We start from the raw sequence: 112,556 nt of genomic DNA, 5'->3' as shown, positions 1-112,556 counted from the left end.
GGGGGCCGGCGGGGCAGTGACACCCGCGCCCTGACACCTGCGCCCGGACGCGCCCGCGCCCTGACCGTCGAGCCCTGACGCCCGCGCCCGGACGCCCGAGCCTTGACACCTGCGCCGTGGATGTCCCGGCGGGACTCATGTCCCGTCGGGACATTTTCGGGAGTAGGGTGAGCGCATGAGCAGCACCGAGCAGCCGCAGGCCGTGGTCCCGCAGCAGGCCCCGGCCGCGCCCGGGCGGCGCGACCGCAAGGCCCGCCGCACCCGCGAGGCGATGGCCGACGCCGCGCTGCGCCTCACCCTGGAACACGGCCTCGCCGCCCTCGCCGTCGAGCAGGTCACCGACGCCGCCGACGTCTCCCGGCGCACCTTCAGCCGCTACTTCCCGTCCCGCGAGGACGCCGTCCTCGACTCGCTGCGCGCCGACTTCGCCCGGATCAACGAGCGCCTCGCCGCCCGGCCCGCCGCCGAGACCCCGGTCGCCGCCTACCGCGCCGCCGTCGCCGCCTGGCTGCACGACGGCGACCACCCGGCCTGGCACCGCCGCCCCGGCATGCGCGCGCTGTTCGCGCTGATCGACGAGGAGCCCGCGCTGACCGCCGCCTACCGGCGGATCGCCGTCGCCGAGGAGGAGCGGTCGATCCGGCTGGTCGCCGCCCGGCTCGGCCTGCACCCCGAGACCGACCTGCGGCCCGCCGTCGCCGTCGGCCTCGGCGTCGCCGCCCTGCACGCCGCCACCCGCACCTGGGTGCGCGACCCGGCGGGCGACCTGCCCGCCCTGATCGACCGTGCCTTCGACCTGGCCGCGGCCGAACCCCCACGCTGACCGACCCGTCAGACACCCGCACCTCCCGCACCACCCGCGCCCGCCCCGGGCCGCGGCGCACGAAAGGACCAACCACCCATGACCGCACAGGAGTTCACCGGCCGCACCGCTCTCGTCACCGGCGCCGCCTCCGGCATCGGCCTGGCCGTCGCCACCCTGCTCGCCGAGCGCGGCGCGCAGGTCGCCGTCGCCGACTGGAACCTGGACGGCGCCCGGGAGGCCGCCGCCGCCCTCGTGAAGACGGGTGCCAAGGCGCTCGCCGTGCAGGTCGACGTCACCGACCCGGCGTCCGTCGAGGCCGCCGTCCGCGCCACCGTGCAGGGCCTCGGCCCGCTCTCGCTGGCCGTCAACAACGCCGGCATCGGCGGCGCGATCGCCCCCACCGGCGCGTACGAGCCGGAGGACTGGCGGCGGGTGCTCGCCACCAACCTGGACGGCGTCTTCTACTCGATGCGCTACGAACTGCCGGAGATCCTCGCAGCGGGCGGCGGCGCGATCGTCAACATGGCTTCCATCCTGGGCACCAACGGCTTCGCCGGCTCGCCCGCGTACGTCGCCGCCAAGCACGGCGTGGTCGGCCTGACCAAGACCGCCGCGATCGAGTACGCCCCGCAGGGCGTCCGGGTCAACGCGGTCGGCCCCGGCTTCATCGACACCCCGCTGCTGAAGGACACCGACCCGGCCGCGCGCGACCTGCTGATCTCGCTGCACCCCGCCGGGCGCCTCGGCCGCGCCGAGGAGGTCGCCGAACTCACCACGTTCCTGCTCTCCGACCGGGCGTCCTACGTCACCGGCAGCTACCACCTGGTCGACGGCGGCTACTCCGCCCGCTGACCGGCCGCCGAACACGCCGGGACACCAGGACGCTTCGCGAGAGAGGGCAACGAGTCATGAAGGCAGTCCAGTACCGCACCGTCGGCGGCCACCCCGAGGTGGTCACCGTCCCCGACCCCGAACCAGGCCCCGGGCAGGTCCTGCTGAAGGTCACCGCCGCCGGTGTCTGCCACTCCGACATCGCCGTGATGAGCTGGCCCGCCGACCGGCTGCCGTTCCCGCTGCCGCTGACCCTCGGCCACGAGGGCGTCGGCACGATCGCCGCGCTCGGCGCGGGCGTCACCGGGTTCACCGAGGGCGAGTCGGTCGCCGTGTACGGCCCGTGGGGCTGCGGCAGCTGCGCCAAGTGCGCCGAAGGCAAGGAGAACTACTGCCTGCGGGCGCGCGAGCTGGGCATCATGCCGCCCGGCCTCGGCGCGCCCGGAGCGCTCGCCGAGTACCTGCTGGTCGACGACCCGCGGCACCTGGTCCCGCTCGGCGACCTCGACCCGGTGCTCGCCGTGCCGCTCACCGACGCCGGGCTGACGCCGTACCACGCGATCAAGCGGTCGCTGCCGAAGCTGCTCCCCGGCTCCACGGCCGTGGTGATCGGCACCGGCGGCCTCGGACACGTCGCCGTCCAGCTGCTGCGCGCGATGACCGCGGCCCGGGTGATCGCCCTGGACGTCACCGAGGAGAAGCTCGAACTGGCCCGCGCCGTCGGCGCGCACGAGGCGCTGCTGTCCGACGGCGCGGCCGCCGCGAAGGTCCGCGAACTGACCGCCGGGCTCGGCGCGCAGGCCGTGTTCGACTTCGTCGGCGCGCCGCCCACCACCGCGCTGGCCGGGCAGCTGGTCGCGGTGGAGGGCGACGTCACCATCGTCGGCCTCGGCGGCGGCACGCTGGGCGTCGGCTTCGGCGCGCTGCCCTACGACGTCTGCGTCAGCTCGCCGTACTGGGGCAGCCGCTCCGAGCTGATCGAGGTGCTCGACCTGGCCCGGGCCGGGGCGATCGACGTCCACGTCGAGACGTACGGCATCGACGAGGCGCCGCTCGTGTACGAGCGCCTGCACGCCGGGAAGATCAACGGCCGCGCGGTGATCCTGCCGAACGGCTGACGGCTGACGGCCCGTCGGCGGCGGCCCCTCCCGGCTCCCGGGGGAGGCCGCCGCCGGCGTTCGACCACCTCGACCACCTCGACCACCTCGACCTCCGCGATGTCCGTCGGGTCGGTCGACGCGGCGGCGACACGGCCGTCGATTGTCGGCGGCCCGTCCTACACTCGCGCGCATGGAGACCTACATCGCCTTCCTGCGGGCGGTCAACGTCGGCGGCCGCACCGTGAAGATGGACCGGCTGCGGGAGCTGTTCGCCGGCTTCGGGCTGGAGGGCGTGCGGACGTACATCCAGAGCGGGAACGTGTTCTTCCGCAGTGCGGAGACCGACCGGGCCGCGCTGACGGCGCGGATCGAGGCCGGGCTGGCGGAGGGTCTGGGCTATCCGGTGCCGGTGATGCTGCGGACGGTCGAGGAGGTGGAGGCGCTGGTCGCGCTCGACCCGTTCGCGGGCGTCGAGGTGACCGAGGACGTCCGGCTGTGCGTGCTGTTCCTGTCCGAGCCGCTGCCGCCGGAGGTCGTGCTGCCGGTCGCCTCGCCGAAGGGCGACTGGGAGATGATCGGCGCGAGCGGGGGCGCGGCGTTCGTGGTGATGCACCTCCGCAACGGCCGGCTGAACGGGAACCCGGCCACCGCCTTCCCCAAGTCCTATCGGGGGCAGGCGACTTCGCGGTTCTTCCACACCACCGCGAAGATCGCCGCCGCTGCCCGCAAGGGCTGACCGGCGGTCAGTGCGGGAACGCCCGGGCGGGGCGCAGCCGGGGCAGTTCCTCGCGGAAGTCGGCGATGGCGGAGGCGATCTGCCGGGTCTGCGTGGTGCCCTCCAGCCGGTCGAGGTAGAGGTTGCGGGCGGCGAGGGCCTCGACCGTGACGCCGAAGTACATCGTCATCAGCGGGTTGACGAACGGTTCGCTGCTGGGCACCCGTTCGGCGAGCCCGACATCGCCGAACTCGCCGCGCAGCGCCGCCGAGACCGACCCCTGCACGATGCTCGGCCGTTCCGGCTCGGCGGCCCGGGCCCGGGCGACGGCGTCTAGGTACAGCACGGCCTCGGGGGTGTCGGCGGGCAGCGAGAACGCGCCGAGGTAGCCGCCGTCGCGTTGCAGGGCGGCCAGGTTCTCCAGCACCAGGGCGTGGCTGACGCCGTGGTGGGCGTCGACGCCGAAGCCCAGACAGGCCACCAGCCGGGTGGGGACGGACCGTAGCCCCGCGACGGCGGCCAGCGAGGCCATGTCCTCCTCCGGCGTGCCGAGCCCGGCCTCGTCGCCGCGCAGCAGGATGTCGGTGCCGCCGTCGACCAGCAGGATCGCGTCGACGTCGAGCCGGCGCACCAGATTCCGGTACGCGGCCCGCAGCGGCTTCACCTCGGTCGAGGCGAACGCCCAGACGGTGTCCGGCTGTTGGTGCTCGCGCAGCCACCGCGCCAACTCCCGCTCCGGGAACTTCGACTCGGCGGAGCGGGTGTCGGGCGTGATCCGGGCCAGCTGCGGCGCCTCCCACACGGCGGCGTCCAGACCGTAGTGGTGGGTGAACGCCAGGTTCGCCAGGTGCACTTCGCGCCCGGCGGCGCGCAGGGCGAGGGCGAGCGGCAGCCCCGCGTAGACGTCGTGACCGCCGCCCGCGCCGGCGATCAGGATCCGCTCGGCAGCCAGTAGGCGGGTGAGCAGGGGCGGCTGGAACAGGCTGGTGGTCACCGGGCGGACGGTAACAGGGTCGGTCGCGGGCGGGCGTCGGGACGGTCGCGGGTGGGGCCCGGGGCGGTCAACTTCCGTACTGGGCAAGCAACTCCTGGGCGTCGGCGAGGTCCTCGGGGGTGGGGGCGTCGTCCTGGGTGAGGCGGTGTCGCCAGTAGCCGGTGAAGTGGACGTTCGGGCGGGGGAGGCGGCGGTCGGCCAGCAGGTGGCGGCGCAGTGCGCGGACGGTGCCGGCCTCGCCGGCCAGCCAGGCGTGCGAGAGGTCGGCGGGCAGGTCGGCGGCGAGGACGGCGGCCAGCAGGCGTTCGCCGGGCGCGGCGTCCTCGCGGTCGATCCAGTGGGCGGTCAACTCGCCGAAGCCGAGCAGTGGTTGGCGCTCCTCGGGCCCGGCGGTCTCGATCCAGGCGTGGGCCCGGGCGCCGGCCGGCAGGGCCTCCACGAAGGTGGCCAGCGCGGGCAGCGCCGACTCGTCGCAGGCGAACAGCAGGGGCCGGCCGCCGTCGAGCGGGAACGGGCGGGCGAACTCGGGGGAGGGGCCGAACATCGCCAGCTCCCGGCCGGGCCGGGCGCGGGCCGCCCAGTCGGCGGCGGGGCCGGTGCCGTGCAGGACGAAGTCGACGTCCACGGTGTGCAGTTCGGCGTCGTGGGCGCGGATCGTGAAGGACCGCATCCACGGGCGACGGTGCTCGGGGACGGCGTGGCAGGCCCGGTACCAGTCCATCAGGTCCTGCCCCGGCGCGGCCGCGGGCAGTTCGGGGCGGTCCTGGCCGGGGCGCGGGAAGTACAGCTTCACCTGCTGGTCGGGCCCGGCCAGGGCGAACTCGCCGGGCGGCAGCGCGAAGCTCACCCGGGCGGTGCGCGGGGTGGGGCGACGGACGGCGGTGACAGTCAGTCGGCGGATCGGCAGCTCGGGCATGGCGTACTCCGGTCGGGAGGAGGAGGTGGTCCGACCCAGCTTTCCGGGGCCCGCTCACAGCACGCTGTCAGCGGGCTGTCACCACCCGACCCCGGCCCCGCAGCCCGGCCGCCCCGTCGTCCGGCCCGGGCGCTCAGCGCTCAGCGCCCGGCGCTCAGTGCGAGAGCACGTCCTTCAGCGCGTCCTCGGTGCGGCCGATCACCGTGTACCCGTCGTCGGCGGTGATGATCGGACGCTGGATCAGCACCGGGTGGGCGGCCATCGCCTCCACCCAGCGGGCCCGGTCGGCGTCCTCGCGCCCCCAGGTCCGCAGGCCCAGCTCCTTGGCGACCGACTCGTCCAGCCGGGCCACGTCCCACGGCTCCAGGCCGAGGCGGCCCAGCACCTCGGTCAGTTCGGCGGCCGTCGGCGGCTCCTCCAGGTAGCGGCGCACCGTGTACTGCGCGCCCGCCGCGTCGAGTTCGCCCAGGGCGGTGCGGCACTTGCTGCACCGCGGGTTGATCCAGATCTCCATGGCCGGCCAGCCTACCCACCGCCCGCGCGGCCCGGCCGTCCGGCGGGAACCCGGGCGTGCCGCCCGGCCGTTGCGGCAATCGACAGGCAGTGACACGCAACGACAAGCAACGACAAGCAGTGACAAGCAACGACAGGCAATCGACAGGCAACCGACCAGCCACCGGCGGGCACCGGCCCGCCCAACAGGGGAGCCACCGCATGGATGTCGCCACGATCGTCAACGAGCTGCTGGGGCCGGAGGGCCGCCGCGATCCGTACCCGCTGTACGAGCAACTGCGCGCGTTCGGTCCGGTCGTGCAGACCGACGAGTTCATGGTCGCGGTCACCGGCCACGAGGAGGTCGACGAGATCCTGCGCGCGCCCGCGTTCGGCGTCATCGACCCGGCCCTGCGCGCCCAGTTCGAGCCCGACTACTTCGACCACCCGGGCAAGACCCTGCTCGGGGAGTCGATCCTGGAGCGCAACGCGCCCGACCACGCCCGGATGCGCTCGCTGATCTCCTCGGTCTTCACCGCCCGCCGGGTCGCCGCCCTGGCCCCGGCCGTCACCGCCGCCGTCGACGGGCTGCTCGACGAACTCGCCGACCACGGCGACGCCCCGCTGGACTTCCTGGACGCCTTCGCGTTCCGGCTGCCGATCGGCGTGATCTGCGAACTGCTCGGCGTCCCGGACGAGGACCGGCACCTGTTCCGCCCGCTGGCCGCCGACCTCACCGTCACCCTGGAGGCCCTGGTCGAGGACGACGAGCTCGCCGCCTCCGACCTGGCCGCCGTCGAACTCTCCCGCTACTTCTCCGAGTTGGCCGCCCGCCGACGCGCCGACCCGAAGGACGACCTGGTCAGCGCGCTGGTCGCGACCGCCGACGCCGACCCGCAGCGGCTCTCCGACACCGAGCTGATCGCCAACTTGTCCCTGCTGCTGGTCGCCGGTTTCGAGACCACCGGCAACCTGCTCGGCAACGCCCTCGCGCTGCTCTTCGAGCACCCCGACGTCGCCGACCGGCTGCGCGACGGCACCCTCGACCCGTCCGCCCTGGTGGACGAGGTGCTGCGGTTCGACTCGCCGGTCCAGCTGACCTCCCGGGTGGCGCTCACCGACGGCCTCGCCGTCGCGGGCCGACCCGTTCCGCGCAACACCGGCGTCCTGCTGCTGATCGGCGCCGCCAACCGCGACCCGCGGCGCTTCACCGACCCCGGACGCTTCGACCCGGACCGCCGCGACGGCCAGCCGCTCAGCTTCGGCGGCGGCCCGCACTACTGCCTCGGCGCCCAGCTCGCCCGCCTGGAGGCCACCGCCGCGCTGCCCGCCCTGCTGCGCCGGTTCCCCGCGCTGGCCCCCGCCGGGCCGGCCGACCGCCGCGAACGGCTGGTGCTCCGCGGCTACCGCACCCTGCCGGTCACCCTCGGGTCCGAAAGGTGACAGCGGGTGTGACGGAGGGGGTGACGGAGGTCACCGAACTGGCTGAAATATGCTCGAACCGGGCCGAACGGCCCAAGCGGTAGGGACCTTGGCAAGGGGTGGTCCCGACCGATGGCACGGGACGATGGAGGGGACACGCACCCGCACCCGCACCGGGCGCCCGCCGAGGAGGTCAGCATGCCCGCGCCCACCGTCGCACCCGACCGCGTCGCCCCCGACGAGGCGGCCCCCGGCCAGCACGGCCGACAGGCCACCGCGCGCTGGGAGGCCGCGATGGCCGAGGCGCTGCGCACCCCGACCTGGGTGCGCGGCCTGCCGATCCTGCTGCTGGTCGCCGACCTGGCGCTGGAGGAGTCGGTGCCGCGCTCGGTCGCGGCCGGGTTCCTGCTGACGGTGCTGCCGGTGGTCGTCGCGTTCAGCGGCGGTCCGGCCCTGGTGGCCTGTGTCACCGCTCTCACCGTCGGCCTGCAGGCGCTGCTCGCCACCCGGGCCGGGCACTTCCAGGAGCAGCACCACCTGTGGACGTACCTGGCCACCGTGCTGTCCGGCGTCATGGGCGCCGGCCTGGCCCGGCAGCGCCGCCGCCAGGCCTGCGCCCTGGTGCGGATGCAGGCCGTCGCCGACACGCTCCAGCACACCGTGCTGCACCCCGTCCCCGCCCGGGTCGGGGGCCTGCGGGCGGCCGGGCTGTACCGGCCGGCGGAGGCGGACGTCGGCATCGGCGGCGACCTGTACGACGTGTGCGAGACCCGGCACGGCACCCGGATCCTGCTGGGCGACGTGCGCGGCAAGGGCCTGGAGGCGGTGCGCACCGTCGCCGACGTGATCGGGGCGTTCCGGATCGCCGCCCACGAGACCGCCGACCTCGCCGAACTCGCCGCCCAACTCGACCGCCAGGTGCGGCGGGCGGCCGAGCAGCGCGGCGACGGCGAACTCTTCGTCACGGCCGTGCTGCTCCAGCACGACCGGCTCACCGGCCGGTTCGAGGTGATCAACCGCGGCCACCTCGCGCCGCTGGTGGTCGCCCCGGGCACGGCCGCCGCCGTCCGCTGTGCCGAGGACCTCCCGCTCGGCCTCGGCCACCTCGGCTGCGGCCCGGCCCCGGAGCCCACGGCCGTCGAACTGCCGCCCGGACACAGCCTGCTGCTGCACACCGACGGCGTCACCGAGGCCCGGGACGGCGACGGCGAGTTCTACCCGCTGGCGGCCCGGCTCGGCACGCTGCCGATCACCGACCCGGACACCCTGGTCGCCTTCCTCGACCAGGACGTCCGCCGCCACGCCGGCACCCTTACCGACGACGTCGCGGTGCTGGCCCTGCGGGCGGGCTGAGCGGGGCGACGGATCACGTCGAGCCGTTGATCACCGAGTTCTGGATCGCGCCGACCCCGAGGTCGTGGTCGGCCAGCACCTGGTCGTAGGTGCCGTCGGTGATCAGCCGGTTCATCGCCCGCATCAGCACGTCGCGCAGCGCCGCGTCCTCCTTGCGCACCGCGATGCCGAACGGCCGGGGCTGGATCTGCGGGCCGCCGATCTGGAAGGTGGCGCCGTTGTCGACGGTCTGCGCCGCGTACTTGGCCTTCGGGTAGTCGGTGACGAATGCGTCCGCCGCGCCCTTGAGCTTCTCCAGCGCCGCGGTGTCGGTGTCGGTCTGGACCACCTTCAGCGGCTTCCCCTCGTGCTCGCACACCTTCACCTGGCGCTGTACCAGGTCGTCGTGCGTGGTGCCCTTCTTGACCACCGCCGTGTGACCGCACAGGTGGTCGATGTCGCTGATGTTCTGCGGGTTGCCCTTGTCGACGGCGATGCCGATGCCGGCCATGAAGTAGTCGACGAAGTCCACGCCCGGGCCGGTCGGCTTGCCGTCCTTGTCGAGGCCCTCCTCACGCTCGCGGGTGTCGGTGATGCCGGACATCGCGATGTCGTACTTGTGGCTCAGCAGGCCCGGCAGGACGTTCGCGAACGGCCCGGCGTCCTGGAGTTCGAGCCGGACGCCGAGCACCGCGCCCAGCTTCTCCGCCAGGTGCGGGTCCAGCCCGTCCGGCTCGTTGCGGTCGTTGCGGTAGACCACCGGCGCGGCGGTGAACGAGGCGCCCACCGTCAGCACCCCCGCCTTGCGCACCGATTCCGGCAGCAGCGCGTGCAGGTCCACCTGCTTCTCGTGGGAGCCCCCGATGCCGCAGCCGCCCAGCAGCAGCGCCCCGCCGATGACGGCGACGAGCGCGGTGCGCCCCCGCCCGGTCGTGTGTGCCATGGTCGTCGTCTCTCCCCGTGGTCAACGGCGGAACACACGACGGCCCGGGGCTCCGGACGGCATGAAGGCATGCCGGAAGGAGGCATGCCAAATACCGAGGGAAATCCCCTCGGCCGGCCGCCGTTCCGGCTAGATCATGGGCGACTATAGCCAGCATGGGCACGCGGACCCAGAGGGCCCCGGGAAAAGGCGTTCATGTCACCCGTTCTGACGCCCGATCAGCCCCGGTCCGGGCCGGTTCGTCCAGGTCGGAGGCCGGGTGAGTGGTTCGGACGCGTTCCAGGGCGCGCCCGGCGGATTCGGCCGGACGCGCGCTACGACCAGCCCGGGTCGGTGAACCTCGGCAGGGTGTCCGGGCTCCCGTCCGCGCCGGTGGGCAGCGGGCTCGGGGCGGGCCCGAACGGCTCGGTGGCGCCCGGGTCCTTCACCCGTGCGGTGGCGACGACCGTCACGTTGCCGGGCACGCCGATGCCGACCGTCACGCCCGTCCCGTCCGGGGTGCGCGCGCCCACCAGGTCCGCCGAGTTCTCGGTCAGCGTCCAGCCGCGGCCGGTCCAGTACGCTCGGACCTGCTCCAGCAGCCGCGGCCGGTTGGCCTCCGCGACCTTGGTCAGCACGTAGCGGCGCAGCGTCAACTGCGCGGTGCCGTCGTTGTCCCGGCGGGCGTTCTCGTGCGGCACCGCCCGGAGCGCGTCGTCGGCGAACCGGACGGCGGGGGTCAGCGCCGAGGTGGTGCCGTCCACCAGCTCCTGGAGCTGCGCCCGGGCCCGGTCCGCGGCCGGCGCCGAGGCGTCCGCCGCCGCGCCGGAGGAGCCGCAGCCCGCCAGCAGCGGAGCCAACAGCAGCGCCGCGACGGCCGCCCGCCGTCCCATCCGGCGTCCCATCGGGCCTACACCGACCAGAACGGGTCGTGCCGGCGCGGCATGGTGTCCATCACGCCGTCCGGGCCGAGCGGGACGGTGGAGTCGCCGCCGAACGGGTACGAGGTGCCGCTCGGCGGCACGTCCTGGACCCGCGCCAGCAGCGTCGCGTTGCCCGGGACGCCGATCCTCAACTCCAGTGTCCCGAGCGGGGATTCGGCCCGCAGCACGGGCATCACCGGGTCGTTCTCGCCGTCCACCTGCCAGCCGCGGGCCTGCCAGGCGCGGCCCAGCTGGGCGAGCAGCTCCGGGTAGCGGCCGGCCGACAGCCGGGTCATCAGGTAGCGCCGCTTCTCCAGGTGCGCGGTGCCGTCCGGCTCCCGGGTGTACGGGTGCTCGTGCTCCACCGCCACGTACGGGCCGTCCGCCCAGTCGGCGGGCGGGTCCAGCGCCGCCGGGGCGGAGTCCAGCAGCTCGTCCACCGCGGCCTTCGCGGCCAGCAGGGCGGTCGACGGGTGGGGTGCCGCGAAGTCGTTCATCGCCGGTCCTGTCCGATCACCCGGTCACCGTGACCGGAGACGATCATGCCCATGTTGCGCAGCGAGTGGCCGTCCCGGCCGTCGCCCTGATTCCAGTAGTCCGAGTGCGACTGGAAGCCCCTCGGGCCGTCCGCCACGTCGAAGCGCTGCGCGCCGAACTCGGAACTCGCCGGGTCCTGCCCGAACCAGAGCTCGTGCGGGTCGCCGTGCCCGGCAATCTTGTCACCGATGAAGCCGCCGAGCGCCGCCCCGGGTATGCCGCCGAGCAGGCCGCCGATGCCCGCGCCGATGCCGATGCCCTTCGCCTCCGCGTGGCTCGGCAGGTGCGACACCGGGTCGTGCTCGGCCGCGCCCACCCACACGTGCGAACCGTCCACGCCCAGCTGCGAGGCCTTCTGCGCGCCGGTGCCGGGGGAGCCCACCAGGATGATGTCGTCCGCCGGTATGCCGCCGGGACGCTGCGCCGCCTGGCCGACGGTGAACGAGCCGTAGCTGTGGCCGAGCGCCGTCAGGTGCGCCGGCCGGCCCTCGTGCGAGGCACGCAGGCCCTGCAGGAAGCCCTGGTACGACTCGCCGCCCTGCTTGGCGCGGTCGTCGCCGGCCACCGCCAGCGCGTCCGCGCTGATCCCCTTGGCCTGCGGGGTGTCGTAGCCCAGCCAGGCGATCGAGGCGGTCTTGCGGGACGGGTCGGTGTCGTGCGCGGCCTGCCACAGGTCGCGGGCCCGGTTGGCGTCGCCGCCGCCCATGTTCTTGACCTCGGTGTTCAGCCCCGGCACGTACGCCACCACGTCGTCGGCGGTGTCCGGGTTGCCGTACGCGATCGCGGCCCGGCCCTGGCCCTGGTCGCCGATCACCATCAGGTACGCGGGCGGCTGCTTGCCCTGGTCGTCCTGCAGCCGGTGCTGGATCGAGCGGAAGCCTTCCAGCTTCTTCTTGTCCCAGTCCGACAGGTTCTGCCGGGACGACAGCTGATCGACCAGCCGGTCGAGGTTGATCCGGTTGGCCTGGTCGCGGGCCGGTGTCGGGATGCCGTCGCGGTTGCCGATCCGGTCCGGGTGCGAGGCGATCAGGCGCTGCTGCTCGTCCGCCGGCAGCGACTTCCACCAGGAGTTCACCTCGGTCGGCGAGGCGTTCTGGTCCGGCATGCCGGCCAGCACCAGGTCCTCGCTGCCGGTGAAGGCCTTCAGCAGCGTGCTGTTGAGCCGCATCGCGGCGGTGCCCGGGTCGAGGCCGGCGCCGGTGCGGGCGTCGGTGGTGTACTGGCGCAGCCGATCCGCCGTCACCTGGTCGGCGTGCGCGGCCTTGGCCAGCGCCTCGCCGATCCGGTCGCGCAGGTCGGTGCCCTGCCGGGCGCGGTCCGGGGCGTCCGGGTCGTGCCGCTCGGCGGCGCTCGGCGGCGGCCAGGAGATCCCGCCGTCGTCGGAGACCTGGAAGCCGCCGGCCTGCGCCTCCTGCAACGCCCTGCGCAGGTCCGCCTGGGCCAGCACGAAGGCCTCCGCGCCCTCCCGCAGGACGGGCGCGATCCGGGTCAACTCCAGCTGTGCGGCGGCGAGTTTGCCGCTCGTCCGGGACAGCGACTGGCGGGCGTTGTCGGCCGCGACGCCGGTCCACCCGGAGTTCCGCACCCGGTCGTCGACCCCGGACCGCCACTGCTGGGCGTCGTCGGAGACGGCGTCGGCGAGGGCCTGGTACGCGTCGGCGGCGCCGAACAGCCGCTGCGGGTCCGCGTCGCGGAGCGTGGGGATGTCCATGGTCACCGCCCGCCGGCCGAGGCGACGATGGTGCCCGCGGCCTGCTCGGCGTTGCGGTAGTTGGCGGCGGTCTGCCGGAGCTTCCCGCCCTGCTGGTCCAGCTCCGCGGACAGCCGGTCGAGCATCGACTTCCACGCGGTGGTGCAGGCGTCCAGCTCGCTGCCGGTCTGCCAACCGCGCAGCCCGCCCTCCGCGTTGTCCGACGGGCCGAGCACCCGGGAGGTCGCGTCCGGCAGCCGCTCGGCGACGACCGTCGCGGTCTGCCCCGCCCCGTCCAGCTCGTCCGGTTCCACCTGGAACCCGCCGCCACTGCCGCCTGGGCCCACGTCGCGCACGCCATCCCCCAACACCGGTGTCGGTCCGACCACTTGAGCGGGTCATGCTAGCGAACCCCGGCCCCCGAACCCAGGGGCGTTCACCACATCCACCCGACCTGCGCCCGTCACCCTACTTGGTGTTCTCTTTGGCTGAGCTTTGCCGGATCCGGTGAACCGCCGCCCCCGTGCCGGTGTCGCGCAGGGGCGACCGGCCGTCACGCGACCGGCACGGCCTCCGGGGCGGTCGGCGCGGGCTGCCGGACGGTCGTGCGGCGCAGCAGGACGGCGACCAGCACGGCGGTGACGGCGAGGGCCGCCGAGCCGCAGCGCAGGGCGAGGTGGAGGGCGTCGACGAAGGCGGTGTCGACAGCGGCCTGGACGGGTGCCGGGGTGGGTGCGGCGGCCGGGCCGGCGCCGTGGCCGGTGAGGGCGGAGACCGCGTGCGGGACGCCGTCGGCGGGCACGCCGAGGCGCGGCAGGGCGGTGGTCAGCGAGTCGGTCAGCCGGTTGGTGAGGACCGCGCCGAGGACCGCGATGCCGAGCACGCCGCCGAGTTCGCGCAGCGTGTTGATGGTGGCCGAGGCCATGCCGGTCTGCGCCGGACTGACCCGCTGGAGCACCGCGATCGACACCGGCGTGAACGTCAGGCCCATGCCGAAGCCGAGCACCACCAGCGTCCACACGTACGACCAGTAGTGCGCGTGCCCGCCGTACAGCGACAGCCCGCCGAGGCCCGCCGCGCACAGTGCCATGCCCAGCACCAGCGGCAGGCGTACTCCGTGACGGGAGGTCAGGCGTCCGGACAGCGGCGCGGCCAGCATGATCACGGCCGTCATCGGCAGCCCCGCGTACCCGGCGTCGGTGGGGGCCCAGCGCATCACGCCCTGGAGCATCAGCGGCAGGAAGAACAGTGCGCCGAACATCCCGAAACTGACCATCAGCCCGCTCAGCAGCGCCCCCGCGAGCACCCGGTCGCGGAACAGCCGCAGCTCCAACATCGGCTCCGCCGCCCGCAGTTCGGCCAGCACGAAGACGCCCAGCAGGACGACCGCGGCCGCCCCGCAGGCCAGTACCACCGGGTCCGTCCAGCCGCGGCCGGGGCCCTCGATCAGGCCGTAGACCAGCGCGCCGAGACCGGCCGCGGACAGCGCCAGACCCGTCAGGTCGATCCGACGCTCGCGCGGCGCGATCACCGGCAGCACCCGGAAGGTGAGCACCAGGGCGAGCAGCCCGACCGGGACGTTGATCCAGAACACGCTGGCCCAGCCGAACGCGTCCACCATCGGGCCGCCGATCACCGGCCCGATCGACAGGCCGAGCGCCGAGACCCCCGACCACAGGCCGATGGCCCGGGCCCGCTCCTTCTCGTCCGTGAACACCTGCCGCAGGATCGCCAGGCTGCCCGGCGTCAGCAGCGCCGCGCCGACGCCCTGCAGCATCCGGGCGGCGACCAGCAGCCCGATGTCGCCGGCCAGCGCGGCGGCCGCCGAGCCCGCGGTGAACAGCGCCAGCCCGAGCCGGAACACCCGCGTCCGGCCGTACCGGTCGCCGAGCGTGCCGCCGGTGAGCAGCAGCGCCGCGTACACCAGGCTGTAGCCCTCGGCGACCCACTGCAGGCCGCTGATGCCCGCGTCGAGGTCCCGGCCGATCCGGGGGAGGGCGATGTTGACGATGACGTTGTCCAGCATCGCCATGAACATCGTGACGCAGAGCGTGGCGAGCGCCTGCCACTTGTGGCGCGAACCGACCGAACCATCCACCGGGAACGTCCCCCTCCTGGGTACACCGCATCACCCCTAACGGTGTTAGGGGCTGCTTGAGCCCTCAGGATGGCCCTAACGGTGTTAGATTGCAAGCGCGATCACCACCCGGACCGCACCGATCAGAGGAACCCGCATGGCCGAGACCACCCCCGCGCTCACCCGCCAGGCCCTGACCGCCGCCGCACTGCGCGTCCTCGAACGCGAGGGCCTGGCCGGCCTGTCCATGCGCAAGGTCGCCGCCGAGGTCGGGGTCAAGGCCGCCTCGCTGTACTGGCACGTCCGGAACAAGGAAGAACTGCTCGACCTGCTCAGCGACGCCCTGGTCGCGGACGCCGAACTGCCGCCCCGCGAAGGCAGTTGGCGCGAACAGTTCCTGGAGTACGGACGCCGCCACCGCGCCCTGCTGCTGTCCCGGCGCGACGCCGCCAAGGTCGTCGCGGGCCGCCTCGCCCCCGGCCCCAACATCCTGGCCATCCTCGAAGACCAACTCGACCGCCTGCGCGCCGCCGGCTTCAGCGACGCCGACGCCGCGATGGCCTCCTACCTGCTCTCCGCGTACGTCCAGGGCTTCGTCCTCCAGGAACAGTCCCCGCTCTCCGCCGCCGAAGCCGCCGGCGCGACCCGCGGCGAAGCGGCCCGCGCCGCCGGCGAGACCTTCCGCACCCTCCCCGCCGAGACCTACCCCAACCTCGTCGCCCTCGCCGACGACCTCACCGACCCCAGCATGGAGACCCGCTTCGAATTCGGCCTCCACCGCCTCGCGGACGGGCTGGCGGTGCTGGTTCACCACCAGGGGCGCGGGGAACTGCGCGAATCGGAAGGTGCCCAACTGCTGGGGCGCGACGCAGGGCAGTGACTTGCACGTGCTCGCGACCTTGCGGACCGGTGCATGGCTGCTCGCGCAGTTCGCCGCGCCCCTGACGTTTCAGCTCGCGTCCAGGTAGGGCCCGTACAGCACCGACAGGAACCGGGTCGCGAGCTGGTCGCGCAGCTGTGGCGGCAGTGCGTCGAGCAGCCGGTTGACGCCGGCCATCCGGGAGGGGCCGAAGCCGGCCGCAGGCAGGAGCGCCGCGAAGGTCGCGTCGTCGAGGTCGGCGAGGTCGAACTGGTCGAGGAGGGCGAGGAGTTCGGTCGGCGGGGCGGCGGGGCCGCGCTCGCGGACGGCGGGGACGGCGGTGCGGAGGGTGGCGAGGAGGTCGTCGACGCCCTGTTCGCTGACGCCGGTGAGGGTGAGGTGCAGGCTGGCGGGCAGGCCGGCGACGCTCAACTGGGGTTGCAGGAACCAGCCGTGGGCGCGCGTCTCGTCGGCGAGGTCGAACAGGTCGAGCGAGGGGTCGTCCGCGCCGATCGCGACCAGCGTCGCGTCCGGCGTGCCGAGCACCCGCAGCCCGTCGATGTCGGCGATGCCCGCGATCAGCCGCCGGGTCGCGGTGAGTGCGGCGCGCCCCAACTCCCGGTAGCCGTCGGCTCCGAGGGCCTGCAGGGTGGCCCAGGCGGCGGCCAGCGGGCCCGCGCCCTTGCTGCTCTGGACGGTGGAGTTGACGACCGGGTAGCCGGGCCACTGCGCGCAGGCGAAGTACGCGGCGAGCCGCATCGGCCGGTCCCGGAACAGCAGGACGGAGGCGCCCTTGGGGGTGTAGCCGAACTTGTGCAGGTCGCAGGAGAGCGACGTCACCCCGGGCACCGACAGGTCGAACTCCGGTACGGCTGCGCCCGCTTCGGCGAGCCACGGGAGCAGCCAGCCGCCGACGCAGGCGTCCACGTGGCAGGGCAGCCCGCGCCGCGCCGCCTCGGCGGCGATCTCCGCGACCGGGTCGACCACCCCGTGCGCGTACGAGGGCGCGGAGGCGACCACCAGCACCGTCCGTTCGGTGCACGCGGCCGCCATCGTCGCCGGCACCGCCCGGAAGGTCTCCGGGTCGACCGGCACCGCCACCACCTTGACCTTCAGGTAGCGTCCGGCCTTGAAGAACGCGGCGTGGGCCGTCGCGGGGACGACGATCTCGGGCTCGGCGATCTCCGGGCGGATGTCCCGCGCGGCCTTCACTGCGAGCATGATCGACTCGGTGCCGCCGCTGGTGAAGATCCCGGGCGTGCTGTCGTCCCCGCCGAGCCGGGCGGCGACCGCGCCGACCACCCGGCGTTCCAGCGCGACGATGCTCGGGAACGCCGTCGGGTCGAGTCCGTTGACCTCCAGCATCGCCAGGTACGCGCGCTCCGCGGCCTCCCGGACCTCGGGCCGTCCCGCGTCGTAGGTGTACGCGGTGGTGTGCCCGCCCCGGGTGGGCAGGTCGCCGGCGGTCAGCGCGCGCAGTTCGGCCAGCAGCTCGTCGGCGGGGCGTCCGGTGGGCGGCAGGCCGGGGTGGGCGGTGGTCATGTCTCGTCTCCGATCGGCGAGTTGGGGGCACGGGAGGCGCGGCGCCGGCCGTACGCGCGCAGGGCGGGCAGCGAGAGCAGCATCAGCGCGGCCGGCACCAGGCTGAAGCCGAGCAGCACTCCGGCCCGGGCGGCGTCGGTCTGGGCGACGGGGTGGTCGGTGGTGGCGGAGACGAACCCGGCGGCGGCCAGCGCCAGCGAGAACAGTCCGGGGCCGGCGGCCAGTCCGGCGGTCTCCCCGGCGGTCCACAGCCCGGTGAACGCCCCGGACTGGAGACGGCCGGTGCGTGCCGCGTCCGCGTGCACGGTGTCCGGCAGCAGCGACAGCGGCAGCACCTGCAGCGCGGCGTAGGCGACGCCGAGCAGCGCGCACAGCACCAGCGTGACCGGCACGCCGCCGTGCGCCGCGGGCCAGAGCGCCGCCGAGGCGACGGCGAACAGGCCGGTCGCGGCGGTCAGGCAGCGCAGCCGCCCCCAGCGGGCTGCGGCCCGGCCCCACAGCGGGACGGCGACGGCGCTCGGCGCGACCAGGCAGACGAACAGCACCGAGGTCAGCCCGTACCCGCCCAGCCAGTACGTGGCGACGTACGGCGCGGCCGCCAGCATGATCGCCACCGCGGCGGCCTGCAGCACGAACGCGCCGAGCAGCGCGAAGAACGCCCGGTTCCCGCGCGCGGTGCGCAGCGCCGCCGGCAGCCCGAGCGGCTCCGCGCCGGGCCGGGCGGGCACGCGGCGGGCGCCGAGCGCCGGGACGAGCAGCGTCACCAGCAGCAGGCCGGCGACCACCGCCGCCATCACGGCGTAGCCGCCGCGCCCGCCGCCCGCCAGCGACACCAGGGCAGGGGCGAGGCCGCCCGCGACCAGGATGCCGAGGGTCAGGCAGACGATCCGCCACACCATGATCCGGGTGCGTTCGCCCGGCCGCTCCGACATCTCGGCGGGCAGCGCCACGTACGGCACCTGGAACAGCGCGAACGCGCTGGACGCGAGCACGAACGCGCCGGCCACCCAGGCGGCCGCGCCGGAGCCGGTGAGCGGGGCGAGGAACATCGCGGCGAACGCGACCGGCAGCGAGAGGGCGCCGGCCAGCAGGATTCGGGTGCGGCGGCCGGTGCGCAGCGCCTCCCGGTCGCTGGCCGCGCCGACCAGCGGGTTGAACAGCGCGTCCCAGGCCTTCGGCAGGGTGACCACCAGCCCGGCGACGCCGGCGGGGACGCCGAGCGCGTCCGTCATGAAGTAGAGCAGCAGCAGGCCGGGGACGGTGGAGTGGATGCCGGTGCCGATCGAGCCGACGGCGTATCCGGCGAGCTGCCGCCGGGATATCCGGGGTTCCGTCACAACGCACCGTCGCCCGGGCCGAGTTCGCGCAGGCCTCGTTCACCCGGGCCGAGTTCGCCCGGGCCGAGTTCGCCCGGACCGAGTTCGCCCAGGCCGAGTTCGCCCAGGCCGAGTTCGCGCAGGACCAGGGCCCGCAGGTGGGCGCGGAAGCGCGGCACCTGGGCGCGGATCATCGAGCGGCAGAACCCGTGCGTGGTCCACAGCACCGTCCACACCGCGAGCTCGGCCCGGTCCGGCGTCAACTGCGGCAGTGCGGCGACGAGTCGGTCGCGGACGGCCTCCAGCAGCGGCCGGGCGTAGCGCTCCTCCAGGTCGGCGAACTCGGCGGCGTCGGCCATCCAGCGGCGCATCCACAGCGCGGGCACGTGCGGCTGCTGCAGGCAGAAGTCCAGGTACCGGTCGGCGAATTCGGCCGCCGCCCGGGCCGGGTGGTCGGGGGCGGTGCGGGCGAACTCCGTCAACGCGGCGTCGACGGCGGCCCGTTCGGCCTCGTGGGCACGGCGCATCACCTCGCGGTACAGGTCGGCCTTGGAGCCGACGTGGTAGGCGACGGTGGCGACGTTCAGCCCGGCCGTCACGGCGATCGTCCGGGTGGTGGCGCCGTCGTAGCCGTGCTCGGCGAACAACTCGGTGGCGGCGGCGAGGATCCGTTCCCGGCTCGCCTCGGCGGCCGTCCGGTGCTGGCTCATGGTGGGGGAGCGTACGCGCGCCGTCCGCCATCGATCAAGCGTTTGATGGAGGGAGTTTCCGACCGCCCGCGGAAGGCTCCCGGAACGCCCCGGAAACGCCCACGGGCCCCACCGCAGCGCGGCAGGGCCCGTGGTGACGAGCAGTCGGCAGGCGTCAGCAGTGCGCCAGCGTCTCGCAGTCCTCCCAGCGGGTGCCGGTGGCGTTGTCGCCCGAACCGGTGGGTGCGACCAGCGACTTGGACTTCAGCTGCGCGGTGGCGGCGGGCCCGGCGGCCAGTCGGACGGCGATCGCGTCGACCACCGGACGCGGGCTGGTGCCGGCGTAGTTGTTGACCATCACGACGAACGCCAGCTTGCGGCCGTCGGGCGCGGTCGCGTAGCCGAGCAGGTTGTCGACGCCGCCCATCGAGCCGCTCTTGGCGTGCACGTTGTTCTCGGCCTTGGTGCCGCGCATCCGGGCGGCCAGGGTGCCGCCGACCATCCGGTCCGGGTTGCCCGCCACCGGCAGCGCGTTGTACCAGGCGTCGAACCACGGCTTGGTCTGCGCGACCTTCAGCAGGTCCGCCATCTTCGCGGGGGTGGTCAGGTCGTAGCGGGACAGGCCGGAGCCGTCCACCTGGCGGGTGGTCGGGCCGGTGATGTTGTTCGCCTTCAGGAAGGCGTTGACCTGGTTGATGCCGGTCGCCCAGTCGCCGCGGCCGCCCTTGACCTTGCCGATCTCCTTGGTCAGGTGCTCGGCGATGCCGTTGTTGCTGATCTTCAGCATCGGGACGATCAGCTCGGCGAGGGTCTTCGAGCTGTGCTCGGCGAGCGGCTGCGAGGTCTCCGACCCGGCGGCCGCCTGCACCCCGCGCACCACCTTCACGCCGTGCTTGGCCAGCGCGCCCGCGAACACCTGGCCGGCGTACGTGCCGGGGTTGTCGACCGTCAGCCAGGAGGTGACCGGCGCGCCGCCGCTCGGGATGCTGCCGGACAGCGCCACGTCGTTGCTGCCGTGGCGGCGGTCCACGCCGACGCTCGAACCGCTGCCGGCCGCGCCGGTGGCGACCGTGCCGGTGAACTTCATCGGCGCCTCGGCCGGGTTCAGCGTCACCTTGGCGTTCTCGCCCGCCGCGCCCGGAGTGACCGTCACCCGGACGGTGTCCATCATGTACTCGGCGTCGTTGGCGACGGTCAGCCCGGATATCTGCGGGCTGTACGAGTACGCCTCGTCGTCCCAGGCCCAGCCCGGGCCGAGCGGCGTCGAGTCGTAGCGGCTGCTGTCGGCCAGCACCCGGCCGGTGACGGTGGTGACGCCGGTCGCCGCGACCTTCGCCGCCAGGTCGTCGAGGTCCTGCGCCAGCAGGCTCGGGTCGCCGCCGCCCTTCAGCACCAGGTCGCCGACCAGGGTGTCGCCGTAGGTCTTGCCGACGGTGCGGACCTCGGTGGTGAACCGGTAGTCCGCGCCCAGCAGGTCGAGCGCCGCGGTCGAGGTCACGGTCTTCAGGGTGGACGCCGGGGTGAACAGCGCCTGCGGCTGCCGGGCGTACAGCACCTCGCCGGTGGTGGCGTCCAGCACCTCGACGCCGGCCTGGGCGTTGGCCAGCCGGGGGTCGGCGAGCAGCGTGTTGAGATCGGCGGTCAGTGTGGCATCGGCCGGCGCCGGGTCGTCGGCCTGCGCCGAGACGGCGATCAGGGAGGCGGCGAGGACCGCGGCCGCGAGCGGCAGACTGCGGCGGAACGGGCGTGCGGACACGGGTGGCTCCAGGGTGCGGATCGGCCGGGGTGCGTGCGTCACCCACGCCCCCGTTTGTCCGGAACATTACCATCTGATGGTAATTCAAATGATCTACGCCCCAGCCCTCTTGGGCCCCACCCCCTTGACGTCCCAGCGCCCCCGAAACGTCACGCCCGAACCCGTTCGTTCCACCCCGATACACTGACGCGGGGCTTCGGCGGATCAAGGTTCGGGACGGGAAACATGGGCGCGCACGCCGGACTGACGGTCGAACGGATCACCCGCGCCGCCGCCGAACTCGCCGACCGGGTCGGCATCGACAAGGTCACCGCCTCCGCCCTCGCCCGCGGCTTCGGCGTCAAGGACGCCAGCCTCTACTCGCACGTCAAGAGCCTCCAGGAGATCCGCACCCGGGTCGCCCTGCTCGCCACCGAGGAGCTCAACGACCGCATCGCGAGCGCCCTCGCCGGCCGCTCCGGCGCCGACGCCCTCACCGCCTTCGCCGACGCCTGCCGGACGTACGCCCAACAGCACCCCGGCCGCTACGCCGCCACCCAACTCCGCCTGGACCCGGCCGACTTCGAAGGCACCGACGCCCTTGCGCGGACGGTCGAACTGACCTACGCGCTGATGCGCCACTACCGCCTCGAAGAGCCCGACCTGACCGACGCCGTCCGCCTGCTGCGCTCCACCTTCCACGGCTTCATCGGCATCGAGGCCAACGGCGGCTTCCACCACCCGCGCGGCGCGGACGGCTCCTGGCAGCGGATCGTGGCCGGCCTCCACCAGCTGCTGGAGAACTGGCCCCGCACCGTCTAGCCCTTCCGTCCCGTGGGCAGGAACGCCGCCGGGAGCGCCGTCAGCAGCACGAACCCCAGCGCCACCGCGAACACGGCGCGGAACGCCGCGACCGTCCCCGCGCCCCCGTGCGAGGCGTGCGCCAGCACCAGCGCCACCACCGTGGTGCCGGCCGCCGCGCCCAACTGCTGCGCGACCGCGTTCGCGGTGGTCGCGGCGGGCACCGCGGCCGGCGGCAGCGAGTGGTAGAGCGTCACCATCACCGGCGAGGCCGCCAGCGCCAGGCCGACCCCCTGCGCGAACAGCGCCACCAGCAGCGCCACCCCCGGCTCGGCGCTGCCGGCCCGGGCGAACACCGCCAGGCCCGCCGCCACCAGCGCCAGCCCGGCCAGCACCAGTGCCCGCGGATTGCTCCGGGCGTCGATCACCCGCCCGACCAGCAGCACCGCGACAGCCGCCCCCGCACCCTGCGCGACCATCACCAGGCCGGCCGTCAACGGGCCCCGGCCGCCGGCCTGTTGGAAGAACAGCGGCACCAGCACCACCGCCCCGTACAGGCCGAAGCTGTTCAGCAGCGACACCGAGGCCGACGCGGTGAACGCGCGGTCCCGGAACAGCGCGAAGTCCACCACCCGGTCACCCGCCCGCCGACGCGCCAGCACCCCGTGCGCCGTCAGCAGCACCGCCGCCGCCAGCAGCGGCACCAGCACCCGCGGCCCGCCCGCCGGCGCACCCCCGCCCAGCCGGACGAACCCGAGCACCGCCGCCGTCAGCCCGCCGCTCACCGTCACCAGGCCCGCCAGGTCCAGCCGCCCCGGCGCGGCATCCCGCCGATTGCGCATCAGCAGCGGCGACAGCACCGCCACCGCCAGGCACACCGGCACGTTCAGCAGGAACACCCACCGCCACGAATGGCCCTGGATCAGCGCCCCGCCCACCACCGGCCCCGCGACCGGCGCCAGCAGCACCGGCACCGCGATCAGCGCCATCGTCCGGCCCATCCGCGCCGGGCCGGCCACCTCCACCACCAGGATCCGCATCAGCGGGAACAGCATCCCCGCGCCCAACCCCTGCACCACCCGGAACGCCACCAGCGACCCCAGCGACCAGGCCAGCCCGCACAGCACCGACCCCAGCAGGAACACCGCCGCCGACGCCGTCCAACAGGCCACCGCCCCGAACCGCCGCGCCGCCCACCCCGTCGCCGGAATCACCGCCGACATCGCCAGCAGGTACGCCGTCGCCACCCACTGCACCTGCGCCGGGCCCGCGCCGAACCGCCGCGCGAACGACTCCAGCGCCACCCCCACCACCGTGGTGTCCAGCAGCGCGACGAACGCGCCCGCCGCCAGCACCAGCGCCGCCCGCACCACCGGACCGCCGAGCGGCTCCCGCTTCTCCGGCTGCCCCGCCGAGCTCCCCCTCATCGGACGACCCGCCCGAGGAACCCGGCCAGGTTCGCCCGCAGCCGGGCCACCCGCTGCTCGGCGTCCAGGCTCTCCGACATCCGCGCCCCGCCCGCGGCCGCCCGCCGACGGCCCCGCACGTACAGCGGGCACGCCAGGTCGCTGCAGAAGTACTCGCCCGCCGAGGCGTACTCCTCGGTCGAGCTCCGACCCGCCCGACGTGCCGTCATCAGCGCCACCCCCGATGCCGGATGGGCGGTCAGGCAGATCGAACACATCGCCCCGCCGCGCCCCGCGCCGGGCCGCTGGGCCGGCCGCAGGGCCACTCCGACCACCCGCCCCTCGAACTCGGCCACCAGGTACCCCCGCTCGGGGGCACCTGGCTCCCGCCAGCCCAAAAAGTCGAGCCCGGCCCAGTCCAGCTCGTCGATCCCGCGCGGTAACCGGGCCCGACTCGCCTCCCCCTTGGTGCAGTTGACGAACGACGCCCGGATCTCCGGCTCGGTCAACGACCGCATGGCTTCCCCACTCTCCCTAGGGTTCCTAGTTTTAAGCCAAGGTATCCTAGGCGTGCGTTCGCGCCAACCGACCTACCCTCCGGGCCGATCGGTGCAGTACTCGAACTCCCCTCCGGCCCTGCGTAGTTGAGTCAGTCTCGACAGGATTGCCGCAGGGCTCGACACGAGGTGACGGGCCGTCGAAACCCCCCGGATCGGGCTGCTCGGCCATGGGGAGCAATCGGCTCCTCCCGACTGGCCGCCGGGTGCGGGGTCGGGTCTCTTGGAGTGCAGGGAAGCCCACTGCTCCCCAAGTTGATTCCGTTTCGGAAGGATTGTTTTCATGCGTGCAATCACCCGCACTGTCGCCGCCCTCGGTCTCGCCGCTCCCGTCCTGCTCGGTTGCGCCGGCCTGGCCGCTGCCCACGAGGGCGGCATGGGCGAAGAGCCGAGTGCGCACTTCGTCACCGGCAACTTCGTCGCCAACGAGGTCGGCGCCGGCATCTCCGCCACCGGCTCCGAGGTCACCGAGAACAGCGTGAACCACTTCACCGGCTTCGCTTTCGCGGACGACGACGGCGTCTCCGGTTCGCTCACCGAGTCCGGCGCGAACTGGTAAGACCCCGGCCTGACCGGGAGGAGGGCCGTCCCAGCCCTCCTCCCTGCACCAACCCCAGCGCCGGCCGCCCCTCGCGGCCGGCGCTTTGCCCTGCCCGGGCGCCGCGCGGAAGCGGAACGGCAGCCGCCCGACGCCGCGCCAGGCCGCCGAGCCGTCCGAACGGACGCGGGGCGGGAGCGGCGACCTCGGGGGAGCTCACACCGAACTCGCTGCTCACCGCGCTCCGGATCACCGCGACCGTCCGCCGTCCCGCATCCGGTCGGCGGAGCACTCGGCGGACCGGGCCTCGCTCAGGCCGCGCGGCGGGCCCGCGGGCGCGGCGTCAGGGCGGCGTACTCCAGTGGCGCGGACGGGTCGATCGACACGTCCAGCGGTGCGGGCTCGGCCCCCGCGCGGACCAGGAGGTCGCCGATCGCGGCGACCATCGCCCCGTTGTCCGTGCAGAGCGCCAGTGGCGGCACCCGCAGTGCGATCCCGGCGGCGGCGCAGCGCTGCTCGGTCAGGGCCCGGATCCGGGAGTTGGCGGCGACGCCGCCGACCACCACCAGGGTGCCGATGCCGTGGTCGGTGCAGGCCCGGACGGCCTTGCGGGTCAGGGTGTCGGCGATCGCCTCCTGCAGCGAGGCCGCCGCGTCCGGCACGCGCGGCTCGGTGCCGACGGCGCGGTGGCCCTCCACCCAGCGGGCGGCGGCCGTCTTCAGTCCGGAGAAGGAGAAGGCGTACGGGTCGTCGCCGGCGCCGGTGAGGGGCCGCGGCAGTCGCACCGCGCGCGGGTCGCCGTCCCGGGCGGCCCGGTCGATGGCGGGCCCGCCGGGGTAGGGCAGGCCGAGGATGCGGGCGGTCTTGTCGAAGCATTCGCCGGCCGCGTCGTCCAGGGTGTCGCCGAGGTGCACGATCGGGTCGCGGGCCAGGTCGCGCACCAGCAGCAGCGAGGTGTGGCCGCCGGAGACGATCAGCACCACGCACGGGTTCGGCAGCGGCCCGCCCGCCAGGCCCGCCGCGGCCACGTGCCCGGCCAGGTGGTGGACGCCGTACAGCGGCACCCCGAGCGAGAACGCGTAGCTCTTCGCCGCGGCCACCCCGACCTGCAGTGCCCCGGACAGCCCCGGGCCGGTGGTCACCGCGACTGCCCCCACGTCCCCGAGGGTGAGCCCGGCCCGGTCCAGCGCCTCCCGCACCACCGGTGCCATCGCGTGCACGTGCGCGCGGGCCGCGATCTCCGGCACCACTCCGCCGTACCGGGCGTGCTCGTCCATGCTCGACGCGACCGCCTGCCCGAGCAGCACCCCGTCCCGGACCAGCCCGGCCCCCGTCTCGTCGCAGGACGACTCGATTCCCAGCACCACCGGCGACTCCGGCATCGGCCCGCACCACTTTCGCATCAGATTTGCAGTTGCACATAGTGTGCAACAACTCCGGCGCGGGCCTGGTCGGGGGCGTCGTACCTCAGCAGCAGGAGGAGCCCTGGCCCGACAGCTCACCGGAGTGGCCGACGCGGCACTCCGCCTGACCGGCCGGGGCGCGCTCTCCGGCGCGGACGGGCAGCAGCTCGACGGCGCGACCGTGACGCCCGTCGCCGCCGACCCGGCCCTGCGTCGGCACCTGCTCGACGAGGGCCGGTGGCCGGGCGCACCCGACGAGGTGCCGCTCGACACCGCGCACCGCCTCGACGTCACGCCCGACTCGAACGTCCGACTCCACCGGGCCGACGGCACCACCGTCACCGCCCACCTGGTCGGCACCCTGGACGGCGGCGGCGCGCCCAGCCTCGCCGGGCACCCGATCCTCCGCGTCCCGGACAGCGCCGTGGAGCAGTGCGCCGCCGCCGTCACCGCGGCCCAACTGGACGTCCGGCTCCAGCCCGGGCCTCCCGCGCGCACACCGCCGAGGCCCTGCGCGCCGCCCTCGGCGACGGCCCCGAGGTCCGCACCCGGGCGGCGTCCGTGACCGGGGCGATCCGGCAGAGCACGCCCCTCTACGGGGTGGTCCTGATCCTGATCGCCCTCGCGGTCGCGCAGATGGCCGTCAGCACCTTCTCCGTCGTGTCGGCGCAGCGCACCCGCCAACTCGCCCTGCTGCGCTGCACGCGAGCCAAATACCTGACCCGGCGTCACATCCCGGCGTTCGGTCCGGTCTTATGGGAGGCACGTTCGAACACACCTGTGAACCGGAGGAGATCACCATGCGGCACAGTGACAGGAACGGTTACCCGAAGGCCTTCGGAACGTCGCGGCGCAGCGCGCTGAAGGCGGTCGTGGCCGGAGCGGGTGCGGTCGCCGCGGTGGGCGCCGCCGCCCCCGCCGCGCACGCGGACGGGCCCGGGCGCGACGCGCCCACCTTCGTCCTCGTCCACGGCTCGGGGTGCAACTCCTTCTACTGGCAGCCCGTGCTGCGGGAGTTGGGCCTGCGCGGCCACCGTGCGATCGCGGTCGACCTGCCCGGGCACGGGTTCGGCGCGTACCTCCCCGAGTCCTACCAGGCCCCGCAGGACTTGGAGCGGCTGCGCACCGAGCCGTCCCCGATGGCGAAGGTGACACTGGCCGACTTCGCCGCGCACGTCGTCGGCGTGGTGCGGCAGGCGCGCCGCAACGGACCGGTGGTGCTGGTCGGTTCGAGCCTCGGCGGCGTCACCCTCAACGCGGTCGCCAACCAGGTGCCCGAACTGCTCGCGCACCTGGTGTACGCCTCCGCGTTCTGCCCGACCGCGCACCCCTCGGTGCTGCAACTGGCGATGACCCCCGAGGCCGCCACCAGCGCCATGTTCCGGATTCCCTCGGTCCGGACCCCGCCCGAGCTGGGCGTCAGCCGCATCAACTGGCGCTCCGCCGACCCCGCCTTCTTCGCCGCCGTCAAGGACGCGCTCGCCGCCGACCGCACGGACGCCGAGGTCCGCGCCCTGATGAACATCCTCGAACCGGACGAGTCGGCCGCCGTCGGCGCCGACGAGGCCGCCCGCGGCCTCCCCTCCGCCTGGGGCCGCGTCCCCCGCACCTTCGTCCGCTACACCGAGGACCACACCATCCCGCTCCCGCTCCAGGACCTCATGATCCGGGAGGCCGACGCCGCCACCCCCCACAACCCCTTCCGCGTCCGCTCCCTGCCCGCTCCCCACGCCGGCCCCCGTGACCCGGCCCTCCTGGTCCGCGAACTCGAACTCGTCGCCCGACTCTGCCGCTGAACCCTCCCGCGTGCGCCGCGCCTCCACGCGGCGCACGCGGGGCCGGGCTACTTGTACATCGCCTTGACCGCGGCGATGTCACTGGCGGACAGCTCGGTGGCCTCGCCCAGGACCAGCCCGTCGGGGAGCTTCCTCTTCGGCGTGATGGTGTTCTTGCCGTTCTTGGAGTACGACTTCGTCCCGTAGTGCATGATCGACGCGTAGTCGTAGGCCGTGCCGAAGGTGTTCTCGCCCTTCTGGATCTGGAAGTTGTGCTTGTCGGCCGGGTCGATGTTCTCGAACGACACCGTGACGTACTGGTCCCGATCGGGGCGCTCCTGCTCGTGGTAGAGCCCCACCGTGTGCCCGATCTCGTGGATGAGCTCCACGGCGTCGCAGGTGTCGGCGCCGGCGATGTTGACGGCCTGTTGCCCGCCGATGCGGCCGACCTCGGAGTTGCAGCCGCCGTCCGTGCTGGGCTGGAACTGCACGTAGTCCGGGTAGTTCTTGGCGTTCGCGTCGGTCCGGGCGACGAACCTGATGGAGGTCTTCTGCTGCCAGTGGCCGATCGCGGACTTGACGTCGTTCTGCTGGTCCTTGGTGAGCTGCGGGTCGAGCACGTACGGGACGGTCCCGCCCTTCCAGCGGTACGACTGCTTCGCCCGCCCCAGCGCACGCGGCCGATCGGCCGCGCCGACGTCGAACGCCTCCTCGACGACCGGCGTGTCGTCCCCGGTCAGCACGACGACGACCTGCCCGTCGAGCGGCTCCTCGAAGTCCGCACCGCCGTCGCTCCTCGGGATGTCCACCGTCACGGTCTGCACGGTGTCGTCGCAGGTGAGGTCCTCGACCGAGGCACTCCCGGCCGCCTCGTCCCCGGAGTCCAACTCCTCCTCGTACCCGACCACCAGCGACCTCGCAGTGTCGGGCAGGCAGCTGTACGAGACCACCGCCGTGACGAGGTCGCCCGCCTGATGGTCCAGGCTCTCCAGCGCGACACTGCCCTCCGGATCGTTCGGATCGGGTTCGTCCGCCCCGGCGGCCGGGATCGACGGCCCGGCCGCCAGCAGGACGGAAGCGGCACAGCAGGTGAAGACTCGACGGATGCCCACAGCGTCTCGGTGCCCCTCGTACGGGAACGGCGCGCACCGGCCCCGGCAGAACCAATGCCCTCGCCCATGTGCCGCGCCACAGATCGGTCGCACACATAGTGCCGGTGCGGGACCTCGCGGAGTGCCACGACACACCCCCGATCGGTCCGGGGAAACGGTGGTGCGGTCGGGGTCAGGCGGGGAGGCCGACGGCGCGTTCCCCGGTGCGGCGTTGCTGGATGACGACCGCGACCACGAGCAGCGCGCCCTGGGCGACGTTCTGCCAGAAGGAGTTGATGCCCTGGACGGTGAGCCCGTTCTCAAGAGCGCCGAGAAGGGCGACGGCGAGGAGGGTGCCGCCGACGGTGCCCTTGCCGCCCTTGAGGGCGCAGCCGCCGAGGGCGGAGGCGGTGATGGCCTTGAGTTCGAGGCCTTCACTGCCGGAGGTGGGCTGTCCGCTGCCGGTGCGGGCGGTGAGCAGGATGCCGGCGACGGCGGCGACGGCGCCGACGAGGGCGTAGACGGCGACCAGGTACTTGTTGATGTTGATGCCGGCGAGGCGGGCGGCGGTGTCGTTGCCGCCGATGGCGTAGATGTTGCGGCCGATGTCGGTGCAGGTGAGCAGGACGTGGACGGCGAGGGCGACGGCGATGAGGATCCAGACCATGACCGGCAGTCCGGCGATCCGGCCCCGGCCGAGGAAGACGAAGACGGCGTCGTTGAGGACGTAGCCCTGGGCCCGGCCGTCGGAGAGGAGTTGGGCGAGGCCCTTGTAGGCGGCGAGGCCGGCGAGGGTGGCGATGGTGGGGTTGACCCGGCCGTACACGATGATCGCGCCGTTGAGGACGCCGATCAGCAGGCCGACGGCGACGGCGGCGGCCATGCCCGCGAAGGCGTTGGAGCCGGCCGAGGTGAAGGCCATGGCGCTGACGACGGAGGCGACGCCCGCCTGGGAGCCGACCGAGATGTCGAGCCCGCCGCAGATGATGACGACGGTCTGGACGACGGCGAGCAGGCCGGTGATGGTGGCGGCCTCGGCGATCACCTGCATGTTGGTGAGGCTGAGGTAGTTGTCGTTGAGGAGGCCGAAGACGGTGAGGACCGCGACCAGGGCGCCGATCAGGCTGAGGTTCTGTCCGCCGACGGCGCTCAGCACGGGAATCCTTGCGGCGGGCCGGTGCCGGCCTCCGTGGTCGGAGACGGCAGGCGGTGTGGTGGCGGCTGTCATGAGGTCGCTCCCGGGGCGCTCGGGCTGATGTCATCGGCCATCGCGAGGGCGAGGACCGCCTCCTCGGTGGCTTCCGCACGGTTCAGCTCGCCGGTGGTACGGCCGTTCTGCATGACGACGATCCGGTCGGCGAGGCCGAGCAGTTCGGGCAGTTCGGAGGAGATCACCAGCAGCGCGACGCCCTGTTCGGCGAGGTCGGCGACGATCCGGTAGATCTCGGCCTTGGCGCCGACGTCGATGCCGCGGGTGGGCTCGTCGAGGATCAGCACCTTGGGTTTGCGGGCGAGCCAGCGGGCGAGGACGACCTTCTGCTGGTTGCCGCCGGAGAGCTTGCGGACCTCGTGCTCGACGGACGGGGTGCGTACCCGCAGGCGGTCGGTGTACTCCTGGGCGAGGTCGCGTTCCGCTCCTCGCCGGACGAAGCGGAAGCGGCGCAGTCGCTCCAGTACCGCGATGGAGGTGTTGTCCCGGATCGTGCGGTGCAGGAACAGCGCCTGCGCCTTCCGCTCCTCCGGGGCCAGGCCGAGGCCGGCGCGGATCACCGCCCCGGGGTTGCCCGACGGCAGCGGCCGCCCGTCCAGGGTGACGCTGCCGGAGCGGACCGGCAGGTCCCCGGCGAGCGCGAGCGCGAGTTCGGAGCGTCCGGCGCCGATCAGTCCGGCGAGGCCGACCACTTCGCCGGCGCGGATGCGCAGGTCGATGCCGTGCACCCGGTCCGTCGTCAGGTCACGGACGTCCAGGACGACCCGGTCGGTGACGACGGGCCGGCGGACGAACACCGTCGACAGGTCGCGGCCGACCATCAGGCGCACCAGGTCGCTCTCGGTGGTGGCCCCGGCGTCCTGGACGCCGACCAGGGCTCCGTCGCGCAGGACGGCGATGCGGTCGGCGAGTCGGAAGATCTCCTGCATCCGGTGCGACACGTGGACGACGGCGACGCCCTGGTCGCGCAGGCGGTTGATCAGTGCGAACAGCGCGTCGACCTCGTGCTCGGACAGCGAGGAGGTCGGCTCGTCGAAGGCGATGACCCGGGCGGCGGTCCGGCCGGTCAGTGCTCGCATGATCTCGACCAACTGGCGCTGGGCAGGCGTCAGTTGTGATCCGAGCAGATCGGGTTCCAGGACGTCGGCGAAACCGAGGCGATCGAGGTCGGCGACGATCCGGCGGCGCAGCTCGGCCCGGTCGAGGCGGCGCCCGGCCCGGCGGGGCAGGGACCCGGTGTAGACGTTCTCGGCGACCGAGACGTGCGGGACGATCTCGGGTTCCTGCGGGATGATCCGGATGCCGGCGGCCCGTGCGTCGGCGGGGGAGCGCAGGTCGACCGGTCGCCCGTCCAGCAGGACGCGTCCCTCGGTGGGCCGGTGGTCGCCGGTGAGGATCTTCAGGAGAGTCGACTTGCCGGCCCCGTTCTCACCCATGAGGGCCGTGACTCTGCCGCCGGGAAGGTCGAGGGTCACGTCGTTCAGGGCCTGCACCGCACCGAATCGCTTGGTGATCCCCTCGACCCGCGCCCCGGCGGCGGAAGGCGGGTCGGCGGGCGGTCGGGAGGTCGAGGCCGAGGGGTGTGCTCTGCTCACTGCCGGTTCACCTCGGGAAGGGAGTGGAGACGGTCGCCCCACCGGGCGGCCGCAGGGCGGGACGGTCAGCCGCAGGTGACGCCGGCGCTCTTCCAGGTGGCGGCGTCGACCATGGTGGTGGGGGCGAACGCCTCGGCGGGAATCTCCTTGTTGTTCCTCAGTCGGTCGTACATGGTCTGGACGGCGAGTGCGCCGACGTCCCTGCCGTTGATGAACAGGGCGGCCTTCATCCCGGAGGGCTTGCCGCCGCTCCAGTCCTTGCAGGCGAGGTAGGCGCCGAGGCCCACGCCGTCGATGTCGTCGGGGCTGACGCCGGCGTTCTGCAGGGCGGTGACGCCGCCCTGGACGTTCTCGTCGTTGCAGCCCCAGACCACCCAGTGCCTGACCCCGGCATTGGCGGTGACCGTCGCCGCGACCTTGTCCTGCGCGCCGGTCGGGGTGTTGTCGGTGGCGACGTCGATGTTCCGGACCCCGGAGACCGCGGAGTCGAAGGCCTCCTTGGCGGCCCTGACCCGGTCGCCGCAGACGGTGACGTCCTGCTTCCAGGCGGAGACGGTCCGGGTGTCGGCGGCGTTCCAGCCGGCCTTCTTGAACTCCTCGGCGGCGCGCTTGCCGACCTCGCCGCCCATCTGCGCACCGGAGAAGCCGATCCGCGGCACCAGGTCGGACTTGGCGCACTTCGCCGGGTCCGGTCCGGTGGCGCAGACCTGGTCGTCCGAGGTGAGCAGGGCGATCTTCGCGTCCCTCGCGATCTGCACGACCTGCGGGCCGACGGCCGGGTCGGGCACGACCACGATGACGCCGTTGGTCTTCTGCGCGATCGCGGACTGCACCTCGCTGATGGTCTTGTTGGCGTCGTTGCCGAGGTTCACCACCTTGAGGTCGATGCCCAGCTCGGCGGCCTTCGCTCTCGCGCCGGCCGCCTCGCCGACGAAGTACTCCTGGTCGCCCTGCTTCTGCAGGTAGGTGATCGAGATCTTGCCGCCGACCGGGGCGACCGAGGGGGCGCCGGAGGTGGACTCCCGGCCCGTGGAGCAGGCGGCGGTGGTCAGACCCAGGGCGAGCAGGAGTCCGGCGGCGGCGCGGCGGTTGATGGCACGGAACATGAGGGTGCTCCTTTTCGTCGTGCAGGCTCCGATGGCCCGTCAAACCATCAGAAACCAACATGCTCAAACGCGACCCGACATATCACAGTGCCATTGCACAGACATGTCAAGAGGGCGTGTGCATCGACACCCGCTCGCGACGTTCTCTGTGGCAGGCGGGTGGCTTGCACATGCCGCCGGCACCTCGGCAGTTCCAGGTCGAACGGCCACATCTCAGTCTGGATCGGATGATTGACGGAGCATCAGGTGACCGAAGTGAGCGCCGTGGCCTGCGCATCCCGCTCCGATCGGCGACGACACGGCAGCGTCGGTTCGGCCTGAAGCTTCCTGAAGACGGCGTGTTCTGGGTCTTGAGTGCTTGTTTCCGGTCTGGCTACCATGTGTTGCTTTCTGTTTGAAGATTCCTCCAGCCGTCGATCTCTGGAGATGGATTCAACAGAACCGACCGTCATGCCCCCGTTCCCCCGCACGCTCACCTGGAGCGCCCCCATGCGTCCACCCATGCGTCCATCCATGCCCCGTGCCCTGCTGCACGCCCTTGCGGCGTTGTCCCTCGCGGCATCCGGCCTCACGGCCGTCGTCGCCGCCTCCGCCCCCGCCGCGGCCCTCGACAACGGCGTCGCCCTCACTCCGCCGATGGGGTGGAACTCCTGGAACACCCTCGGCACCGCGGTGACCCAGCAACAGGTCGTCCAGACCATCGACTTCATGTCGTCCAAGGGCCTGGTGGCGGCCGGCTACGACACCGTCACCATCGACGACGGCTGGTCGCTGTCCCACCGCGACGGCCAGACCGCCGACTTCGCCAAGAACTCCTACGGCGCGATGCAGCTCTACGACGCCGACCGCAACCCCACCAGCGGCACCGACGGCAGCGGCTTCGACGTGACGACGGGACACCTGATACCGGACCCGGCCCACTTCCCGGCGCACACCGTCAACGGGCAGACCCTCAACGGCATCCAGTACCTGTCGTGGTACGCCCACACCAAGGGCATGAAGTTCGGCCTCTACGCCACCGGCACCTACACCACCTGCCAGGGGCACCCGGGCAGTCTCGGGCACGAGTCGACCGACGCCGCCGACTTCGTCGCCTGGGGCGTCGACTTCGTCAAGTACGACGACTGCCCCTACGGCCCGCCGATCACCGGTCCGGACGGCTACAACTACGGAACCCAGGGCGAGGGCCGGGAGTTGACCCGCTCCATCTACGCCCGCACGCAGGACTTCCAGCACGCCCTGGACGCCGCCTCCGCCGCCCAGGGCCGACCGCGTGTGGTGCTGAGCGTGTCCGCCCAGCCCGTGCACACCGGCATCCCGTACCTGCTGGCCGGTGACGACCCCGCCCGCGCCGACCCGGTGGTCAGGGCGGCCGGCACCCCCGCCCGGCAGGCCCCCGGCTACGCGCCGACCGGCATCTGGTGCGGTCAGGTCGCGAACCTCTGCCGGATCGGCGGCGACCGCGGCCCGGACCTGGAAGGCGTGCTCCACAACGGCCAGTTGCAGACCGCGCTGCAGTATCCGGGCAACGTCCGGCCGGGCAGCTGGAACGACATGGACATGATGTTCGCCGGCTGGCTCGACCCGTACGGCCTCTACGGCGTCACCGACACCTGCACCTGCCACAAGCCGATGAACGACACCGAATCGCGCAGCGAGATGTCGATCCTCGCCATGACGGCCGCCCCGCTGATCTCCGGTGCCGACCTGCGCAGCGCCGCCGACTCCCAGCACAGCGACAGCGGCTACACCTGGTCGACGGGCATCAGCGACTCCGCACTCGCCATCTACAAGAACGCCGACGTCATCGCCGTCGACCAGGACAGCCTCGCCAGGCCCGCCACCCTGGTCGGCAACCGGCCGGACAGCCCCACCGCCCCGCTGGTGCTCAAGCGGCAGTTGGCGAACGGCGACACCGCCGTCCTGCTGGTCAACCAGGACCCGAACTCCACCCGGACCGTCTCCACCACCCTGAGCGCGCTCGGACTGACGGGCCCCGGCTACTCCGCCAAGGAGCTGTGGACCGGCGCCACCGGCGGCGTCACCGGCACGATCGGCGCCTCGGTCGCCCCGCACGGCGTGGCCATGTACCGGCTCAAGGCCCTGCCCGGCACCATCCCCGCGACGGTGATCGGCGACGGCCGCTACCACGGCATCGGCGCCGGCGGCACCGGCGGCCAGGTCCTGGAGGTCCGGGGCATGTGCAGCGCCCCCGACGGCTCGACCACCGACGTCAACACCTGGTGGGACTGGCACACCTCGGAGCGGTGGCGCTTCGACGCCAACGCCGACGGCACGGTGCACATCACCGACGACTGCTACACCGACACCCAGGTCCACGGCACCCTGACCGGACCGGCCGCGCCCGGCGCCCCGGCGTGGGTCCTCAACAGCTACGACCCCAACAGCCAGTACCAGAAGTGGCGCGTCGTCCAGAACACCGCCACCGGTGCGCTGACCATCACCAACGCGGCCACCGGCCTCGCACTGGACGCCCCGCAGTCCGCGCCCACGTCCGCCGTCGTCCTCAACCAGCCCGACGGATCGGCCGCAGGCCAGTCCTGGAGCCTGATGTCCTGACGCGGCGGACCCGCTCAGCCCGGAGAGTGCGGGGCGGCGCCGCCTCAGGCCCCCCGCACCCTCCGCCGAGGAGCCGCCCGACTCCGCACGGTCCGCGCCACGGTGCCGGCGGACCGTGTGACGGCTCCTCCTCGATCCACTGTTCCGTGTGGTCGATTTCCGCATGTCCCGTTCCCGCACGTCCCGTTCCCGGGGAGGAACCTTGCAGTCCGTACGCGTAAAGCTGTCCCGCCGCGTCAGCGCGGCGTTGACGTCCCTCACCCTGCTGGCCGGCGGCGGCGCGCTCGTCGCCGGCTTCCAACTCGCCACTGCCCCACCGGCATTGGCGCTCGACAACGGCATCAACCTGACCCCCCAGATGGGCTTCAACAACTGGAACACCACCTGGTGCGGGTCCCAGTTCAACGAGGACCTGGTCAAGGGCATGGCCGACCTGTTCGTCAGCAAGGGCCTCAAGGCGGCCGGCTACCAGTACGTCAACCTCGACGACTGCTGGGCGCTGCCCGACCGGGACGCGTCCGGCAACCTGGTGCCCGACCCGGCCCGGTTCCCGCACGGCATCAAGGCGCTCGCGGACTACGTGCACGCCAAGGGCCTGAAATTCGGCATCTACTCGAGTGCCGGCACCCACACCTGCGACGTCCAGGGCTTCCCCGGCGGCCTCGGCCACGAGCAGCAGGACGCCAACCTGTGGGCCTCCTGGGGCGTCGACTACCTCAAGTACGACAACTGCAACAACCAGGGCGTCGACGCGCAGACCCGCTACAAGGCCATGGGCGAGGCGCTGAAGAAGACCGGCCGGCCGATCCTCTACAGCATCTGCGAGTGGGGCTCCAACGGCCCGTGGAACTGGGCGCAGCCGGTCGGCAACTCCTGGCGCACCACGGGCGACATCAGCGACACCTGGCAGAGCATGATCTCCATCGCACACGCCAACCAGGGGCTGTCGGCCTACGCCAAGGCCGGCGCCTTCAACGACCCGGACATGCTGGAGGTCGGCAACGGCGGTATGACCGGCACCGAGTACCGCACGCACTTCAGCCTCTGGGCCGAGATGGCCGCACCGCTGCTGATCGGCGCCGACCTGCGCACCGCCCAGCAGGAGACGTTCGACATCCTCACCAACGCCGACGTCATCGCGATCGACCAGGACCCGCTGGGCAAGCAGGGCTCGGTGGTCTCCAGCGACAACGGCCTGGTCGTCATGTCGAAGCCGCTGGCCGACGGCAGCCGCGCGGTCACCCTCACCAACGAGGGCTCCTACGACGCGACCATCACCACCACCGTGCAGGCCGTCGGCATCGCCGGCGCGCCCTCGTACACGGTCAAGGACCTGTGGTCGAAGAAGACCACCACCAGCACCGGGGCGATCAGCGCCACGGTCCCCGGCCACGGCACCGCGATGTTCCGGGTCACCCCGAGCACGCCCGTCCCGCCGCCCACCGGCATGAGCTACCTGAGCGACCTGCCGTTCCTCACCCAGACCAACGGCTGGGGCCCGGCCGAGCGCGACCGCAGCAACGGCGACTGGGCCGCCGGCGACGGCCGCACCCTGGCCATCCGCGGAACCACGTACGCCAAGGGCATCGGCACGAACGCCGCCTCCGACATCACCTTCAACCTCGGCGGCACCTGCAAGAACCTGGTGACCGGCGTCGGCATCGACGACGAGACGTCCGGCAACGGCTCCGCCGTCTTCCGGATATTCAAGGACGGAACCCTCGCCGCCGACAGCGGAAAGCTCACCGGCAAGGACGCGGCCAAGCAGCTCACCGTCGACCTCACCGGCGCCACCACCCTGCGCCTCGCCGTCACCGACGGCGGCGACGGCACCAGCTGGGACCACGCCGACTGGGCCGGAGCCAAGATCGCCTGCGGCAACGGACCCGCCGTCGGCACCCACCAGCTCTCCGACCTCACCTGGACCTCCGCGAGCAACGGCTGGGGCCCGGTCGAGAAGGACATGAGCAACGGCGACAGGCAGTCCGGCGACGGACGCACCATCACCATCAACGGCGCGACCTACGCGAAGGGCCTGGGCACCAACGCGTTCAGCGAGATCGTCTACTACCTCGGCGGCACCTGCACCTCACTGACCACCGATGTCGGCGTCGACGCCGAGGCCATGGGCCGCGGCACCGTCGCCTTCCAGATCTGGAAGGACGACACCAAGGCCGCCGACAGCGGCGTCCTCAACGCCGCCGCCGGCGTCAAACACCTCACCGCCGACCTCACCGGCGCCAACGAACTGCACCTCGTCGTCACCGACGGCGGCGACGGCACCAACAGCGACCACGCCGACTGGGCAGCCCCGGTCCTCACCTGCTGACCGACCCCCCCGCAGAGCTGCGGTGCCGGACACCCCGTCCGGCACCGCAGCCCCGTGGAGACGATGACCAGATCGAACTGCTTTCCCGCAGGTCGGAGGCCGTCTTACAGGTCGTAGTACAGCTCGAACTCGTGCGGGTGGGGGCGGAGGGCGATCGGGGCGAGTTCCTGGGTGCGCTTGTAGTCGATCCAGGTTTCGATCAGGTCGGTGGTGAAGACGCCGCCGGCCAGCAGGTATTCGTGGTCGGCTTCGAGGGCGTTCAGGACGGCGTCGAGGGAGGCCGGGACCTGGGGGACGGCGGCGTGCTCGTCGGGGGCGAGTTCGTAGAGGTCCTTGTCGACGGGCTCGGCGGGTTCGATCTTGTTCTTGATGCCGTCGAGGCCGGCCATCAGCATGGCGGAGAAGGCCAGGTAGGGGTTGGACGCCGGGTCGGGGGCGCGGAACTCGATGCGCTTGGCCTTGGCGTTGGAGCCGGTGATCGGGATCCGGATCGCGGCGGAGCGGTTGCGCTGCGAGTAGACCAGGTTGACGGGCGCCTCGAAGCCGGGGACGAGGCGGTGGTAGGAGTTCACCGACGGATTGGTGAAGGCGAGCAGCGACGGGGCGTGCTTGAGGATGCCGCCGATGTAGTAGCGGGCGGTGTCGGACAGGCCCGCGTAGCCCTGCTCGTCGTAGAACAGCGGGTTGCCGCCCGTCCACAGCGACTGGTGGACGTGCATGCCGGAGCCGTTGTCGCCGAAGATCGGCTTGGGCATGAAGGTGGCGGTCTTGCCGGCCCGCCAGGCGACGTTCTTGATGATGTATTTGAACAGCATCAGGTCGTCCGCGGCGTGCAGCAGCGTGTTGAACCGGTAGTTGATCTCGGCCTGCCCGGCGGTGCCGACCTCGTGGTGCTGGCGTTCCACGACGAGCCCGGCGCGGCCGAGTTCGAGGGACATCTCGGCGCGCAGGTCGGCGAAGTGGTCGACCGGCGGGACGGGGAAGTAGCCGCCCTTGTACTTGACCTTGTAGCCGCGCGCGTCGCCCTCGGCGGAGCCGGTGTTCCAGGCGCCGGCCACCGAGTCGATGTGGTAGTAGGACGCGTTGGCGCTGGTCTCGAAGCGCACCGAGTCGAAGACGTAGAACTCGGCCTCGGGCCCGAAGTACGCGGTGTCGGCGATGCCGGAGGAGGCGAGGTAGGCCTCGGCCTTGCGGGCCACGTTGCGCGGGTCGCGGCTGTAGGCCTCGCCGGTGATCGGGTCCTGGATGAAGAAGTTGATGTTGAGGTGCTTCTCGGTGCGGAACGGGTCCAGCCGGGCGGTCGCGAGGTCCGGGACGAGGGCCATGTCGGATTCGTGGATGGCCTGGAAGCCGCGGATCGAGGAGCCGTCGAACATCAGCGTCTCGGTCGGGTCGAAGGTGTCGGCCGGGACCGCGAGGTGCTGCAACACGCCCGGCAGGTCGCAGAACCGGACGTCGACGAACTTGATGTCGTTGTCCGCGATGTACCGCTTGACCTCGTCGGCGTTGGTGAACATCCGTACTCCTCCTCGACGTGCGGTCCGAGCCTCCGTCAGGGGCGACGGGAGTCCCCGCGCAGGGGGCTCACGATAGGAATCGGCCGTTGCCCGATCGTGACTCGGCTGTTTCCCACATGTTAACCAGGCCACTCGGGCGGGCCGCAAAGCGGTACGGTCCCGGGCAAATCGCCGGTGTCACAGCGGCCGCGTACCCCGACAGGTCGAGACCATTCACGGCAGTCGGCGGAATCCGTTTCACCCCGACGGGATCCCGCTCCGGCGCGTCCCGCCCGCGGGCCCGCCACCGGACCGGCGGGTAAGCCCGGTTAGGGTGGGGTCCGTGGACACCAGAGAAGCACTCGGATCGTGGATCGACGGCCCGAAGGCGGCCGCCGAGAAGATGGGCACCGACTTCGGCTACCGCGGCGAGCGCCTCGGCCTGCCGCGCACCGGCCCCGGCTCGATGGCCGGCCCCGGCCGCCGCATCGGTGCCCTGTTCGTCGACGGCTGGCTGGTCAGCCTGGTCGCGTACGGCCTGCTGGCCCGCGGCGACCAGAGCTCGGCCAACCTGTGGACGACCCCGCTGTTCTACGCCGTCACCGTGCTGTTCCTGGCCACCACCGGCACCACCGTCGGCAAGCGCCTGTTCGGCCTGCGGGTGGTCCGGCTGGACGGCCGCCGCGCCACCATCCCGCAGGTGCTGCTGCGCACCTTCCTGCTGTGCCTGGTCATCCCGGCCGCCGTCTGGGACCGCGACGCCCGCGGCCTGCACGACAAGGCCGTCGGTACCGTCGAGGTCCGCATCTGAACCGGACATCAGATCGGACGGGAAGTCTGATCGGAGTCTGATCGGACAGGAAGTCTGATCGGACCGGAAGTCCGGGAACGTCGAACGGCCCCGCTCGCGGAGAGAGAATCTCGCGAGCGGGGCCGTGGTGTCCTACGGGGGAGTGGTCGCCTAGCGCGCGCCGCCCTTGGGCATCCGGGCGCCCTTCGGCATCGGGCCCTTGGGAATCGGCGCCTTGGACAGCAGGTCGCCGAGCGCCCGCAGGCGGTCGTTGGTCTCGGTGACCTGGGCGGCGCTGATCGCCCGCGGCAGCCGCATCAGGTGGATCTGCAGCTTCTTCAGCGGGACCTCGCCCTCGCCGTTGCCGACCATGATGTCGTGCACCGGAATGTCGCCGACGACGCGGGACATCTTCTTCTTCTCGGACGCCAGCAGCGGACGCACCCGGTTCGGGTTGCCCTCGCCGATCAGCGCGATGCCGGCCCGGCCGACCGCGCGGTAGACCGCGTCCTGGCTACGGGTGACCGCGACCGGGGTCTGGTTGGCGCTCCAACCGCGACGGATGTTGCCCAGCACCGCGGCGACCGCGCCCGGCTGGCCCTCCATCTGCCCGAACGCGGCCCGCTCGGCCCGACGGCCGAACACGATCGCGACCGCCAGCACTGCCACCACGAAACCGAGAATGCCCAGGTAGACCGGGTGGTCCAGGGCGAAGCCGATGGCGAGGAACACGCCGAAGGTCAGCAGGCCGACGCCGGCGATGATCAGGCCGATTTTGGAGTCGACCTGCTTGGTCATGACATATGCCTGGCGGATCTGTGCGAGCCGCCCAGGAGTATCGGATTTTTGCCTCGCCATACTGCTCATGGTACGGGGCGAGGGTGGCGATCATCCAAGGCGGTACCGCTTCCACGCCCCGGGACTTTCCCGGACCCCGACCCGGCCCCCGTCCTGGGCACGACCCGGAGGCGTCTCGGACACGCTCCGGCCGCACTCCGGACACGCCCCGGAGTTCAGGCGCTGCGCTCCGGCACCCGTGCGGGTTGCTCGCGCTCGTCCGCCAGCCGGCGGTTCTCGCACACCGCCGCCCACGCGTTGCGGCGCGCGCCGCGGATCAGCAACAGCTGTTCGGCCCGCCGCAGGGCGGTCCTGAGTCCGGTACGCATGACCACACCAACTCCTCGACCCGGGTACCGCTCAAGCGTCCCGGACGCCCGTTACCGTACGGTGGCCCACCGGTCGATGCCACATGAAACGTCGGCGGTTAGCCCGGACAGCCCGCACGCACGGAGGGCGGGCCCGACCGGGCCCGCCCTCCGCACACAGCACCGCTACCGGTTCAGACCGCCGCCTGCGCGCGACGCTCCAGCGCCTGCCGGTACAGCCGGCCGGCCCGGTACGAGGAACGCACCAGCGGACCCGACATCACACCGGCGAAGCCCAGCTCCTCGGCCTCCTCCTGGAGCTCGACGAACTCCTGCGGCTTCACCCAGCGCTCCACCGGGTGGTGGCGCAGCGAAGGACGCAGGTACTGGGTGATGGTGATCAGCTCGCAGCCGGCGTCGACCAGGTCGGACAGCGCCTCGCTGACCTCCTCGCGGGTCTCGCCCATGCCCAGGATCAGGTTCGACTTGGTGACCAGCCCGGCCGCCCGGGCCTGGGTGATCACGTCCAGCGAACGCTCGTACCGGAACGCCGGACGGATCCGCTTGAAGATCCGCGGCACGGTCTCGACGTTGTGCGCCAGCACCTCGGGACGCGACGAGAACACCTCGGCGAGCTGCTCCGGCACCGCGTTGAAGTCCGGGATCAGCAGCTCCACACCGGTCCGGCCGGCCTCCCGGGCGGCCGTCATCGCGTGCACCTGGCGGACCGTCTCCGCGTACAGCCACGCGCCGCCGTCCGCCAGGTCGTCGCGGGCGACGCCGGTGATGGTGGCGTAGTTCAGGTCCATCGTGACGATGGACTCGGCGACCCGGCGCGGCTCGTCCCGGTCGAACTCGGCGGGCTTGCCGGTGTCGATCTGGCAGAAGTCGCAGCGGCGGGTGCACTGGTCGCCGCCGATCAGGAAGGTCGCCTCGCGGTCTTCCCAGCACTCGAAGATGTTGGGGCAGCCCGCCTCCTGGCAGACCGTGTGCAGCCCTTCCTTCTTCACCAGGGAGTGCAGGGCGTTGTACTCCGGCCCCATCTTCGCCCTGGTCTTGATCCACTCGGGCTTCCGCTCGATGGGGGTCTCGCTGTTGCGGACCTCCAGGCGGAGGAGCTTCCTGCCGTCGGGTGCGACAGCGGACACGTGCGACTCCTAAGAACTAGACGGGGTACCCCAAAGGGTACGCCGTTGCTTCGATGGCCTGCTCGGGGCCCCGGGCCTTCGTTCGGAAGGCAACACCGGGCACGGCACAGCGAATTCCGCTCCCGGCGGGAAATCGCCGCGATCAGACAGCGGCGGCCGGATCCGGCAGCTCGGCGAACACCTCGCGCAGCGTGCGCTCCACCGTCCCCACCGCGTCCGGGACCGCGAACGGACGGGCCAGTTCGCCGCTCAGCGACGCCACTCCGGCGTCCCGGATGCCGCACGGAACGATCTTGTCGAAGTACGTCATGTCCGGGTTGCAGTTCAACGCGAAACCGTGCATCGTCACGCCGCGCGCCACCCGCACGCCGATCGCCGCGAGCTTGCGGTCGTCACCGCGCTGACCGGCGTTCGACGGGGCGTACTCCGGGCCCGCCAGCCGAGGGTCGATGCCCAGCGGCAGGCCCATCCGCAGCGTCAGCTTCCCGATCTCCACCACCTGCGACGGGTCCACCACCGCACCCGGGATCTCCGCACCCAGCTTCCACACCCCGCTGCGGCCCTCGATCCGGGTGGTCTGCACGCCGAACTCGGTGCACGCCCGGATCAGCGCCTCCTCCAGCCGGCGCACGTACGCCACCACGTCGATCGGATCCGGCAGCTTCACGATCGGGTAGCCCACCAGCTGGCCCGGGCCGTGCCAGGTGATCTCCCCGCCGCGGTTCACCTCCACCACCGGCGTCCCGTCCAGCGGCAGGTCCTCCGGGTTGGTGCGCTTGCCCATCGTGTACACCGGGTCGTGCTCCAGCAGCAGCACCGTGTCCGGAATCTCGTCCGCGACCCGCAACGCGTGCAGCCGCTGCTGCTCCGCCCACGCCTCCTGGTAGGGGACGGTCCGCGACCCTATTCCCATCCGTACGAACCGCACGTTCTCGCTCACCACACCACTCCCGGTCGGCCGGCTCAGCCCAACCTCGCCACTGTACGCCCAGCGCGGTGCACGCCCCTGGTGGTGCACCTCCCGGCTTGCTCACCCCGTTGCCAACAGCAAGAGCCTGAGCGCGAGTTGAAGCTCCAGCGCCCGTTCCGGCTGGTTCCAGTCGCGTCCCAGCAGCACTTCCACCCGGTCGAGCCGCTGCACCACCGTGTTCACGTGGACGTGCAGTTGGTCCTTGGCCCGGGTCAGGCTCCCGCCGCAGTCGAAGTAGGCCCGCAGGGTGCGGACGAGTTCGGTGCCGCGCTTGGCGTCGTAGTCGAGGAGGGGGCCGAGGGTCGCGCGGACGAAGCCCTCGACGTCGTGGCCGTCGCCGAGGAGGACGCCGAGGAATCCGAGGTCGGCCGCGCACGCGCCGTCGCCGTCGCGGCCGAGGACCCGCAGGGCGCGCACGCACCGCACCCCCTCCGCGTACGCCGCGGCCAGCGGGACGGGCCCGCTGGCCGCGCGCCCGGTGCCGACGGTGACGGGGGCGCCGACCAGCCGGGCGAGGCGTTCCGCCGCCGTCGCGGCGACCGCGCCGGCGCCGGCGCCGTCGTGCGGGACGAGCAGCACCACGCCGTCGCCGAACTCCGCGCTGATGCCGCGCGAGCCGAACAGGTACCGGGCCGCGGCCCCCGCCAGCCGCTCCCGGGCGGAGTCGTCGACGGCGGAGGAGACCAGCACCAGGTGCGGGCGGCCGAGGTCCACGCCGAGGCGGCGGCCGCGCGCGGTGAGGCCGGCCGGGTCGCGGTCGGGGGCGGTGAGCAGGTCGGCGAGGAGTTCGCCGCGGACGCGGTTCTCGGTCTCGGCGACCGAGCGCCGCAGCAGGAGCAGCAGCGCGGTGACCACGCTCGCGCGTTCGAACACCCGGCGGTCGGCGTCGTCGAGTTCGGGTCTGCCGTGCAGGACGAGCGAGCCGAGCAGTTCCTGGCCGGCCAGGACGGCGCACACCCAGTCCGTGCCGTGCCGGACGGCGTGGCCGCCGCTGCGGGAGGAGGCGACGGCGTCGTCGAGGCCGTCGGGGGCGCCGCCGGGACCGGTGAGCGGGGCGCCCTCGGCGTCGTGGACGGAGGCCTCGCCGTCGAGCAGCGCCGCGACCTCGGCTGCCACGTCGGCGACCTCCGCGCCGCGCAGCACGAGGTCGGTGAGCCGGTCGTGGGCCTGTTCGGCGCGCTGGACGGAGCCCGCGTGGGCGCGGATGACGGCGTTGGCGGTGGCGAGTTCGGCGAGCGCGGCGCGGGTGTCGGCAAGCGACTTGGCGGTGTCCAGGGCGATCGCGGCGTGCGCGGCGAGGGTGCACAGCAGCGCGACCTCGTCGGGCGAGAACGCCCGCGGGGTGCGGTCGGCGGCGAACAGCACGCCGATCACGGTGCCGCCGAGCAGCAGCGGCACGCCGATGATGGCGACCAGGCCCTCGTCGAGCACGCCCGCGTCGATCTGGCCGGTGTGCCGGAAGCGCTCGTCGATCCGGTAGTCGTGGGAGGCGTACGGGCGGGCGGTCTGCGCGACCAGGCCGCCGAGGCCGTCGCCGAGGCTGAGCCGCAGGGTCTGGAAGATCGGCGAGACGGAGCCGTCGGTGACCCGCATGTAGGTGTCGCCGGCCTGCTCGTCGGGGAGCGTGAGGTACGCGGTGTCGGTGCCGAGCAGCATCCGGGCGCGGCGGACGATGGCCTGCAGGACGGCGTCGAGGTCGCGGGAGGCGGCGAGGTCGCCGGCGGTGTCGAACAGGGCGGTCAGTTCGGCCTCGCGGCGGCGGTGCTGACGCATCGTGCGGTGGACCCGCAGCGCTTGCCAGGTGGCGTCGTCGATCTCGGTCAGGACCTGGGCGGGTGCGCCCTGCCGACGGGCGTCGGCGAGGACTTCGGCGAAGTCCTCGGTGGCGGCGCCGGTCGCCAGCAGGTCGAGGAGTCTGCGCAGCGCCGGTGCGGCGGTGGTGTGGCGGTCCATTCGGTCTTCCCTGTCACTCGTGCCCCCCGTGGCCCCGTTGCCCGCGGCCCGTTCGTAAACGGGCCTGGGCCGCGCCGCCGGGCGGGTGCCCGGTGACGCGGCCCTGATTTTGTCGGAATCGGTCAGACCGTCGTAGCGGCCTTCACGGAGTCCCCCCGAGCGGGGTCCGCCTCGGTGAGGTCGGCACCGCGCGTCTCCCGGCCGCACAGCACCGCGAGGACGGTGATCACGGCGGCGATCGCCACGTACACGGCGATCGGGGTGGCGCTGCCGTAGTCCTTGAGCAGCGCGGTGGCGATCAGCGGCGCGGGGGCGCCGGCCGCGACGGAGGAGAACTGGGCGCCGATGGACGCCCCCGAGTAGCGGGTGCGGGTGGCGAACAGCTCGGAGAAGAACGCGGCCTGCGGGGCGTACATCATGCTGTGGAAGAACAGGCCGACGGTGACGGCCGTGACCAGGGAGGTGAAGTCCTTGGTGTCGACCATGCCGAAGAACACGAACGACCAGAGGCCGACGCCGACCGCGCCGACCAGGTACACCGGCTTGCGGCCGACCCGGTCGGAGAGCGCCCCGAACAGCGGGATCAGCGCGAACTGGATCGCCGAGCCGATCAGCACGGCGTTCAACGCGGTCTGCTTGGGCTGGTGGGCGTGGCCGACGGCGTACGCCAGCACAAACGTGGTCATCACGTAGTACGAGATGTTCTCCGCCATGCGGGCGCCCATCGCCACCAGCACGTCCCGCCAGTGGTCCCGCAACACCACCACCAGCGGCGGCTTCTCCTGCTCCGCCCGCTGCTCGGCGGCCGCCAGCGCCGCCTTGAACAGCGGCGACTCGTCCACCGCCAGCCGGATCCACAGACCGACCATCACCAGCACCGCCGACAGCAGGAACGGCACCCGCCAGCCCCAGGCCAGGAACGCCGCGTCCGACTGGACGGCCGTCATCAGCGACAGCACACCGGCCGCCAGCAGGTTGCCCGCCGGCGCGCCGCCCTGCGGCCAGGACGCCCAGAAGCCGCGCCGCCGACGGTCGCCGTGCTCGGAGACCAGCAGCACCGCCCCGCCCCACTCACCGCCCAGCGCGAAGCCCTGCACCAGCCGCAGCGCCGTCAACATGACCGGCGCCGCCATGCCGACCTGGTCGTACGTCGGCAGACAGCCGATCAGCGTGGTCGCCCCGCCCATCAGCAGCAACGACAGCACCAGCAGCTTCTTGCGGCCGATCCGGTCGCCGAAGTGCCCGAACACCAGCGCGCCCAGCGGCCGGGCGGCGAACCCGATCGCGTACGTCAGGAACGACAGCAGCGTGCCGGTCAGCGGATCCGACTTCGGGAAGAACACGTGCCCGAAGACCAGCGCCGCCGCCGATCCGTACAAGAAGTAGTCGTACCACTCGATCGTGGTGCCGATCAGCGAGGCGGCGACCACGCGCGGCAGGGAGGCGGGTCTCGCAACATCGGGAGGAGCAGCCATCGGGAACTCCCTTGCGGAGATGGGGGGTGAGGGAAGATCACGGGACCTTACAGGCCCGCTGCGGCCGGGTCAGTGCGCGGTCCAGCCGCCGTCCACCGGCAGGCTCGCGCCGGTGATGTAGGAGGCGCTCGGCGAGCACAGCCAGACCGCCAGCTGCGCCACCTCGTCCGGTTCGATCAGTCGCTTCACGGCGGTGCGGTCGAGCATGATCTGCTCCACCACCTCGTCCTCGTGGATGCCGTGCGCCAGCGCCTGCGCGGCGATCTGCTTCTCCACCAGCGCGGTGCGCACGTACGCCGGGTTGATGCAGTTGCTGGTCACGCCGTACGGGGCGCCCTCCAGCGCGACGGTCTTGCTGAGGCCCTCCAGCGCGTGCTTGGCCGTCACGTACGCCGACTTGAAGGCGCTGGCGCGCAGGCCGTGCACCGAGGAGATGTTGACCACCCGGCCCCACCCGCGCTCGTACATGTGCGGCAGGGTGCGGCGCAGGATCCGGAACGGGGCCTCCACCATGACCCGCTGGATCAGCGTGAACCGCTCCATCGGGAACTCGTGCACCGGCGCGACGTGCTGCAGGCCCGCGTTGTTGACCACGATGTCCGCGTCGGTGGGCAGCGCCTCCACCGCGTCCGGGTCGGACAGATCGGCCACGTGCGCGACCCCGCCGATCCGCTCCGCCAGCTCCTCGGCGGGTCCGGCGGCCAGGTCGACGACGTACACGCGCGCGCCGGCCGCGGCGAACGCCTCCGCGCAGGCCCGGCCGATGCCGGAGGCGGCGCCGGTCACCAGCGCGGTACGGCCGAGCATCGAGGGCTGGGGGAGCGGGTCAGAAGTGGTGTCCATGGCCGAGAACGGTAGGAATCCGGGGCCCCCGCAACGATGTGGGCGGACACCACAGCATCCCCGCCCTTCATGGTGTCGTCCGCCATGCACCCCGAAGGGTGGGAACGGCCCTCGAACCCAAACCCGCGACGCCCGGGCTTCCCCACAACGGGCGGGCCTGGTTCACCCGTTCGGAGGACCGATGGGCGGAATCCACCCATAGCGCCCCAATGCTCGCTACATTCGCGCCGATTCCCGATCAGGGGGCGCTGTCCCGGGCAGGAGGGGCCGGAACGGTGCCTGAGAGGTGTGGACTGCTATGCCCCAACGGCCTGTAATCGACAGCCCGGCGTACCGATCGCTCGACCCGCTCGACCCGCGCCAAACCGGAGCGGTCGAGACCCCTCCGCGCGCCTCCGAGCCGGCCGACACGCCGTCCGCCGGGCGTGCCCAGAACCCCCAACTCGCGGCACTCATCGAGGAATCCGGCTTCTCGCACGCCGGCCTCGCCCGCCGCGTCGACCAACTCGGCCTGGAACACGGCCTCGACCTGCGGTACGACAAGACCTCCGTGACGCGCTGGCTGCGCGGCCAACAGCCGCGCGGCGCCACCCCGGCACTGATCGCCGAGGTCTTCACCCGCCGCCTCGGCCGCCGTCTCACCGCCCAGGACGTCGGCCTGGACGCCTGCGCCCCCGTCTACGCCGGGCTGGAGTTCGCCGAGACCCCGCAGGAGGCCGTCGACATCGTCGCCTCCATGTGGCGCAAGGACAACGGCCCCTACGCCGAACTCCGCAAGATCGCCTTCACTCCCGCCGGACTGGTCGTCCCCAGCCGCGACTGGCTGATCGGCCGCACCGACGAACGCGTCGCCCGCGACGGCACCACCCTCACCGCCGAGGAACTCCGCACACCCCCGCCCGGGGCCGCCGCCCGCGTCCCCCCGCAGGGCTCCCGCCGCCCCGGCGCCCTCGAACCCACCGCCGACCCCCGAGAGACCCGGCCCCCGGTCCGGGTCGGCCGCGGCGACATCGCCGCCATCCGCGCCGTCGGAGACCTCTTCCGGGCCCTCGACCACGCCTACGGCGGCGGTCACGCCCGGCAGGCGCTGGTCCGCTACCTGGAGAGCGAGGCCGAACCGATGCTCCGCGGCCGCTACGGCGAACAGATCGGCCGCGCCCTGTTCGGCGCCGTCGCCGACCTGACCAGGCTGGCCGGCTGGACGTCCTTCGACATCGCCGCGCACGGCCTCGCCCAGCGCTACTTCGTCCAGTCCCTGCGGCTCTCCCAGGCGGCCGGAGACCGCATCCTCGGCGGCTTCGTCCTCACCACCATGAGCCAGCAGGCCGTCCACCTCGGCCACGCCCGCGAGGCCATCCAACTCGCCCGGGTCGCCCAGCAGGGCGTCGGCACCGCCGCCGCGCCCGTCGTCCAGGCCCTGATGCACGCCGCTGAGGCCCGCGGCCACGCCCTGGCCGGCGACGTCCGCGCCTGCACCACCGCCCTGGTCCGCTGCGAACGGGCCCTCGCCACCGCCCGCAGCGGCGACGAAGTCCCGTCCTGGGCACGCTACTTCGACGACGCCCAACTCGCCGACGAGTTCGCCCACTGCTACCGCGACCTCCAGCAGTGGCGGCCCGCCGCCCAGCACGCCGAGAAGTCGCTGCGCCTGCGCGCCCCCGCGTACGCCCGCAGCCGCATCCTCTGCCGCCTCGTCCTCGCCTCCGCCCGCCTCGGCATGGGAGACGTCGACGAGTCCTGCTCGATGGCCACCGACAGCCTCCGCGCCGCCGGCGAAATGCGCTCCGCCCGCACCGTCGAATACCTCCGCGACTTCCACCGCCGCCTGGCGCCCTACCGCACCACGCCGGCGGCCCGCGCCTTCGAGGAGGCCACCCGGCAGGCGGGGGTGATCTGAGGGGCCCAGGTCCAGCTCCCTCGGGAGCCCGGGGAACGGCAGGCTCGACGTCGCCGTTCCCCGAGCCCCTGCGTGCCTAGGCCTATGCCGCTGCCTCGACGGCCTCCGGTTCCGCCCGTACCCCCAGGTCGCGCAGGACCGCGCCCGCGGCCCGCCGGCCGGAGGCCAGCGCGCCCTGGAAGAGGCCGGTGTCACGGTGGTCGCCGCAGACGTAGAGGCCGGCCAGGAGGCGGACGGAGCGGTGGAACTGGTGGGGCGGGGGCATCGACACGACCGCGTCGGGGGCGTGGCGGACGGTCAGGAACTCCCAACCGGCGGTGGAGGTCCCGTAGAGCTCGGACAGCCGCCGTCGGACCACGGGCTCGTCGCCGGCCGGGCCGCCGGAGTCGAAGGCGCGGCGGCCGAGGACGGTGGTGGCGACCAGGGCGCGGCCGTCGGCGGCGTAGGACGGGTCGGCGTCGCTGAGGACCAGGGTGTGCGAGATGCCGGTGCGTTCGGCGTCCAGCAACAGCACGGGTTCGCCCAGCGGCGAGCGGTTGGCGGCGTGGTAGTAGGTGGTGACGGGGTGGAACCCGGGCTGGTGGAGGCCGGGGAGCAGGGTGGCGGCGGTGGCCGCGTCGGTGGCGACGATCACCGCGCGGGCCCGGATCAGGCCGTGCTCGGCGGTCTCCACGCCGTCCGCGCCGACGGAGGCGACGGTCACGCCGAGGCGCACGGTGCCCTCCGGGAGCCTCGCGGCGAGCTGCGCGGGGACGGCCCCGATCCCGGCGGCGGGGATGCAGAGGCGGCCGCGGGCGTAGTCCCGCAGGACGAGGTCGGCGACCCGGCTGGAGGTGCCGAGGGCCGGGTCGGCGAGCAGCGCGGCGAGCAGCGGCCGCAGGAAGCCGTCGACGGTGCGGCCGGGCAGGCCGCGGTCGGCCAGCGCCCGGGCGGCGGTGGTCTCGTGACGGGCCAGCAGCCGGGTGGTGGGGGTGGCGGCGAGCCGGGACAGCGTGGCGGCGAGCCGGGCCCGGTCCAGCGGGGTGCCGAGCGGGCTGCGGGTGGCGGCCTGCCGGGCGGGGGTGAGCTGCGGGTCGCCGGCCCGGTAGGTGCGGCCGCTGCTGTGCACCAGGACGCCGGGGGCGAGCGGACGAAGGTCCAGCCGGTCCAGGTCGAGGTGGCGGGGGAGTTCGGGGCCGGCGGTGTTCAGCAGGTGGCCGCCGAGGTCGAGGCGGAAGCCGTCGAGTTCCCGGGTGGCGGTGCGGCCGCCGACGCGCTCGGTGGCTTCCAGGACCTGGACGTGCAGGCCCTGGGCGGTGAGCGCGGCGGCGGCGGTCAGCCCGGCGACGCCGGCGCCGACGACGATCGCGTCGGGGTCGGTGGCGTGGACGCGGCTGATGAAGTCATGTGCGGGCACGAGTGGGTGCTCCCTCCCTGGCGGAGCCCTCCGCTGCCGCCGCGCACAGCAGTGCCCGCGAACGAGCGGGGGTGCCGGGGCGGGCAGCGGGGGGCGAGGACAACATGGTCCGTCGTTGTGATGCCCCGTCACCCGGCTACCCAGACCGCCGTCCGCCACTCAATCGGTTCATACCAATGGCGGGGCGACACGGCGGGTCGGCTCCGTCACCGACCGTGCGCCAAACGGGGCGCGGGGGGCGGGGACGGGCGCGCACCGTCACCGTCCACGCCCCACGCGCCGTCCCCATGCACCCGTGCGCCCCCTGACGAACCGTCAGTACCGGGACCGTCCGAGCGCGGCCGCAACGATCGACGCCAGGTCCGGGTCACGGAACTCGAACCCCGCCCCCACCAGGGCTTTCGGTACCACCCGGTGACTGCCGACAATCTCGACCGCCATCTCCCCGAGCACCGCGCGCAGCGCCCACTCCGGCACCGCGAACACCGCAGGACGCCCGAGTTGCCGGGACAACTCGGCGGTCAGCTCGGCATTGGTGACGGGCTCGGGCCCGGCCAGGTTGACGGGGCCGCAGATCTCCGGACGGTCGATCAGGAAACGCAGCGCGGCCACCTCGTCGGCCAGCGAGATCACGCTCCAGTACTGCTTGCCGCTGCCGAGCCGGCCGCCCAGGCCGAGCCTGAACAGCGGCAGCAGCCGGGCCCCCGCGCCGCCCTTCGGGTCGAGCACCAGCCCGGTGCGCGGGTGCACCACCCGGATCCCGGCGTCCGCCGCGGGCTGCGCGGCCTGCTCCCACTCCTGGCACACCGTGGACAGGAAGTCGCTGCCGCTGGGCGCCTGTTCGTCGATCAGCTGGTCGCCGGTCTGCCCGTACCAGCCGACCGCGGACGCGCTGACCAGCACCTTCGGCGGGGTCTTCAGCCGGCTCAGCGCGGCGGCCAGCGTCTCGGTGCCGAGCACCCGGCTGTCCCGGATCTCCCGCCGGTAGGCGTCCGACCAGCGGCGGTCCCCGACGCCCGCGCCGGCCAGGTGGACGACCGCGTCCACGCCCTCCAGCGCGGCGCCGTCGATCTGCATCAGGAGCGGGTTCCAGCCGACCCCGACCGTCCCGTCCGGCTGCGGGCCGGTGCGCGAACGCCGCCGCACCAGCCGCAGCACCTCGTGCCCGTCCCCGACCAGCGAGTCCACCAGCGCGGACCCGATCAACCCCGTGGAACCTGTCACCGCGATACGCATACCGGCCATCCTCCCAGCCCTTACCGGGCCGCCCGGGCAGCCGGGCCGCCCGCCCGCCCGCGCGGCGACAATTCCCGGCAAGATCCACGGCGGAGCGCCTAGCATGGCCGCCATGCCATCGACCGATCCGATCATCCGACCTGCAGTTGAGCAGGACGAACAGACGATCCGCGCCCTGGACCACGCCGTCTGGTCCCCGCTCAGCGAGGTCGCCCCGAAGGGCCCGGCCGACGCGCCGGTCTTCGACCAGCAGCACCGCCCCGAGCAGTACCTGCTCGCCGAACTCGACGGCGAACCGGTCGGCTACATCCGGCAGTTGCGGGAGATCCCGCTGGAGTCCAACGCCCACGTCCGGCAGATCCAGGGCCTCGCGGTGCTCCCGAAGGTCCGCGGCCGCGGCGTCGGCGACGCCCTGATCACCGCCGTCTGCGCCGCCGCCCGCGCCGAGGGCGCCCGCCGGATCACCCTGCGGGTGCTCGGCCACAACGCGCCCGCCCGCCGCCTGTACGAGCGCAACGGCTTCCAGGTGCTCGGCGTCCTGCCCGAGCACTTCCTGCTGGAGGGCAGCTACGTGGACGACGTCTGGATGGGCCGCGCGCTGGACTGAACGGCCCCCTGAGGGCCCGTACCCGGACGGCCGCCACCCGGACGGCACCCCATGGGCCGTCAGTCCCCGTACAGCTCCCACAGCTGCGGGTAGCGGCGAGCCATCAGCGCCTTGTCCCCGAAGTCGAACGAGGCGCCCTGCGGCGCGCGCGGCTGCCGCACCCCCAGGTCCGGCAGCGGCAGCCCGGTCAGCCGCTCGTACGCCTCGTCGGCGGCGTACCCGAGCTCCTCCGCGTCGCCGTCCTCCTCGTCGTCGAAGTCGGGCAGCAGCTCCGCGAGCAGGTCCGGATCGTGCACCCCGTCCTCGAACACCTCCCGGCCCTGGGCGATCAGCCAGCAGCGGAAGTAGTCGAAGCTGTCCTCGGAGGCCCCGCCGAGCAGCAGGTACGCGGCGCCCCACAGCTCCACCGTGTAAGCCCGCTGGAACCGCGCCTCGAACTGCCGGGCGAAGTCCAGCACATCGTCCGGGGCCAGCCCCATCAGACGCTCCACCAGGGCCTGCGCCTGCTCGTCCGGATCACCCCCGGCCGCGTCCCGGGAGTCGTCGATCAGCTGCCAGAATGCCGTCTCGTCCATCACCGCTCCAGCATCCACAATCCGCACCGCGACCGCACCCGATCGCACCGCTGACGGCACAGCCCGACAAGTGTCCGTACACGCGGAAGCCCCGCACCGTCCGGGGACGGCGCGGGGCTTCCGACGGGGATGCCTTACAGGCCGAGCTCGACCTCGAACTCGCCGGCCTCCAGGATCTCCTTGACCGCGACCAGGTAGCGGGCGGCGTCCGCGCCGTCCACCAGACGGTGGTCGTAGGAGAGCGACAGGTAGGTCATGTCGCGGATGCCGATGGCGGTGCCGCCGTCGGCCTCGATCACCACGGGGCGCTTCACGGTCGCGCCGATGCCCAGGATGGCGGCCTGGTTCGGCGGAACGATGACGGTGTCGAACAGCGCACCGCGCGAACCGGTGTTGGAGATGGTGAAGGTCGCACCGGACAGCTCGTCCGGGGTGATCTTGCTGTCGCGGACCTTCGAGGCCAGCTCCGCGGTCTTCTTCGAGATGCCGGCGATGTTCAGGTCGCCCGCACCCTTGATGACCGGGGTCATCAGACCCTTCGCGGAGTCCACCGCGATACCGATGTTCTCGGTGTCGAAGTAGGTGATGGTGCCCTCGGCGTCGTTGATCCGGGCGTTGACGACCGCGTGGGCCTTCAGCGCCTGGGCGGCGGCCTTCACGAAGAACGGCATCGGGGACAGCTTCACGCCCTCACGGGCCAGGAAGGAGTCCTTCGCCTTCGCGCGCAGCGACATGATCCGGGTGACGTCCACCTCGACCACGCTGGTCAGCTGCGCCTGCTCGTGCAGGGCCTTCATCATGTTGTCGCCGATGACCTTGCGCATGCGGGTCATCTTGACGGTCTGGCCACGCAGCGCGGACGGCGCGGCGGCGGCCTTCGCCGGGGCAGCGGCGGCGGGCGCGGCGACCGGAGCCGGCGCGGCCTTCGCGGCCTCGGCGGCGGCGATCACGTCCTGCTTGCGGATGCGGCCGCCGACGCCGGTACCGGCGACGGAGGACAGCGCGACACCGTGCTCGGCGGCGAGCTTGCGCACCAGCGGGGTGACGTAGGCGTCACCGGCGTCCGCGGCCGGGGCGGCAGCGGCCGGGGCGGCGGCAACCGGAGCCGGGGCGGCGACCGGAGCAGCCGGGGCGACCGGAGCCGGAGCGGCCACCGGGGCGGCGGGCGCGACCGGCGCGGGGGCCGGAGCAGCGACCGGAGCCGGAGCGGCAGCCACCGGAGCCGGGGCCGGAGCGGCCGGGGCAGCCGGAGCGGCGACCGGGGCCGGGGCGACGGCGATCGCACCCGCGGCGCCGATCAGCGCCAGCTGGGCGCCGACCTCGGCGGTCTCGTCCTCGCCGACCAGGATCTTCACCAGGGTGCCCGCCACGGGGGAGGGGATCTCGGTGTCGACCTTGTCGGTGGAGACCTCGAGCAGCGGCTCGTCGACCTCGACGGTGTCGCCCTCGGCCTTCAGCCAGCGGGTGACGGTGCCCTCGGTGACCGACTCGCCCAGCGCGGGCAGCACCACCGGGGTGGCGTCGCCGGCCGGAGCGGCGGCGGCCGGGGCCTCGGCGACCGGAGCGGCGGCCGCGGGGGCCTCCGCAACCGGAGCGGCCGGAGCGACCGGCGCAGCCGGAGCCTCGGCGACCGGGGCCGGAGCGGCCTCGGCGGCGGGCGCCGGGGCGGCGGCGGGGGCGCCCGAGCCGTCGTCGATGATCGCCAGCTCGGCGCCCACCTCGACGGTCTCGTCCTCGCCGACCTTGATCGAGGCCAGGATGCCGGAGGCCGGCGCCGGGATCTCGGTGTCGACCTTGTCGGTGGAGACCTCGAGCAGGGGCTCGTCCATCTCCACGCGCTCACCCTCGGCCTTCAGCCAGCGGGTGACGGTGCCTTCGGTCACGCTCTCGCCCAGCGCGGGCAGTGTTACTGAGACCGCCATGGTTCCAGCGACTCCTATCAAGTCTTGCGTTCAGGAATGAAGGGGGACGGGGGCGCGATCAGTCGTGCGCGTGCAGCGGCTTGCCGGCCAGCGCGAGGTGGGCCTCGCCGAGGGCCTCGGACTGGCTCGGGTGCGCGTGGATCAGCTGCGCGACCTCGGCGGGCAGGGCCTCCCAGTTGTAGATCAGCTGGGCCTCGCCGACCTGCTCGCCCATGCGGGCGCCGACCATGTGGACACCCACGACGGCGCCGTCCTTGACCTGGACCAGCTTGATCTCGCCGGCGGTCTTGAGGATCTTGCTCTTGCCGTTGCCGGCGAGGTTGTACTTCAGGGTGACGACCTTCTCCTTGCCGTACTGCTCGACGGCCTTGGCCTCGGTCAGGCCGACGGAGGCGACCTCCGGGTTGGAGTACGTCACCCGCGGGATGCCGTCGTAGTCGATCGGGACGACCTTGAGGCCGGCGATCCGCTCGGCGACGAGGATGCCCTCGGCGAAGCCGACGTGGGCCAGCTGGAGCGTCGGGACCAGGTCGCCGACGGCGGAGATGGTCGGCACGTTGGTGCGCAGGTACTCGTCGACCAGGACGTAGCCGCGGTCCATCGCGACGCCCTGCTCCTCGTAGCCCAGGCCGGTCGAGACCGGGCCGCGGCCGATGGCGACGAGCAGCACGTCGGCCTCGATGGTCTTGCCGTTCTCGGTGGAGACCCGGACGCCCTCGGCGGTGTACTCCACACCGGAGAAGCGGGACTTCAGCTCGAACTTGATGCCGCGCTTGCGGAACGCGCGCTCCAGCAGCTTGGAGGAGTTCTCGTCCTCCAGCGGCACCAGGTGCGGCAGGCCCTCGACGATGGTGACGTCGACGCCGAAGGACTTCCAGACCGAGGCGAACTCGCAGCCGATGACGCCGCCGCCGAGGATGATCGCCGACTTCGGGATGTAGTCGAGCTTCAGCGCGTGGTCGGAGGAGATGATCCGGTTGCCGTCGATGTCCAGGCCCGGGATCGAGCGCGGCACGGAGCCGGTGGCGAGGACGATGTGGCGGCCCTCGATGCGCTGGCCGTTGACGTCCACCGAGGTCTGCGAGGACAGTCGGCCCTCGCCCTGGATGAAGGTGACCTTGCGGGAGGCGACCAGGCCCTGCAGGCCCTTGTACAGGCCGGCGACGACGTCGTCCTTGTACTTGTGGACGCCCTTGATGTCGATGCCCTGGAAGGTGGCGAGGACACCGAAGTCGGCGGCTTCGCGGGTCTCGTCGGCGACCTCGGCGGCGTGCAGCAGCGCCTTGGTCGGGATGCAGCCGCGGTGCAGGCAGGTGCCGCCCAACTCACCCTTCTCGATCAGCGCGACGCTCAGGCCCAGCTGAGCGCCACGGAGGGCCGCGGCGTAGCCGCCGCTTCCGCCTCCGAGAATGACTACGTCGAAAACGGTGCTGGCGTCGTTCGCCACGTCACGTCCTCCATGCAAAAGGTGCGGATCGCCGGGCCGGTCGCGGTCCGGTGGGTGAGTGCCCTTGTAAGGGCGCCCAGTCATGCCGGAAATACATCTTTGCACTTGTTGGCGGCGGGTGGCGTCGGAGGGTGCCCCGGCAGGGCCCGGAGGCGGGCCGCGGAGCGGTGGGGTGACCCGGCCCCGGAGGTATCGTCCCAGCTCACGGCCGGGAAATCGGCATTCGGAGGTACTCCGTTCGGGGGGCTTCGCCGTAGCAGTTCCGTACTGCGGAATCAATTTTCGCCGGAGGCGAACAACCGGGTGGATTGGCGCCGGTCGCTACTGGCTGGTAATGCACGTGGGGCCCGACACCAACGGTGCCGGGCCCCACGAGGTCAACGGGTCACTTGCCCGCGGCGGTCTCCTCCGCGAAACGGACCAGGGTGCGCACCGCGCTGGCGGTGCCGCCCTTCGGGGTGTAGCCGAACGGGCCGCCCTCGTTGAACGCCGGGCCGGCGATGTCGATGTGCGCCCAGTCGATGCCCTCGGCGACGAACTCCTTCAGGAACAGACCGGCCACCAGGCCGCCGCCCATCCGCTCGCCCATGTTCGCCAGGTCGGCGATGGTCGACTCGACCATGCCCTTGCGCAGGTCGGCCGGCAGCGGCATCGGCCAGGAGGCCTCGCCCACCGCGCCCGCGGCCTCGTGCAGCTGGGTGCGCAGCGCGTCGTCGTTGGCCATCACACCGAAGGTGCGGTTGCCCAGCGCCAGCACCATCGCGCCGGTCAGGGTCGCCACGTCGACGATCACGTCGGGCTGCTCCTCGCCGGCCCGGACGATCGCGTCGGCCAGCACCAGGCGGCCCTCGGCGTCGGTGTTCAGCACCTCGACGGTCTTGCCGCCGTACATCCGCAGCACGTCGCCGGGGCGGGTCGCGGTGCCGGACGGCATGTTCTCCGCCAGCGCCAGCCACGCCGTCACGTTGACCTGCAGGCCCAGGCGCTTGGCGGCGACCACGGCGGCGAACACCGCGGCGGCGCCGGCCATGTCGCACTTCATGGTCTCGTTGTGGCCGGCCGGCTTCAGCGAGATGCCGCCCGAGTCGTAGGTGATGCCCTTGCCGACGAACGCCAGCGAGGCCTTCGCCTTCGGGTGGGTGTAGGCCACCTTCACCAGCCGCGGCGGGTTGGTCGAGCCGTTGCCGACGCCGAGGAGGCCGCCGAAGCCGCCCTTGGTCAGCGCCTTCTCGTCCAGCACCTCGACCTTCAGGCCGTGCTCCTTGCCGGCCGCCTGGGCGATCGTGGCGAAGGACTTCGGGTTCAGGTCGTTCGGGGCAGTGTTGACCAGGTCACGGGCCCGGTTCATCTCCTCGCCCAGCACCGTGGCGCGCTCCACGGCGGCCTTGGCGTCCTTCGAGCCCTTGCGGTCGGTCAGCACGACCAGCTCGGCGACGGGGGCCTTCGACTCGGCCTTGTAGGTGCCGAACGCGTACGAGCCGAGCAGCGCGCCCAGCGCGACCGCCTCGACGTCGTCGGTCGGCAGCGCCAGCGCGACCTTCTTCGTACCGGCCAGGGTGCGGGCGGCCACACCGGCGGCCTTGCGCAGCTCCTCGGCGCCGAACGCGCCGTCAGCGGCCTCGCCCAGGCCGACGGCCAGCACCAGCGGGGCCTTCAGGCCGGCCGGCGCGGGAAGCTTGACCGCCTCACCCTCGGCGCCGGTGGCACCCAGGGTGGTGAGGACCTCGGCCAGCTTGCCCTCGAACGCCTCGACGACCGCCTCGGCGCCGGCCGCCACGATCAGGCCCTTGGGGCCCTTGGCGACACCGATCACCAGGACATCCGCCCGCAGGCTCGCGGCGGAGGAGGTGCTCACAGACAGTGCAGTCACGACAAATGCGTCCTGTTCTTTCGCGGTCCACAGCCGGTGACGGCCTCGATGGCCGACCGGCAAACCCAGGCAGACTCCGCGGCAAAACGGGCACGGGGGCCAGGGTGCTCACCGCATGGTAGTCCGCATATTGGGATTGCGCCGCCCCGCCTGTCGCCCTGTACGAACCGCCGCCGACGGTGACGGTGCGTGAACTCCGGCCGGGGCCGGACGTCATATCAGCGCGAGTGCCACCAGCGTCGCGGTCGCCGAGGACTCCACCAACGCCCCCAGCACATCGCCCGTCACCCCGCCGAAACGCCGCACGCACCGCCGCAACACGCCTGCGGCAACGGCCACTCCGAGCAGTACGGCCACCCCGCACTCCCACCGCAACGCCGCCGCCGCGCCGGCCGCCGCCAGCGTCACCGCCGCGGCCGTCACCGGACGCACCGTGCTCGCCACCATCGCCCCCAGCCCCCCGGGCCGGGCGGCCGGCACCGGGCGCAGACAACCCCATGCCAGCGCGGTCCGGCCCGCGACCGCCGCGACGGCGGCGGCGAGCGCGCCGCGCCAGAGGCCTTGCTCGAACTGGCCTGCGAGCACGGCGATCTGAGTGAGCATCAGAAGAATGAGAGTCAGCACGCCGAACGGCCCGATGTCCGACTGCTTCATGATCCGCAGGGCGTCCTCGGCGGGCTTTCCGCTGCCCAGCCCGTCCGCGACATCGGCCACGCCGTCCAGGTGCAGCCCCCGCGTCGCCACCGCCCCGACGGCCACCACCGCGACGGCGCCCAACCACGCCCCGCCCCGCCACGCGAGGAGCGCCCCCGCGCCTCCCGCGAGCGCCCCCACCACCAGCCCGACCACCGGCGCGACCACCATCGCCACCCCGCCGGCCGCGCGGTCCCACCGGTGCACCCGTACCCGAAACACCGTCAGCGTTCCGAACGCGAACCGGAGTCCCGGGCCGAGCGCGGACGGGCGCGGAACGTCGGTGCTCACCAGCCGGGGCCTTTCACGTGCAGATTCTCATCGCGAAGGGTTCCACGGCTTCGCGCGCCGTGCGCTCAGTAGCGGCCCAGCAGCTCCGCGGCCGTCGGCAGCTTCGCCGGGGCCCGCGGCGGCAGCGGCTTCGCGCTGGGGACCGCGGCAGGCTCCGCGAGGGTGTCCGTCGCGGCCTGCAGGAGGGGGAGGGCGAGGAGGGCGGAGATGCCCTCGCCCATGGTGACGCCGACGTCCTGCAGGGGCGTCAGGGTGAGGCGGTCGTAGGCCTTGGCCTGGGCGGGTTCGCCGGTCAGGGAGGCGGCGCGCCACCACTCGGGGGCGCGGAAGGCGATCCGCTGGGCGACCAGCGCGCAGGCCGCGGAGACCACGCCGTCGAGGACGACGGGGAGTTTGCGGACGGCGGCCTGGAGCAGGAACCCGGTGATCGCCGCGAAGTCGGCGCCGCCGGTCGCGGCGAGCAGCGCGAGCTGGTCGCCGAGCACCGGGCGGGCCCGGCGCAGCGCGTCGCGGATGGTGGCGCACTTGACCATCCACACCCGGTCGTCGATCCCGGAGCCGCGGCCGGTGACGGCGGCGGCGTCGGTGCCGCAGAGCGCGCCGATCAGGACGGCGGCGACGGTGGTGGAGCCGACGCCGAGGTCGCCGAGCAGGACCAGGTCGGTCCCGGCGTCGGCCTCCTCGTCGGCGACGGCCATGCCGGCCCGGAAGGCCCGGGCGGCTTCGTCGAGGGTGAGCGCGTTCTCGACGTCGATGCGGCCGGAGCCGCGCCGGACGCGGTGGCGGACGACCTCTTCGGGGAACTCGGCGGGGTCGGCGTCGACCGCGACGTCGACCACTCGGACGTCCGCGCCGTAGCGGCGGGCCAGGACGGAGACCGGCGCGGTGCCGTCGAGCACGGCGCGGACCCGGTCGGCGGTGCCGCCGCGGGCGTCGAGGGTGGAGATGCCGAGCGAGGCGACGCCGTGGTCGGCGGCGAACAGCAGGACCTTGCCGGCGGTCAGCGGGCGGGTCGGCGCCTCGCCCTGCGCGGACGCCAGCCAGGCCGCCAGCTCCTGGAGCCGGCCCAGGCCGCCGCGCGGCATGGCCAACTGCTGCCAGCGCTCCTCGGCGCCGCGCCGCGCACTCTCGTCAGGCCGTTCGACGAGCGAGGAGAAAGTGTCGAGATCCACGGTGGTGTCCATCGCTCGGCAATCTACACGGCCACCGCTTTGATGGTCAGCACCTGTCCGGCCACCACCAGCAGCACCTGCTCGGAGGCGTCGGCGACAGCCATGTTGAGCCGTCCGAGGGTGTCCCGGAAGCGCCGCCCGGAGGCGGTGGCGGGGACGACGCCCATGCCGACCTCGTTGGAGACCGCGACGACCGTTCGCCGGGTGGCGGCCCAGGCGGCGGCCAGTGCCGCGCAGCGCGCCTCGACGGCCTCCCGTCCGCCGTCGTGCCAGCGTTCGTCGTCCCAGGCGTCGTGCTCGTCCATCACCGAGGTCAGCCACAGTGCGAGGCAGTCGATCAGCACCGGCGCCGGGTCGGTGCGGTCGGCGAGCACGGCCTCCAGCGCGCAGGTCTCGGCGGTGCGCCAGCCGGCCGGGCGGCGGGAGCGGTGGAGTTCGACGCGGTGCGCCCAGTCGGTGTCGCCGTCACGGGTGCCGGAGGTGGCGACGTACAGCACGTCGGGGCGGTCGGCGAGGAGCCGTTCGGCGTGCGTGGACTTGCCGGAGCGGGCGCCGCCGAGCAGCAGGGTGCGGGGGAGAGCCATGCGACCATCCTGCCGGACGGCGCATGCCCGGATTCCAGCTGGGCACGCTACTGTCGCAACCCTTCAGCAGCATTGACCCGGAGGAGCCCGGCATGGTGTGGACCTGGCGGTACGAGAAGAACGACGGCACCCCGGTGGCCCAGGACGGCGGCGCCGAGGAGTTCTCCAGCCAGGGCGACGCCGAGACGTGGATCGGCGAGGAGTGGAAGACGCTGCTGGACGACGGTGTCGACCGGGTGGTGCTGGTCGAGGACGGCCGCGACATCTACCCGATGAGCCTGCACGAGGCCTGAGAGTCCGTCAGGGTCCGGCCGCGTCCGGCGTCACTTCTCCGCGATCACGTGCAGGAGGGCGGCGACGTGCCGGTACGGGTCCTGCTTGCCGGCCCGTTCCTCGGCGTCCAGCAGCCGGCCGAGCTGGCGGCCGTCGACCGGGGCGGCCTCGTCCTCCATGGTGTCGGTGAAGACCCGCACCCCGTACCAGTGGCGGACGGGGACGGCGAACCCGGTGAGGGTGCTGGAGAGTTCGGCGAGCCGGTCGGCGCGGGCGGGCAGGCCGAGGCGGTTGGTGTAGCGGGTGGTGTCGAAGGCCTCCTGGCAGGCCCGCCAGTCGCCGGTCAGCCCGGCCCGCATGGCCAGCGCGTCGCCGTTGCGGACCAGCAGCGAGAGCAGCCCCTCGGGGGCGAGGATGCGGGCGACCGAGGCGAGCATCGGGTCCGGGTCGGGCAGGTACATCAGGGTGCCGTGGCAGAGCACCAGGTCGAAGCTGCGCGGCCCGAACCAGCGGCCGACCTGGTGGCCGTCGCCGGTGAGCAGCTGGACCCGGTCGCGGACCTCGGGGGGCTCGGCGGCCAGCGCCTGCTGGGCGACGCCGAGGATGTCCGGGTCCGGGTCGATGCCGGTGACGAAGTGCCCGGCGCGGGCGAGCCGCAGCGCCTGGGTGCCCTCGGCGCAGCCGACGTCGAGCACCCGCAGCGCGGTGCCGCGGGTGAGCTGTTCGGCGAGCTGCCGGGTGACGAGTTCCTGGCGGACCAGGTTGTGGAGTCCGCCGTGCCGTTCCAGCCATTCGCCGGCCCCGCTGTGGTACGGCCCGCCGCGGGCGGGCAGCCGCCCGTGCCGACCGCGCGGCGCCCCGTACTGGGCGGGGATGCCCGGCGTGCCGAAGGCCCCGACCGGCTGCTGCGCCGGCGGGGCCCAGTACGGCGGAACGGCTTCCGCGGTCAGGGCCGCTCGCCCCGCTTGACCATCGGCTTGGGCAGTCGCAGGCGGCGCATCTGCAGGGTGCGCATCAGGCCGTACATCAGGGCGCCGCGGGTGTCCCCGTTCGGGAAGCGCTCGGCGAGGCCCTTGCGCAGCGTGAAGCCGATCCGGACGAAGTCCAGGATGACCACCACGAAGAAGACCATGAACAGCAGCGTGGAGAGCAGCTGCAGGTAGCCGATCTTGGTGATGGAGAGCACCAGCACCACGACGGCGTACGGCAGGAAGAACTCGGCCGCGGCCCAGCGGGAGTCGATGAAGTCGCGGACGTAGCGCTTGACCGGCCCCTTGTCGCGGGCCGGCAGGTGGCGCTCGTCGCCCTCCAGCAGCGCGGTGCGCTGCTTCTCGCGCTCGGCGCGCATCCGTTCGCGGGCCTGGCGGGCGGCCTCCTTCCGGTCCTTGGGGACGGAGACCCGGCTCTTCCGGTTGGACTCGGCCTCACTGCGCTTGGGCGTGGGCCGGCCCTTCGGGGCCTGCGGGTCGCGGGGCAGCCGCTCGTCGTCCTTCGTCAGCGTGACGGAGGAGGAGGCGGCGGAGTCATCAGAGCGGCGTCGAAACACACTCCCAGCGTACGGGTTGACCGGCCGCTTTCCGTCCGGCCCCCGGATGCGAACCGATATCGATCGTGAGGACGATGCCGAACGGCCGCTCGCTGTAGCAGCATTGTTGCTGGCTGGTGGACTGCGCCGGGGACCCCGTCGCGCATACACTCGACCTGTCACGAGACGCAAACCCAGGCCCGAAGAAGGGGGCTATCGAGGCCCATGAGCGACGGAATCATGAAGCGTATGGGGCTGATCTTCCGCTCCAAGGCGAACAAGGCCTTGGACCGGGCGGAGGACCCGCGCGAAACGCTCGACTACTCCTACCAGAAGCAGCTGGAACTGCTGCAGAAGGTGCGCAGGGGCGTCGCCGACGTGGCCACCTCCCGCAAGCGCCTGGAGCTCCAGCTGACGCAGCTGCAGCAGCAGTCCTCCAAGTACGAGGACCAGGGCCGCAAGGCGCTGTCCCTCGGCCGCGAGGACCTGGCGCGCGAGGCACTCAGCCGCAAGGCCAACCTGCAGTCCCAGATCACCGACCTGGAGACGCAGTACCAGGCCCTGCAGGCCGAGGAGGAGAAGCTCACGCTCGCCTCCCAGCGCCTCCAGGCCAAGGTGGACGCCTTCCGCACCAAGAAGGAGACCATCAAGGCCACCTACACCGCCGCCCAGGCGCAGACCCGGATCGCGGAGTCCTTCTCCGGCATCTCGGAGGAGATGGGCGACGTGGGCCTGGCGATCCAGCGGGCCGAGGACAAGACCGCGCAGATGCAGGCCCGCGCGGGCGCGATCGACGAGCTGCTGGCCTCCGGTGCGCTCGACGACGCCAGCGGCCTGGGCCGCAAGGACGACATCGAGGCCGAGCTGGAGCGGGTGGCCGGCGGCAGCGACGTCGAGCTGGAGCTGGCCCGGATGAAGGCCGAGCTGACCGGTGGCACTCCGGCCTCCCAGCCGCAGGCGATCGAGCAGGGGAAGAACGACACCCCGCCGCCCACCATCAACTACCGCAAGTAAGCCTGCGAGCAGGGGAGACGTACCAGCATGATCATGCGGGTCTTGGGTGAGGGGCAGTTCGAGGTCGCCGAGGGCGACCTGAACCGGCTGAACCAGCTGGACGACGATCTGCTCCAGGCCGTCGAGGCGGGCGACGAGGCGGGCTTCAAGGCCGCGCTCGGCAATCTGCTGGCGGCCGTTCGGGAGGTCGGCACGCCGGTGCCGGCGGATTCGTTGGAGCCGTCGGACCTGATCCTGCCGGACGCCGAGGCGTCCCTGGAGCAGGTCCGCGAGCTGCTGCGGGCCGAGGGCGACGGCCTGATCCCGGGCATCCCGGACTAGTTCGGGCGCCGTTCGTGACGAGAGGGCGGGCACCCCTGGTGGGGTGCCCGCCCTCTCGCGTGCCTGCGGTCGTGAGGCGAATCGTTACGGCAGGGCCAGCATGCGGTCCAGCGCGGCCTTGGCGTACTTCTCGGTCTCGGCGTCCACCGTGATCACGTTCGGGACGCGGCCCTCGGCCAGCGACTCCAGCGCCCAGACCAGGTGCGGCAGGTCGATGCGGTTCATGGTGGAGCAGAAGCACACCGTGCGGTCGAGGAAGACGACCTCCTTGTCCGGGTGCGCCTTGGCCAGGCGGCGGACCAGGTTGAGCTCGGTGCCGATGGCCCACTTGGAACCGGGCTCGGCGGCGTCCAGCGCCTTGATGATGTACTCGGTCGAGCCGACCTGGTCGGCGGCGGTGACCACCTCGTGCCGGCACTCGGGGTGCACCAGGACGTTGACGCCGGGGATCCGCTCGCGGACCTCGTTGACGGAGTCCAGGCTGAACCGGCCGTGCACCGAGCAGTGGCCGCGCCACAGGATCATCTTCGCGTCCCGCAGCTGCTCGGCGGTCAGGCCGCCGTTCGGCTTGTGCGGGTTGTAGAGGACGCAGTCCTCCAGCGAGAAGCCCATCTCCAGTACCGCGGTGTTGCGGCCCAGGTGCTGGTCCGGCAGGAACAGCACCTTCTGTCCCTGCTCGAAGGCCCACTCCAGGGCGCGCCGGGCGTTGGAGGAGGTGCAGATGGTGCCGCCGTGCTTGCCGGTGAAGGCCTTGATGTCGGCGGAGGAGTTCATGTACGAGACCGGCACGGTGACGTCCGCGATCCCGGCGTCGGTGAGCACGTCCCAGCACTCGGCGACCTGCTCGGCGGTGGCCATGTCGGCCATCGAGCAGCCCGCGGCGAGGTCCGGCAGCACGACCTGCTGGCGCTCGGAGGTGAGGATGTCGGCGGACTCGGCCATGAAGTGCACACCGCAGAAGACGATGTACTCGGCCTCCGGGCGGGCCGCGGCGTCCCGGGCCAGCTTGAAGGAGTCGCCGGTGACATCGGCGAACTCGATGACCTCGTCGCGCTGGTAGTGGTGGCCCAGGATGAAGACGCGGTCGCCGAGCTTCTCCTTGGCGGCGCGGGCGCGTGCCACCAGGTCCGGGTCGGAGGCGGCGGGCAGATCGCCGGGGCACTCCACGCCGCGCTCGCTGTTCGGGTCGGCCTCCCGGCCGAGCAGCAGCAGGGCGAGCGGCGAGGCGGTCGGGTCGACGCCGTAGGTCTCGGTGGTTGTGGTCACGGGCGGCTGCCCTCCTGATGCGGCGGCCGGATCGTTCCCGACACAGCCTTCTCGTCTATCTGACGCTATCTATGATAACCGGTTCTCGTCAGCCTGACGATGGCCGTCCTGTCGATGTGACGAGAACCGCTCACCGGGATGGATGCTTCCCGCGCGAGAACCCGCCGTGCCACCGGTTGGCTGGACCCCATGAAGGCAATCGCGATCAACCGCTACGGCGGCCCCGACGTGGTCGAGTACATCGAACTCCCGGACCCCAAGGTCGGCCCCGACACCGTCCTCGTCCGCACCCGCGCGGTCGGCGTCAACCCCGTCGACTGGAAGATCCGCGACGGAGACCTCGACGGCATCCTCGACGCGCACTTCCCACTGATCATGGGCTTCGACCTGGCCGGGGTGGTGCAGGCCGTCGGCGGCGCCGTCACCGAGTACCGGCCCGGCGACGAGGTGATCGGCTACGTCCGCAAGGACGTCATGGGGTACGGCACCTACGCTGAACTCGTCGCCGCACCCGTCCGCACCCTGGCCCGCAAACCCGCCGCCCTCGACTGGACCCAGGCCGGCGGCCTGCCCACCGCCGGGCTCACCGCACGGCAGGCGCTGGTCCACGCGCTGCGCCTGCGCAGCGGCGAGACCGTGCTGATCCACGCCGCGGCCGGCGGCGTCGGCGCGCTCGCCGTCCAGGTCGCCGGCGCGCTCGGCGCCCGGGTGATCGGCACCGCCGGGCCGCACAACCACACCTTCCTGCGCGGCCTCGGCGCCGAACCCGTCGAATACGGCCAGGGCCTCGCCGAACGCGTCCGCGCCCTCGCCCCCGGCGGGGTGGACGCGGTGCTCGACCTGGTCGGCGGCGACACCCTCGACGTCTCCATCGCCCTGGTCAAGGACCCCGCCCGGATCGCCTCCGCCGTCGACTACCGGGTCAGCGCACTCGGCGGCCACTACATCTGGACCCGCCCCGACCCCGAGGACCTCGCCGCCGTCGCCCGGCTCGCCGACGACGGACTGCTCACCGTCCCCGTCGCCTCCACCTTCCCGCTCGGCCAGGCCGCCTCCGCCCAGGCCCTCAACGCCGAAGGCCGCACCCGCGGCAAGATCGTCCTGCTGGTGGACTGAACGGAGACCCGACGTCCGCGAGAATGGGCCCCGCAGAGTCGTTTCTCCCACGACTCCGAACCCTCACCCGCACCACCCGTGGAGCCCCGCCATGAGCACCCACCGGCCTCCCGACCTCGGCCGGGCGGTGGCCGGACAGGCCCTGGACGACACCGACCGCCTCCTGCTGGAGCACCTCAGCCGCGACGGCCGCGCCTCCTACGCCGAGATCGGGCTGCTCACCAACCTGTCCGCCACCGCCGTCCGCCGCCGGATCGACCGGCTGCGGGCCCGCGGCATCGTCCGCGGCTTCACCGTGGTGCTCGACCCCGCGCTGCTCGGCTGGGGCACCGAGGCGTTCGTCGAGGTCTACTGCCGCCCCCGTACCTCGCCCGAGGAGCTGCTCGCCTCGCTGCGCCAGTTCCCCGAGGTCGCCGCCGCCTGGACGGTCACCGGCGACCCCGACGCCCTGGTCCACCTGCGGGCCGCCGACACCAGGCACCTGGAAGCCGTCATCGAACGGATCCGCAAGGAACCCGGCGTCCAGCGCAGCCGCTCCTCGGTGGTGCTCTCCCAACTCATCTGACGCAGGAATCCTGCGCCGCACCCCCCGAACACGCACGAAACCGGCCCCCACCGGCCCCGTTCCGACGCGCGCCCGTCCGACCCCGCTGCCTACGCTGATCATGACCCCCCCCACGCACCGCAGCGAAGAGGACACCCGTGTACGCAGCGCCCGACCGCATGCACAAGCCGGACGACGAACTGGTCGAGCTGGTCTTCGACTACATGCGCGAACGGCTCCAGTACGACCCCGTCCCGCTCGACCACCCCGGCGACGGCGCCCACCTGCGGGAAGCGCTCGCCGGGCTGCTCAACGACCACGGCAACAGCCCCGCCGACGTGCTCAAGCTGTACGACCACGAGCTGTCGCGCGCCGTCATCTCCGCGGACAGCCCCCGCTACCTGTCCTTCATCCCGTGCGCCCCCACCAAGGCCGCGCTGCTGTTCGACATGGTGGTCTCCTGCGCCTCCCTGCAGGGCATCTCCTGGCTGGAGGCGGCCGGCGCGATCGCCGCCGAGAACCAGGTGCTGCGCCTGATCGCCGACCGGGCCGGCCTGCCCGCCACGGCCGGCGGCGTCTTCGTCTCCGGCGGCTCGGCCGGCAACCTGTCCGCGCTGGTGGTCGCCCGCGACACCGCCCGCCGCCGACTCGGCGTCGGTCCGGAGACCCGGCTGCGGGTCGCCGTCGCCGACCAGGTGCACTCCTCGGTCAAGAACACCTTCAACATCATCGGCGTCGAGGCCTTCCTCGTCCCCGCCGTCGACCGCCGCCTCACCGGCGCCGCCCTGCGCGCCGCCCTCGCTGCCGACCCGCACCCCGAGACCGTCATCGCCGTCGTCGGCACCGCCGGCACCACCAACGAGGGCATCATCGACGACCTCGCCGGCATCGCCGAGGTCGCCCGCGAACGCGACCTCTGGTTCCACGTGGACGGCGCCTACGGCGGCGCCGGACTCTTCGCCCCCTCGGTGCGCGAGCGCTACAACGGCATCGAGCACGCCGACTCCTTCGTCGTCGACCCGCACAAGTGGCTGTTCGCCCCGTTCGACTGCGCCGCGCTGCTCTACCGCGACCCCCGGCTGGCCCGCGCCGTGCACACCCAGGACGCCGGCTACCTCGACGTCCTGCACACCGAGGGCGACGAGTGGAACCCCACCGACTACGCCTACCACCTCACCCGGCGTGCCCGCGGCCTGCCGCTCTGGTTCTCGCTCGCCGTGCACGGCGTCCAGGCCTACACCGACGCGATCGAGACCGGCCTGCGCCTCGCCCGCGACACCGCGCAGCTGATCCGCGACACCGAGCACCTCGAACTGCTCCACGACCCGCAGCTGTCCGCGGTCTGCTTCCGCCGCACCGGCTGGACCCACGACGACTACTACCGCTGGTCGCGGCAGCTCCTCGCCGACCAGATCGGCTTCGTCACCCCGACCGGCTGGGACGGCGAGACCGTCGCCCGGTTCGCCTTCCTGCACCCCGGCACCACCATGGAGATGGTCCAGGAGATCCTCGACACCATGCGGTGACGGACGCGTCCGGACCCGAACGGCGGCCAGGGCCTGTCCGGCCGATCTTGCCGGGCGCCCGCCGCCGCGCGCTGATCCGGCAAGATCGGCCGGACAGACCTTAGAGGTAGCCGCCGTTCGGCACGTACGGGGTCGGCGGGCGCATCCCGCGGACTGCCAGGTAGCCGCGGGTGGTCAACGACAGGCCCAGCTCCAGGCCCACGTCCACCGCCCACTCCTGCTCCGCCGTCAGGAACGACACGTCCGCGTCCACGCCCTCCGGCACCCGGGCCAGCGCCTCCCGCAGCAGCCGGGTCGCGATCCGCTTCGAGGTCGCCGCCACCAGCTGGACGGTGCCGCCGTCCCGGTAGCAGTAGCCGGTGCCGGCCAGGGTGTCCGCGATCAGCAGCTCCTCGAAGTGCGCCAGCATGAACGGGTGGTCCGGGCCGTGCGCCGCGCCCCGCAGCCGCCGGTCCACCGAATCCAGCAGGTGCAGGTGCGAGGCGTTGCCCGCGTGCACCGGGATGTCCCCCGGGTCCAGCAGCCGCTCCCGGTCCACCCGGCCGGTCAGCCGCATCGTCGGATGCAGCGTGAACCCCGCCGCCCGGTAGCGCCGCGCCGCCGCCGGCGACGGCGAGGCGCACAGCATCCCGCGCAGACAGCCCCGCCCGTACGCCGCGGCCCGCTCCAGCAGCAGCCGGCCCACACCCTGCCCCTGCGCGGACGGCAGCACCACGAACAGCGCCAGCACCCACACGCCCTCGCGGCGCAGCGACAGCGCCGCCCCCACCGGCTCGCCGTCCTGCTCGGCGATCCAGCACCCCTGCGGGTCGGTCACGGCCAGGTGCCGCGACCGGGCGGTCCGGCGGATCCGGGACGGTGCGTCCGGCGGCTCCGACTCGTCGTCCGGCGGCCGGCCGTCCAGGTCGCGGAACGCCGCCCGGGAGACCCGGTTCACCGCCTCGGCGTCCTCCGCGGTGTCTCTCAACTGACGAATGATCACCGTCACATCCTGCTGGGCGTCGGTGTGCGGGCGGTAGCGGTTTGCCCAACTGGACGGTGACCGGTCAACGCCCGGTGTGCGAGCATGGAGCGTGTGGGGGAGTGGGCGACGAAAAATGTCCCCCGAACGCACCACCTACCGGAAATGAATCCGGGAGGCCGCTGGTTGGCACTGGCGGACCACAGTCGTCACAGACCGGGAGTAAGCATGACCGTCCAGGACGAGACCACCGTCGAGAGTGGCATTCTCCTCACCGATGCCGCCGCGGCCAAGGTCAAGGGCCTGCTGGAGCAGGAGGGCCGCGAGGACCTGTCGCTGCGCGTCGCCGTTCAGCCCGGCGGCTGCTCGGGCCTGCGCTACCAGCTGTTCTTCGACGAGCGTTCGCTGGACGGCGACGTCGTCAAGGACTTCAACGGTGTCAAGGTCGTCACCGACCGGATGAGCGCCCCGTACCTGGGCGGCGCCACCGTCGACTTCGTCGACACCATCGAGAAGCAGGGCTTCACCATCGACAACCCGAACGCCACCGGCTCCTGCGCCTGCGGCGACTCGTTCAGCTAAGTCTTCTCAGCGGCGCGAACGAAGAGGGCGGCTCCCCATCAGGGGGGCCGCCCTCGGGGCTTTCCGGGGTGTTTCTCGGATCAGCGCGGGCCGCCGACACCCACCCCGTCGGACTGCGGCGGCACCTGGTCGCCGGTCGCGGTGTCCACCACGGCGCCGCCGTTCATCGGCCGGGGCAGGGTCACCGCGGCCTCCTGCTGCTTCATCACCTGCGGGCAGGCCTGGCCCGGCTCGGCGGTCTTGACGACGACGATCCGCAGCTTCACGGTCGGCGGGGCGTCCTCCTCCAGCCGCACCCCGTACTTGTCGCACACCCCGGCCGTGTAGAACACGGTCAACTGGGTGGGGCTGTCCTGCCGGTAGCCCGTCACGGGGATCTTCACCGCCGTCGGCGGGTGCTCGCCGACGGCGATCCCGGGGCTGGTCGGCTGCCCGGCGGACGGCGAGGGCTGCCCGTCGGGGGTCGCGGGAGCGGACGGCGAGCCGGGGGCCGCGCTGCCCGGGCCGGGGATCGCGTCGCTCCCGGAGGCGTTCGGAGCGGACGCGGTGGGGCTCACCGAACCGGAGCTTCCGCACCCGGCCAACAGCCCGACGGCCAACGACGCGGCGCCGAGCGCCAGGACGGTCCTCCGGCGCGCGGGCGAGGGCTTGACGGAGACGGTTGCGGTCCTGTCGTCCATGATCTGCGTTCCTCCCGAGGGTCGCGCAGTGCCGCCGGGAGCGGCACCGCGCGGGTTTGACGTGCCCGGGAGGAAACCGGTTCCCGCTACTCGCCGAACTCGGGCATCCCCGCCACCACCCGACGGGCCTCCACCGGCACCCGGACACCCAGCACCGTCGGCGCCGACCGCGCCGGACCCGGACCGGAGGCCGGCCAGAACCGGCCCATCCGGCGCGAGGAGTCCAGCAGATCGGCCAGCGACTCGGCCTCGATGTCGTCCGGCCCGGTGAGCAGCCGACGGGGGGAGTGGTCAATCACCATGCGGGAGCTCCGATCGCCGCGCCGCGGCCACGCTGCCGCGGACTGGACGGGGGCCGCGTCCGGCCCCCGTACTCGCGACCCTAGGACGGCCGACGGTCGGGCGACAGGCCTACCCATCGGTAGTGCCCGGATCGGGCGGGTACCTTAGGTGAGTTGTTGTCCGCCGCTCCGGCCACCGCCGGGCAGCCCGAGGAGAACCCCGTGCGCATCGCCGTCGCCGGCTCGATCGCCACCGACCATCTGACGACCTTCCCCGGACGCTTCTCGGACCAGCTGGTCCCCGAGCAGCTGCACACGGTGTCGCTGTCGTTCCTGGTCGACACCCTGGACATCCGGCGCGGCGGCGTCGGCCCGAACATCGCCTTCGGCATGGGCCTGCTCGGCCTGCGCCCGATCCTGGTCGGCGCGGCCGGCGCGGACTTCACCGAGTACCGCAGCTGGCTCGACCGGCACGGCGTCGACACCGACTCCGTGCACATCTCGGAGACCCGGCACACCGCCCGGTTCATGTGCACCACCGACCAGGACCACAACCAGATCGCGTCCTTCTACACCGGCGCGATGGCCGAGGCCCGCAACATCGAGCTGAAGCCGATCGCCGACCGCGTCGGCGGCCTCGACCTGGTGCTGATCGGGGCGGACGACCCGGCCGCCATGGTGCGCCACACCCAGGAGTGCCGCACCCGCGGGTACGCGTTCGCGGCCGACCCCTCCCAGCAGCTCGCCCGCCTGGAGGGCGAGGACATCCGGGAGATCGTGGACGGCGCCGCGTACCTCTTCACCAACGAGTACGAGGCCGCGCTGATCGAGTCCAAGACCGGCTGGTCCTCGGACGAGATCCTCGGCCGGGTCGGCACCCGGGTCACCACCCTCGGCCCGAAGGGCGTGCGGATCCAGCGCGAGGGCGAGCCCGACATCCTGGTCGGCTGCGCCGCGGAGGAGCGCAAGGCCGACCCCACCGGCGTCGGCGACGGCTTCCGGGCCGGCTTCCTGGCGGGCCTGTCCTGGGGCCTCGGCCTGGAGCGCGCGGCGCAGGTCGGCTGCATGCTCGCGACCCTGGTCATCGAGACCGTCGGCACCCAGGAGTACGAGCTGCGCGGCGGCCACTTCCTGGAGCGCTTCGAGGCGGCGTACGGGGCGGACGCGGCGGCGGAGATCCGTACGCGGCTCTGATCTGTGGGGGCGCAGGAGGGGCAGGTGCCTGAAACGACCACCCTCCTGCGTCCCCTTACTGCTTGACCACCACGTACGCGGTGCCGTGGTCCGCGCCGTACTCCGTCGCCGGGGCCTCGCCCGCGTAGGTGTGGCCGCACATGTCGCACCAGGCGGGGATGTCGTGGCGGGCGGCCTCGTCGTCGGAGAGGACGGCGATGCGGCCGCCCGGGGCGACCTCGGGGATGCGCTTGGCGAGTTCGATGATCGGCAGCGGGCAGCGCTTGCCGAGGGTGTCGAGGACCAGCGCGTCGGCGCGGGGCCCGGGTTCGGGCGCGGGGAGGTCGAGGCCGAGCGGGGCGCGGATCTCGGCGACCACGCGGGGGAGGACGTCGAGGAAGCGGTCGACGTCCGCCGCGGCGGTGCCGGGCGGGAGCGAGACGCGGACGTTGCCCTCGGTGAGGACGCCCATCGCGGCCAGCACGTGGCTGGGCGTCAGCGTGCTGGAGGTGCAGGAGGAGCCGGAGTTGACGGCGAAGCCGGCCCGGTCGAGTTCGCCGAGGAGCACCTCGCCGTCGACGTACAGGCAGGAGAAGGTGACCAGGTGGGGGAGTCGGAGCTCGGGGTGGCCGACCACCTCCACCGAGGGGATCAGCTGCGGGACGCGGTGGCGGATCAGTTCGACCAGGGCGCGGAGCCGGGCGTTCTCGGCGTCGGCCTCGGCCCGGACGGCGCGCAGCGAGGCCGCGGCGGCGACGATCGCGGGGACGTTGACGTAGCCGGGGACGCGCCCGTTCTCGCGGTCGTCGGCGGGCAGCGGCGAGACGTACCGGACGCCCTTGCGGACGGCGAGCACGCCGACGCCGGCCGGGCCGCCCCACTTGTGGGCGCTGGCCGTCAGCAGCGACCAGCCGTCGGGCGCCGGCAGCCGGCCGGCGCTCTGCGCGGCGTCCACCAGGAGGGGGACGTCGCCGGTGAGGGCGGCGGTCTCGGCGACCGGCTGCAGGGTGCCGACCTCGTGGTTGGCGGACTGCAGGACGGCCAGCGCGGTGTCCGGGCGCAGCGCGGCGGCGAACTCGGCGGCGTCCACCCGGCCGTGACGGTCGACCGGGACGGCGGTGGCGGCGCCGCCGTCGGCCTCCCAGCGTTCGGCGGTGTGCAGGACGGCGGAGTGCTCGACGGCGGAGTGCAGCAGGTGGGCGCCGCGCCGGCGGTTGCCGCGCAGGGCGCCGAGGATGCCCAACTGGACGGCCTGGGTGCCGGATGCGGTGAAGACGATCTCGTCGGCCCGGGCGCCGAGGACCTCGGCGACGGTCTCCCGGGCGGCGTCGAGCAGCATCCGGGCCTGCCGGCCGGAGCGGTGCAGCCGGGCCGGATCGGCCCAGCCCTCGTCGAGGGCGGCGAGCAGCGCCTGCCGGGCGACGGGGTGCGGCGGTGCGGTGGAGGCGGCGTCGAAGTAGGGCACGGGGCCACCGTAGACGACGCCCCTTACGGGGGGATTCCTCCCCGTCCCGGGGCAGCCGACGGTCCGTCACCCGCGTGTCGTAGTGCGGTCGCCCGTTCGGTCGTGGGAGGCTCTGAACTCTGCCATGACCTGCGACTCCGTCCGTCCTTCCGGGGTGGTTCACCCCCCGGGGGCTGATCGGGTAGCCGGGCGGCGCGTTAGCGGGGGCTGCCCGTGAGCGCCGCATAAGGATGGAGTAGCGTTTGGCCCGCATAAGCATTCAAACCGTGCCCGTGGCCGGGCCGCCGGGAGACCAGATCAACGGACTCCTCAGGGCGGTGCGTTCGCGGGCGAGACTTCGGGAAGGCGCTACGTGAGTCCCAACGGCTCCGACCGCTCGCCGCGGCGCACGATGCGGCGGAAGCTGCCTCAGGCGCTGGCACTGGGCCTCGTCATCGCGACCGCCACCGGCTGCTCGGCCAACGACCTGCCCAGGCTTGGCCTCCCCAGTCCCGTCACCAAGGAAGGCCCGCTGGTCCTTCACATGTGGCAGGGCTCGTGGATCGCGGCTCTGGTTGTTGGTGCATTGATGTGGGGTCTGATCCTCTGGAGCGTGATCTTCCACCGGCGCAGCCGCACCAAGGTGGAGATCCCCGCTCAGACCCGGTACAACGTGCCCATCGAGGCGCTGTACACCGCGGTCCCCCTCGTCATCGTCTCGGTGCTGTTCTACTTCGTCGCGCGCGACGAGGCCACCCTGACGAAGGTCTCCGCGAAGCCGCAGCACACCATCAACGTGGTGGGCTTCCAGTGGAGTTGGGCGTTCAACTACGAGAACAGCGAGGTGCCCGACCCGTCGAGCACCACGGCGGCCTACGAGGTCGGCAGCACCAAGGAGGCGCCGACCCTCTACCTGCCGATCAACGAGACGGTGAAGTTCAAGCTGACCTCGAACGACGTCATCCACGACTTCTGGCCCGTCAACTTCATGATGAAGATGGACGTCGTGCCCGGCGTGGTCAACGAGTTCGAGGTGACCCCGACCGCGTACGGCACCTTCCGTGGCAAGTGCGCCGAGCTCTGCGGCGTCGACCACTCGCGGATGCTCTTCAACGTGAAGGTCGTCTCGCACGACGCGTACGAGGCGCACCTGAAGGAACTTCGCGACAAGGGCCAGGCCGGCGCGGTTCCCGCAGGCATCCTCCCCACGGGAAGTAGTGAAGAGAAGTGACCATCCTCAACGAGCCCGCCGCGGCCGGTGGGGCAGCCGGGGCCGTCACCTCCGGGACCCCGCGCGTGCGCAAGCCGGGCAACGCGATCATCAAGTGGCTGACCACCACTGACCACAAGACGATCGGCACCCTGTACCTGGCGACCTCGTTCGCGTTCTTCCTGATCGGTGGCGTGCTCGCCCTGGTCATGCGCGCCGAGCTCGCCCGGCCGGGTACCCAGATCCTGTCGAACGAGCAGTTCAACCAGGCGTTCACCATGCATGGCACGATCATGCTGCTGATGTTCGCCACCCCGCTGTTCGCGGGCTTCGCCAACTGGATCATGCCGCTCCAGATCGGCGCTCCCGACGTCGCGTTCCCGCGTCTGAACATGTTCGCCTACTGGCTGTACCTGTTCGGTTCGGTCATCGCTGTGGCGGGCTTCCTGACCCCGCAGGGCGCCGCCGACTTCGGCTGGTTCGCCTACTCGCCGCTGTCGGACGCGGTCCGCTCGCCGGGCATCGGCGCCGACATGTGGATCATGGGTCTGGCCTTCTCGGGCTTCGGCACCATCCTCGGTGCGGTCAACTTCATCACCACCATCATCTGCATGCGCGCCCCCGGCATGACGATGTTCCGGATGTCGATCTTCGTCTGGAACGTCCTGCTGACCGCCGTGCTGGTCCTGCTGGCCTTCCCGGTGCTGGCCGCCGCGCTGTTCGCCCTGGAGGCGGACCGCAAGTTCGGGGCGCACGTCTTCGACCCGACCAACGGTGGTGCCCTGTTGTGGCAACACCTGTTCTGGTTCTTCGGTCACCCCGAGGTCTACATCATCGCGCTGCCGTTCTTCGGCATCGTGTCCGAGATCATCCCGGTGTTCAGCCGCAAGCCGATGTTCGGCTACTCCGGCCTGATCGCCGCGACCATCGCCATCGCCGGCCTCTCGGTGACGGTGTGGGCGCACCACATGTACGTGACCGGCCAGGTACTGCTGCCGTTCTTCTCGTTCATGACCTTCCTGATCGCGGTCCCGACCGGTGTGAAGTTCTTCAACTGGGTCGGCACCATGTGGAAGGGCTCGCTGAGCTTCGAGACCCCGATGCTCTGGACGGTCGGCTTCCTGGTCACCTTCCTGTTCGGTGGTCTGACGGGTGTCCTGCTCGCCTCCCCGCCGATCGACTTCCACGTCTCGGACTCGTACTTCGTCGTCGCGCACTTCCACTACGTGGTCTTCGGCACCGTCGTCTTCGCGATGTTCGCCGGCTTCCACTTCTGGTGGCCGAAGATGACCGGCAAGATGCTGGACGAGCGCCTCGGCAAGATCACCTTCTGGACGCTGTTCTTCGGCTTCCACACCACCTTCCTGGTCCAGCACTGGCTCGGCGCGGAGGGCATGCCCCGCCGCTACGCCGACTACCTGGCCTCGGACGGCTTCACCGCGCTGAACACGGTGTCGACCATCGGCTCGTTCCTGCTGGGCCTGTCGATGCTGCCGTTCCTCTACAACGTGTGGAAGACCGCCAAGTACGGCGAGAAGGTCACCGTCGACGACCCGTGGGGCTACGGCCGTTCGCTGGAGTGGGCGACCTCCTGCCCGCCGCCGCGGCACAACTTCACCACGCTGCCGCGTATCCGCTCGGAATCCCCGGCGTTCGACCTGCACCACCCGGAGATCGCCGCGCTGGACTACCTCGAGAACCACGGTGAGACGGCGAAGCACTTCGAGGGTGTCACGCCCGCGCAGTACGACCGTCCGTCCCTGGGCAAGGGCAAGGAGGGCGACGCCCGATGAAGGAACAGGGAAAGATCTTCGCGGGTCTGGCCGTTTTCACCCTGGCCATCGCCATCACGTACCTCGTGTGGACCAGCAAGTCGGACCACGGCCTGGAGGCCGCCGGCACGACCGCGCTGTTCCTGGCCTTCGGCCTGTGCGCCTTCATCGGCTTCTACCTGGCGTTCACCGCCAAGCGGGTGGACACCGGCGCGGGTGACAACCCCGAGGCCGAGGTCTCGGACGACGCCGGCGAGCTGGGCTTCTTCGCCCCGCACAGCTGGCAGCCGCTCTCCCTGGCGGTCGGTGGCGCGCTGGCCTTCCTGGGCGTCATCTTCGGCTGGTGGCTGCTGTTCTGGTCGATTCCGGTCCTGCTGATCGGTCTCTACGGCTGGGTCTTCGAGTTCTACCGCGGCGAGAACCAGAACCAGTAAGGTTCCGGATCGCGCAAGCCGTACGGCGGGCCGGGTACTCCCCTCGGGGAGTGCCCGGCCCGCTGTCGTACGGGGACGGTCCCGAGAATTCCCCCGCGCGGGTTACCCGGAGTGCCTCCGGGGTGACGCCTTCCTACGCTTCGAGGCAGGTTCCAACCCTGGGAGGTTCCGTTGAAGGGCTCTCGGATAGTCAGTACCCGGACCACGCTGGCCGCGCTGCTGGTGATCACCCCGGCCGCAGCCTGTTCCACCAGCGGCTCGTCCGCGAAGAACAAGCCCCACCAGATCGACGTGGCACCACTGATCCACACGTCGGCCGGCGGGGAGAAGGCCGACCCGGCCAAGGCGTTCAGCGTGACCACGGACGGCACTGCCAAGCTCGGCGAAGTCACCGTCACCGGACCCGACGGAAAGCCCGTCGCCGGACAGCTCGCCGCCGACCAGCAGCACTGGCAGACCACCGACCCGCTCCGGGCGGGCGCCGGGTACACCGTCAAGGTCACCGCCGAGGACGGCAGGGGCGGCCACGGCGAGGCCGACTCGAAGTTCACCACCGACGCCGCACAGCACGTGGTCAACGCCGAACTCGGCCCGGACAGCTCCGGCAGCGGCGTCTACGGCGTCGGCCAGCCGCTCACCGTGAAGCTGTCGGAGAAGGTCACCGACCCGGTGGCCCGGCAGCAGATAGAACGCGGTCTGACCGTCACCTCGCAGCCCGCCGTGACCGGCGCCTGGTACTGGGTCGACGACCAGAACCTGCACTTCCGGCCGGAGGACTACTGGCCGAGCGACGCCACCGTCAAGCTCGCCTACGACCTGCCCGGCATCCGGATCGCCGACGGCGTCTACGGCGGCGACAAGCAGTCCGTGGGGCTGAAGACCGGCGACCGGGTCGAGGCGGTGATCGACGCCGGCAGCGACGAGCTGACGTACAAGCGCAACGGCGAGGTGGTCCGGACGATCCCGGTCACCACCGGCAAGCCCGGCTTCGACACCCGCAACGGCGTCAAGGTCGTGCTCGGCCAGGAATCATCCGTACGGATGAGCGGCGAGACCATCGGCATACCCGACGGCAGCAGCGAGTCCTACGACCTGGACGTCAAGTGGGCGACCCGGGTCACCTGGAGCGGCGAGTACGTCCACGCGGCGCCCTGGTCGACCTGGGCGCAGGGCCGGGAGAACGTCAGCCACGGCTGCACCGGCATGAGCACCGACGACGCGAAGTGGTTCTTCGACAACACCCGGGTCGGTGACCTCGTGCAAGTGGTCAACAGCCTGGGCCACGAGATGGAGCCGTTCGGCAACGGCTTCGGCGACTGGAACATCGACTGGAACGAGTACGCGAAGCACAGCGCCCTCGGCAAGCCGGTGAACACCGCGGCGCCGGACGAGGCCGGGGTGAGCCTGAACCCGGGCCCGGGCCCGGGCGCGGCGGCCGCCGGCCGGTAGGAACGGCGACGAGGTCCGCCCGGCAGGAGCACTGGCTCCCGCCGGGCGGACCTCGTCGTGCGGTCAGCGGTGGGCGGCGTCAAGCGCGTCGAGGGCGGCCAGCACGGCCGCCAGGGTGTCGTCCCGGGTGAGGCCGAGGCGGGCGGCGCGGGCCACGTACTCGGCGGCGGCGTCGGCCGCCAGGCGGTGCGAGGCGTCACCCGTGGGGGCGATGGTGGTGCCGGCCCGGCCGCGGGTCTCGACCACGCCGTCCGCTTCCAGCTCGCGGTAGGCGCGGGCCACCGTGTTGGCGGCCAGACCGAGTTGCTCGGCCAGCGCGCGGACGGTGGGGAGCTTCAGACCGATCGGGAGTTCACCCGTACGGGCCTGGGCCGCGATCTGCGAGCGGACCTGCTCGTAGGGCGGCGTGGAGGAGTGAGGGTCGATCGCCACGTGCACCCGGCCAACATAACAGGGCGTCGGACCGGTGCCGGAGAAATATGCCAGAACCCCCACCGGCCGGAGCCGATGGGGGTTCTGACGTGGCGTGACAGCTAGGGATCAGTGGTGGCCGTGGCCGCTGGTGATCTCCAGGTACTCCTCGGAGGTGGGCTTGGCGATCTGGTTGCCTTCGCCGTAGAAGCCCTCGGAGAGCTTCGTCCGGGTCTTGGCGACCACGCCGGCCTTGCGGGCCACGCCGTTCTCGTCGGTCTCCGCGGGCAGCTCCAGGGGCTCGGGCTGCTCGTGCGAGGTGAGGGTGTGCAGGTCGTCCTGCGACAGCGCGGCGTGGACCTCGACGAACTCACCGTGCGGCAGGCGCTTGATGATGCCCGACTCGCGGCCGTGCAGCACCTTGTCCTTGTCGCGGCGCTGCAGGCCGAGGCACCAGCGCTTGGCGACGAAGAAGGTGATGACCGGGACCACGAAGAAGCCGACCCGAACCATGTAGGTGATCGTGTTGATCGACATGTGCAGGTGCGTGGCGAACAGGTCGTTGCCACCGCCGACCAGCAGGACCAGGTACAGCGAGATCCAGGCCGCGCCGAGCGCGGTGCGGACCGGGGCGTTGCGCGGGCGGTCCAGGATGTGGTGCTCGCGCTTGTCGCCGGTGACCCAGGACTCGATGAACGGGTAGACCGCGATCGCGACCAGGACCAGCGGGAAGAGCATCAGCGGGATGAACACACCCAGGTTCAGGGTGTGGCCGCCCCAGACGGAGATCTCCCAGCCCGGCATGAAGCGGATCAGGCCTTCGGCGAAGCCCATGTACCAGTCGGGCTGGGCGTCGGTCGACACCTGGTCCGGACGGTACGGGCCGTACGCCCACACCGGGTTGATGGTGGCGATCGCGGACATCGCCGCGATGATGCCGAACACCAGGAAGAAGAAGCCACCGGCCTTGGCCATGTAGACCGGCATCAGCGGCATGCCGACGACGTTCTTCTCGGACTTGCCCGGGCCCGCCCACTGGGTGTGCTTGTGGTAGAAGACCAGGATCAGGTGCGCGACCAGCAGGCCCAGCATGATGCCCGGGATGAGCAGCACGTGGATGGTGAAGAAGCGCGGGATGATGTCGGTGCCCGGGAACTCGCCGCCGAACAGGAACATCTGGATGTAGGTGCCGACGAGCGGCACCGCCAGGATCGCGCCCTCCATGAAGCGGATACCGGTACCCGACAGCAGGTCGTCCGGCAGCGAGTAGCCGAAGAAGCCGTCGAAGAAGCCCAGGCACAGCAGGAGGAAGCCGAACAGCCAGTTGATCTCGCGCGGCTTGCGGAAGGCGCCGGTGAAGAAGACGCGCATCATGTGCACGAACATCGCCGCCACGAAGACCAGCGCGGCCCAGTGGTGGATCTGGCGGATCAGCAGACCGCCGCGGATCTCGAAGCTGATGTCCACCGTCGAGGCGTACGCCTCCGACATCCGGATGCCGTTCAGCGGCAGGTAGGAACCGTGGTAAACGGTCTCCGCCATGCTCGGCTTGAAGAACATCGTCAGGTAGACACCCGTGAGGATGATGATGACGAAGCTGTAGAGGCAGATCTCACCGAGCATGAAGGACCAGTGGTCCGGGAAGATCTTGCGCAGGTTGGCCTTGGCCAGGGAGTAGATCCCCAGTCGGCCGTCCACCCAGTCCGCAGTCGCCTCGGCCTTGTTGGCGGGCTTGGCGCGCGTGCTGGCCGGCTTGGAGGCACCGCTGTTGGTGCCGCTCGCGGTGCTCATCGCTTGCGCTCCCAGTAACTCGGGCCGACGGGCTCGTCGAAGTCGCCGGTGGCGACCAGGAAGCCCTGCTCATCGGTGGTGATCTTCAGCTGGGGCAGCGGGTGGCCGGCCGGGCCGAAGATGACGCGAGCGCCGTCCGCCAGGTCGAAGGTCGACTGGTGGCAGGGGCAGAGCGCGTGGTGGGTCTGCTGCTCGTACAGCGAGATCGGGCAACCGACGTGGGTGCAGATCTTCGAGTAGGCGAGGATGCCCTCGAAGCCCTTGTCCCGCGAGTTGGCGTCCTTGATGTTCTCCGGAGCGATCCGGACGAGCATCAGGGCGTCCTTGGCGATCTGCTGCTGGAAGTCCTCGGCGTCCTCCTCCAGGCCGTGCGGCTTGGCGAAGGTGAGGGAGCCCTGAATGATGTCCTCGGGCTTCATCGGCTGGTCGGTGTTCATGTTGACCAGGCGGATCGGCTCGCTCGGCTTGGCCTCGGCCCAGCCGGTGTGCAGGAGCTTGTCCTCCGGCAGCGGGCCGAGGTCGCGCAGCAGCACCACACCGGACAGCGGCACCAGGGCCATCGAACCGATCAGGGTGTTGCGGATCATCTTGCGACGGCCGAAGCCGGACTCCGCGGCACCGGTCTTGAACTGCTCGATGACGTCGTTGCGGACCTCGTCCGAGGCCTCGATCGGGTGACGCTCGGCCGGCAGCTCGTGGTCCGACATCAGGGTGCGGGCCCAGTGGACCGCGCCCGCGCCGATGCAGAACAGCGCCACGCCGAGGGTCATGCCCAGGGCGAAGTTGAGGGCGCTGACCTTGCCCAGCGGGAAGATGTAGACGAGCTTGTCGGCGTCGATCGCGGCGTAGGACGCGATGAAGCCGACGGTCGCCAGCATCGACACCACGAACATCAGCGACACCTGGCGCTCGGCCCGCTTGGCGGCCCGCTCGTCGATGTCGGTCCGACGCGGTTCGTGGGCCGGCAGGCCCGGGTCGGCGAACGGGTCGTCGTGGGTGACGACCTCAGTGCCGTGGGAGGCGTCGTGGGCCTCCGGCAGGTTCTCTGACATGTCGTGGCTCATGACTTCTTGGCCTTGGTGGTGTGGGCGGCGACCCAGATCGCGATCACGATCAGCGTGCCGAGACCGAAGATCCAGCTGAACAGGCCCTCGGTGAACGGGCCGAGGCTGCCCAGGGAGAGGCCACCGGGGTTCGGCGCGTCGTTGGTGTTCTGGACGTACGCGATGATCTCGCGCTTCTGCTCCTCCGGCATGGTGGTGTCGGGGAACGACGGCATGTTCTGCGGGCCGGTCTGCATGGCCTCGTAGATGTGCTTGGAGTCCACGCCCTCCAGGGAGGGGGCGTACTTGCCGTCGGTCAGCGCGCCGCCCTTGCCGGCGAAGTTGTGGCACTGGGCGCAGTTGGTGCGGAACAGCTCGCCACCCTTGGCGACCTGCTCGGCGTTGGTGACCTTGTCCTCGGACGGCTGGTACTGGTCCGGGGTGGGAACGACCGGGCCGGGGCCGAGCGAGGCCACGTAGGCGGCCAGCTGGTCGATCTCGGACTGGTTGTAGACGGTCTTCTTGCGCGGGACCTGCGCGCCCGGCTGCTGGGCCGGCATACGGCCGGTGGCGACCTGGAAGTCGACAGCGGCAGAGCCGACGCCGACCAGCGACGGACCGTCAGAAGTGCCCTGGCCGTTCAGGCCGTGGCAGGAGGAGCAGCCGACGGCGAAGAGCTTCTTGCCCTCGTCGATGGCGAGCGACTGCGAGGAGCTGTCGGCCTGCGCCTTCTCGGCGGGCGCGAAAGCGGCGTACAGCCCCCCGGTGGCCGCCAGGGCGAGAAGTAGAACGACGACCGCCGCCAGTGGGTGGCGCCGTCGTGCGGAGAGCTTTTTCACGGAATAACCCCGGTGTCAGGATCTGGTCGGCAGCAGCCTGCCCCCGACTCCCATGCGTCGTGGACGACGCCGGGTCAGGGGCGGGGCGGCTGTTACTTGATCAGGTAGATGGTCGCGAACAGGCCGATCCACACAACGTCGACGAAGTGCCAGTAGTACGACACCACGATCGCCGCAGTGGCCTGCTCGTGGGTGAAGCGCCGCGCCGCGTAGGTCCGGCCGAGGACCAGCAGGAAGGCGATCAGACCACCCGTCACGTGGAGTCCGTGGAAGCCGGTGGTCAGGTAGAACACCGTGCCGTACGGGTCGGAGGACAGCGAAAGGCCGTCCTTCTTGACCAGGTCGGTGTACTCGAAGATCTGGCCGCCGATGAAGATGGCGCCCATCACGAAGGTGACCGCGAACCAGGAACGCAGCTTCTTCACGTCACCGCGCTCGGCGGCGAACACGCCGAGCTGGCAGGTGAGCGAGGAGAGCACCAGGATCGTGGTGTTGACCGAGGAGAAGGGCACGTTGAGGGCATGGGCCTTCTCGTGCCAGAACTCGGCGCCCTTGACCGAGCGGAGGGTGAAGTACATCGCGAACAGGGCCGCGAAGAACATCAGCTCCGAGCTCAGCCAGACAATGGTTCCCACGCTGACCAGGTTCGGCCTGTTGACCGCTCCGTGCGCGTGTCCGGTTTCTGTTGCTGTTGCTGTCGCCACGACGGACATTATGTCGGTCCCTTATTCCGTCTTCACGCCGGGGGGTCTCCCTCGGAGTGTCCGGTGCGTGAGGTATGCCCGCCTCGCGCTCCGTCCGTTTTCTGACGGTTGTTCGGATCGGGTGAGGGAACTGGGCCGCCGGAGTGAGCCCGTGGCGCGGCGGCTTGAGCGAGATCGCGTCGGGGTCTCTTCAGGACGGGCCCGCCGGAGTAGCATCCGTCCCAGGACGTGGTCCGGGTCACACTGGGCCGTTCGGTCGGGGGTCGCGCGCATGCGTGGGCCCGTGCGGACACCGTGGACGCAACGAACACATATAAGAGGACGAGCACCAGGAAGCAGGGGACATGGCGCAGCACTCCGACGAGACGCTCACCGTTCTCGTCTACAGCGACGACCGCAACACCCGCGAGCAGGTGGCCCTCGCCCTCGGCCGCCGCCCCGCCGGGGACATCCCCGCCCTGGAGTACCAGGAGTGCGCCACCGCCCCCGCGGTGCTGCGCGCACTGGAGAAGGGCGGCGTCGACCTGTGCGTGCTGGACGGCGAGGCGGTGCCGGCCGGCGGGCTGGGGCTGACCCGGCAGCTGAAGGACGAGATCTACGGCTGCCCGCCGGTGCTGGTGCTGATCGGCCGGCCGCAGGACTCCTGGCTGGCCGCCTGGAGCCGGGCCGACGCGGCGATCTCGCACCCGGTCGACCCGGTCGCGCTGGCCGACGCGGCGACCACGCTGCTGCGGGCCCGAGTGGCGCGGCGGACGCCGGCCGCGCGCTGAGCGTTCCGGCCGGTCGTCTCGGCCGGTCGTCTCGGCCGACCGTGTCGGCCGACGGTTCCGGCCGGTCGTTCCGGTCGATCGTCTCGGCGGGCGTCTCAACTGGAGAGAAGGGGACGGCAAGTCAGGGCGGCCGTCCCCGCTCGCTCGATAGGCTGACTCCAATTCCTCTGCGACAAGACGAGAGCTGGAGACGGCCATGGTGAACGTGCACTCTGCGAACGGCGGTAGCGACCCCGCGCAGGTGGTTCGCTCCTGGCCCGACATCCTGACGGCCCTGATGCACGGCGAGGACCTCTCCCAGGCCGACACCGCCTGGGCGATGGACCGCATCATGAGCGGCGAGGCCAGCCCCGTGCAGGTGGCCGGCTTCCTGATCGCGCTGCGCGGCAAGGGCGAGACGGTGGAGGAGATCTCCGGCCTGGTCGAGGCGATGTACGCGCACGCCCTGCCGCTCGACATCCCCGGGCCGGCCGTCGACATCGTCGGCACCGGCGGCGACCGCGCCAAGACCGTCAACATCTCCACCATGTCGGCGGTGGCCGCCGCGGCGGCCGGCGCGAAGGTGGTCAAGCACGGCAACCGGGCCTCGTCCTCGGCGTCCGGCTCCTCGGACGTGCTCGGACGGCTCGGCATCAACCTGGACCTGGACGCCCGGCGGGTCGCGGCGGTGGCCGAGGAGGTCGGACTGACCTTCTGCTTCGCCGCGAAGTTCCACCCGTCGATGCGGCACACCGCGCAGGCCCGTGCCGAGCTCGCCGTCCCCACGGTCTTCAACATCCTCGGCCCGCTCACCAACCCGGCCAAGGTCGGCGCCCACGCGGTGGGCTGCTTCGACACCCGGCTGGCGGGGCTGATCGCCGGGGTGCTGGCGCGGCGCGGCGGGCAGGGACTGGTGTTCCGGGGTGACGACGGGCTCGACGAGCTGACGATCACCACCACGTCCCACGTCTGGGTGATTCGGGACGGCGAGGTGACGGAGACGCGGTTCGACCCGCGGGACGTCGGGATCGAGCTGGTCGGGATCGAGGCGCTGCGCGGGGCCGACGCGGAGTTCAACGCGGCGGTCGCCCGGCGGGTGCTGAACGGCGAGCGGGGGCCGGTGCGGGACGCGGTGGTGCTCAACAGCGCGGCCGCGCTGGTGGCGCTGGAGCTGACGGATGCGCCGCTGAGCGAGCAGTTGGGGGCGGCGATGGCGCGGACGGCGGCGGCGATCGATTCCGGGGCGGCGGGGGAGCTGCTGAAGCGGTGGGCGGAGGCCACGCAGTAGCGGTTGACTTCGGTCAACGGTCCGTCCGGGGAGGGGAGTTGACCCCTCGTCGGGCGGACCTTGCCGTTCCGGGGGCGTCCGGGTCGTGGACGGGGGTTGAGGCGGCGGGGCGTTCGTGTAGTGTGCTGCGCAGGTCATGAGTGGCAGCGACAAGCCCCAGCTTGCTGTCCGGCAACCCTCCGTCCGTGGCGGGGTGCCCTGGGTGAGGACCGGGCTGCGTGGCGATCCGTCCGCGCGGCAAGCGCGGACTTCCGGTTGATGCACCCCGGGGTCCTTACCCCGTGGAGGAGTGCATCCATGTCTGTCGCCGTCGAGATCTGTGAGCCGCTGGCCGTGCTGGGCCAGGACGTCGAGGTGCCGTTGGCGTCGGGGGAGAAGGTCGGGTACGCGGCGCTGGACTACGCGGCGAGTGCGCCGGCGCTGGCCCGGGTGTGGGACGACGTGGCGGCGTACGCGCCGTACTACGGGTCGGTGCACCGGGGCGCGGGGTACCTGTCGCAGCTGTCGACCGACCTGTTCGAGCAGAGCCGGCGGACCGTCGCGGAGTTCCTGGACCTGCGGGACGGCGACCAGGTGGTGTTCACCCGGGCGACCACCGATTCGCTGAACCTGCTGGCCGGGGCGGTGCCCGCCGGGACCGAGGTGTTCGCGTTCGAGACCGAGCACCACGCGTCGCTGCTGCCGTGGCGCCGCGAGGGCCTGACGGTGCGCTACCTGCGGGCGCCGCGTTCGCACGCCGAGGCGGTGGCGGCGCTGGAGGAGGCGCTGCTCGGGGCGGCGGAGGGGCCGAAGCTGTTCTGCGTGACCGGGGCGTCGAACGTCACCGGCGAGCTGTGGCCGGTCGAGGAGCTGACCGCGGTCGCGCACCGCTACGGCGCCCGGGTGGTGCTGGACGCGGCCCAGCTGGCGCCCCACCACCGGGTGTCGGTACGGGAGTTGGACGTCGACTGGATCGCGTTCTCCGGCCACAAGCTGTACGCGCCGTTCGGCGCGGGCGTGCTGGCGGGCCGGTCGGACTGGCTGGACGCGGCGGAGCCGTACCTGGCCGGCGGCGGGGCGAGCCGGACGGTGGCCTGGGAGCTGGACGGCTCGGTGGCGGTGGAGTGGCACAGCGGCCCGGCCCGGCACGAGGCCGGTTCGCCGAACGTGATCGGCGCGTACGCGATCGCCTCGGCCTGCCGGGCGCTCACCGAGGCGGGCTTCGACACGCTGGAGGCCCGCGAGCGGGCGCTGGTCGCGAAGCTGACGGAGGGGCTGGCGGCGATCCCCGAGGTGCGGGTGCTGAGCCTGTTCGGCGAGGGCTCGGACCGGGTCGGCGTGGTGTCGTTCGTGGTGCGCGGCTGGAACAGCTCGCACTTCTCGGCCGCGCTGTCCGCCGAGTACGGCATCGGCGTCCGGGACGGCCTGTTCTGCGCGCACCCGCTGGTGCGGACCCTGCTGGGCGGCGAGGACGCCGCGCCGAGCCAGTGCGGGGCGCCCGAGCCCTCGCTGCCGGGGGAGCGCAGCCTGAACGCGATCCGGGTCAGCTTCGGCGCCGGCACCCCCGTCGAGCACCTGGACCGGTTCCTGACGGCCGTTCGGGACCTGGTCACCGACGGCGCGCGGTGGAGCTACCGCAACGAGGGCGGGCGCTGCGTGGCGACCGAGCAGATCGACAGGGGCCGGCAGCGCTGAGTCAGCCGTCCAGGCCGAGCGAGAACGCGGCCTCCAGGTCGTGCTGCGAGTAGGTGCGGAACGCGATGTGGGTCTCGGTGTTGGAGACGCCCGGGACCTTGTTGAGGCGGCCGGGGATCACCTCGGCCAGGTCCTCGTGGTTGCGCACCCGCACCATCGCGACCAGGTCGTAGGTGCCGGTGACGGAGTAGACCTCGCTGACGCCCTCGATGGCCGCGATCGCCTCGGCGATCTCGGGGATCCGGTCGACGCTGGTGTTGATGAGGACGATCGCGGTGATCACTGAGCAACTCCTGTTCGAGAAGGTGCGCTCAGGGTATCGCCCGCCGGACGGGCGGCCCAGGCGAACAGCCACCCCGTCGCGAAGCCGATCACGTGCACCAGGTACGCCACTCCGCTGCCGCCGGAACTGACGGACCACCACTGCAGCGCGAACCACAGGCCGAGCACCAGCCAGGCCGGGAACCGCAGGGGGAGGAAGAGCAGGACCGGCACCAGCACCGTCACCCGGGCTCTCGGCCACAGCCGCAGGTACGCGCCCAGCACCCCGGCGATCGCGCCGGACGCGCCGATCAGGGCGCGGGTGCCGTCCGCGGTGTGCGCCTCGGCGATCGCGTAGCCGTAGGTGGCCAGATAGCCGATCGCCAGGTAGCCGATCAGGAAGCGCAGCCGGCCGAGCCGGGTCTCCACGGCCGGGCCGAAGACGAACAGGAACAGCAGGTTGCCGATCAGGTGCAGCCACCCGGCGTGGACGAACAGCGAGGTGAGGACGGAGAGTTCGGGGATCTTGCCGGGCGTCGGGGGGAGCGTGCAGCCGGGCGTCGCCGAGGTCAGCCGGTCGGCCGCCAGGGGGTGGCCGCTCAGCAGTTCGGCGGGCACGGCGCCCCAGCGGTGCTCGTAGCGCTGCTCGGCGCAGGCCCGGGCGGCGCCGCTGCCGTACATCGGGTTCAGGCCGGCCGGGCCGAGCAGCAGGACCAGCGCGGACAGCGCGATCAACAGGTAGCTGACGACCGGGGTGCGGGCGGTCCGCTCGGCCGCCGGCGAACCGGCCCGGGCGGGGGCGGAAAGCACCATGAGGGTGAGCATTCCTCGGGGGCGCACCCGCGACACCGGGCGCTGCTCCGAGTGGGTGAGCGTCCGGGCAGTGGACCGGTGACCCGGGCGCGGCGGCACAGGCAATAGGCTGGAGACCCGGAAACCGGGACCAGCCGAGAGGGACCACTCTGATGACCATCGCCGCGCCGACCGCCGAGACCCGCTGGCGCTGCACGCTGTGCGGCAACCTCACCCGCTTCGACGTCACCCGGTCCTCCCGGGTGATCGACTTCGTGCACTTCGACCTGTCCGGCGACTCCAAGGTCGAGGAGACCCAGGTGCTCGCCGAGACCGTCGAGTCGGTGCGCTGCCGCTGGTGCAACGCCGTCGACCAGGTCGAACTGGTGGCCCGCCCGGGCGCCGAGGAGTCCGCGGACGGCGGCTCCGAGCAGGGCTGACGCACTTCCACCGCCCCGCGTTCCCGTCCGCGCCCCGGACAGGAACGCGGGGCGGACTCGTCGGCGGGGTGCTGTCGGTGCGGCACGGTAGACGGGACAATTGCAAGCAGCGGCGGACACCAACGCCCCCGGCACCCGCCGGGGCCCGCCCGGACCAGGATCGGAGCCGAGAACTGTGGCGGAGGCAGCGCACGCGCCCACGGGCACGGACGGGACCGCGCCCGCTCCGGTCCAGCAGACCCCGGAGACCGCCCCGGGCGGCGAGGACGGCAACGGCGAGACGGCCGGTCGGGCGCTGCCCGAGGGCGTCCGCCGCCGGGTGGTGGGCATCGCCTCTGACGCGCTCGGCGGCATCCCGGCCGGCGAACTGCCCGCCGCGCTGCGCCCGTACGCCAAGTTCACCGCCGCCCGGCGGGCCAAGTACGCGGCCACCGCGCTGGCCGCCGCGCTGGAGTCCGACCCGGCGTTCCGGGTGCGGATAGCCGAGCGGCTGCGACTCGGCCAGCCCGACCTGGTGCGCGCCCTGGAGGCGGGCACCGTGCCGGCCGCCGCCGACCCGATGGACGTGGCCGCCGCCGCCTACCTGGTGCGGCCCACCGGCTGGGGGCGGCTGGTCGAGGAGGCCGGCGAGCAGGCCGAGCGGGTGGACGCCGAGGGCGCCGCCGCCGAGGCCGCCCGGCTGGCCGAGCGGCTCCAGGAGGAGCTGGCCGAGGCCCGCTCCGCCGCCCGTGCCGAACTGGACCGGCACCGCGCCGAGTCCGAGGGGGTGCGCCGGGAGGCCGACTCGCTGCGCAAGAAGGTCCGCTCGCTGGAGGCCGACACCCGCCGGGCACAGGCCGAGACCCGCCGGCTGACCGCCGAACTGGAGGCCGCCCGGGCCGCCGCCGCGGCCGAGCACGGCGCCGCCGAGATCGAGGCCCGCCGGCTGCGGCACCGGATCGCCGAGCTGGAGACCGCCGTGGAGACCGGCCGGCGCACCGCCCGGGAGGGTCGCAGCGTCGAGGACATGCGGCTGCGCCTGCTGCTGGACACCGTGCTGCAGTCCGCGCAGGGCCTGCAGCGGGAACTGGCGCTGCCGGTGACGGCGCTGCGCCCGGCCGACCTGGTGGAGGCCGTGGAGCCCGGTTCGGCCTCGCCGCACGCGGTGGCCCGGCGCGGTCTGGCCGAGGACGACCCGGCGCTGCTGGACCAGCTGCTGGCCATCCCGCAGGTCCACCTGGTGGTGGACGGCTACAACGTGACCAAGACCGGCTACCCGCAACTGCCGCTGGAGCAGCAGCGGTTGAGGCTGCTGGGCGGTCTGGCGATGCTGGCCCAGCGGACCCAGGCCGAGGTGACCTGCGTGTTCGACGGTCAGGACCTGGACGTGCCGGTGATCATGGCCCCGCCGCGCGGCGTGCGGGTCCGGTTCAGCCGGACCGGTGAGACCGCGGACGAGCTGATCCGCCGGATGGTGCGGGCCGAGCCGCAGGGCCGGCCGGTGGTGGTGGTCTCCGCCGACAAGGAGGTCGCGGACGGGGTGCGCAAGGCCGGCGCCCGCCCGGTGGCCTCGGTGCTGCTGCTGAACCGGCTGTCGCGCAGCTGGACGGGGTGATTCGGGCGCACTGACGGGCGGTCAGCGACGCCGGGGCGTCCGGAGTGTGTCGGTGTGGTGAAGAGGGGCGGGGAACGGGAACCGAAAGCCCCCCGGGAGTGGACGCGGGGGTGGAGGCTTCACTAGGGTCTGGCGTCAAACCTATATTCCGGACTATCGCTCGATAGGGTGAGTCCAGAGGAAGAAGGAGCACCGCCTTGGCCTCCCACCGCCGTCCCAAGCAGCCGAGTCGCGCACGGGTGACCGTGCTCACCGCTGCCGCCGCGACCGCGGTCGCCCTGTCGGCCCAGGTGAGTGCGCACGCCGCGCCGGCCAAGCCGAACAAGGACGAGGTCAAGGCGCAGGTCGACAAGCTGCTGGACGAGCAGGAGCAGGCGGCCGAGAAGTACAACGGCGCCAAGGAGAAGGCCGACCAGCTGCGCAAGCAGGCCGACCAGCTGCAGGACCAGGTCGCACGCGGCCAGGAGCGGCTGAACGAGGTGTCCTCCGGACTGGCGGCGGTGGCCGGTGACCAGTACCGGCAGGGCGGCATCGACCCGTCGGTGCGCCTGATGCTCTCCTCCGACCCGGACGGCTACCTGTCCCAGGCGTCCTCCTTCGACCAGGCCGCCAGCACCCAGGCGGAGACCCTGAAGTCGCTGGAGGACCAGCAGCGCCGGCTGAGCCAGCAGAAGCAGGAGGCCGCGGCCGTCCTGGCCGAGCTGGACAGCTCGACCCAGGCGCTCAACGACGCCAAGAACGAGGTCAAGAGCAAGCTGGAGGAGGCGCAGAGCCTGCTCAACACGCTCTCCGCCGCCGACCGCCTCTCGATCACCCAGGGCGGCGGCACCGCCTCCCGCGGCGCCGACCGGGTCGACCTGAGCAACCTGCCGCAGGCCGGCGGCTACGCCGGTGTCGCGGTCTCGAAGGCGCTCGGCAAGCGCGGCGCGCCGTACGTGTGGGGCGCGACCGGCCCGGGCAGCTTCGACTGCTCCGGCCTGATGGTGTGGGCGTACGCGCAGGCCGGCGTCTCGCTGCCGCGCACCTCGCAGGCGCAGGGCAGCGTCGGCGCCAGCGTGGGCACCGACTGGCACAACGCGCAGCCCGGTGACCTGGTGGTCTACTACGGCGACCGGCACCACGTCGGCATGTACATCGGCGGCGGCATGGTGGTGCACGCGCCGCACACCGGTGACGTCGTGAAGACCATGCCGGTGGACGCGATGCCGATCTCGACCATCCGCCGGGTCTGACGACCCGAAGAATCGGACATATGCCCACAGAGGGCCGCAACTGACGCGCTGTGACACGCCCGGACGGGTCGAGATACTGCTGTGATCTCGCACACGTCCGGGCGTCGCGTTTTCTGTGCGAGCGCCGGGAAATGCTACGCACTGCGCAACGAATCCCTTACATTCGGTCAGTTTCGTCCTCGCAATTGACTCAGATTCAGATTTTTTTCGGACAAGGATTTGAACGGATCACGGATCGGTTACTAGGGTCTTGGTTCGACCGCCGCAGAGTCGATCGCCCAAGGGGGGCGACGGCGGAGGTCGCCGCCGAGTCCGTGACGCAGCGGGCGGATCGTCAGAACGTGATCCGCCGACGGGGATGCCCCACCGGGGTGCTGTCGAACGGAGCCGGGGAACCACGTTCCCCCGGGGTGAATCGGCGCCAGGTCGGCCGCGACAGCGGTCGGTGAGGCGCTGTAGGGCTTCTCTTCCGGCCCGAACCCGTCAGCTCACCCGGTAGGCGGTGCGTGAGGAAGAAGGAGTCCGCCTTCGTGGCGTCCCATCGTCGTCCCAAGCCCGTCGGCCGTGCCCGGGTCTCGATTCTCACTGCCGCTGCCGCCACTGCCGTGGCGCTGTCCGCCCAGACCGGCGCGCACGCCGACCCGGCGCCCACCAAGGACCAGGTCAGGCAGCAGGTCGACCAGCTCAACGAGCAGGCCGAGGTGAAGACCGAGGCGTACAACGCCTCCGCGGAGAAGCAGCAGGCCCTGCAGAAGCAGGTCTCGCAGCTCCAGGACCAGCTGGCCCGCCAGCAGGACCAGGTCACCACCGTCCAGGAGAGCCTGGCGAACATCGCCGCGGAGCAGTACCGCAACGGCGGCATCCCGCAGACCATGCAGCTGATGCTCTCCAGCAACCCGGACGAGTTCCTCGGGCAGGCCGGCGCGCTCAACACGGTCGGCGCCACCCAGTCGGACCTGCTGAAGAGCTTCAAGTCGGAGCAGGCCAAGCTGGACGGCCAGCGCAAGGAGGCGGAGCAGAAGCTCGCCGAGCTGGACACCACCACGAAGGCCCTGCAGGCCGACAAGGACGACATCAAGGGCAAGCTGGCCAAGGCGCAGGAACTGCTCAACACGCTCACCCAGAAGGAGCGCGACGAGCTGAACGCGGCCGAGGCGAAGGCCGCCGACGCCTCCCGCAGCCAGGCCGAGCGGGCCTCCCGCGACACCACGCGCACCGACCTCAGCGCGCCGGCCCCGGCCGGCTACGCGGGCGTCGCGATGAGCGCCGCGCTGTCGAAGCTGGGCAGCTGGTACTCGTACGGCGCGGCCGGTCCGAGCACCTTCGACTGCTCCGGCCTGATGCAGTGGGCGTACGCCCAGGCGGGTGTGTCCATCCCGCGCACCTCGCAGGCCCAGGCGGGCGCCGGCACCAACATCGGCACCAACATCGCCAACGCCAAGCCCGGCGACCTGATCATCTACTACGGCGACATGCACCACGTCGGCATGTACGTCGGCAACGGGCAGATCGTGCACGCCCCGCACACCGGCGCGCAGGTCCGCTACGAGTCCGCCACCGTGATGCCGATCGTCAAGATCGTCCGAATCTGACGGACCCGCATTCCGCTCGGCCCGGCACCCCGCACAGGGGGTGCCGGGCCGTAGTCGTTCCGGTGTCCGATTCGCGGTCGAATATTCGATGTTGTCGGGGTTTGGACTGGATCCGTCCGACTCGCTAACCTCTGCCCCGGCCCCCCGTGCGGACGGCCGCCCGACCGGCGGGCGGCGGCGGGGCCGGCCGTAGGAACGGAGCCGTCGCACGTGTCCGTGCACCGTCGCCCCCCACTGCCCGGTGTCCAGCGCCTCGCCCGCGCGCTGGCACTCACCGCCGCCGCGACCGGGGTGCTCCATCTGGGCGTGGCCCCGGCCGGCGCCGCACCGGCCGATCCGCCCGACCGCACCGACGTCAAGGCGCAGGTCGACCAGCTGTACGAGGAGGCGGAGCAGGCCTCCGAGAGGTACAACGCCGCCCAGGAACAGCAGAAACGATTGCAGCGCGAGGCCGGTGAGCTGCAGGGCCAGGTCGCCGCCGGGCAGGACGACCTCAACCGGCTGCGCGCCGACCTCGGCGCGGTGGCCGCCGCCCAGTACCGCTCCCAGGGCCTCGATCCCACCGTTCGGCTGATGCTCGACAACGATCCGGCGTCCTACCTGGCCGGCGCCCGTGCCCTCGGCCAGGCCACCGCCCGGCAGAACGACGTCCTGCGCGACCTGAACGAGCGGCAGCGGCGGCTGGACCAGCGCCGGCAGGAGACCACCGCCAAGCTCGCCGAGCTCGAAGCGGCCCGGCAACGGCTGGCGGCAGCCAAGGACGAGGTCCGCAGCCGGCTCACCCGGGCCCAGCTGCTGCTGGGCGGCCTCGGCGCCGCCGAGCGCGACCGGCTCGCCGCCGACGACGCCCGGGACGCCCAGCAGCGCGCCACCCGCGGCACCGACCGGCTCGACCTCGGCGACGAACCCGCCGCCTCCGACCGCGCCGCCGCCGCGCTGAACGCCGCCGTCTCGAAGGTCGGCTCCCCGTACGTGTACGGATCCGCCGGCCCCGGCGCGTTCGACTGCTCCGGTCTGATGTACTGGGCGTGGCGGCAGGCCGGAGTGACCCTGCCGCGGACCTCGCAGGGACAGGCCACGGCCGGTCGGCGGGTGAGCCTCGCCGAAGCCCGGCCCGGAGACCTGGTGATCTTCTTCAAGGACAGGCACCACGTCGGCATGTACGCCGGCGGCGGTGTCGTCGTGCACGCCCCCCACCCCGGTGCCAGGGTCCGCTACGAGAGCGTCGGCGCGATGCCGGTCAACTCGGTGGTGCGGGTCTGAGCCAGCACGAGCCCCTGGTCACCGACCTGCCGCCGGAAGCCCCGCGGCAGGCCGGGGCTTCGCTGTCCCGGCGGGCCGCCCTGCTGGTCGCCGCCGGGTGCGCCGCCCAGCTGTCGCTGCCCCGGGTGCTTCCGGCCGGGCCCGCCGCCCCGGCCGCCGTCCCGCCCGGGCCGGGCGCGCCGTCCGGCGCCCGGGACGCCGTCGCGCAGGTGCTGGTCCGGCGGGCGGGCGCGATCCTGCGGCGCGACCCCGGCGGGCTGCCGACCGCGGCGGGCGCCGAGGAGGCCGACCGGGACCTGCTGACCCGCACCGCCGCGATCCGGTTCAGCGAGTACACCCTGCGGCTCACCACCTTCACCGAACCGGTGCCCGGCGTCGAACGGTTGACCGTCGGCGCCGAGCTCGGCTACCGGATCGCCGGCGTGGACGACTATCCGGCGCTGCTGGAGCGGCAGATCGACCTCCAGCGGGAGCCGGCCGGCTGGCGGGTGCTCCGGGAGGTGCCCATCGGCGCGGTCGCGCCCTGGGACCTGGGCACCGTCCGGACCGCCAACGGGCAGCACAGCACGGTGCTGGGCCTCGGCGAGGACTCCGAACTGGCCGACCTCGCCGAGCTCGCCGACCGTGCGGTGCCCACCGTGGAAGGCGTCTGGGGCCCCTGGAAGCCCGGCCGGCTGCTGCTCGAACTCCCGCTCACCGTCCAGCAATTCGCCCGCCGGATGGACGTCTCGGCGGACGCCTACCAGGGCATAGCGGCCGTCACCCTGGCGGTCGGCGGCGCGCCGACGCACACTCCCGCCGACCGGATCGTGGTCAACCCCGACGCGTACCGGCAGCTCAGCCCGCTGGGCCGCCGGGTGGTGGTGACCCACGAGGCGACCCACGTCGCGACGCGGGCCGACACCAAGTCGGCCACCCCGCTGTGGCTGTCCGAGGGCGTCGCCGACTACACCGGCTACCAGGGCACCGGGCGCACCACCCGGCAGATCGCCCCCGAGCTGGCCAGGGACGTCCGGAACGGGCGGATGCCCGTCGGGCTGCCCACCGACGACGCCTTCACCGCCGGTTCGGCCGGGATCGCCCAGGCCTACGAGCAGTCCTGGCTGGCCTGCGACCTGATCGCGCGCCGGCACGGCCCGCAGCGGCTGGTGGCGCTGTACCGGGCGGTCGGGCAGAACGGCAGCGGCGGCCTGGACCGGGCCTTCCGGACCGAACTCGGCCTGGGCGTCGCGGAGTTCACCAAGAACTGGGAGTCCGAGGTGGCCACTCTCCGGGACTGATCGGTCAGCCCGTCAGCGCCCGGTCCAGGCCCGCCGCGTCCAGGAACGCGGTGTGGGTGCCCGCCGTGGTGCAGGCGAACGCGCCGGCCGCCGAGCCCGCGCGCATGCACTCCTCGACCGGGCGGCCCGCCAGCCGGCGCTGCAGGAAGCCGGAGACGAACGCGTCGCCCGCGCCGTTGCTGTCGACGATCGGCGCGCCCGGGTCCACCGCCGGGAAGTGCCGCGGCGTCTCGTCCTCGCGGGTCAGCAGGAACGCGCCGTGCGAGCCCGCGGTGGCGACCACCAGTTCGGCCCGGCCGTGTTCGAGGATCGACCGCATCACGGCCTCCGGACGGTTGCCGAGGCCCGCCGCGGACAGGAACACCACGTCCGAGCGGAGTGCGTAGAACCGGTGGTGCTCGTTCTCGCCGTCCCAGGCGTGCAGGTCGGTGGAGCTGGGCAGGCCCAGGCGCTCGACGTCCTGGTACATGTCCCGGTTGACGCCGGTGATCGACAGGTGGACGTGCCGGGAGCGCTCCAGCAGCGGCAGCCAGAATGCGCGCGGCAGCCGGGCGTCCGCCGGGTGGCGGCCGTCGTAGAACGAGAACCGCAGGCCGTCCGCGTCGACCAGGTTGACGCTGCGCGGGGTGCCGTTGGGGGCGGGCAGGTGGCTGAAGTCCAGACCGCGGCGGGCGTACTCGGCCAGCACCAGGGCGCCCTGCGGGTCCTCGCCGAGGAAGTCGGCGAGCTTGGTGCGCAGGCCCAGCGCGTGACAGGCCAGCGCGACGCCGTTGCCGGTGTGCGCCGGGTAGTCGAGGACCGGGGGGACGTGCACCGAGTCGCGGCCGGGCGGGACCTCCAGGCGGTTCACCCGGACGATGGTGTCCACGCCGACGCCGCCGACGATCAGGATGTCGTAGTCGATCATCCGGCGATGGTGGCAGCGAAAAGCCCGACCCTGCAAGCACTTTCAGAAACTTGCAGGGCCGGGCGGCGGTCGGGTCCGGGCGGCGGTCGGGTCCGGGGCCGGTCGGCCGGGGGCGGTCAGGGCCGGTCGGCCGGGGTGAGGTCGTCCAGCAGGTCCTGCTCGTAGGCGATGCCCGGCCGCACCGGGTACTGCGGGCCCACCTGACCGGCCGGCAGCACCACCGTGGTCAGCGCCTCCCGGCGGCGGGTGGAGCGCCACAGCCGGTACGCCGAGACCAGGGTGGCCGCCAGCAGCACCAGGTTGCGGGCCGTCAGCACCAGCACGCCGGGCAGCTCGCTGCGGTTCACCATCCCGAACATCACCGGGAATTCCAGCGTGGTCAGCACCGTCGCCACCAGCACCAGCACCGCCACCGGGCGCTGGCTGGTGTGGCGCACCGTCAGGCACACCGCCGCCAGGCCGACCACCCAGATCATGTACTGCGGGCTGATCACCCGACTGGTCGCGGTGAAGATCAGCAGCGCGCACAGCGCCGCGTCGAAGGTGGTCGCCGAGCTCCAACGGGCCGCCCGCAGCCGCCAGATCAGCAGCCAGCCGAAACCGGCCACCGTCATGCCGACCATCACCTTGGAGATCACCGGCACCCACGGGCCGAGGAACTCCACCGAGCCGTAGTTCATCGTCACGGTGCCGTGCCACGACCCCGCCAGCTTCGCGAAGTGCAGCGGCAGCGCGCCCAGCGACTCGATCTCGATGCCGCGCTCCGACTGGAACTTCAGGAACTCGAACGCCCCGTTCATGCCCGCCGTCAGCAGGAAGCCCAGCGCCCCCGCGAAGGTCGCCGCCGACGTCCACGAGCGGCGGGTGCGGCGGCCGCGCGGGGTGCCGAACAGCGCGAGCAGCGGCCAGATCTTGAGCAGACCGCCCAGGCCCAGCAGCACGCCGCCCAGCGCCGGGCGGCGCAGCACCACCAGCAGACCCGCCACCGCCAGCGCCGTCACGATGATGTCGTACCGGCAGTACACCGTCGGCCCGAGCAGCGGCACGCCCACCAGCCAGAACCACGCGCCCAGGTAGCTGCGGCCCCGGCGCACGCCCGCGCGCATCAGCAGGGCCATCGCCGCCGCGTCCACCGCCACGCAGATCACGAAGAACGACACCAGGTACGACCACGGCAGCAGGCCCGGCAGCAGGATCACCAGCGCCGCGCCCGGCGGGTACTGCCAGGTCACGTCGTCCAGCGGGAACGTGCCGGTGCAGAGCACCTCGTACCAGCTGTGGTAGATCACCGAGACGTCCGCGGTCACGTCCGTGCTGGCGATCCGCAGCACACCCGAGACCACCAGGACGAGCAGGGTCCGGGTGACCACCCAGCCGGCCCCCAGGACCCACAGCGGACGACGGCTCGGGGCGGGGGTCTGCGGCGCTTCCTGCGCCTGCTGCGGGTGCTGCGCGGGACCGGGCTGCGCGGGGACGGGCGTGGCGGAGCCGGGCGAGGCAGGCAGCGCCGGGGGCTCCGAACTTCCGGGCCGTTCGGCCTGGGCTGACTCCACTACGCTCCTTCGGGTCGTCGCGTACGCACCGGTACCGGGCATGCGCGCCGGGGGCACCGGTTAAGGACCACCAGCACACCGCATCGGTTGCGGCGATGTCCTCTAACTTCTCCGAACCGTGTCCGAACCTTCGGGCCTGCGACGGTCCCGCCGCCGTGGACGGTGCGGGCTGCGTTCCCGGCGGACGGACACGGTGACCTATCGTACGGACCACTCACGGGTACTCCGAGCACCCCCTGACCGAGCGAGCCGCGGCACATGAACAGAACCCTCATCGTCACCAACGACTTTCCGCCCAGGCCAGGCGGCATCCAGGCGTTCGTCCACAACATGGCCGTCCGTCAACCTGCCGGCTCGATCGTGGTGTACGCATCCACCTGGCGGGACGGTCGGGAAGTGGCCAAGTTCGACGCCGAGCAGCCCTTCCCGGTGATCCGCGATCGCACGAGGATGATGCTCCCCACCGCCCGGGTCACCCGGCGGGCGGCGGAGATCCTGCGCGCCGAGAAGTGCACGTCCGTCTGGTTCGGGGCCGCCGCGCCGCTCGGGCTGATGGCCCCCACGCTGCGCCGGGCCGGTGCGCGGCGGCTGCTCGGGATGACCCACGGGCACGAGGCCGCGTGGGCCCAACTGCCGGTCTCCGCACAGCTGTTGCGGCGGATCGGGGGGAACACGGACGTCCTGACGTACCTCGGCGAGTACACCCGGTCGCGGATCGCCCGGGCGGTCGGGCCGCGGGTCGCCTCGCGGATGGTCCAGCTGCCGCCGGGCGTGGACGAGTCGACGTTCCGGCCGGACTCGGGCGGGGACGTCGTCCGGGCGCGGCTGGGGCTGACGGAGCGCCCGGTGGTGGTGTGCGTGTCGCGGCTGGTCCCCCGGAAGGGGCAGGACACCTTGATCCGGGCCTTCCCCCGGGTGCTGGCGGCGCAGCCCGACGCGGTGCTGCTGATCGTCGGCGGCGGGCCCTACCGGGGCGAGCTGGAGAAGCTCGTGGACTCGGTGGGGGTGCGGTCGTCGGTGGTGTTCACGGGGGCGGTGCCCTGGGAGGAGCTCCCCGCGCACTACGGGGCGGGCGACGTCTTCGCGATGCCGTGCCGGACGCGGCGCGGCGGGCTGGACGTGGAAGGGCTGGGCATCGTCTACCTGGAGGCCTCGGCGACGGGGCTGCCGGTGGTCGCGGGGGACTCGGGCGGGGCGCCCGACGCGGTCCGCGAGGGCGAGACGGGGTTCGTGGTGCCGGGGAAGGGCGGGGAGACGGTGCTCGCGGAGCGGCTGGTGCGGCTGCTGGCGAACGAGAGTCTCCGACGGGAGATGGGGGAGGCGGGGCGCACGTGGGTTCACGACGCCTGGCGTTGGGACATGCTGGCGGAGCGGCTCACGGGGTTGCTCGAGGTGCGGTAGCGCAGGCGGGTGCGAAGAAGGCACCCCACCGCAAGGTCGCGATCAACGGCAAGTCACTGCCTGCGTCGCGATCTTGCGGTGGGGTGCCTTCCGCTTCGCGCAGTTCCACGCGCCCCTGTTCTCGCGCCCACCCGCTCGCGTGCTCCTACTTCGTGTAGAGCGCCTCGATGTCGGCGGCGAAGTCCTTGAGGACGACGTTGCGCTTGAGCTTGAGGGACGGGGTGAGGTGGCCGCTGTCCTCGGTGAAGGCGGTGGTGAGGAGGCGGAACTTCTTGACGGCCTCGGCGTGGGAGACGGCCTGGTTGCCGTCGTCGACGGCGGTCTGGAGGGCGGCGAGGAGGTCGGGGTCCTCGCGGAGGTCGGCGACGGTCGCGTCGGCGGGCTTGTTGTTGAGGGCCTTCCAGCGCGGGAAGAACTCGTCGTCGATGGTGATCAGGCAGGCGATGAAGGGCTTGCGGTCGCCGACCACCATGACCTCGCCGACGAGGGCGTGCGCGCGGATGCGGTCCTCGATCACGGCGGGGGCGACGTTCTTGCCGCCGGCGGTGACGATGATCTCCTTCTTGCGGCCGGTGATGGTGAGGTAGCCGTCGTCGTCGAGGGTGCCGATGTCGCCGGTGGCGAACCAGCCGTCCTGGAGGGCGTCGGCGGTGGCGGCGGGGTTGTTCCAGTAGCCGGTGAAGATGTTCGGGCCCTTGAGGAGGACCTCGCCGTCCTCGGCGATCCGGATCGCGGAGCCGGGCAGCGGCTGGCCGACGGTGCCGATCTTGGCCCGGTCGTTGGGGTTGAAGGTGGTGGCGGCGCAGGACTCGGTGAGGCCGTAGCCCTCCAGGACGGAGAAGCCGATGCCGCGGTAGAAGTGGCCGAGTCGTTCGCCGAGCGGGGCGCCGCCGGAGATGGCGGTCTTGCAGCGGCCGCCGAGCGCGTTGCGGAGCTTGACGTAGACCAGCTTGTCGAAGATCGCGTGCTTGATGCGCAGCAGGAGCGAGGGGCCGCCGGCGTCGAAGGCGCGGCTGTAGGCGATGGCGGTGTCGGCGGCGCGGTCGAAGATCTTGCCCTTGCCGTCGGCCTGGGCCTTGGCGCGGGCGGTGTTGTAGACCTTCTCGAAGACTCTGGGGACGCCGAGGATCAGCGTCGGTTTGAAGGAGCCGAGCTCCTCGGTGACGTTCCGGATGTCGGAGACGTGGCCGAGCTTGACCGGGACGATGGCGGTGGCGATCTCGGCGATCCGGCCGAGGACGTGGGCCAGCGGCAGGAACAGCAGGACCGAGGACTCGCCGGTGACGAACAGCTCGGGCATCCGGGCGGTGACGTTGCCCAGTTCGGCGAGGAAGTTGCCGTGGGTGAGCTGACAGCCCTTGGGGCGGCCGGTGGTGCCGGAGGTGTAGACGATGGTGGCGATCGAGTCGGCGTTCGCGAGGACGCGGCGTTCGGCGATCACCCGGTCGGCGACGTCCTGGCCGCCGCGGACGAGTTCGGCGATGCCGTCGCGCTCGATCTGCCAGGTGTGCTTGAGCTCCGGCAGGGCCTCGCGGAGGTCGGCGATCACGGCGGCGTGCTTGTCGGTCTCGGTGACGACGGCGAGGGCGCCGGAGTCGCCGAGGATCCACTGCACCTGCTCGGCGGAGGAGGTCTCGTAGACGGGGACGGTGATCGCGCCGACGGTCCAGATCGCGAAGTCGAGCAGCGTCCACTCGTAGCGGGTGCGGGACATCACGGCGACCCGGTCGCCGGGGCCGACGCCGACGGCGATCAGGCCCTTGGCGGCGGCGTGCACCTCGGCGAGGAACTGGACGGCAGTCAGGTCCTGCCACTGCCCGTCCGCCTTGCGGCTGAGCACAGCGACGCCCGGGTGCCGCTCCGCGTTCTGGTGGACCAGGTCGGCGAGGTTTCCGTCGCTCGGTACCTGGTAGCGGGCCGGAAGACTGAACTCCTCGAGCAAGACTGCTCCTCGTACGCGACGCTGCGGGACGACTGGACGTTACTGCTGAGTAGGTGAGTTCGACCAGAGGGGTCGGCCTCGGTGTTCCGATCGTCACATCGCAGGTGGGACGTGGGATGGATCGAAGCGAACCCTACGGCAGTCGGTAGGTGACCCGCCGGTAAGGTTGCCCGGGCGGAAAGGACGCGGCCCTGCCCGCGATAGCCTCTGCTGGGCGCACAGCAGCACAGGGAGATCGCGGAGGCCGCAATGGCGGAGCACACCAGGTCGAGCATTGTCATCGACGCCACCCCGGCCGAGGTCATGGCGGTGATCGCCGATTTCGCCGCGTACCCGGAGTGGACCGACGAGCTGAAGGAGATCGAGGTCCTGCAGACCGGACCGGACGGCCGCGCCGCCGAGGTGCGGCTGCTGCTGGACGCCGGCGCGATCCGGGACGAGCACGTGCTCGCCTACACCTGGGACGGCGACCGCGAGGTGAGCTGGACCCTGGTCAAGAGCCAGATGCTGCGCTCCCTCGACGGCTCCTACCGGCTCGCCCCGGCGGGCCAGGGACGCACCGAGGTCACCTACCAGCTGGCCGTGGACGTCAAGATCCCGATGCTCGGCATGATCAAGCGCAAGGCGGAGAAGGTCATCATCGATCGGGCCCTGGCCGGCCTGAAGAAGCGCGTCGAGGGCTGATCGGGCCCGTGGCCACCCGCACCGTACTGATCAGCGGCCCGGAATCCGCCAGGATCGCCGCCGCCACCGCCCTGCACCACGCCCGGCAGGGCAGCGAGACCCTGCTGCTGGCCGCCGACGACCCGCACCGGGCCGTCGACGACCTGCTCGGCGTCCGGCTCGGCCCCGAGCCCGTCGAACTGGAGCAGTGCCTGACTGCTGCCCGGATCGACGAACAGGCCGCGTTCCGCGCCGCCCTGGACGGCTACCGCGAACGGCTCGCCCCCGCCCTCGACCTGATCGGCGCCCAGCCGCTCGACCCCGAGGAGCTCGCCCCGCTGCCCGGCACCCGCGCCCTCGCCCTGCTGCGCGCGCTGCCCCGCGCCAAGGCCGAGGTGCTGGTGGTCGCCGCCCCGCCGCCGGCCGAACTGATCGCCACCCTCGCGCTCCCCGCCCAACTGGAGCGCTACCTCGACCGGCTGCTGCCCGAACAGCGCCAGGCGGCCCGCGCGCTGCGCCCGCTGCTGGCCGGACTGGCGGGCGTCCCGATGCCCACCGACAAGCTGTACGAGGCCCGGGCCGCCGCGTCCGCCGCGCTCGCCGAGGCCGCCGCCGTGATCACCGCGCCCGGCACCACCGTCCGCCTGGTGCTGGACGCCGCCCGCCCCGCGCCGCGCGCCCTCGCCCGGATCCGGGCCGGCCTCGCCCTGCACGGCCTGCCGCTGGACGCCGTGGTCGCGCACGGCGCGCACCCCGCCGGCGCCGTCGACTCCCCGGACCCCTGGCTGGCCCGCACCGCCGCCCGGCAGAGCGAGCAACTCGCCGAGCTGGAACGGGCGTTGAACGTCCCGCTGCTGACCGTGCGGCAGGCCGACTCGCTGGCGGCGCTCGCCGAGCAGCTGTACCCGGCCGGCGCACCCCGCATCCCCGCGCCCGCCGAGCCCTGGACCGAGGACCGGCTGGCCGCCGAGAACCTGCTGATCTGGCACCTGCCGCTGCCCGGCGCCGACCGCGAGGACCTCGAACTGCTGCGCCGCGGCGACGAATTGGTCCTCGGCACCGGAACTTACCGGCGGGTCGTGGCACTCCCGTCCGCGCTGCGCCGTTGCACGGTCAGTGGGGCCGGCCTGGTCGACGGAACGCTGTCGGTGCGGTTCACCCCCGATCCCGCGCTGTGGCCGCGCGGGTAACGGGATCTGACGGACGGGAGCGTGTCATGAGTACGGAACGGCCGGGCGGGACGGGCGAGTTCGCGCCACTGGTGGAAGAAGTGCGGAAGTTCGCCACCGCGGTCGGCGGCAAGGCGATGGAGATCGGCGGCCGGCTGCGCGAGTCCAACCCCGAGGTGTACGGCCACTTGGCCGCCGCCGGCGGCGAGTTGCTGGCCGCGTACCGGGCCGCGGTGGCCGGGCACGAACAGCGCTGGTCGGCGCCCCAACACGCCGACACCGAGCGGGTGGACCTGGACGGGGCCGAAGAGGCCTCCGACAAGTAGTTAAGCCGGCGGTTCGTCAGCGTCACGTTATGGTTTCAAGCCATCACCGAACGGGACAGTCGGTATGACTTCTGAAGGCAGCATGGCCGATCGGTCGGGGATTGCCTTCGAATAATGTATGCCGAACTGTGTACGTGGGCACCCCTCAGCCGGTACCGTTCCGCTGAGCGGGAACGAGTGAATAGCTGAGGGACACATGGCTCTGACCATCGGCGTGGACGTCGGCGGTACCAAGATCGCAGCAGGCGTCGTCGACGAGTCCGGCGAGATTCTGGCCAGGACCCGGGTGCCCACCCCGGCCGACCCCCAGTGGGCGGTCGACGCCATCGCCCAGGGCGTACGTGAGTTGAAGGAGCAGTACCCCGACGTCGCCGCCGTCGGCGTCGGCGCGCCCGGCTTCGTCAGCCAGGACCGCTCCACCGTCCTGATGGCGCCCAACATCGACTGGGAGAACGAGCCCCTCAAGCAGCGCGTCGAGGAACTCACCGGCCTGCCCACCGTGGTCGAGAACGACGCCAACTGCGCGGCCTGGGCCGAGTTCCGGTTCGGCGCCGCGGCCGCGTACGAGGACATGGTGCTGATCACCGTCGGCACCGGCATCGGGGGCGGCATCGTCCTCGACGGCCGCCTGCACCGCGGACGGTTCGGCGTGGCCGGCGAGATCGGCCACCTCAACATGGTTCCCGACGGCCTGCTCTGCGGCTGCGGCGGACACGGCTGCTGGGAGCAGTACGGCTCCGGGCGGGCGCTGCGCCGGTACGGGCGGGAGAGGTCCGCGGCGGACCCGATCGCGGGCAAGCGGATGCTCGAACTCAACGAGGGCGTCGCGGAGACCATTCGCGGCATCCACATCACCCAGGCCGCGGAGGAGGGCGACCCGCTGGCCCTCGCCTGCTACGCGGAGCTCGCCGACTGGCTCGGCCGCGGCATGGCCGACCTCGCGGCGCTCTTCGACCCGGCGGTCTTCGTCCTCGGCGGCGGCGTCTCGGACTCGGGCCGACTGCTGCTCGACCCGGTGGCGGCCGCGTTCGAGAAGTACCTGACGGGCGGTCCGGCCCGGCCGCGCGCGGACGTCGTCCTGGCGTCGATGGGGTCGGCGGCGGGGATCTCGGGGGCGGGGGACCTGGCGCGCGTCTGAGGCGCCCCCACGCGCCCCTGATTGTGCGCTCACCTGCGCCCGCACCCTCGCGTCCTGTTACTGTCTGTCAGGTGACGGACACTGATGTTGCGTTGGCGTCCTCCGGGGTGGAGCCGGACGGGGCGCGGCGGGTGCGGGTGATGAGTTACAACGTGCGGTCGTTGCGTGACGACCGCACGGCGGTGGCTCGGGTGATCCGGGCGTGCGATCCGGACGTGGTGTGCGTGCAGGAGTCGCCGCGGTACTGGCGGAGCGAGAAGGCCGCGGCGTGGCTCGCGCACCGGACGGGCATGGTGATCCTGGCCGGCGGCGGCCGCGTCGCGGCGGGGCCGTTGCTGCTCGGCGCGTTGCGGGTGGACGTGGTGGAGCTGCGGGACGTGCTGCTGCCGAAGACCCGGGGGCTGCACGCGCGGGGGTTCGCGAGTGCGTTGCTGCGGATCGGCGGGTCGCGTCCGTTCTCGGTGACGAGTTGTCATCTGAGTCTTCAACCGGAGGAGCGGCAGCGGCAGTTCGAGCTGTTGCGGCGTCAACTGCGGTCGGGGGAGCCGGGCGTGGTGGCGGGAGACTTCAACGAGCCGCCGGAGGGCCCGGGTTGGCGGGCGTTCGCGGAGGAGTTCACGGACGCGCACGCGAAGGCGCCGTGGGGCGGGACGTTCACGTCGGTGCCGAAGCAGCCCTACCAGCGGATCGACGGGGTGTTCGCGACGCCGGACATCGACGTGCTGGGCTGCGGGGTGCCGTACCCGCTGCCGGGGGTCGCGGAGGCGGACCTGCTGGCGGCGACGGATCATCTGCCGGTGCTGGCGGCGTTGCGGATTCCGGCGCCGTGACAGGCCGGTCGCGCCGGGGCCGAGCGGTCGTCGGCCCCGGCGCGGGCGGTCAGACGACGGCGCCGCCGGTCGGGTCCTCGGGTTCGTCGTCGTCGCGGTCCTTCATGCGGGCGACCAGGGTGCCGAAGCCGCCGAGGAAGGCGATGACGCCGACCCAGGCGGGCCAGCCGGAGACCTCGCGCCAGACCACGGCGTCGAACAGGAGCAGTGCGGGGCCGCCGAGGACGGCCAGCCAGGCGAACTTGGCGGTGGTTTCGGCCGGGGGCAGCGGCGGGGGCTCCGGCGGGACGAAGTGGTCGTCGTCCTCGTTCTCGGCGACGGCGTAGTCGCGCGGGCCCTCGATCGGACGGGGGACCGGGCGGGGGGTGAAGTCGCCGAGGCCGGTGGGGCCGGTCGGGGCGCTGGGCGGGCGGGGGCGTTCGCGGACGTTCTCCGCCTCCGGCCAGGCGTGGTCCGTGGCGTCGACCGGCTCGTCGAACTGGGCGACCAGCGCGGCGAAGATCGCGTCCTGCTCGGCCTGGCTGCCGGCGGCGGGACGTCGCGGGGCGGGCTCGGGTGCGGCTGCCTCGGCGGGTTCGGCCGCCTCGGTGTCGTCGCGGGGCAGGTCGTCGTCGTTCGCTTTGCTGGTCTCGTTCACTATCGGCCTTTCAGCCCGAGTGGTTCCCGGCATCGACCGCCGCTGCCGGGGCCAGCCGCCGGACGAAGTCGAGGCTCGCCCCGAAGATCAGACCGGCGTCGTGGTCCAGCGTGGCCACGTGGAAGCTGCGGTCGAGCAGCAGCTCCGTCACATCGGTCGAGGATATCCGGGCGAGCACCATGGCCGAGTTGCTCGGCGAGACCACGTGGTCCTGCGGACTGTGCAACAGCAGAACGGGCTGGGTCACCTTGGGCATTCCCGCCTGGACGCTCTTCCACAGCCGGGCCAGCGACCAGGCGGCGTGCAGCGGCACCCGGTCGTAGCCGACCTCGGACACGCCGGGCTTGGCGATGTCCCCGGCGACGCCGGGCAGCGAGGGCAGCAGGTGGCGCAGGACCGGAAGAAGCACCGTCCCGGGGTTGTCGGAGCGCACCGACGGGTTGACGAGCACCAGTCCGGAGATCCGGTCGCCGTGGTTCTCGGCGAGCTTGAGGGTGAGCGCGCAGCCCATCGACAGCGCGCAGACGAAGACCTTTTCGCAGCGCTCGGCGAGTTCGGTGAGGGCGGCGTCCGCGGTGGCGTACCAGTCCTCCCAGCGGGTCGGCTGGAGGTCCTGCCAGCGGGTGCCGTGGCCGGGCAGCAGCGGGGCGCTGACGGTGAGTCCGGCGGCGGCCAGGTGTTCGGCCCACGGCCGCATGGACTGCGGGGAACCGGTGAAACCGTGGACGAGCAGCACACCGACCGGACCGCCCTCGTGGCGGTACGGCTCGGCTCCCGGCAGCAGCGGCATCGGCAGGACTCCTGGAGGTGTGGGACAGGTGAGGGTGTTCCGATCGTCCCACGGGCGGGTTGCCCCGTACAGAGGCCCGATCGCGGCCCTGGACGGGTCGCCGGTGCACGGGCGCGCGGGCGCAAGCATTAGGATCGTCCGGTCCGCACAACAGGAGGCCCCGGTTGTTCTACCGACTGATGAAGATGATCGTCGCGCCGCTGCTGCGGATCTTCTTCCGGCCGTGGATGGAGGGCGAGGAGAACATTCCGGACGAAGGCCCGGCCATCCTCGCCAGCAACCATCTGTCCTTCTCGGACTCGTTCTTCCTGCCCGCGTTGCTCAAGCGGCGGGTGACGTTCATCGCGAAGGCCGAGTACTTCACCACGCCCGGCATCAAGGGCCGGCTGACCGCCGCGTTCTTCAAGGGCGTCGGCCAGCTGCCGGTGGACCGCTCGGGCGCCCGCGGCGCCGGTGAGGCGGCGATCCGCAGCGGCATCGCGGTGATCGAGCGCGGCGAGGTGTTCGGCGTGTACCCGGAGGGCACCCGTTCGCCCGACGGCAAGCTGTACCGCGGCAAGGTCGGCGGCCTGGCCCGCGTCGCGCTGGCCACCGGCGCGCCGGTGATCCCGGTCGCGATGATCGACACCGAGAAGGTGCAGCCGCCCGGTCAGGTGATCCCCAACTTCGGCGTCCGCCCGGGCATCCGGATCGGCCGTCCGCTGGACTTCTCCCGCTACCAGGGCATGGAGAACGACCGGTTCATCCTGCGCTCCGTCACCGACGAGGTGATGTACGAGATCATGCGGCTGTCCGGCCAGGAGTACGTGGACATCTACGCGACGGCCGCCAAGCGGCAGCTCGCGGAGGAGAAGAAGGCCGCCGAGGCCGACCGCAAGGCACAGCAGAAGGCCGACAAGGCTGCGGAGGAGGCCGAGAAGGCCGCCGAGCAGGCCGCCGAGCAGGAGAAGGCCGCAGGGCAGGAGAAGGACGCCGGGGCCTGACCGGCCGTCAGCGTCAGGGGGGCTTGGCGTGGAGGAACACGGACAGGTCGTGCCGCGGTCGGGTCCGGCCGCGGCGGTGGTGGCCGGCGGGATGTCGGTGGAGCTGCCGCTGTGGCGCGCCATGGGGTACTTCCGGGTGCTGGCGCTCGGCTACGCGGTGCTGCGGTTCTTCACCGCCCACCGGGAGTTCCTGCACCCGGTGTCCGGCTGGATCTACCTGGGCGCGCTGACCCTGTGGACGCTGGCCAGCACCCGGGCGTTCGCCGGCCCCAAGCGCTGCACCTGGACGGTGCTCGGCACCGACCTGCTGTTCGCGGTGTTCGGCATCGTGCTGAGCGGCTTCATCGACACCCCCGCCCGAATCCACGCCGGTGCGCCCACGCTGCCCACCATCTGGGCGGCCGGAACCGTGCTCGGCTTCGCCGGCAAGGGCGGCTGGCGGCCCGCCGCGTTCGCCGGGGCGGTGATCGGCGCCGCCAACATCCTCGGCCACGGCGGGATCAGCCCCGACAACCTGCACAACATCGTGCTGCTGCTGGTCGCGGGCTGCGCCATCGGCTACGTCATCGAACTGGCCCGGGCCAGCGAGGCGGTGCTCACCCGCGCCCTCCAGGTGGAGGCCGCCACCCGGGAACGCGAACGGCTGTCCCGGGACATCCACGACGGCGTGCTGCAGGTCCTCGCCCTGGTGCACCGTCAGCAGGGCGACGCCGCCGAGCTCGGCCGACTGGCGGGGGAACAGGAACGGGCGCTGCGGGCCCTGATGACGGGCACCCAGCAACCGGAGACCCTCGGCGACGGCGAGGCCGACCTGCGTCCGCTGATCTCCCGGCACGCCGACGAGCGGATCACCGTCGCCGCGCCCGCCACGCCGGTGCTGCTGCCCGCACAGGTGGCCACCGAACTGTCCGCCGCGGTCGCCGCGGCGCTGGACAACGTCCGGGTGCACGCCGGGGAGCACACCCGGGCCTGGATCCTGCTGGAGGACGAGCCGCAGGCCGTCACCGTCTCCGTGCGCGACGACGGCCCCGGCTTCCCGGCGGGCCGGCTGGCACAGGCACAGCAGGACGGGCGGCTCGGCGTGGCCCAGTCGATCCGCGGACGGATGCTGGACCTCGGCGGCAGCGCCGAGCTGTACTCGGTGCCCGGGGAGGGCGTCGAGGTGGAACTGCGATGGCCGCGGAGGGGTGGCGATGACTGATCAGCCGGTGCGCGTGATGGTGGTGGACGACCACCCGATGTGGCGCGACGGGGTGGCCCGGGACCTGGCCGAGGCCGGGTTCGCGGTGGTCGCCACCGCCGGGGACGGCGAGGAAGCGGTGCGCCGGGCCCGGGCCAGCACCCCGCAGGTCGTGGTGCTCGACCTCAACCTGCCCGCGCTGCCCGGCGTCGAGGTGTGCCGCCAGGTGGTGGCCGCCGACCCGGCGGTGCGGGTGCTGGTGCTCTCCGCGAGCGGCGAGCACGCCGACGTGCTGGAGGCGGTGAAGTCCGGGGCGACCGGCTACCTGGTGAAGTCGGCCGGCCGCGAGGAACTGATCGACGCCGTCCACCGCACCGCCGTCGGCGACCCGGTCTTCACCCCCGGTCTGGCCGGCCTGGTCCTCGGCGAGTTCCGCCGCCTCGCCACCGAACCCGGCACCCCCGCCCGGCCGGCCGCCCCGCAACTGACCCCCCGGGAGACCGAGGTGCTGCGGCTGGTCGCCAAGGGCCTCTCCTACCGCCAGATCGCCGACCGGCTGGTGCTCTCGCACCGCACCGTGCAGAACCACGTGCAGAACACCCTCGGCAAGCTGCAACTGCACAACCGGGTCGAACTGGTGCGGTACGCGATCGAGCAGGGGCTGGACGAGGAGCTGGGCTAGGCCGAGCAGCGGTCGCCGACGGAGGTGGTGACGGGCCGGAAGATGTCGATGATCTCCTTGTCGGTGAATTCATCGAGGTGGAGGTACTGCTTCAGCGAGGCCGCCCAGTCGATGTCCTGGAGGTAGTCGGAGATCGCCTTGCGGAGCATCTCGCAGGCCTTCTGGTGGCCCTTGGGCAGCACCATCATCAGCTGCTGCGACTTGCCGATGTGGACGTTGCGGGGGACCTGATAGTCGTGCTGAGTGCCGGTGCCGGAGTTCACGGCGATGCCCTGCAGCACCACGTAGTCGGCGACGATCGCCTGCACGGTGCCGTCGTTGAGTCGGTCCTTGCAGGTGTCCAGGTCGGGCTCGGGGAGGGGTGGCGTGCCGCCGTTCAGTTGCATGGTGGCGTACGCGGTGGTCTTCTCCTGCACGCAGACGGACAGCGGCCGGAGGTCCTCCGCTTTGGTGATCACCGTCTTGTCCGTGGTCTTCAGCATCACACCGAGCGGGGTCTGCAGGTACGGGCCGGCCAGGTCGTACTTGCCTTTGAGCCCGTCCTGTTCGGAGATGTCCGCGATCACCAGGTCCACCTTGTTGTGGTTGATCCGGCCGTCGCCGAGGGCGTCCTGCCAGTCGGCGGTGGTCACGGTCACCGAGGTGTAGTCGCGGCCCAGCGCCTCCTGGAGGACCTTCAGCGCCACGTGCGGCTCGAAGCCGGTGAAGGGACTGTTGCGGGGAAGGTCCGACATGCCCGGGCGGTAGCCCTTGAAACCGACCTTGATCGGCATGCTGTCGAACGGGGCCGCCGAGTTCTTGTCGGTGCCGCAGCCGAGCAGGGTGGTGGCCAGCAGGAGGAGCCCTGCTGACATCAGGGCTGAGCGAGGTGAGGGCACGAGGGCCTCCTATCGTTCGAAGTCGACGCTCTGGGTGTCTATGTGCAGGTCGCAGCCCTTGTTGCCGCGGAGGGCAAGCGTGAGGGTCAGTTGGTTGTGGCCGGGCGTCACGGCGACGGACAGCGGTACGTCCGGGCTCTGCCAATCGGTGCTCTGGCCCATGTCGGTGGCGAGAGCGACCTGCATGCCCGGGCAGCCGCCGGTGTCCGGGTGCTGATCGGTCAGGTGGATGTGCGCCACCAGTCGGTGCGCCTCCGCCGGGACGTCCACCTTCGCCGAGGACGCGCTGCCCTCGCGTACCACGATCGGTGACCAGGTCACCGGACGGCTCGGCAGCGGCGGGGGAGCCTTGACCAGCACGACGGCCGTCACCACGCCGGCCGTGGCCAGCAGCGCGCCGGCGACCGCCAACGGGGTGCGGAGCCGGTGCGGGAGGGACGGGACACGCACCACGTAGGCCCGCGAGCGTTCCACCGCCTCGCGGGCCTGCTGGCCCAACACGGCCTCGACACGGTCGAGTTCGAGCAGCAGCAGCGAGGGGGTGCCACCGGCCAGGGACTGTTCGGCCAGTCGGAGCAGCTCCAGCCCGGTGGCGTGCTCCGGCGGCTGCGGCGGGAAGCAGAGCACCTCGGCGATCGCCACGAAGTCGGCGCGCTGGTCCGTCGTCAGCCCCCGGGCGTCCTGCACCCGGCCGAGGAACGCCACCCAGTCGCCGCGCAGTTGGGCGCCCATGGTGTCGGTCAGCCAGTCGTGCAGGTGGCCGATGGCGGCGGCGGGCTGGGCGTGGTCCTCGGACAGGTACTTGGCGATCCGGTTGGCGGACTGCGGGAGGCCGGCGTGGTGCACATGGACGATGTAGTCGGTCTGTTCGGCGAGATGCTGTTCCAGATCGGGCAGCGGCAGGGCCAGTTCGTGCCAGCCCGACAGGATGCGCTGCAGCATGTGCCGGGTCTCCCTGGTGCAGCGGTCCATGTCTCATCCCTCCGGGTCGATGTGCAGCAGTCTTCCGAGGTCGTCGAGTGCCCGGTGCGGTCCGGACAGGGCGAATGCGCCCTCCAGCAGGGCGTGCAGGGCGGTGGTCGGGTCGCGGTGGTTCAGGCAGGCGGCGGCGATGCCGCGCAGGTGCAGGAATGCATGCCCGTGATAGGGGACCTTGATCCCTGCTCCGGGGTCGAGTCGGTCGTTCACCATCTGGATCAACTCCAGACGGGCCGGCGGGTCCTGGAGCAGCGGCAGCTCGGCCAGCAGCCGGGCGCAGGTCATGGCGGTGACCGACCGAGGCCGTTCCGGTGCGGGCGACCGCTCGCCGAGCAGCGGCAGCAGCTCGGACAGCGGGGTCAGCCAGCCGCCCATCGTGGTGCGGCTGTCGGCCGTCGCCTTGACGACGCCGACCACCCGGCCGTGGCCGTCGATCGCCATGCTGCCGCTCAACCCGAACGGGATCGAGCCCAGTTGGACGCGCAGGCCGATGCCGGACGGGCCTGCCACGGTCAGCTGGGCCGATTCCGGGCCGACCTCGCGGGTCAGGGTGTTCTCCGCGAAGCCGTGTACCAGGACCGCGGCGCCGTTGGCGACGTCGCGGTCGGCGAGCGGTACCGCCGGTGCGCCCGCCAGGCCCGGGACGGCCAGCACCGCCAGGTCCGGCGGCGGGTGCACGGCCGCGCCGGGCGGGCGTTCGGGCGGGGCCAGCAGCACCACCCGGGCCGGGTGTGCGGCACCGGAGTGGCGGGCCGTCACCGAGGACTGCCCGGCCACCACGTGGGCGCAGCTGACCACCCGGCCGCCGCCGAGGTGGAAGCCGCTGCCGAGGAACTCGCCTTCCGGCCCGGCCAGCCAGAGTGCGGCGGCCGGTGCGCCCTGCGCCGTCACTCGGCGGGCTGGCCGTCCGGCCGCGACCAGCCCAGTCTGACGACCAGGCTGGCCTCGCCGGAGGCCTCCGCCAGCACGCTGATCAACTGACCGGATTTCAGCCCCAGGTTGAGGCCGAACTCGACCTCGAAGGAGTCGGGGTCGCCGGCGTCGAGCGCGGTGTCGCGGGCCCAGCGGCCCACCGCGCGGACCGTTCGCCGCACCTCGCCGAGGCTGTGCGTCACCGCCCTGGAGACCGCCCCCGCGTCCCCGGCCGCCGGCTCCGATCCGGCCCGGACGGCCGCGT

Annotated in this window: 106 protein-coding genes, 1 pseudogene and 2 riboswitches (2 of these 109 cut by a window edge); of the genes and pseudogenes, 47 read left to right on the top strand and 60 right to left on the bottom strand. The window is 72.5% G+C overall.

Features of this window, described 5'->3' with window-relative positions:
* The 5 genes from AMK19_RS15310 to AMK19_RS15290 form a co-directional block, all read left to right on the top strand.
* On the top strand, positions 1–20 hold the 3' portion of the coding sequence (locus tag AMK19_RS15310) for a hemerythrin domain-containing protein (RefSeq protein ID WP_073811996.1). It extends 709 nt beyond the left edge of the window; only the last 20 of its 729 coding nucleotides appear in the window; the start codon falls outside the window, past its left edge; it ends in the stop codon at positions 18–20.
* Between the two features lie 155 nt (positions 21–175).
* Entirely contained in the window at positions 176–823 is a 648-nt protein-coding gene (locus tag AMK19_RS15305; protein WP_073811995.1) for an acyl-CoA-like ligand-binding transcription factor, read from the top strand.
* A gap of 78 nt (positions 824–901) precedes the next feature.
* The gene (locus AMK19_RS15300) at positions 902–1,657 is read left to right on the top strand and encodes an SDR family NAD(P)-dependent oxidoreductase (RefSeq protein ID WP_073811993.1); all 756 of its coding nucleotides are present in this window, start codon (positions 902–904) and stop codon (positions 1,655–1,657) included.
* 56 nt (positions 1,658–1,713) lie between these two features.
* Positions 1,714–2,754 carry an NAD(P)-dependent alcohol dehydrogenase gene (locus AMK19_RS15295; protein ID WP_073811991.1) on the top strand — a complete coding sequence of 347 codons (1,041 nt, stop codon included), beginning with the start codon at positions 1,714–1,716 and terminating at the stop codon, positions 2,752–2,754.
* Positions 2,755–2,926: 172 nt separating this feature from the next.
* The gene (locus AMK19_RS15290) at positions 2,927–3,472 is read left to right on the top strand and encodes a DUF1697 domain-containing protein (RefSeq protein WP_073811990.1); all 546 of its coding nucleotides are present in this window, start codon (positions 2,927–2,929) and stop codon (positions 3,470–3,472) included.
* Between the two features lie 7 nt (positions 3,473–3,479).
* Here the strand turns inward: AMK19_RS15290 and AMK19_RS15285 are convergent, their stop codons facing one another.
* The 3 genes from AMK19_RS15285 to AMK19_RS15275 all read right to left on the bottom strand — a co-directional run bounded on the left by AMK19_RS15285 (position 3,480) and on the right by AMK19_RS15275 (position 5,875).
* Positions 3,480–4,445: a DUF1152 domain-containing protein gene (locus tag AMK19_RS15285; RefSeq protein ID WP_073811988.1), complete on the bottom strand. Its 966-nt coding sequence runs from the start codon at positions 4,443–4,445 to the stop codon at positions 3,480–3,482.
* 67 nt (positions 4,446–4,512) lie between these two features.
* Positions 4,513–5,361 carry a siderophore-interacting protein gene (locus tag AMK19_RS15280; RefSeq protein ID WP_073811987.1) on the bottom strand — a complete coding sequence of 283 codons (849 nt, stop codon included), beginning with the start codon at positions 5,359–5,361 and terminating at the stop codon, positions 4,513–4,515.
* Positions 5,362–5,515: 154 nt separating this feature from the next.
* Positions 5,516–5,875 carry an arsenate reductase family protein gene (locus AMK19_RS15275; RefSeq protein ID WP_073811985.1) on the bottom strand — a complete coding sequence of 120 codons (360 nt, stop codon included), beginning with the start codon at positions 5,873–5,875 and terminating at the stop codon, positions 5,516–5,518.
* A 200-nt stretch (positions 5,876–6,075) separates the two neighbouring features.
* On the opposite strand from AMK19_RS15275, the gene AMK19_RS15270 reads away from it, so the two are divergent.
* Complete coding sequence (locus AMK19_RS15270) at positions 6,076–7,296, top strand: cytochrome P450 (RefSeq protein WP_073811984.1); 1,221 nt, start codon at positions 6,076–6,078, stop codon at positions 7,294–7,296.
* 177 nt (positions 7,297–7,473) lie between these two features.
* A complete protein-coding gene (locus tag AMK19_RS15265) occupies positions 7,474–8,628 on the top strand; it encodes a PP2C family protein-serine/threonine phosphatase (RefSeq protein WP_073811982.1) in 1,155 nt (384 codons plus the stop codon).
* 13 nt (positions 8,629–8,641) lie between these two features.
* On the opposite strand, the gene AMK19_RS15260 is transcribed toward AMK19_RS15265, so the two are convergent.
* From AMK19_RS15260 to AMK19_RS15235, 6 genes are all read right to left on the bottom strand, one after another.
* Entirely contained in the window at positions 8,642–9,550 is a 909-nt protein-coding gene (locus tag AMK19_RS15260; RefSeq protein WP_073811979.1) for an ABC transporter substrate-binding protein, read from the bottom strand.
* A gap of 314 nt (positions 9,551–9,864) precedes the next feature.
* Positions 9,865–10,434 carry a hypothetical protein gene (locus AMK19_RS15255; RefSeq protein ID WP_143200225.1) on the bottom strand — a complete coding sequence of 190 codons (570 nt, stop codon included), beginning with the start codon at positions 10,432–10,434 and terminating at the stop codon, positions 9,865–9,867.
* Between the two features lie 5 nt (positions 10,435–10,439).
* Positions 10,440–10,949 (bottom strand): hypothetical protein, encoded by a 510-nt coding sequence (locus AMK19_RS15250; protein WP_073811974.1) that lies wholly within the window; start codon positions 10,947–10,949, stop codon positions 10,440–10,442.
* Positions 10,946–12,700: an alpha/beta hydrolase gene (locus AMK19_RS15245; protein WP_073811972.1), complete on the bottom strand. Its 1,755-nt coding sequence runs from the start codon at positions 12,698–12,700 to the stop codon at positions 10,946–10,948. The genes AMK19_RS15250 and AMK19_RS15245 overlap by 4 nt, the downstream gene beginning before the upstream one ends.
* Before the next feature lie 2 nt (positions 12,701–12,702).
* Positions 12,703–12,993: a type VII secretion target gene (locus tag AMK19_RS15240; protein WP_073811970.1), complete on the bottom strand. Its 291-nt coding sequence runs from the start codon at positions 12,991–12,993 to the stop codon at positions 12,703–12,705.
* Between the two features lie 239 nt (positions 12,994–13,232).
* Positions 13,233–14,777: an MFS transporter gene (locus AMK19_RS15235; protein WP_073811967.1), complete on the bottom strand. Its 1,545-nt coding sequence runs from the start codon at positions 14,775–14,777 to the stop codon at positions 13,233–13,235.
* A gap of 136 nt (positions 14,778–14,913) precedes the next feature.
* On the opposite strand from AMK19_RS15235, the gene AMK19_RS15230 reads away from it, so the two are divergent.
* Positions 14,914–15,636: a TetR/AcrR family transcriptional regulator gene (locus AMK19_RS15230; protein ID WP_073811964.1), complete on the top strand. Its 723-nt coding sequence runs from the start codon at positions 14,914–14,916 to the stop codon at positions 15,634–15,636.
* A gap of 69 nt (positions 15,637–15,705) precedes the next feature.
* On the opposite strand, the gene AMK19_RS15225 is transcribed toward AMK19_RS15230, so the two are convergent.
* The 4 genes from AMK19_RS15225 to dacB all read right to left on the bottom strand — a co-directional run bounded on the left by AMK19_RS15225 (position 15,706) and on the right by dacB (position 20,918).
* Positions 15,706–17,157 (bottom strand): pyridoxal phosphate-dependent decarboxylase family protein, encoded by a 1,452-nt coding sequence (locus tag AMK19_RS15225; RefSeq protein WP_073811962.1) that lies wholly within the window; start codon positions 17,155–17,157, stop codon positions 15,706–15,708.
* Complete coding sequence (locus AMK19_RS15220; protein WP_073811960.1) at positions 17,154–18,494, bottom strand: MFS transporter; 1,341 nt, start codon at positions 18,492–18,494, stop codon at positions 17,154–17,156. The genes AMK19_RS15225 and AMK19_RS15220 overlap by 4 nt, the downstream gene beginning before the upstream one ends.
* Positions 18,491–19,183, bottom strand: coding sequence for a TetR/AcrR family transcriptional regulator (locus AMK19_RS15215; protein ID WP_073811956.1), 693 nt, complete (start codon positions 19,181–19,183; stop codon positions 18,491–18,493). Before AMK19_RS15215 ends, AMK19_RS15220 begins: the two co-directional genes overlap by 4 nt.
* Positions 19,184–19,337: 154 nt before the next feature.
* Positions 19,338–20,918 (bottom strand): D-alanyl-D-alanine carboxypeptidase/D-alanyl-D-alanine endopeptidase, encoded by a 1,581-nt coding sequence (dacB, locus tag AMK19_RS15210; RefSeq protein ID WP_158071910.1) that lies wholly within the window; start codon positions 20,916–20,918, stop codon positions 19,338–19,340.
* 225 nt (positions 20,919–21,143) lie between these two features.
* On the opposite strand from dacB, the gene AMK19_RS15205 reads away from it, so the two are divergent.
* Complete coding sequence (locus AMK19_RS15205; RefSeq protein WP_073811952.1) at positions 21,144–21,719, top strand: TetR/AcrR family transcriptional regulator; 576 nt, start codon at positions 21,144–21,146, stop codon at positions 21,717–21,719.
* Here AMK19_RS15205 and AMK19_RS15200 read toward each other — a convergent pair.
* Both AMK19_RS15200 and AMK19_RS15195 read right to left on the bottom strand, forming a co-directional pair.
* Positions 21,716–23,125, bottom strand: coding sequence for a DHA2 family efflux MFS transporter permease subunit (locus tag AMK19_RS15200; RefSeq protein WP_083646836.1), 1,410 nt, complete (start codon positions 23,123–23,125; stop codon positions 21,716–21,718). The two genes, AMK19_RS15205 and AMK19_RS15200, sit on opposite strands and share 4 nt — an antisense overlap.
* The gene (locus tag AMK19_RS15195; RefSeq protein ID WP_073811947.1) at positions 23,122–23,622 is read right to left on the bottom strand and encodes an FBP domain-containing protein; all 501 of its coding nucleotides are present in this window, start codon (positions 23,620–23,622) and stop codon (positions 23,122–23,124) included. Before AMK19_RS15195 ends, AMK19_RS15200 begins: the two co-directional genes overlap by 4 nt.
* A gap of 322 nt (positions 23,623–23,944) precedes the next feature.
* Here AMK19_RS15195 and AMK19_RS15190 point away from each other — a divergent pair, with 322 nt between their 5' ends.
* Positions 23,945–24,220: a hypothetical protein gene (locus AMK19_RS15190; protein ID WP_073811946.1), complete on the top strand. Its 276-nt coding sequence runs from the start codon at positions 23,945–23,947 to the stop codon at positions 24,218–24,220.
* Positions 24,221–24,510: 290 nt separating this feature from the next.
* On the opposite strand, the gene tsaD is transcribed toward AMK19_RS15190, so the two are convergent.
* Complete coding sequence (tsaD, locus tag AMK19_RS15185; RefSeq protein ID WP_073811944.1) at positions 24,511–25,581, bottom strand: tRNA (adenosine(37)-N6)-threonylcarbamoyltransferase complex transferase subunit TsaD; 1,071 nt, start codon at positions 25,579–25,581, stop codon at positions 24,511–24,513.
* Between the two features lie 124 nt (positions 25,582–25,705).
* Between tsaD and AMK19_RS15180 the strand changes: the two genes are divergently transcribed.
* Positions 25,706–26,167: a hypothetical protein gene (locus tag AMK19_RS15180; RefSeq protein WP_073811942.1), complete on the top strand. Its 462-nt coding sequence runs from the start codon at positions 25,706–25,708 to the stop codon at positions 26,165–26,167.
* Between the two features lie 235 nt (positions 26,168–26,402).
* Positions 26,403–27,398 carry an alpha/beta fold hydrolase gene (locus tag AMK19_RS15175; RefSeq protein WP_083646914.1) on the top strand — a complete coding sequence of 332 codons (996 nt, stop codon included), beginning with the start codon at positions 26,403–26,405 and terminating at the stop codon, positions 27,396–27,398.
* 47 nt (positions 27,399–27,445) lie between these two features.
* On the opposite strand, the gene AMK19_RS15170 is transcribed toward AMK19_RS15175, so the two are convergent.
* From AMK19_RS15170 to AMK19_RS15155, 4 genes are all read right to left on the bottom strand, one after another.
* Positions 27,446–28,489 (bottom strand): M12 family metallopeptidase, encoded by a 1,044-nt coding sequence (locus AMK19_RS15170; protein ID WP_073811941.1) that lies wholly within the window; start codon positions 28,487–28,489, stop codon positions 27,446–27,448.
* A 172-nt stretch (positions 28,490–28,661) separates the two neighbouring features.
* On the bottom strand, positions 28,662–29,696 hold the full coding sequence (locus AMK19_RS15165) for an ABC transporter permease (RefSeq protein WP_073811939.1): 1,035 nt from the start codon (positions 29,694–29,696) through the stop codon (positions 28,662–28,664).
* The gene (locus AMK19_RS15160) at positions 29,693–31,192 is read right to left on the bottom strand and encodes a sugar ABC transporter ATP-binding protein (protein ID WP_073812452.1); all 1,500 of its coding nucleotides are present in this window, start codon (positions 31,190–31,192) and stop codon (positions 29,693–29,695) included. The genes AMK19_RS15165 and AMK19_RS15160 overlap by 4 nt, the downstream gene beginning before the upstream one ends.
* Before the next feature lie 146 nt (positions 31,193–31,338).
* Positions 31,339–32,379, bottom strand: a complete 1,041-nt coding sequence (locus AMK19_RS15155) for a substrate-binding domain-containing protein (protein ID WP_073811937.1) — start codon at positions 32,377–32,379, stop codon at positions 31,339–31,341.
* 513 nt (positions 32,380–32,892) lie between these two features.
* On the opposite strand from AMK19_RS15155, the gene AMK19_RS15150 reads away from it, so the two are divergent.
* Together AMK19_RS15150 and AMK19_RS15145 are read left to right on the top strand one after the other, a co-directional pair.
* Positions 32,893–34,959 carry an alpha-galactosidase gene (locus AMK19_RS15150; protein ID WP_073811936.1) on the top strand — a complete coding sequence of 689 codons (2,067 nt, stop codon included), beginning with the start codon at positions 32,893–32,895 and terminating at the stop codon, positions 34,957–34,959.
* 358 nt (positions 34,960–35,317) lie between these two features.
* On the top strand, positions 35,318–37,288 hold the full coding sequence (locus tag AMK19_RS15145) for an NPCBM/NEW2 domain-containing protein (RefSeq protein ID WP_241844435.1): 1,971 nt from the start codon (positions 35,318–35,320) through the stop codon (positions 37,286–37,288).
* Positions 37,289–37,392: 104 nt separating this feature from the next.
* Here the strand turns inward: AMK19_RS15145 and glnA are convergent, their stop codons facing one another.
* Positions 37,393–38,805: a type I glutamate--ammonia ligase gene (glnA, locus tag AMK19_RS15140; RefSeq protein ID WP_073811934.1), complete on the bottom strand. Its 1,413-nt coding sequence runs from the start codon at positions 38,803–38,805 to the stop codon at positions 37,393–37,395.
* Between the two features lie 322 nt (positions 38,806–39,127).
* Between glnA and AMK19_RS15135 the strand changes: the two genes are divergently transcribed.
* Positions 39,128–39,595, top strand: a complete 468-nt coding sequence (locus tag AMK19_RS15135) for an RDD family protein (protein ID WP_073811932.1) — start codon at positions 39,128–39,130, stop codon at positions 39,593–39,595.
* Positions 39,596–39,745: 150 nt separating this feature from the next.
* On the opposite strand, the gene AMK19_RS15130 is transcribed toward AMK19_RS15135, so the two are convergent.
* From AMK19_RS15130 to AMK19_RS15105, 7 genes are all read right to left on the bottom strand, one after another.
* A complete protein-coding gene (locus AMK19_RS15130; protein WP_073811931.1) occupies positions 39,746–40,432 on the bottom strand; it encodes a DUF4191 domain-containing protein in 687 nt (228 codons plus the stop codon).
* Positions 40,433–40,587: 155 nt separating this feature from the next.
* On the bottom strand, positions 40,588–40,740 hold the full coding sequence (locus tag AMK19_RS36515) for a hypothetical protein (RefSeq protein WP_198953330.1): 153 nt from the start codon (positions 40,738–40,740) through the stop codon (positions 40,588–40,590).
* Between the two features lie 173 nt (positions 40,741–40,913).
* Positions 40,914–41,867 (bottom strand): lipoyl synthase, encoded by a 954-nt coding sequence (lipA, locus tag AMK19_RS15125; protein ID WP_073811930.1) that lies wholly within the window; start codon positions 41,865–41,867, stop codon positions 40,914–40,916.
* A gap of 142 nt (positions 41,868–42,009) precedes the next feature.
* Positions 42,010–42,810, bottom strand: a complete 801-nt coding sequence (gene lipB, locus AMK19_RS15120; RefSeq protein WP_274536976.1) for a lipoyl(octanoyl) transferase LipB — start codon at positions 42,808–42,810, stop codon at positions 42,010–42,012.
* Between the two features lie 87 nt (positions 42,811–42,897).
* A complete protein-coding gene (locus tag AMK19_RS15115; RefSeq protein WP_073811929.1) occupies positions 42,898–44,790 on the bottom strand; it encodes a helix-turn-helix domain-containing protein in 1,893 nt (630 codons plus the stop codon).
* Between the two features lie 122 nt (positions 44,791–44,912).
* Positions 44,913–46,265, bottom strand: a complete 1,353-nt coding sequence (locus AMK19_RS15110) for an MFS transporter (RefSeq protein ID WP_073811927.1) — start codon at positions 46,263–46,265, stop codon at positions 44,913–44,915.
* A gap of 69 nt (positions 46,266–46,334) precedes the next feature.
* On the bottom strand, positions 46,335–47,108 hold the full coding sequence (locus AMK19_RS15105; RefSeq protein ID WP_073811926.1) for a 3-hydroxybutyrate dehydrogenase: 774 nt from the start codon (positions 47,106–47,108) through the stop codon (positions 46,335–46,337).
* Positions 47,109–47,406: 298 nt separating this feature from the next.
* On the opposite strand from AMK19_RS15105, the gene AMK19_RS15100 reads away from it, so the two are divergent.
* Entirely contained in the window at positions 47,407–49,005 is a 1,599-nt protein-coding gene (locus tag AMK19_RS15100) for a regulator (protein WP_241844421.1), read from the top strand.
* An 82-nt stretch (positions 49,006–49,087) separates the two neighbouring features.
* On the opposite strand, the gene AMK19_RS15095 is transcribed toward AMK19_RS15100, so the two are convergent.
* A complete protein-coding gene (locus tag AMK19_RS15095) occupies positions 49,088–50,401 on the bottom strand; it encodes an FAD-dependent oxidoreductase (RefSeq protein ID WP_073811924.1) in 1,314 nt (437 codons plus the stop codon).
* 315 nt (positions 50,402–50,716) lie between these two features.
* Positions 50,717–51,646: a TIGR01777 family oxidoreductase gene (locus AMK19_RS15090; RefSeq protein ID WP_073811922.1), complete on the bottom strand. Its 930-nt coding sequence runs from the start codon at positions 51,644–51,646 to the stop codon at positions 50,717–50,719.
* 94 nt (positions 51,647–51,740) lie between these two features.
* Between AMK19_RS15090 and AMK19_RS15085 the strand changes: the two genes are divergently transcribed.
* A complete protein-coding gene (locus tag AMK19_RS15085) occupies positions 51,741–52,244 on the top strand; it encodes a GNAT family N-acetyltransferase (RefSeq protein WP_073811920.1) in 504 nt (167 codons plus the stop codon).
* 59 nt (positions 52,245–52,303) lie between these two features.
* Here AMK19_RS15085 and AMK19_RS15080 read toward each other — a convergent pair whose 3' ends face one another.
* The 7 genes and pseudogenes from AMK19_RS15080 to cobU all read right to left on the bottom strand — a co-directional run.
* Complete coding sequence (locus tag AMK19_RS15080; protein WP_073811918.1) at positions 52,304–52,819, bottom strand: DUF4240 domain-containing protein; 516 nt, start codon at positions 52,817–52,819, stop codon at positions 52,304–52,306.
* Positions 52,820–52,953: 134 nt separating this feature from the next.
* Entirely contained in the window at positions 52,954–54,741 is a 1,788-nt protein-coding gene (sucB, locus tag AMK19_RS15075) for a 2-oxoglutarate dehydrogenase, E2 component, dihydrolipoamide succinyltransferase (protein WP_073811916.1), read from the bottom strand.
* A 58-nt stretch (positions 54,742–54,799) separates the two neighbouring features.
* Positions 54,800–56,206, bottom strand: a complete 1,407-nt coding sequence (gene lpdA / locus AMK19_RS15070; RefSeq protein ID WP_143200224.1) for a dihydrolipoyl dehydrogenase — start codon at positions 56,204–56,206, stop codon at positions 54,800–54,802.
* A 367-nt stretch (positions 56,207–56,573) separates the two neighbouring features.
* Positions 56,574–58,058 (bottom strand): leucyl aminopeptidase, encoded by a 1,485-nt coding sequence (locus AMK19_RS15065; RefSeq protein WP_073811913.1) that lies wholly within the window; start codon positions 58,056–58,058, stop codon positions 56,574–56,576.
* 213 nt (positions 58,059–58,271) lie between these two features.
* Entirely contained in the window at positions 58,272–59,042 is a 771-nt protein-coding gene (locus AMK19_RS15060; RefSeq protein ID WP_073811912.1) for an adenosylcobinamide-GDP ribazoletransferase, read from the bottom strand.
* Positions 59,043–59,107: 65 nt separating this feature from the next.
* Entirely contained in the window at positions 59,108–60,226 is a 1,119-nt protein-coding gene (locus AMK19_RS15055; protein WP_073811910.1) for a nicotinate-nucleotide--dimethylbenzimidazole phosphoribosyltransferase, read from the bottom strand.
* 11 nt (positions 60,227–60,237) lie between these two features.
* Positions 60,238–60,786, bottom strand: a pseudogene (cobU, locus tag AMK19_RS15050) (bifunctional adenosylcobinamide kinase/adenosylcobinamide-phosphate guanylyltransferase); the annotation flags it as partial.
* A 104-nt stretch (positions 60,787–60,890) separates the two neighbouring features.
* On the opposite strand from cobU, the gene AMK19_RS15045 reads away from it, so the two are divergent.
* Positions 60,891–61,091 (top strand): hypothetical protein, encoded by a 201-nt coding sequence (locus AMK19_RS15045; RefSeq protein ID WP_073811907.1) that lies wholly within the window; start codon positions 60,891–60,893, stop codon positions 61,089–61,091.
* 30 nt (positions 61,092–61,121) lie between these two features.
* Here AMK19_RS15045 and AMK19_RS15040 read toward each other — a convergent pair whose 3' ends face one another.
* Positions 61,122–61,832: a class I SAM-dependent methyltransferase gene (locus AMK19_RS15040; protein ID WP_073811906.1), complete on the bottom strand. Its 711-nt coding sequence runs from the start codon at positions 61,830–61,832 to the stop codon at positions 61,122–61,124.
* 185 nt (positions 61,833–62,017) lie between these two features.
* Positions 62,018–62,617, bottom strand: a complete 600-nt coding sequence (locus AMK19_RS15035; protein ID WP_198953328.1) for a DUF3043 domain-containing protein — start codon at positions 62,615–62,617, stop codon at positions 62,018–62,020.
* Positions 62,618–62,836: 219 nt separating this feature from the next.
* Between AMK19_RS15035 and AMK19_RS15030 the strand changes: the two genes are divergently transcribed.
* Both AMK19_RS15030 and pspAA read left to right on the top strand, forming a co-directional pair.
* Positions 62,837–63,610 carry a PspA/IM30 family protein gene (locus tag AMK19_RS15030; RefSeq protein WP_274536975.1) on the top strand — a complete coding sequence of 258 codons (774 nt, stop codon included), beginning with the start codon at positions 62,837–62,839 and terminating at the stop codon, positions 63,608–63,610.
* 27 nt (positions 63,611–63,637) lie between these two features.
* The gene (gene pspAA / locus AMK19_RS15025) at positions 63,638–63,931 is read left to right on the top strand and encodes a PspA-associated protein PspAA (RefSeq protein WP_073811903.1); all 294 of its coding nucleotides are present in this window, start codon (positions 63,638–63,640) and stop codon (positions 63,929–63,931) included.
* 84 nt (positions 63,932–64,015) lie between these two features.
* Here the strand turns inward: pspAA and nadA are convergent, their stop codons facing one another.
* The gene (nadA, locus tag AMK19_RS15020; RefSeq protein WP_073811901.1) at positions 64,016–65,197 is read right to left on the bottom strand and encodes a quinolinate synthase NadA; all 1,182 of its coding nucleotides are present in this window, start codon (positions 65,195–65,197) and stop codon (positions 64,016–64,018) included.
* A gap of 189 nt (positions 65,198–65,386) precedes the next feature.
* Between nadA and AMK19_RS15015 the strand changes: the two genes are divergently transcribed.
* The 3 genes from AMK19_RS15015 (at position 65,387) to AMK19_RS15005 (ending at position 68,383) form a co-directional block, all read left to right on the top strand.
* Entirely contained in the window at positions 65,387–66,313 is a 927-nt protein-coding gene (locus AMK19_RS15015; RefSeq protein WP_073811900.1) for an NADP-dependent oxidoreductase, read from the top strand.
* A 91-nt stretch (positions 66,314–66,404) separates the two neighbouring features.
* Positions 66,405–66,878 (top strand): Lrp/AsnC family transcriptional regulator, encoded by a 474-nt coding sequence (locus tag AMK19_RS15010; RefSeq protein WP_073811898.1) that lies wholly within the window; start codon positions 66,405–66,407, stop codon positions 66,876–66,878.
* 137 nt (positions 66,879–67,015) lie between these two features.
* Positions 67,016–68,383 carry a pyridoxal phosphate-dependent decarboxylase family protein gene (locus AMK19_RS15005; RefSeq protein WP_241844419.1) on the top strand — a complete coding sequence of 456 codons (1,368 nt, stop codon included), beginning with the start codon at positions 67,016–67,018 and terminating at the stop codon, positions 68,381–68,383.
* A gap of 100 nt (positions 68,384–68,483) precedes the next feature.
* On the opposite strand, the gene AMK19_RS15000 is transcribed toward AMK19_RS15005, so the two are convergent.
* The gene (locus AMK19_RS15000) at positions 68,484–69,365 is read right to left on the bottom strand and encodes a GNAT family N-acetyltransferase (RefSeq protein WP_073811896.1); all 882 of its coding nucleotides are present in this window, start codon (positions 69,363–69,365) and stop codon (positions 68,484–68,486) included.
* 207 nt (positions 69,366–69,572) lie between these two features.
* On the opposite strand from AMK19_RS15000, the gene erpA reads away from it, so the two are divergent.
* The gene (gene erpA / locus AMK19_RS14995; protein ID WP_043913549.1) at positions 69,573–69,926 is read left to right on the top strand and encodes an iron-sulfur cluster insertion protein ErpA; all 354 of its coding nucleotides are present in this window, start codon (positions 69,573–69,575) and stop codon (positions 69,924–69,926) included.
* Positions 69,927–70,006: 80 nt separating this feature from the next.
* Here erpA and AMK19_RS14990 read toward each other — a convergent pair whose 3' ends face one another.
* The gene (locus AMK19_RS14990) at positions 70,007–70,606 is read right to left on the bottom strand and encodes a hypothetical protein (protein WP_073811895.1); all 600 of its coding nucleotides are present in this window, start codon (positions 70,604–70,606) and stop codon (positions 70,007–70,009) included.
* Between the two features lie 86 nt (positions 70,607–70,692).
* Positions 70,693–70,908: a hypothetical protein gene (locus AMK19_RS14985; protein ID WP_073811893.1), complete on the bottom strand. Its 216-nt coding sequence runs from the start codon at positions 70,906–70,908 to the stop codon at positions 70,693–70,695.
* A gap of 201 nt (positions 70,909–71,109) precedes the next feature.
* On the opposite strand from AMK19_RS14985, the gene AMK19_RS14980 reads away from it, so the two are divergent.
* Positions 71,110–72,081: a carbohydrate kinase family protein gene (locus AMK19_RS14980; RefSeq protein ID WP_073812444.1), complete on the top strand. Its 972-nt coding sequence runs from the start codon at positions 71,110–71,112 to the stop codon at positions 72,079–72,081.
* Between the two features lie 55 nt (positions 72,082–72,136).
* On the opposite strand, the gene AMK19_RS14975 is transcribed toward AMK19_RS14980, so the two are convergent.
* Positions 72,137–73,525 (bottom strand): cysteine desulfurase/sulfurtransferase TusA family protein, encoded by a 1,389-nt coding sequence (locus tag AMK19_RS14975; protein WP_073811892.1) that lies wholly within the window; start codon positions 73,523–73,525, stop codon positions 72,137–72,139.
* A 352-nt stretch (positions 73,526–73,877) separates the two neighbouring features.
* Here AMK19_RS14975 and ctaC point away from each other — a divergent pair, with 352 nt between their 5' ends.
* The 4 genes from ctaC to AMK19_RS14955 all read left to right on the top strand — a co-directional run bounded on the left by ctaC (position 73,878) and on the right by AMK19_RS14955 (position 78,369).
* Complete coding sequence (ctaC, locus tag AMK19_RS14970) at positions 73,878–74,735, top strand: aa3-type cytochrome oxidase subunit II (RefSeq protein ID WP_073811890.1); 858 nt, start codon at positions 73,878–73,880, stop codon at positions 74,733–74,735.
* A complete protein-coding gene (gene ctaD, locus AMK19_RS14965; protein ID WP_073811889.1) occupies positions 74,732–76,507 on the top strand; it encodes an aa3-type cytochrome oxidase subunit I in 1,776 nt (591 codons plus the stop codon). Before ctaC ends, ctaD begins: the two co-directional genes overlap by 4 nt.
* A complete protein-coding gene (locus AMK19_RS14960) occupies positions 76,504–76,920 on the top strand; it encodes a cytochrome c oxidase subunit 4 (protein ID WP_073811887.1) in 417 nt (138 codons plus the stop codon). Before ctaD ends, AMK19_RS14960 begins: the two co-directional genes overlap by 4 nt.
* Before the next feature lie 171 nt (positions 76,921–77,091).
* Positions 77,092–78,369 (top strand): L,D-transpeptidase, encoded by a 1,278-nt coding sequence (locus AMK19_RS14955; RefSeq protein WP_073811885.1) that lies wholly within the window; start codon positions 77,092–77,094, stop codon positions 78,367–78,369.
* Between the two features lie 63 nt (positions 78,370–78,432).
* On the opposite strand, the gene AMK19_RS14950 is transcribed toward AMK19_RS14955, so the two are convergent.
* The 5 genes from AMK19_RS14950 to ctaE all read right to left on the bottom strand — a co-directional run bounded on the left by AMK19_RS14950 (position 78,433) and on the right by ctaE (position 83,166).
* Positions 78,433–78,807, bottom strand: a complete 375-nt coding sequence (locus AMK19_RS14950) for a GntR family transcriptional regulator (RefSeq protein ID WP_073811884.1) — start codon at positions 78,805–78,807, stop codon at positions 78,433–78,435.
* Between the two features lie 102 nt (positions 78,808–78,909).
* The gene (qcrB, locus tag AMK19_RS14945) at positions 78,910–80,571 is read right to left on the bottom strand and encodes a cytochrome bc1 complex cytochrome b subunit (protein WP_073811882.1); all 1,662 of its coding nucleotides are present in this window, start codon (positions 80,569–80,571) and stop codon (positions 78,910–78,912) included.
* Positions 80,568–81,623: a cytochrome bc1 complex Rieske iron-sulfur subunit gene (gene qcrA, locus AMK19_RS14940; RefSeq protein WP_241844418.1), complete on the bottom strand. Its 1,056-nt coding sequence runs from the start codon at positions 81,621–81,623 to the stop codon at positions 80,568–80,570. The genes qcrB and qcrA overlap by 4 nt, the downstream gene beginning before the upstream one ends.
* 8 nt (positions 81,624–81,631) lie before the next feature.
* Positions 81,632–82,453 carry a cytochrome bc1 complex diheme cytochrome c subunit gene (gene qcrC / locus AMK19_RS14935; RefSeq protein WP_073811879.1) on the bottom strand — a complete coding sequence of 274 codons (822 nt, stop codon included), beginning with the start codon at positions 82,451–82,453 and terminating at the stop codon, positions 81,632–81,634.
* 92 nt (positions 82,454–82,545) lie between these two features.
* Positions 82,546–83,166, bottom strand: coding sequence for an aa3-type cytochrome oxidase subunit III (gene ctaE, locus AMK19_RS14930; protein ID WP_073811877.1), 621 nt, complete (start codon positions 83,164–83,166; stop codon positions 82,546–82,548).
* 335 nt (positions 83,167–83,501) lie between these two features.
* On the opposite strand from ctaE, the gene AMK19_RS14925 reads away from it, so the two are divergent.
* The 3 genes from AMK19_RS14925 to AMK19_RS14915 all read left to right on the top strand — a co-directional run bounded on the left by AMK19_RS14925 (position 83,502) and on the right by AMK19_RS14915 (position 86,868).
* On the top strand, positions 83,502–83,927 hold the full coding sequence (locus AMK19_RS14925) for a hypothetical protein (protein ID WP_073811876.1): 426 nt from the start codon (positions 83,502–83,504) through the stop codon (positions 83,925–83,927).
* A 196-nt stretch (positions 83,928–84,123) separates the two neighbouring features.
* Positions 84,124–85,194, top strand: a complete 1,071-nt coding sequence (gene trpD / locus AMK19_RS14920; protein WP_073811874.1) for an anthranilate phosphoribosyltransferase — start codon at positions 84,124–84,126, stop codon at positions 85,192–85,194.
* A gap of 132 nt (positions 85,195–85,326) precedes the next feature.
* Positions 85,327–85,444: riboswitch (SAM riboswitch) on the top strand.
* Between the two features lie 47 nt (positions 85,445–85,491).
* Positions 85,492–86,868: an aminotransferase class V-fold PLP-dependent enzyme gene (locus AMK19_RS14915; RefSeq protein WP_143200222.1), complete on the top strand. Its 1,377-nt coding sequence runs from the start codon at positions 85,492–85,494 to the stop codon at positions 86,866–86,868.
* 1 nt (position 86,869) lies between these two features.
* Here AMK19_RS14915 and AMK19_RS14910 read toward each other — a convergent pair whose 3' ends face one another.
* Positions 86,870–87,151, bottom strand: a complete 282-nt coding sequence (locus AMK19_RS14910) for an Lrp/AsnC ligand binding domain-containing protein (RefSeq protein ID WP_073811871.1) — start codon at positions 87,149–87,151, stop codon at positions 86,870–86,872.
* Complete coding sequence (locus AMK19_RS14905; protein WP_073812443.1) at positions 87,148–87,942, bottom strand: rhomboid family intramembrane serine protease; 795 nt, start codon at positions 87,940–87,942, stop codon at positions 87,148–87,150. The genes AMK19_RS14910 and AMK19_RS14905 overlap by 4 nt, the downstream gene beginning before the upstream one ends.
* Positions 87,943–88,094: 152 nt before the next feature.
* Here AMK19_RS14905 and AMK19_RS14900 point away from each other — a divergent pair, with 152 nt between their 5' ends.
* The 6 genes from AMK19_RS14900 (at position 88,095) to AMK19_RS14875 (ending at position 95,322) form a co-directional block, all read left to right on the top strand.
* Positions 88,095–88,361, top strand: coding sequence for a hypothetical protein (locus AMK19_RS14900; RefSeq protein ID WP_073811869.1), 267 nt, complete (start codon positions 88,095–88,097; stop codon positions 88,359–88,361).
* Positions 88,362–88,536: 175 nt separating this feature from the next.
* Positions 88,537–89,955: an NYN domain-containing protein gene (locus AMK19_RS14895; RefSeq protein ID WP_073811868.1), complete on the top strand. Its 1,419-nt coding sequence runs from the start codon at positions 88,537–88,539 to the stop codon at positions 89,953–89,955.
* Between the two features lie 197 nt (positions 89,956–90,152).
* Complete coding sequence (locus AMK19_RS14890; RefSeq protein WP_073811866.1) at positions 90,153–91,187, top strand: C40 family peptidase; 1,035 nt, start codon at positions 90,153–90,155, stop codon at positions 91,185–91,187.
* 337 nt (positions 91,188–91,524) lie between these two features.
* Positions 91,525–91,703: riboswitch (cyclic di-AMP (ydaO/yuaA leader) on the top strand.
* Positions 91,704–91,717: 14 nt separating this feature from the next.
* The gene (locus tag AMK19_RS14885; protein WP_073811864.1) at positions 91,718–92,779 is read left to right on the top strand and encodes a C40 family peptidase; all 1,062 of its coding nucleotides are present in this window, start codon (positions 91,718–91,720) and stop codon (positions 92,777–92,779) included.
* Positions 92,780–92,989: 210 nt separating this feature from the next.
* A complete protein-coding gene (locus AMK19_RS14880) occupies positions 92,990–94,042 on the top strand; it encodes a C40 family peptidase (protein WP_073811863.1) in 1,053 nt (350 codons plus the stop codon).
* Positions 94,043–94,167: 125 nt separating this feature from the next.
* Complete coding sequence (locus AMK19_RS14875) at positions 94,168–95,322, top strand: hypothetical protein (RefSeq protein ID WP_083646823.1); 1,155 nt, start codon at positions 94,168–94,170, stop codon at positions 95,320–95,322.
* Positions 95,323–95,326: 4 nt separating this feature from the next.
* Here the strand turns inward: AMK19_RS14875 and AMK19_RS14870 are convergent, their stop codons facing one another.
* Both AMK19_RS14870 and AMK19_RS14865 read right to left on the bottom strand, forming a co-directional pair.
* Entirely contained in the window at positions 95,327–96,229 is a 903-nt protein-coding gene (locus AMK19_RS14870; RefSeq protein ID WP_073811861.1) for a carbohydrate kinase family protein, read from the bottom strand.
* A gap of 116 nt (positions 96,230–96,345) precedes the next feature.
* Positions 96,346–97,782: a glycosyltransferase 87 family protein gene (locus AMK19_RS14865; protein ID WP_073811859.1), complete on the bottom strand. Its 1,437-nt coding sequence runs from the start codon at positions 97,780–97,782 to the stop codon at positions 96,346–96,348.
* A 258-nt stretch (positions 97,783–98,040) separates the two neighbouring features.
* Here AMK19_RS14865 and AMK19_RS14860 point away from each other — a divergent pair, with 258 nt between their 5' ends.
* The gene (locus AMK19_RS14860) at positions 98,041–99,183 is read left to right on the top strand and encodes a glycosyltransferase family 4 protein (protein WP_073811858.1); all 1,143 of its coding nucleotides are present in this window, start codon (positions 98,041–98,043) and stop codon (positions 99,181–99,183) included.
* A 145-nt stretch (positions 99,184–99,328) separates the two neighbouring features.
* Here the strand turns inward: AMK19_RS14860 and AMK19_RS14855 are convergent, their stop codons facing one another.
* Positions 99,329–101,125 (bottom strand): AMP-dependent synthetase/ligase, encoded by a 1,797-nt coding sequence (locus AMK19_RS14855; RefSeq protein ID WP_073811856.1) that lies wholly within the window; start codon positions 101,123–101,125, stop codon positions 99,329–99,331.
* Positions 101,126–101,374: 249 nt separating this feature from the next.
* Between AMK19_RS14855 and AMK19_RS14850 the strand changes: the two genes are divergently transcribed.
* From AMK19_RS14850 to AMK19_RS14830, 5 genes are all read left to right on the top strand, one after another.
* Positions 101,375–101,809, top strand: a complete 435-nt coding sequence (locus AMK19_RS14850; protein ID WP_073811855.1) for an SRPBCC family protein — start codon at positions 101,375–101,377, stop codon at positions 101,807–101,809.
* 8 nt (positions 101,810–101,817) lie between these two features.
* Positions 101,818–102,978 carry an ArsA family ATPase gene (locus tag AMK19_RS14845; RefSeq protein ID WP_073811853.1) on the top strand — a complete coding sequence of 387 codons (1,161 nt, stop codon included), beginning with the start codon at positions 101,818–101,820 and terminating at the stop codon, positions 102,976–102,978.
* Between the two features lie 26 nt (positions 102,979–103,004).
* Positions 103,005–103,283, top strand: coding sequence for a DUF5304 family protein (locus tag AMK19_RS38070; protein WP_073811852.1), 279 nt, complete (start codon positions 103,005–103,007; stop codon positions 103,281–103,283).
* 196 nt (positions 103,284–103,479) lie between these two features.
* Positions 103,480–104,421: an ROK family glucokinase gene (locus tag AMK19_RS14835; RefSeq protein WP_073811850.1), complete on the top strand. Its 942-nt coding sequence runs from the start codon at positions 103,480–103,482 to the stop codon at positions 104,419–104,421.
* Between the two features lie 71 nt (positions 104,422–104,492).
* Complete coding sequence (locus tag AMK19_RS14830) at positions 104,493–105,251, top strand: endonuclease/exonuclease/phosphatase family protein (RefSeq protein WP_073811848.1); 759 nt, start codon at positions 104,493–104,495, stop codon at positions 105,249–105,251.
* A 49-nt stretch (positions 105,252–105,300) separates the two neighbouring features.
* Here the strand turns inward: AMK19_RS14830 and AMK19_RS14825 are convergent, their stop codons facing one another.
* Both AMK19_RS14825 and AMK19_RS14820 read right to left on the bottom strand, forming a co-directional pair.
* Positions 105,301–105,888 (bottom strand): hypothetical protein, encoded by a 588-nt coding sequence (locus AMK19_RS14825; protein ID WP_241844417.1) that lies wholly within the window; start codon positions 105,886–105,888, stop codon positions 105,301–105,303.
* Positions 105,889–105,898: 10 nt separating this feature from the next.
* Positions 105,899–106,678, bottom strand: coding sequence for an alpha/beta hydrolase (locus tag AMK19_RS14820; protein ID WP_073811847.1), 780 nt, complete (start codon positions 106,676–106,678; stop codon positions 105,899–105,901).
* Between the two features lie 179 nt (positions 106,679–106,857).
* Here AMK19_RS14820 and AMK19_RS14815 point away from each other — a divergent pair, with 179 nt between their 5' ends.
* The 3 genes from AMK19_RS14815 to AMK19_RS14805 all read left to right on the top strand — a co-directional run bounded on the left by AMK19_RS14815 (position 106,858) and on the right by AMK19_RS14805 (position 109,523).
* Complete coding sequence (locus AMK19_RS14815; RefSeq protein WP_073812438.1) at positions 106,858–107,661, top strand: lysophospholipid acyltransferase family protein; 804 nt, start codon at positions 106,858–106,860, stop codon at positions 107,659–107,661.
* 91 nt (positions 107,662–107,752) lie between these two features.
* Positions 107,753–108,862 carry a MacS family sensor histidine kinase gene (macS, locus tag AMK19_RS14810; RefSeq protein ID WP_073812437.1) on the top strand — a complete coding sequence of 370 codons (1,110 nt, stop codon included), beginning with the start codon at positions 107,753–107,755 and terminating at the stop codon, positions 108,860–108,862.
* Positions 108,855–109,523: a response regulator gene (locus AMK19_RS14805; RefSeq protein ID WP_073811845.1), complete on the top strand. Its 669-nt coding sequence runs from the start codon at positions 108,855–108,857 to the stop codon at positions 109,521–109,523. Before macS ends, AMK19_RS14805 begins: the two co-directional genes overlap by 8 nt.
* Here the strand turns inward: AMK19_RS14805 and AMK19_RS14800 are convergent.
* The 4 genes in view from AMK19_RS14800 to AMK19_RS35985 are tightly spaced (at most 33 nt apart) and all read right to left on the bottom strand, a layout consistent with a single transcriptional unit that may run on beyond the window.
* On the bottom strand, positions 109,520–110,377 hold the full coding sequence (locus tag AMK19_RS14800; RefSeq protein WP_073811843.1) for a substrate-binding periplasmic protein: 858 nt from the start codon (positions 110,375–110,377) through the stop codon (positions 109,520–109,522). The two genes, AMK19_RS14805 and AMK19_RS14800, sit on opposite strands and share 4 nt — an antisense overlap.
* Before the next feature lie 33 nt (positions 110,378–110,410).
* Entirely contained in the window at positions 110,411–111,343 is a 933-nt protein-coding gene (locus tag AMK19_RS14795) for a hypothetical protein (RefSeq protein WP_143200221.1), read from the bottom strand.
* 33 nt (positions 111,344–111,376) lie between these two features.
* Positions 111,377–112,270, bottom strand: a complete 894-nt coding sequence (locus AMK19_RS14790) for a trypsin-like peptidase domain-containing protein (protein ID WP_073811840.1) — start codon at positions 112,268–112,270, stop codon at positions 111,377–111,379.
* Positions 112,267–112,556 carry the 3' portion of a CU044_2847 family protein gene (locus tag AMK19_RS35985; RefSeq protein ID WP_073811838.1) on the bottom strand. Its footprint extends 61 nt past the window's final position, so only the last 290 of its 351 coding nucleotides appear in the window; the start codon falls outside the window, past its right edge; the stop codon is at positions 112,267–112,269. The genes AMK19_RS14790 and AMK19_RS35985 overlap by 4 nt, the downstream gene beginning before the upstream one ends.

The organism is Kitasatospora sp. CB01950 (assembly GCF_001905465.1).
In the GTDB taxonomy this organism is placed as follows: domain Bacteria; phylum Actinomycetota; class Actinomycetes; order Streptomycetales; family Streptomycetaceae; genus Kitasatospora.
This window is presented reverse-complemented; position numbering and strand designations above follow the sequence as displayed.

What these genes read in the sequence shown, in the direction of transcription:
- AMK19_RS14800 (WP_073811843.1), bottom strand. Translation starts at nt 110,377, where the DNA reads ATGTCAGCAGGGCTCCTCCTGCTGGCCACCACCCTGCTCGGCTGCGGC.
- AMK19_RS15165 (WP_073811939.1), bottom strand. Translation starts at nt 29,696, where the DNA reads ATGACAGCCGCCACCACACCGCCTGCCGTCTCCGACCACGGAGGCCGG.
- AMK19_RS14795 (WP_143200221.1), bottom strand. Translation starts at nt 111,343, where the DNA reads ATGCTGCAGCGCATCCTGTCGGGCTGGCACGAACTGGCCCTGCCGCTG.
- AMK19_RS15105 (WP_073811926.1), bottom strand. Translation starts at nt 47,108, where the DNA reads ATGGACACCACTTCTGACCCGCTCCCCCAGCCCTCGATGCTCGGCCGT.
- AMK19_RS14915 (WP_143200222.1), top strand. Translation starts at nt 85,492, where the DNA reads ATGTCTGTCGCCGTCGAGATCTGTGAGCCGCTGGCCGTGCTGGGCCAG.
- AMK19_RS14835 (WP_073811850.1), top strand. Translation starts at nt 103,480, where the DNA reads ATGGCTCTGACCATCGGCGTGGACGTCGGCGGTACCAAGATCGCAGCA.
- AMK19_RS14960 (WP_073811887.1), top strand. Translation starts at nt 76,504, where the DNA reads ATGAAGGAACAGGGAAAGATCTTCGCGGGTCTGGCCGTTTTCACCCTG.
- AMK19_RS15085 (WP_073811920.1), top strand. Translation starts at nt 51,741, where the DNA reads ATGGCCGCCATGCCATCGACCGATCCGATCATCCGACCTGCAGTTGAG.
- AMK19_RS14850 (WP_073811855.1), top strand. Translation starts at nt 101,375, where the DNA reads ATGGCGGAGCACACCAGGTCGAGCATTGTCATCGACGCCACCCCGGCC.
- AMK19_RS15230 (WP_073811964.1), top strand. Translation starts at nt 14,914, where the DNA reads ATGGCCGAGACCACCCCCGCGCTCACCCGCCAGGCCCTGACCGCCGCC.
- AMK19_RS15030 (WP_274536975.1), top strand. Translation starts at nt 62,837, where the DNA reads ATGAAGCGTATGGGGCTGATCTTCCGCTCCAAGGCGAACAAGGCCTTG.
- AMK19_RS14900 (WP_073811869.1), top strand. Translation starts at nt 88,095, where the DNA reads ATGACCATCGCCGCGCCGACCGCCGAGACCCGCTGGCGCTGCACGCTG.
- AMK19_RS14985 (WP_073811893.1), bottom strand. Translation starts at nt 70,908, where the DNA reads ATGGTGATTGACCACTCCCCCCGTCGGCTGCTCACCGGGCCGGACGAC.
- AMK19_RS15255 (WP_143200225.1), bottom strand. Translation starts at nt 10,434, where the DNA reads ATGGGACGCCGGATGGGACGGCGGGCGGCCGTCGCGGCGCTGCTGTTG.
- AMK19_RS14990 (WP_073811895.1), bottom strand. Translation starts at nt 70,606, where the DNA reads ATGGACGACAGGACCGCAACCGTCTCCGTCAAGCCCTCGCCCGCGCGC.
- AMK19_RS15130 (WP_073811931.1), bottom strand. Translation starts at nt 40,432, where the DNA reads ATGGCGAGGCAAAAATCCGATACTCCTGGGCGGCTCGCACAGATCCGC.
- AMK19_RS15145 (WP_241844435.1), top strand. Translation starts at nt 35,318, where the DNA reads ATGGGCTTCAACAACTGGAACACCACCTGGTGCGGGTCCCAGTTCAAC.
- sucB (WP_073811916.1), bottom strand. Translation starts at nt 54,741, where the DNA reads ATGGCGGTCTCAGTAACACTGCCCGCGCTGGGCGAGAGCGTGACCGAA.
- AMK19_RS15275 (WP_073811985.1), bottom strand. Translation starts at nt 5,875, where the DNA reads ATGGAGATCTGGATCAACCCGCGGTGCAGCAAGTGCCGCACCGCCCTG.
- AMK19_RS15045 (WP_073811907.1), top strand. Translation starts at nt 60,891, where the DNA reads ATGGTGTGGACCTGGCGGTACGAGAAGAACGACGGCACCCCGGTGGCC.
- AMK19_RS15270 (WP_073811984.1), top strand. Translation starts at nt 6,076, where the DNA reads ATGGATGTCGCCACGATCGTCAACGAGCTGCTGGGGCCGGAGGGCCGC.
- AMK19_RS15245 (WP_073811972.1), bottom strand. Translation starts at nt 12,700, where the DNA reads ATGGACATCCCCACGCTCCGCGACGCGGACCCGCAGCGGCTGTTCGGC.
- AMK19_RS15190 (WP_073811946.1), top strand. Translation starts at nt 23,945, where the DNA reads ATGCGTGCAATCACCCGCACTGTCGCCGCCCTCGGTCTCGCCGCTCCC.
- AMK19_RS14905 (WP_073812443.1), bottom strand. Translation starts at nt 87,942, where the DNA reads ATGGTGCTTTCCGCCCCCGCCCGGGCCGGTTCGCCGGCGGCCGAGCGG.
- AMK19_RS15295 (WP_073811991.1), top strand. Translation starts at nt 1,714, where the DNA reads ATGAAGGCAGTCCAGTACCGCACCGTCGGCGGCCACCCCGAGGTGGTC.
- AMK19_RS15280 (WP_073811987.1), bottom strand. Translation starts at nt 5,361, where the DNA reads ATGCCCGAGCTGCCGATCCGCCGACTGACTGTCACCGCCGTCCGTCGC.
- AMK19_RS15300 (WP_073811993.1), top strand. Translation starts at nt 902, where the DNA reads ATGACCGCACAGGAGTTCACCGGCCGCACCGCTCTCGTCACCGGCGCC.
- AMK19_RS15015 (WP_073811900.1), top strand. Translation starts at nt 65,387, where the DNA reads ATGAAGGCAATCGCGATCAACCGCTACGGCGGCCCCGACGTGGTCGAG.
- AMK19_RS14925 (WP_073811876.1), top strand. Translation starts at nt 83,502, where the DNA reads ATGGCGCAGCACTCCGACGAGACGCTCACCGTTCTCGTCTACAGCGAC.
- AMK19_RS15215 (WP_073811956.1), bottom strand. Translation starts at nt 19,183, where the DNA reads ATGAGCCAGCACCGGACGGCCGCCGAGGCGAGCCGGGAACGGATCCTC.
- AMK19_RS15200 (WP_083646836.1), bottom strand. Translation starts at nt 23,125, where the DNA reads ATGAGGGGGAGCTCGGCGGGGCAGCCGGAGAAGCGGGAGCCGCTCGGC.
- AMK19_RS14805 (WP_073811845.1), top strand. Translation starts at nt 108,855, where the DNA reads ATGACTGATCAGCCGGTGCGCGTGATGGTGGTGGACGACCACCCGATG.
- AMK19_RS14860 (WP_073811858.1), top strand. Translation starts at nt 98,041, where the DNA reads ATGAACAGAACCCTCATCGTCACCAACGACTTTCCGCCCAGGCCAGGC.
- AMK19_RS15175 (WP_083646914.1), top strand. Translation starts at nt 26,403, where the DNA reads ATGCGGCACAGTGACAGGAACGGTTACCCGAAGGCCTTCGGAACGTCG.
- AMK19_RS15155 (WP_073811937.1), bottom strand. Translation starts at nt 32,379, where the DNA reads ATGTTCCGTGCCATCAACCGCCGCGCCGCCGCCGGACTCCTGCTCGCC.
- AMK19_RS14870 (WP_073811861.1), bottom strand. Translation starts at nt 96,229, where the DNA reads ATGATCGACTACGACATCCTGATCGTCGGCGGCGTCGGCGTGGACACC.
- qcrA (WP_241844418.1), bottom strand. Translation starts at nt 81,623, where the DNA reads ATGTCAGAGAACCTGCCGGAGGCCCACGACGCCTCCCACGGCACTGAG.
- AMK19_RS15205 (WP_073811952.1), top strand. Translation starts at nt 21,144, where the DNA reads ATGGGCGCGCACGCCGGACTGACGGTCGAACGGATCACCCGCGCCGCC.
- AMK19_RS15265 (WP_073811982.1), top strand. Translation starts at nt 7,474, where the DNA reads ATGCCCGCGCCCACCGTCGCACCCGACCGCGTCGCCCCCGACGAGGCG.
- AMK19_RS15080 (WP_073811918.1), bottom strand. Translation starts at nt 52,819, where the DNA reads ATGGACGAGACGGCATTCTGGCAGCTGATCGACGACTCCCGGGACGCG.
- glnA (WP_073811934.1), bottom strand. Translation starts at nt 38,805, where the DNA reads ATGTTCACCAACGCCGACGAGGTCAAGCGGTACATCGCGGACAACGAC.
- AMK19_RS14815 (WP_073812438.1), top strand. Translation starts at nt 106,858, where the DNA reads ATGAAGATGATCGTCGCGCCGCTGCTGCGGATCTTCTTCCGGCCGTGG.
- AMK19_RS15010 (WP_073811898.1), top strand. Translation starts at nt 66,405, where the DNA reads ATGAGCACCCACCGGCCTCCCGACCTCGGCCGGGCGGTGGCCGGACAG.
- AMK19_RS15110 (WP_073811927.1), bottom strand. Translation starts at nt 46,265, where the DNA reads ATGGCTGCTCCTCCCGATGTTGCGAGACCCGCCTCCCTGCCGCGCGTG.
- ctaE (WP_073811877.1), bottom strand. Translation starts at nt 83,166, where the DNA reads ATGTCCGTCGTGGCGACAGCAACAGCAACAGAAACCGGACACGCGCAC.
- AMK19_RS15225 (WP_073811962.1), bottom strand. Translation starts at nt 17,157, where the DNA reads ATGACCACCGCCCACCCCGGCCTGCCGCCCACCGGACGCCCCGCCGAC.
- pspAA (WP_073811903.1), top strand. Translation starts at nt 63,638, where the DNA reads ATGATCATGCGGGTCTTGGGTGAGGGGCAGTTCGAGGTCGCCGAGGGC.
- tsaD (WP_073811944.1), bottom strand. Translation starts at nt 25,581, where the DNA reads ATGCCGGAGTCGCCGGTGGTGCTGGGAATCGAGTCGTCCTGCGACGAG.
- macS (WP_073812437.1), top strand. Translation starts at nt 107,753, where the DNA reads ATGTCGGTGGAGCTGCCGCTGTGGCGCGCCATGGGGTACTTCCGGGTG.
- AMK19_RS15100 (WP_241844421.1), top strand. Translation starts at nt 47,407, where the DNA reads ATGCCCCAACGGCCTGTAATCGACAGCCCGGCGTACCGATCGCTCGAC.
- AMK19_RS15055 (WP_073811910.1), bottom strand. Translation starts at nt 60,226, where the DNA reads ATGGACACCACCGTGGATCTCGACACTTTCTCCTCGCTCGTCGAACGG.
- AMK19_RS15250 (WP_073811974.1), bottom strand. Translation starts at nt 10,949, where the DNA reads ATGAACGACTTCGCGGCACCCCACCCGTCGACCGCCCTGCTGGCCGCG.
- AMK19_RS15115 (WP_073811929.1), bottom strand. Translation starts at nt 44,790, where the DNA reads ATGGACCGCCACACCACCGCCGCACCGGCGCTGCGCAGACTCCTCGAC.
- AMK19_RS36515 (WP_198953330.1), bottom strand. Translation starts at nt 40,740, where the DNA reads ATGCGTACCGGACTCAGGACCGCCCTGCGGCGGGCCGAACAGCTGTTG.
- erpA (WP_043913549.1), top strand. Translation starts at nt 69,573, where the DNA reads ATGACCGTCCAGGACGAGACCACCGTCGAGAGTGGCATTCTCCTCACC.
- qcrB (WP_073811882.1), bottom strand. Translation starts at nt 80,571, where the DNA reads ATGAGCACCGCGAGCGGCACCAACAGCGGTGCCTCCAAGCCGGCCAGC.
- AMK19_RS38070 (WP_073811852.1), top strand. Translation starts at nt 103,005, where the DNA reads ATGAGTACGGAACGGCCGGGCGGGACGGGCGAGTTCGCGCCACTGGTG.
- AMK19_RS15290 (WP_073811990.1), top strand. Translation starts at nt 2,927, where the DNA reads ATGGAGACCTACATCGCCTTCCTGCGGGCGGTCAACGTCGGCGGCCGC.
- AMK19_RS15195 (WP_073811947.1), bottom strand. Translation starts at nt 23,622, where the DNA reads ATGCGGTCGTTGACCGAGCCGGAGATCCGGGCGTCGTTCGTCAACTGC.
- AMK19_RS15260 (WP_073811979.1), bottom strand. Translation starts at nt 9,550, where the DNA reads ATGGCACACACGACCGGGCGGGGGCGCACCGCGCTCGTCGCCGTCATC.
- AMK19_RS15090 (WP_073811922.1), bottom strand. Translation starts at nt 51,646, where the DNA reads ATGGCCGGTATGCGTATCGCGGTGACAGGTTCCACGGGGTTGATCGGG.
- AMK19_RS15150 (WP_073811936.1), top strand. Translation starts at nt 32,893, where the DNA reads ATGCCCCGTGCCCTGCTGCACGCCCTTGCGGCGTTGTCCCTCGCGGCA.
- trpD (WP_073811874.1), top strand. Translation starts at nt 84,124, where the DNA reads ATGGTGAACGTGCACTCTGCGAACGGCGGTAGCGACCCCGCGCAGGTG.
- AMK19_RS14820 (WP_073811847.1), bottom strand. Translation starts at nt 106,678, where the DNA reads ATGCCGCTGCTGCCGGGAGCCGAGCCGTACCGCCACGAGGGCGGTCCG.
- AMK19_RS15305 (WP_073811995.1), top strand. Translation starts at nt 176, where the DNA reads ATGAGCAGCACCGAGCAGCCGCAGGCCGTGGTCCCGCAGCAGGCCCCG.